This window comes from Novosphingobium sp. HNCC26DJ243, assembly GCF_057180545.1.
The window spans coordinates 1-101,623 of record NZ_JBXUGN010000008.1 but is presented as its reverse complement, the minus strand read 5'-3'; the positions used below and the strand labels follow the sequence as shown (position 1 = coordinate 101,623).

The following is a 101,623-nucleotide window of genomic DNA, read 5'->3' as shown; positions in this document are numbered from 1 at the left end:
AAAGGCGATCGACGATGTCGCCAAGGCGCTGCCCAAGCTGGTGACTGACTGAAGGCTTTCAGGACGATCGGCATCCCGCAACGACCGTTCGTCGCGGGATGCCGGTGTCATGTATTGTCGATAGCTTCCTCGTCGCACAGGACCTGCATCAGCGCTTCGGCCTGTCCGACCCGCACTTCCGCCGCCGTGGGCTTGCGCGGCTTGGTCCTTCTGGCAGGCTTCTGCTGTGGTTTGACCGCCGCGTAGTGCTTCAGAAACAGCGACATCACATGTTGCACACCCTCTTCCCTGATTTCGCGGGCATCGTCGGCGAAATAGGCTGAACGCGTGAACGGGCTCGTGATGATCTCGTATGACGGGTAGTAGTCGCACAGGTCATTGGCATGGGCGACCTGCTCGGCGGCGACCCGCAGCACGGACTTGGAGTAGGCGGTCGAAACCGCAACATGCTGGTCGATGGCCGTTGCGTTGAGCGGGACGGGCGAAACCGTGAGGATGAACTTCACTGCCGGATTGCGCTCCCGGATGAAGTCGAGGCTCCACTGCAGGTCGGCAGCAACCTCGCCCACATCGAGGTTGCGGAATTCGTGGATAGTCTCGTCGTACCGGCCGCCGGCCACGCCGGGGGCGAGCGGATAGGCAGCCCCGTCGCGCTTGTCGAGCCAGGTCTCGGTAAGCCCGAGCGTGAACACGAAGACGCTCATCTGCTCGATCGCGCGGCGCACGGCTTCCAGATGGATCTCGCGATCAAGATCGACCTCACGCGGCGAGACGTAGCCGCCCGGAATGATCTGGGGGCGGAATGGATCGACCCAGCGCCGGTCCGGTCGCTGCCAGGCGGTGTCGATCGGCTTGAACAGTCCATAGGCTCGCTCAAGCAGCTGGCGCAGTTGGCGGGTGCTGTAGACATTGCCGTATCGCGCGGAAAACAGGCCATAGTTGAGCTTGGCGGCAATCTTGTCGACGAGAATCGGGTGCGGCTGCTCTGTCACCAGAAAATCGAAGCCGGCCTGGGCAAGAAAACGGGCGACATGCTGCGCAAAGCAGCTGCCCGCCGTGACGACCTTGTCTTCCGGAGCGATCTGGAACGATGGTGTGCCGACAGGGTCGAACAAGGCCATGTCTTCAAGGCCGGGTTCCTTGCGCCAGAACTGGTAGTCCGGGCAACCGACGTAGGGATGGCGCTTAAACATTCAGCATCTCCCGCAGATGGGCCAGGACAAGCTTGCCATACGCTGGGTTGCCGTGAGTCGGATCGCGGTTCCACAGCTTGCGCAACAGATAACCGTCCTCATCCTTTGACGATGGCGGGGCCGGGATGAAGGTGATGTCGAGCGCTTCGTACTCGCGAGCCATGACGTCGCATTGCAGCGCATAGAGTTTGCGCCGCAGTTCCGATGGCGCGATGCCTGACTCGAGAAGGCCGGTAAACGCCTTTGGCAGCATGGTCTTCTCGTCTACGGCCTTGAACGGAGGCGGCGGGGCCAGCGCGAATGCCGGACAGGAGAAGCGTTCCCGCACGAGCATCGCCCGGCGAAGCCCGCTTTGCACGCGATAGGCAACGAGTTCTTCGATCGCGCTGGCAGGCACGAGGCAACGCGCTTCGTCGAAATCGTCAAATGGCGGCCACAGAAAGTCGAAGGCCGGCTCTGACTCAATCAAGCCAACGATGTTGTGCTCGGTCCCGCCGAAAGCAAGTACAAGTCGATCTGGAGATAGACCTGCGAACAAATCGAAATTGATTTTCGATTCGTCTGCGCCTGGCCTTACATCAATACCAATGAACTCATCTTGAAAATCGTCTCCGATCGCCCGTGAAATAGCTGTGCAGTGACTTTCACCCAAAATCAACACTGGCACGTTGATAAGTGGCTTTTCCGCCATGACTGATTGCTGGCTCCGTTTCGATTGCAAATTGCGCAGCGATTGCTTGGTGGTAGCACCTACAGCCGTTGACATGCGGTGACCATAGGTCATAGACCCCCGGGATACGAGTCAAGAAATGATGGAATGCCCGACGCGATGTCCCCCGATATGGTTGTAAGTAAAGACGTCGGTCCGGACGGCAGGGTTTGTCTGTTGCTCGCGGGGGTTCATTGCGGCGGCGATAGTGCGATGGCTGCCATATTGCGCCATCTTGGCGCTGATCAGTTGGCAGATGCTGCGGCTTCGGCACGGTTGTCGCAACTCAATTCCGATATTTTGGCCTCGGCCGGGTCCGGGCCGATATCGGTCGAGCCGCTCAATCCGCGCTGGTATCAATCGGTCCGTCGCGGCGAGTTCGAGGCTCGGGCGGTCGAACTGGTGAACGAGTGTTTTGCCGGTTCCTCTTTCTTTGCGCTTGCGGATTCCGGAGTGGGTCGGCTTGTGCCGTTTTGGCGTGGCGTTCTTGAAAAGTGCGGCGTTCGGGCGGCCGTCGTGAACTTCTACGAGGACCCCGATACCTTCGCGCGTCGGCTCGATGAGGGCATGGGCGTGGGTGGCAATGCTGCGCGAGCGCTATGGCTCGGGCAGGCGCTGGATGCTGAGAGGTCGAGCCGCGGCGAAGCGCGCGCGCATGTGACGCTCGAGGCCTTGATCCAGCAATGGGAAGAGGTGATCGAGCGCATCCAGTCCGAGCTTGGCATTGTCTGGCCGGCGTGGTCTTCGCGCGTGCGCAAGGCGATCGTGGCGGAACTGCTCGCGCAAGCCGATGGCGTCCGGGCGACGGCTGCCGGGCGCAAGCCTGCCGCCGACGATCTCGGCCGGTGGGGACAGGAGACCCAGACGGTCCTGTGGCGTTGGGCCCGTGAAGGCGAGGATGAGCGCGGGTTTGCACGACTGGACGAGCTTGCCGGGCTGTTCGATGAAGCGCGCGATTTTGTCGGCGTCGCATTTGATACCGTTGTCGATCTTGGTGAACAGCTCCAGCGCCAGCGCGCAGAAGCCGGCGAGTTGAAGGCCCGCGTAAGCGAATTGCAGGAGTCCATCGCCACCTTGCAGGCCGCACCCCCGGTGCAACCCGACGAGGACTCGATGGCGCCGCGCGACGTGGCGGTTGACGAGCAGCTCGCCCGCATGGAAGCACGCTGGGCCGAGACATTCCGGTCGAGCCGCGACGCTCAGGAAATTCTTGCCGAGCAGAATCTCGCTTTCCAGAACGCTGTAACCCAACTTTCCGAAGACCTGACGGCGCTCGAGGAGAAGCTGGGCGTCAGTGAAGCCGAAGTTGAGCGGTTGAAGCTAGTCGAAGTCTCTCGCCGTGCAGAGACGCGCAATGCGCTTGCGGAGGCATCCGGCTTGCGCAAGACTCTGAAGGAAGGCGAGGAAACTCTCGTCAAGCTTCGCGAGTTGATCAAGGCGCGCGAAGAGACGATCGAGGGCTTGCGAAACGCAGCTCTGGAACGCCTGGATGCGGGTCGCGCAGTCGCCCGTTCGGGAAGGGCAGGCAAACGCGTTTTTTCGCCTGCAAACCTGCTTGCGATGCTCACGCCAAAATCGCGGCGCAAGACATTGCTGCATCGTGCCCGCCGCGAACTGGTCACGCAGAGCGGAATGTTCGATGCGAAGTTCTATGCATCGACATATCCCGATGTCGTTGCGGCCGGACAGGATCTGCTCGATCACTTCATCAGGTTCGGTGGTGCCGAAGGCCGGCATCCGAGCACCGCTTTCAACAGCAAGTGGTATTTGAACGAGTACCCGGACATTCGCAGCGCCGGGCTCAACCCGCTGGTCCATTTCCTTGAGCACGGACGGGATGAAGGACGTCGTCGTCGTGCCCTCACCGAAAATGCAGGCGGCGCAATGGAGGAGGCGGCACCCACCAGCGCTGTCGGCCAGGGCAAGACGGCGGCCGCACCGGTTCCGCCGCCCGACATCAAGGCGCAGTCCAACGACCTGGAGCCCACATGGCGGCCCCGGGAAAAGGGCTGGGCGGCCTTGCTTGGCAAGACGACGGGGCAGCGCGATCAGGTGGCTTCGCTCGCGGACGTCGGTCTGGCTGGCGAGGCCGGACGCATTGCCTTGGCTGGCAAGACCATCGCCCTTTCGAGCGATGAGGGCCAAGCGGTCCGCAATCGCCTGGCACTTTTCTGCGCGTTGCGACCGGAACTTGGAGCCGCTGTAACGGTGGGGGGGGAGGCAATCCCGGCCCCGGTCCCGCACAACCTTGTTGTCGAGCCGGGATTGGCGATCGATCTTCTGGCCGACGGCTGGTTCGATGGACAGTTGGTCGCAACGCTGCGGTTTGCAGGCGGGTTCGAGGGTGTTGCGCGCGCATTCCAGTTCGCCGACGACGGCGCGCTGCATTGCGTCGGCGAGAGCGCGCTGGCCGGCACCGACGCTGACCTTGTCGAACTGCGGCTGCTGAACCCGCTCAATGAACTGCTCGTGATCTTTTGCACCCGCGACGGCAGCTTGCGCGAATGCATGGTTCTGCCGTTCCCTTCGCTCCTGAGGGGCGGAGTCCAGCATGGCGAACTGGCCGTCATCGAAGCGGCACCCGGTGCGATCGCCAGCCTTTCGGACTATAGTGGCTCGCTCGTGCTGGACCTGCTTGGCTGGCCTGAAGGACCGCCTGAGTATGCGATTTCACGCGTCCTTGTCGACATGCGCGGTGCCAGCGGCATCGAGCCGCTGTTCCGGTCGGACATTCTGGCGTCGCTGGCACGGCGGTTCGGCGTGGTGGTGTCCGCGCTCGAAGGAAGCGAAGCGCCCGAACGCGCGCAGCTAGTCGCGACGCTTGCCGTGACTGCGGCGGCGCAGGTCGCCGGACGATCGTCTGAGGGGGCCGCTCTGGTCCTGCCGTGCGACATGGTGCCTTCGATCTACAGTCTGGTATGCCGCCGTGGGCTGCATGATCTCGCGGTCGCGCGCTATGCCGTGGTGGATTCGGCAACGCTCAAGCCCCGGGCGGATATCAGCCTGCCGTTCAGGGCACCGCTCCTGCCGGAACTCCAGCATCGCGATCATCCCGCGCACGCGCCTTACGTTCAGGCAGGGCTGCCGGTCGATGGCGAAAGCCAGGCCGAGCTAAAAGCTCCCCTCTGCCCGCTGGCCGTCCGACACCACAACAAGCTTGCCTGGCAGATGGACCCGCTGATGCCGGTCTCGCCCGACCGCGATTTGGGTCAGGCTGCGGGTTCCGAAGGTCGTACGGTGTCCGTCATCATTGATGTGACGGGCTATTCCGGGGCCACGGATTCCTGTCTGGCCGGTGTCGCGCACCAGATGGTCGGCGCTGCGGTCGAGGTTATCCTTGCCGGCTGGCCGGGCGACACCGCCTTGCCCGAATGCAGCGTCCCTGTTCGTGGCATGGACGGCCGTGAGCTGACGCGCGCTGCGCGGTTCAATGCGGCGGCACAGCTTGCGCCTGGCAACAGCCTGCTTTTCCTCGACAGCAGTGTCATCCTGTCCGATCCCCGGACCCTCGCGGTACTGGTCGCCATGGCCTCGCAGCAAGGCGCAGCAAGCGCCGCATGCGCGCTGGTCACGGAAAACGAAGAGGAAGACAGCGTTCGCGTACACTCGGCCGGCTACTTCCCGACGCGCATCTCCCTGTGCGGCGAGCCGGTGTTCGAAATTGACCAGCTCGATGTCGCTACGGCATTTCCGGCCGCGACGTACCCGGTTGTCGCAAATCATCTGAAATGCTGCCTGATCGACGCAGATGCCTGGGTTGCACTGGGCGGGTTTGACGCGCGACGGTTTCCGCAGGGCGGGTTCGATCTCGATTTCGGCAGTCGTGCTGTCGCCGCGGGATTCGCGAATTTCTGCACCACCCTCGTCCGGGCGGCGACCGACCTCGTGGCCTATGGCGCAGACTTTCCCGATCCGCTGGCGCATCGCGCGGTGCGCCCGGCCGATTGGCAGGGTATGTTCGACAACGTCACCGTCATCAGGGAACTGCGCCGGTGAAGATCAGGGCGATCGTCCAGTCGCCGCAGTGGCTCGACCGGGCCGGTGTGCGCATCCGCTACCGGCGCATCGCGCCCCGGCTGGAAAGCCTTGGCGGAAGCATCGACGTCGATGTCATCGACAACCTGCCGTCGCAGGGCTTGATCGAAGACGACGTGGTCATTCTCAGCAAGTGTACCGATGCGCGCGCCTTCCTCGTCGCCGACTACTTGCGCGAGCGGGGAATAATCGTCGGGATCGACATGTTCGACGATTACTTCAGTCCCGGCATCAGCCCGTGCCACGGGCACCGCGAGTTTCTCGGCGAGATCGCGACGCGCGTCGATTTCTTCCTCTGCTCGACCGAGCGCATGCGCGATGTGGCGCGCGAATTTGCACCCAATACGCCGTCGCACGTGCTCAATGATCCGTTCGACACGCTCGACAAGGAGCATCTTTCCCGCCGTCTGGCCGCAAAGGCCCGTGCAGCCCGTGAGACCGGTCGGATCGACGTGGTCTGGTTCGGAAACGGCGACAATCCGATCTTTCCCGTCGGCCTGACCGACGTGGCCGCGTTCGCGCCGGTCCTGCAACCTCTGGTGGCATCCGGTTTCGACGTCCGGATGAGAGTTCTGACAAATTTGCGCGCGATGAAATCGGACAATCTCGCGCGACTTCGCGGCTTGCCCATTCCGCTGCTGCTAGAGGAATGGAGCGAAGCCGGGGAGGAGGAGGCGCGCGATTCCTCGCTCATCTCGTTCATTCCGGTCAATCACCAGAACTTCAGCATCGCAAAATCACTCAATCGCGGCATCAGCGCCCTGACGGGCGGCACGCAGATCCTTTCCGCCGGTTTCGATCTCTACAGCGGCATCGGCGAATTCGTCTACCGTGATGCAGACAGCATCCTCGCGGACCTGGCGACGGACACTTTGCGGCTTCGGCCCGACACTGTTTCTGCACTCGAGACTTGCATGGACGGCCTGGCCGATCCAGCCAACGAGGCCCGCAGGCTGTTGACCTTCCTGCGCGGATTGCAGGAGGGATCCAAAGCAGGCGCGCGGCTGCTTCACGCAAATCGCAAGACGCCGCGCGCCATGATCCATGGCCGACGCTCATCCGGCAGCACTTCCAGTTTCTGCCGCGATCGCGATGTCGTCTCGATCGGAACGCCCTTCGGTCTGTTCGGCCGGCGTTATGACATGACATTTGATTTCGGCGCGCGCGGTGGCGGTATCAGGATCTGGGTGGGCTATTCGGCGTCCAAGGTGATTGCGCCGGACTTTCAGGCCCGGTTGATGACCGCAGACAGCGTGGACAGCCCCTATCCGTTCGTGCTGGATTTGCCCGAAGGGCCGGCAAGCCGCTCGTTGAAGAATTTGCGCGCGCACATGGTGGCTTCGCGTGCAGGACAGATGGTGCACTATGTCAGCGTAATGGCCGCCATCGAGATCATTGCTCGCCAAGTCCTTCCGGGCACGCAGATCCTCCATTCCGAACAGGAAACGCCATTGATGGGCCTTTCGCGTCTGGAGCGGCCTGCGCTTTCCGCCGGAGGCGCGCGGTGATGCAGCAAAGCGCGGATCGCCCGGTCGCGGCGTTTCTGTTCGACCTGATCCAGGACGTAAGTGTTTTGCGTCCCATCGTTCGCCTGCTCGCGCAGGAAACCGACCTTGCTCTCGTTCTGCTCGTATCCAGGCAGTTCGAAGGGCGCGACAAGGAATGGATGTGGCGCGCCGAGATCGAGGAACTGGTCCGCGAATGCGGCGCAACCAGCGCGCGGTTCGATAGCCCACTCGTTGCTGTCCAGGTTCTCCAGGGACGGCGCGGCCTTATCTTCTCGGCCAGCGAATCCAATCTGGCGGCCCATGCGATCAACCACCAGGTCTTCCTGTCGATGCCGGCCGCATTCACTCGTATCACCGTCCAGCACGGCTACGAGTGTGTCGGGTTCAACCAGAATCGCGAACAGACGATCGCGCATGGCTCGTCGGTCAGGTTTGCGGCGGATATCCTGTGCGGCTGGGTCCCGCGCGAGGCGCTGCGCCATTTGTGCCCTTCCGAGCGGGACAAATATGTCGAGCTTGGCCCCCCGATGCTGCTCAACCGGCTGTTCGACCGACAGCGGCCTGGTGTGACGAGGGACAGTGGCCTCGTCTGCGAGAACCTGCATTCGGTCCGCATGCGCACGACGGGGAATTTCCAGCAGACCTATCTCTCCACCTTGCTGGCGTTTGCCGAAGCGCAGGATCGCAAGGGTCTGAAAGTTGCCCTGCGTCCGCACCCCGGCGGGCAATTCGTCATCAAGAATAAGGTCGAGCTTCCCCGCAATGTCGTGCTTGCCAACAAGCCGATGTACAAGACCGATCTCGAAGGCTTTGCCTACGGCATCTCCGCGCCTTCGTCGGTTCTCATCGACATGGTCCTGGCCGGAATACCGACAGCTGTCTGGTCTGATCGCGACGCCTTGCTCGACGGCACGGCCTATGCCGAGATGGCAAGGGTCAGCACACTTGATGACTGGAACACCTTTGCCGAGGCTGCAACGCGCGATCCGGCACCGTTCATGGCGCGTCAGGCGAAATTCCTGCGCCGGACCGGGCTGGATGTTGATCCGCAGCTGATCCGCGATCGCCTGCTCGGTCTGGTTGGCGGGGTCCTGGGGCGCAATGGCGTGAATGCCGGCCGCAAGCCGCTGGTGCGGGGGAGTGGCGCGCGCAGGGTGCTGCTCGTCGCCAACGGCATCATTCCCACGCTCCACATCAGCTTCCTCAAGCCGCTTGCGGAACTGGAAGAGCAGGGCCTGGTCAGGCTGGTCACGATCACCGAGAAAGAAATCCTTCAGGCGCGCGCTGCCGACAGGGATGATCCCGATGGCGCTGCAGCCGCCTATGCCCGAGCGCGCGTCGAAGCCGCACGACCCGACCTTGCGGTGTTCTGCCGTTACAGCGGACCCGAAGCCGTGACCATGGTCGGTCGGCTGCGCGAGGCCGGAGTGCCCGTCGTCTTCCATATCGACGACGATCTGCTCAACGTGCCTCGCGAACTGGGCGAGAAGAAGTTTCTCGAACACAATCGGAGCGAACGGACGCAGACTGTCCGATTCCTCATCGATAGCGCCGATCTTGTCTATTGCTCTACCCCGCGTCTGCGCGAGCGCTTCATCGAACTTGGCATCAGTCGGGAACTCGAGGCCGGAGCAATCTATTGCGCGGGAGATGTCGTCGCCCCGGCCGAGTTGCGTGATGTCCGCACGATCGGCTTCATGGGCAACGACAAGACGCCTGAGCTCGAAGCCCTTGTCCCGGTCATTGCCGGGGCCTTGAGCAGGCACCCTGCGTTACGGTTCGAGCTTTTCGGATCGATGGCGATGCCCGAAGAACTCGCGATCTTCGGTGACCGGGTGCAGGCGACACCTCCGATCGGGGACTATGACGCCTTTGTCGCGCGGTTCCGCAGCTTGCGCTGGGACATCGGCCTGTGTCCGCTGCACAAGACCCCGTTCAACCGGGTAAAGGCCGATACCAAGTGGGTCGATTACACCTCGATCGGGGCTGCTGTGATCGCGAGCAGGGACACGGCCTACGATGCCTGCTGCAGCGATGGCTGCGGCATGCTGGTCGACAGCGCGGAAGAGTGGGCAGCAGCGATCGACCACCTCGTGACTGATCCTGCGGCACGCCATGCGCAAGTGCAGGCCGCTCAGGCAAAGATGTGTGATCGTTACAGCCTGGAACGCCTCACGGCACAGGTTCTCGCGATGTTCGATGGTGCCTGCGAGCGCAAGGAAGAGGCTCTGGCCGCCTCGCGCGATCTGGTTCCTGCCTGAGCGATGCGTGGAATGAGCGCAGATTCACGCCGGGCGCGCGCCAGGGTTCAAGTATCGACATCGGGCCGGGGCGGCGTTCCGGCTGATGGCAGGGAGTATGCGGGATGACCCCGAGCACCGGCGGTGTGATTGCCGTTATTGATGAGCGCGGTTCGCGCTATGCAACCCGCGGGGTTGTCCGCTTCTGGATGCCCGTGCCGGGCGAGGCCCGCGAATCCGAACTCATTCTGGTGGACGTCGATGGCGTTCAGGTTTCCTCACTCGAAGTGAGCTACGCCGGCCAGTCGCTCATGGCAGGCGGCGGTTACGTCGAACGCTACGTATTCGAGACGAGGCTGCCTGAAGATGCGTACGGGCAGACCGTCTCGCTTTCCCTGCGGACGGAAAGGGGCATGCCCGTCGGCGTGCCGGACGTGCTGCTCGATGTTGATGGCAGCGGCGATGCCATCCTTAACCGGCTCAATGATTCACAACGCGAACTGATCGATCGCGCGCAGGACTTCGTCAAACGCGGGCGTGCGGGCATGGCGAACCTGGTCTACCAGCAAATCTACTGCCCGGACATTTTCGGCAATCATTCTACTTTGCTGACCGCAGCGCGCGTGGCTGCCGATGTGTTCGACCGTCCGGCGGCCAATATCCTGTTCTCCCGCGCCTCGATCGGCTTGCCCGAACGCTACAGCCTGCTGTCGATGGCCGGGAAGGTTCTTCTGAAGCTTGACCGGTTTTCCGAAGCCAAGCAGATGTTCGACCGGGCAATTGCGCTTGATCCGGCAGCAGTCGATGCACGCAATGGACGCATCAAGGCCGTCATCGGGGAGGAGGACTGGCAGGCTGCACTGCTGGCATCCCACCGGCTGCGCCGCGACACGCCGACAGATCTTCCGGTTTACGCCGACATCTGCGGCACCATCGCGTGGCTTTACCTGAACCTTTCCCAGCCACAGCGTGCGCTAGTCGAAGCCACTGCGGCGCTGAAGCTGCACCCGGCCAGCACGCGTCTCATGCAGATGAAGGGCGATGCGCTGGTGCGCCTGTCGCGATACGACGACGCCATTGCCGTGTACCAGCAGGCGCTGATCCCCGACAACAAGGTGCCGCTGCTGCGCAAGCGGCTCTCCAGTGCGCTGATGCTGTCAGGTGAATTCGGCGCGGCGGCGGATCAGGACTCGGGCCGGATGCACACGCCGACCTTCACCAAGCTCAACAACGTGCCCGAAGACCTGCCCCTGTGGCGAGGTGACCTTCGCCCGGGGGGCAGGCTGCTTGTCTGGGCCGAGGTGAATTTCGGGGTCGGCCAGAACCTGCTTCACGCCTCGATCCTGCCCGATCTCCTCGCCTTGGGTCTCGACATCGTCCTCGAAGTGGAGCGGCGGCTGGTGCCGGTCTTTGCCGCAGCCTTTCCGCAGGTCGAGGTGGTGGAGCAGGTGCAGCCGGGTGAGGCGCGTGGCGACTGGATCAAGACTGTCGCGTTCCACATGCCGATCGGTAGCCTCGTCCGCTATTTCCGTCGCGAGCGGACCGACTACGCTGCGTCGCAGCCATTCCTTGTCCATGACCAGCAGCGCGCAGCCGCACTGCGCGAGGAGCTGCTGACCGCCAGCAATGGCAAACGCTTTCTCGTCGGTTTTTCATGGACCTCGAACAACCCGTACGTCGGTGACGAGAAGACCGTTCCGCTCGCGCAGTTGCTCAGAGCGCTTGATCTGCCAGGCGTTGGCCTCGTCAATCTCCAGTATGGCGAACATACGCAGGAAATCGCAGCGGCAAGCGCAGAAACCGGCGTCCGCGTGCTCGAAGCAAACGGGATCGACCGGACCGACGACCTTGCCGGAATGTGCGATCTGGAAGCCGCGCTCGATATGGTAGTGTGCATCGGCCACACCACGGCGCACCTTGCTGGCGGGCTGGGCGTCCCCAATCTCGTGCTGGTGCCGTCATCTCCCTTTGCGCACTGGCTGGGTTCGGGTGAAACCTGCGTGTGGTATCCCAATTCGCGTATCATCCGGCAGCAGCCGTCTGAGCGCGGCGACTGGCAGACCACTCTTGCCAAGGCGAGCGAGTATCTGGCGCTTACGGTCCTTGGTATCGGCCTTCCCGAGATTGCCGACGATCCGCTTGTCGCTGCAAGGCGCTCCGTAAAAGCGGACCCCGTCGCCATCTTCTGCCGCAACGCGCTCGGGCTCGCGATGGCGGAATATGAATATCGTCAGATCGACGAAATCATTGCCGAGATCGAGCGGCGCTATCCTCGCAATGCCGAACTCCTCACGCTCGTTGGTGACTGTCATTACCGCATCGGCCGGTTCGAGGCGGCGCTGTCGGCCTACCAGATGGCGATGGACGCCGGGGGCGACAACGTCGAACTGACGGCACGCAAGGTGCAGGTTCTGCTCGAATGCTATGAGCTTGATGTAGCGGCCACACTGCTGCGGCAGTTGTTCGCGGCCGATCCCGGCCTGAACGAGACGCGTCCCGATCTGGTCATCATCGATGCACAGATTTCCGCGTGTCAGGATCGCCACGTTGCAGTGATCGAGCGGTTGCGGCCGTTGATCGACAGCGATCCGCTGAACCAGGAAGCAGCTCTGACCATTGCCAACGCCTATTCGGCCAGAGGCGAGCATGAAAAGGCCCACAGGGCGCTTGGGGGCACGCTGGAAGCCAGCGTTACCAGCGAACTGGCCTCGAATCTCGGCATCGTCCTTGGCAGGAGCGGTCACCGCGATCTCGCGACCCGGGTGATCGAACACGAAAGCGCGCGCGGCAGCGATCCGCTCGGCACCTTCTGGCGCGCCCAGTTCGCAAAGGACGCGGCGAAGCGAAGCGCACGCCTGTTCCGCGCCAGTGAGGTAACCTACCCGGTTGCCGCGGCCGAGCGCGTAACGGTCTTCGTCTGCATGGATACGAGCTATTGCCTGCGCTATCTCGGTTCGATCGCCGCTTCGCTGGCTGAGAACTCACCCGAGACCAATCTGCACGTCCACATCGTCAACCCCCATGATGAGGCGAGGGCACGCCTCAAGGCGACCGAGCGGCTGCTGGGACCGGGGCGCGTCAGCTACAGCTTCGAGACCGCGCGCCTTGCGAACTTCACTCCCGAACAGCGCAAGACCTACTTCGCCTCGATCCGGTTCGTCCGGCTCGCTGAACTGATGGAGGCAGCGCCGGGCACCTATTTCGTGATGGATGTCGACAACATCGTGCGGGGTGATCTTTCCGGTTGCCTTACGCTTGCCCGTGGTCCCGACATGCTCATCCGCAACCGGTTCTCGATGCGACCGCACCTTGCGGTGGCGGCGTGCGGGATCGTGCTCGCCAACAGCGATGCTTCTCGCGCTTTCATGAACCGCGCGGCGGAATACATCCTCGATGCCTTCCATACCGGTCACGTGGCGTGGTTCCTCGACCAGATCGCGCTGACGCTGGCGATGAAGGCGTCGATGGAAGACCCCGCCCTGCAGCTTGACGTCCAACAACTTCCGCGCACGCTGCTCGATTGGGATTTCGACGAGGATTCGCTGGTCTGGACGGGCAAGGGCAAGCGGCGCCTGCGGAACAAGCGATATCAGGCCGAGTACAATCGCTACCTCGAAGCGTTCAATCACGCTATGCTCGAGGCGGTCTGAATGCGGGGCAGGCAATGAACAATCTCGGCCAGGTTGCCATTACGATCGTAGGCAACTGTCAGGGCGAACAACTTGCCGCGTGCCTACGCCGAATGCTGCCCGATAGCGAGGTGGAGTTCATCCGCTACTTTGCCCAAGCGGATCTCTGCGCCCGGATGGCAGACCGGTCTGACCGAATCCTTCTCGTCCAGAACCCGATCATGTCATTCGGCTCCGAGGTCGAAAGTCTTCGCGACATACACACCGTTCTCGATTTTCCTGCCATTGTTCATGCAGGCTTCCATCCCGATCTTATCCGACCGAAAATCGACAAGACGCTGATCAAGGGACCAATGGGATCAAACCATTCGGCACTTGTCCTTCACGCATTCCTGCGGGGATTGGACGAGCAGGCCGCCAGTGCCTTGTTCTGCGATGAAGTGTTTTCTGCCGTGGGATACTTCGATGCCCGCGCCGAGTCCGACCGGCATTTCTGCGCGCAACTCACCCGGTTCGGCCTGCTTGACGAAGCGGAATTCGCGCCACTTCTGGCCAGCGGCTGCTTTATGCACAACACCATTCATCCCAAGCTGCCGGTCATTGCCGCGCTTGCCCGGGTGCTGTTGCGCAAGGCAGGCATCGTGCCCGCTCTGCGCTATCCCGAAAACTTCATGGCCGACGATCTGGCCAACAACGTGATCTGGCCGGTCTATCCGGAGATTGCGCGCCATCACGGGCTGCAGGGCGGCGAATACGCCTTCCAGTTCAAGCCGGTGCCCAAGCACACCTTTGACCTGGACCGGTTCATCGCCCAGTCGTTTGTCGCCTACCGCGCCCTCGATCTCGATACCTCGTGCCACGCACGCCTGACCTCCCCTGAATTCCGGCGCCTCGAAGCACCGCCTCCTGCAGCCACCGGCCCTGCGACAAACCCCTACCGCGACCTGCCCGATCATCATTTCTGGCGCCGGGCCGTGGCCGCAGTAGGGCATGACCAGATCGACCCGGTCGTCCGCGCCGCTTTCGTGCTTGAGCGCGACACGGCGATAGGCACGGCCGGAAGCTGCTTTGCCCAGCACATCGCCCGTCGCCTGGCCATGTCCGGCCACCACTATCTCGTGACCGAGGCAGGCGAAACGCTGACGCCCGACGAACGATCGCGAAAGAACTACAGCGTCTATTCCGCGCGCTACGGCAATCTCTACACCGCACGCCAGTTGCGCCAGCTGTTTGAGCGCGCGCACGGTGCCTACATCCCCGCCGACACGGCATGGGAGCGTGAGGACGGTCGTTTCGTCGATCCCTTTCGTCCCGAGATCGACCCCGATGGCTTTGCTACGCCACAAGAGGTGGAAGCCTCGCGGCAGGAGCACTTCGAACATGTCCGCCGGCTTTTCCGCGAAGTGGACGTGCTGGTCTTCACGCTCGGCCTGACCGAAGCATGGCAGTCGTGCGAGGATGGCTCGGTCTTTCCGCTCTGCCCCATGGTCGTATCATCGACGGTGAGCGCCCAGAACTATGCGCCGGTGAATTTCACCCATGCCGAGGTTCTCGAAGACCTCATGCGCTTCGTTGCGATGCTGCGCACGGTCAATCCTGAAGTGAAGCTGTTGCTGACCGTTTCGCCCGTGCCGCTGATCGCGACTTTCGAGGATCGCCACGTGATGGTCTCGACGATAGCAAGCAAATCCATCCTGCGCGGGGTTGCCGACGAGGCTTGCCGCCTTGATACGGGCATTTCCTATTTTCCGAGCTACGAGATCGTGGCCAATCCCTTCTTTCCCAAAAGCTATTTTGGCGAGGATGGGCGTTCCGTGAAGCCCGAAGGCGTGGATCACGTGATGCGGGTGTTCCTCAAGCATTATTCCCGGTTAAGTCAGGATGGGCCGCAAGGCGCCCGGATTGCAGAACTGGAGGAAGAGCAGAAGGTCGTTTGCGAAGAGGAACGGCTGGACCTTTGACCAAAGGCGCGGCAAGTCGCGCGAAAGCGCAGCGGGTCCCTTCCGCTGCGGCGTTATGTTTTCCATGAGAAAGTTTCTATGGCGAAGAATATCCTGATCACGGGCGGCGCAGGCTTCATCGGGCTCCATCTTACCCGGCTGGCACTGGCTGGCGGGCATCACGTGCGCATTCTCGACAACCTCTCGCCACAGATTCACGGTGAGAATGCTGCGTTCGTGCCTCCCGCCGGTGCGCAGTTCGTCCGGGGCGATGTCACCATTCGGAGCGATCTGGAGGGCGCTCTCGAGGGAATTGACACCGTCGTCCATCTCGCGGCCGAGACCGGTACAGGCCAGTCTATGTACGAGATCGACCGCTATTACCGGGTCAATGTCCAGGGCACCGCGATCTTGCTCGATATCCTGGCGAACCGCGAATCGCAGGTACGCAACATCGTCCTGTCGTCGAGCCGTTCCGTCTATGGCGAGGGTGCGTATCTTTGCAGCACCTGCAGCGGCAGCGGCCAGCGATGCTATCCGGGTTCGCGTCCGCCGGCTCAGCTTGCCGCCCACGACTGGGCGCCCAAGTGCCCGACTTGTGGCGCGGATGTCACCGAGACGGCGACGCACGAAGATGACAAGCTCTCGCCAGCGTCGATTTATGCCGCCACCAAGCTTGCGCAGGAGGAGATGATCAGAATCGCCGCCACCGCACAGGGGCTGGCCTTTGCGATCCTGCGTTTCCAGAACGTCTATGGCGAAGGTCAGTCGCTTCAGAACCCCTATACCGGCATCCTGTCGATCTTCTCGACGCGAATCAGGCTGGGGCTGTCTCTGCCCGTTTTCGAAGATGGCGCGGAAACGCGCGATTTTGTCCACGTCGAGGACGTGGCAAACGCGGTGCTCCGCTTCGTCGATCAACCGGCCGCTGCCGGCGCCACGGTCAACGTCGGTTATGGCGAGCCGACTTCGATCATGCAGGTCGCAACCCTGCTAAGCAGCCTGATGGGCTCTAACATTCAGCCACACGTCACCGCGCAATATCGTGTCGGCGATATCCGCCACAATTACGCCGACATCGCTGCGCTCGAGAGCGTTGCAGGCTTTCGTCCCGGCGTGTCGCTTGAGCAAGGCCTCGCCCGGTTCTGTGACTGGGTACAGACCCAGCCGATTCCGCAGGACCTTCTCGACAAGGCCAATGCCGAGCTCAAGGCGCGCAACCTGATGGGCTGATGCCTGCAGAAATGTGCGGTGGAGGGGCCGGGCGCTGAAAAGCCGCCCGGTCAGTCCTCGTTGATGATTGCAGGTTCGGGAAGTGGCTCGGCACCGGGCTGCGCCATGCCCATCAACATGCGCTTGTAGCTCCAGTAGGCTTCGTCCGGATCCTCGTATTCCTCGATCCTGCCATTGCGCAGGAGCAGGAAGCGGTTGCAGGTGCTCTGCAGATATCCGCGACTGTGCGAGACCATCACCATGGTCTTGTCCTTGCGCTTCTCGAACAGTTCCTGCTGGCAGCGTTCTCTGAAGCTTTCATCGCCGACCGCCATGACCTCGTCGACCAGGTAGCAGTCGAAATCGATGGTCATCGAGATGGCAAACGCCAGCCTTGCGCGCATGCCCGAAGAGTAGGTCATTACCGGTTCGCGCAGGTAGGAACCGAGTTCGGTGAACTCCTCTACGAACGCCAGCCGGTCGTGGAAGTCGACGCCATAAATCCGGCAGATGAAGCGCAGATTGTCGAGCCCGGTCAGGCGGCCGTGGAAGCCCCCGGTAAAGGCCAGCGGCCACGATACAGACATGGTGCGCTCGACGCTGCCGCTGGTGGGTGGCTCGGCACCGGCAATCATGCGGATCAGCGTTGATTTACCTGCGCCATTGCGGCCCAGGATGCCTACACGGTCACCGGGATTAACGACGAGGTTTATCCCGTCGAGAATGGTGCGTACGCCTGCATTCGAGGGATACTGCTTCACGAGGTCGATGACGCGGATCATTCCTGATCTGACCCCTTGCCGGCCTGGCGGATCAGGGCAAAACCGGTGAATGTCAGCACGAGATTGAAGACCACGACATAGTCCACGTAGTAATGCGCGATCATCTTGGTACCGAACCAGCCCTCGCGGATGATCTCCACGCAGTTCAACATCGGCAGATAGAGCATGATCTCGCGCCCGCGCTCAGGCAATGCATCGGCGATGAACGCGGTTCCCGACAGTGGCAGCAGGATATAGGTCATCGGCGGCCACAGCTTGGCGACGACATCGAACTTCTCGGACAGGCCGCCCAGGGTCAGCGCAAGTCCGGCCCCGAACCAGGCAAGCAGCAACCAGCCGCCGAGCACTTCCAGGACGTCTTCGGGCGGGAGAACCCACTCGGCCGCCCAGAAGAACAGTCCGAGCGCCACGAAGCTGGTCGAAGCCGACAGAAACTCGAGCATGAGACGCGCGAGATAGACGTCGGGGATCTGGACCTGGCGATGAAACAGCAGCGAACGGTTGCTCTCGAGCGCCCCGATGCAGCGCGCCGGCATGTTGCGCCACAAGATGAGCGATGAGTAGCCCGTCAGAGCAAACGCCTCGATCGGCAGGTCCGACCCGTGGATCGTGCGGGTTGCCGTCCATAGCGCGGTGACCACGCCGGTAAACAGCATCGGCTCCACGAAAAGCCACAGAAAACCGATGTTCTTGCGGCCGTAGCGCGTCAGGATTTCGCGGAGAAGCAGTGCCCACAGGACGCGTCCCTGCAGGCCGATGCTTTTCGTCAGCGAGGGCTGTCCCCCGTTGAGGGGGACGAGGTCATTGGGCATGTTCTTTGATGCCGGCCAGCAGCATTGATGCGATGCCCCAAGCCAGCAACCCGAGTGCCAGAGTTGCCAGAATGCCGCGCCAGCGACGCGGTTCGATGGGGGAATCAGGCAGGTTCGGCTGCGCAATCCGCTGGACGTAGGCTTGCTGACGGCGCGCGTCGTTCCGCGATTCCTGGAGCGATGCCAAGGCGGCGCCGAGCTGCTTGTCCGCAAACTCGTTTTCAAGGAACAACCGCTGGTATTGCGCCGAGTTGGCAGCAAGCGACTTGTCGCTGCCCGTCAGGGTGCCGGTCTGGTCGCGGATCTCGTCGTTCAGCGTACGGATGCGGTTCTCGATCGCCGGGATCTGCGGGTTGAGCGGCGTGAACTGGCGCAACTGGTTCAACTGCGTCCGCGCAGAAATGAGCTCATCCTGCAACTTCGAGATCATCTCGAGCTTGGCCGTCGCCTGTATTTCCGGATCGACCACGCCACGCTTGTTGCGGAAATTTGCCAGTGCAGCCCCTGCCTCGCGTGCCTGACGCTTGGCATCGTCAACTTCGACGAGCGCGAACTTGATCATGTCCTCACGACCGCGCTGGTTCATGCGGTTGATCGTATCTTCCGACATGCGCAGGATCTGCTCGTTGATCGTGCGAGCGTCCTCGGCGGTATAGGCCCGGACCGTCAGCGTCGATATCGAAGAGGTGACGTCGGTCTCGACCTTCACCTTGTTCAGATAGTACTTGTAGAGCTGTTCGAACGAGCTGCCGTATCCAAGCGTGCCGAAGCGTTCGACAAAGAAGATGTCAGGACGCTCGACGGCTTTGCGGAAAGTGCCCTTGGTCTCGATCGCGCGAAGGGCATCGCGCGATTCGACGTAGGCCTTGGCCGCAAAGGACTCATTACCACTGCTGCTGATGCCGGCGGCGCCCGCAAGCGCAAGGCCAATGCCCGAGGCGGCAGGCTTGTCCGGACTGCGCACGACGAACTTCGACTCCGAGACGTAAACGTCGGAGGCAAGAAAGCCGAAATAGAGAATTGAAATGGCAGTGGGGATTACTACGCAGATCAAGAAGAGCCGGTTAAGCTTCTTCGCCCCATCAAGGATATTCAACGCCATAGTCCAGACATTTCTTTCGGCTCACTCCCACGCCCACGGGGCGCGATCGTAGCCCACATGGCGTCAAAACCTGATCTTTGCAAATCCAATCTCGCCCGACGCGGTGAACCGATCCAACCTTCGCGCAAAGCCAACTCGACACTGCGCCGCTCGCTCTGTAGTCGTGGTGGCGCAAGAATTTCGATGGGTGCAGGGTGAAAGCAGGTAAAGTGCTGAAGGCGTTGTTCGGGTATCTTTCAGATACGGCGAAAGACCCGCAGGTCGATCCGGCGCCGGTCGCTGCAAATGAGGTTGCGACGCCCGAAGCAAGTCCGACGGCCGCTGGCGCGCACGATGCAGTCGAACCTGCGCGCCCGGCCGAAGCGCCAGCCCTTGCGGACGGGGCCGACACGGGAGGGCAGACTGCCGTCCCAGAGAACCGGCGTTTGCGTCTGACTGGAGATCTGGACGCGAACCAGATCGAGATCGGCGAGAATATCGTGATCGTCGGGGAAATCCGGGGGCATGGCAATGTCATCCAGATTGAGGGCACCCGCAACCCGCAGAAGATCTACGTCAACATCCACGGCAACCACAATCGCCTGGTGATCGGCCGACGCTCGCTGATGCAAAGCCTTCGGGTCGACATCGGCTCAAGGCGGTGGCTCAGTTCGCACTCGCGCCTGATCATCGGCGAACATTTCTCGATCGGCAGCAAGGGGCGGTTTCTCCTGCCCAATTCCGGTAATGTCGTCGAAATCGGAAGCCATTGCATGTTCTCCAGCTCGGTCCAGCTCCGTGGTGGCGAGTACCCGCATCTGATCTTCGACAAGGAAACCGGTGAGAATCTCGACCAATCCGACGGTATCTACATCGGCGACCATGCCTGGGTCGGAGAAGGCGTGTTCATTGCCAAGGCGGTGACGATCCCTTCGGACACGATCGTTGGCGCCCGCAGCGTCGTGACCAAGCGCTTTGACGAGCAGAACACGGTCATTGCCGGAAATCCGGCGCGGGTGGTCAAGCGAGGCGTCCAGTGGGTGGCAAATGAATTCGTTCTTGAGGCAAGCCACCCTGATCTCGTGGACAAGTTCAGGGAATCCCGGACAAGCAGATTGAGTGCTGAACAGCCCGAGACTGCCGCAAACGCTGACGACGCGTTTCAGGAACTTTGACAGCGCGCAGCTTCAGTTCATGGGCAGCGCTTATGAGTTCGATTGAAATCGATCCCTTTTCGCCCTAACCGCGAAGGGCAACAACTGGAATTGCAATGACCCAACGCCGGAATTCAACCGACTTGACCTCGACATCATCCAGCGTGAGCGCGTCTTGCCGCTCGCCTTTCGTCCGGCTTGCGCTGGTCGGACTGTTGTCGACCGCGCTGGCCGCCTGCAGCACGCTTGGCAGCAGCGGACCAAATGCGCGCAACATCCGCAAGGCTGATTCGACCCAGGTCGTCGGCGCGGACATCAAGGTCATTGATGTCGATGAAAGCGTTGCCCGCGCACTGATGGCAACTTCGCAGGGCGAACGGTTCTCCGACGTGCTTGGCGAAGGACGGCCCGTCGGGGCGGTCATCGGTCAGGGCGACGTGCTCAACGTGACCATCTGGGAATCGCCGCCGGCCGCGCTCTTCGGGATGCTGGGCGACAAGACCGACGTAAAGGCCTCGACCGATCTCGAAACGGCGAAGATGACCGACATGCCGCAGCAGATGGTCGACGGTAACGGTACGATCTCGCTGCCCTTCGTCGGTACATTGCGCGCCGCAGGCCGCACCCCTCGCCAGCTTGAGGCCGATGTCGCGGCGCGTCTGCGCGGCATTGCAAACAAGCCGCAGGTGAGCGTCGGCATCATGCGCAACGCAACCGCCAACGTCACGGTCGTGGGCAAGGTTGCAACCAACGGCCGGGTTCCGCTGACGCCGCGCGGCGAACGGCTGCTCGACGTTCTGGCGGTCGCTGGCGGCGCAACCGAGAAGCTTGAGCGCACGACCATTCAGGTCACGCGCGGGCCGCGCGTCGTTTCGATGCCGATGGAAACGCTGGTGCGCGATCCGCAGCAGAACATCCGGCTGCAGCCCGATGACGTGGTGACGGCGATCTACCAGCCATACAGCTTCACTGCGCTTGGCGCGGTCGGCACGCCGTCCGAGGTCGATTTCGAGGCGACCGGCATCACCCTGTCGCAGGCTTTGGGCCGGATCGGCGGGCTTCAGGACAATCGCGCCGACATCAAGGGCGTGTTCCTTTTCCGGCTTGAGGATCCCAAGAACCTCGATCCCGCAACGGTCGCCGGTGCCAGCCTGACGCCCGACGGCAAGATGCCCGTGATCTATCGCGTGGACCTTGCCGATCCGCGGACGTTCTTCCTCGCGCAGAGCTTCCCCATGCGCAATCGCGACGTCGTTTATGTCTCGAATGCTCCGGGCGTGGACCTGCAGAAGTTCGTCTCGATCATCTCGCAGACGGCATTCTCGATCATCGGCATTTCCAACGCGGTGACCGGAAATTGACGTGGCAAGGGGTGGGGCCCTTTTGAAAAACCCCTACCCCATCAGCCCGCGCATGGCGTTCGCTGGTGGTCTGCGAATGTTGCGCACGCTCGGCGTCGCAACGCTGCTGGGATTGTCGTCCGGTTGCTCTGCAGCGCGCGAGAGCGGGGCACTGACTCTGGCGCAGTTCGGGGCCGTCGGCGATGACAAGGCCGACGATACGAAGGCGCTGCAGAAGGCGCTCGCCGCCTCGAACGGTCGCTGCCTTGATGGCCAGGGGCGAAACTATCGTGTCCGAGGCACTCTGCGCGCCGCTGGAGACCTCTGTCTGGTCAACACTCGGTTGCGACAGGACGTGGAGCGTTATGACACTCGCCCCTTCATTCGGGGGGCCTGCCCGATCGTGCGCTCCGCCGATGCCGTGGCGAGCTGTTCCGACCCCCAACTTGCTCAAGGTGCGCCAGACAGGCTCAAGTCCTACCTTTCCACCCGAACGCTCCTGATCCGCCCTGAATCGGATGCACCACGCACCAGCGTCGTCCTGCGCAATGTCCGGATCGACCGCGGCGATGATCCATCCTCGGGCGCGCGAAGCGAGGCGGCAGGGATCTGGATCGGCTATGCACGCAGCGTCGTGCTTGAAGATGTGGAGATTACCGGAGCCGGCAAGGGCTTCGGCCTGATGATCGTCGATGCGGACAAAGTTCGCGTCACGCGGCTCAATATCCATGATCTGGTCTGGGCTCCTTACGCAGGCGACGCCGAACTGACCATTCCACGCGTCTCCGCGCAGGGTTGGAACACCGCTCCGATCCGCGAATTCCGCTTCGCAGGTCAGCAAGGTGCCACAGCCGACGGTTTCCTCGGGGTACGCGTCCAGGAGCAATTGACCTGCGTAATGATCGTCCGCACGACCGACGTCGTCATGCGAGAGACCCGGATTGCCGGCTGTCGCGCGCGCTTTGCCGAAGGTGATCTCCCGTGGCAGGCAGATGGCATCAGCATCGGTGAATCGACCTCGGGCGTTTCCATCTCTGACTCCACCATCACTGATACGTGGGAGGGCATCGACATCGTCGGCGGCGGCTCCGGCGTGCGTAACGTGGCGATCGATCGCGCCCGCATCGACAACAGCTTCGGGTACGGCGTGAAGGGGGGCTATTCCCTGAGCAACGTCTCGCTGACTCGCAGCCATGTCAGCAACTCGGGGCTTGCAGGCGTTGTGCTGTATGGGCCGGTGTCGGGTGCCGTGGTTTCGCAGACCGCGATTGATGGCGTGGGCCTGGTCCGGTTTGGCAAGGAGATGGTCCAGCCCTGGAAGCAGGAACGCGCTGGCGTTCTGGTCGAGCAGGGGAGTTCCGCTCAAACCAACAAGTTCTTTCCAAAGGACGTCACGCTTGATCGGGTCGTGGTAAACGGCGGCAACGCCTGCCGTTTCGGCTTGCTGAACGCGACGCCTACCCGCCTGAAACGAAACGATGTGCGGGCAGAGGGCTGCGAATTGTCGAGGCAGGAACCAACGTCAGCCGGCGAATAGGCATCCGGTGCGGATCGCTCAAAGCGATCTGAGCCACTCTTCGACCATGGCGATATGCTGCTGCCAAGTGGGGGGCGAAAACGTGGCCAGCGCGTCAATCTGGCGGTTGCGATCGCTATCGTCGCCTGTGTAGGCGGCTATCGCGTCGATCCACGCCGCGTCGTCGCCGACATCCAGCAGTAAAGGCACGTCGCCCGCGATCTCGCGATAGACCGCAAGATTGTTGGCGATCACCGGCGCGCCCAGCATCATCGCTTCAAGAACCGGCAGTCCATAGCCTTCGATATGGCTCGGCATCAGGACTGCGCGGCAATGCGCGATCAAGGCCGCTAATTCCCCGTCGTCGCAATGTGAGAGTTCGACGACCTTGCCATTGCCGTTCGGCCCAGACTCAACCGACTGCTGGTCGAGTTCGGCAAAGACTTCGTCAGCCATCCATCCGCGCTGCCCGACGAGGACAAGGTCGGGCGTATCGGCGCCCATTTGCCGGCGAAGGAATTTCCACACGCGCAAGAGAAGTGCGTGATTCTTGCGCCCCTCGATCGTGCCTATGCAGAGAAAGTAGGGACGGCTTCGTGGCGCCGCGCCGCCGGTTTGGCTCAGGGGTTCGATCCCGAGGTGCGCCACTGTCGTAGGGGGCATGGCGAGGCGCTCGCACTCGGCAAAGCGGGCAAGTTCCTCCCGCGTGGCGACCGAGTTCGCGATGATCCCCGCTGCGCTGCGCAAGGCCTGCCGCATCCGCTGCGCATGTCGTGCGTCTTCTCCGGCTCGGCAGTATTCCGGGTGCGTGATCGGGATGAGGTCGTGGATGAGGTACACAGGCCTCATGCCCGATCGGGCAAGCCACTCGACAAGGCCCGGCGCATTGAGCCCGGTATGCCCCACGTTGAGCAGGAAGCGGTCCCGCACATCGGGAGCAGAGACGGCGCGGCGCAAAAGGGCAGAGACGATCAGCAGGGCAAGTCGCAACCGGAACGTCCGCCGGGCACCCGAAGCGAGCAGTCTGAACAGCCTCTCGCTGGGGCCTGCGTGCATGACCAGCCGCAGGTTGCGCCACTGCACAAGAGCGAGCGAACGCGAGGCCAGCGCTTCAAGATAAGCCTGGCACACGCGATCGATCCCGGTGGGCAGGCGGTCGCCACCCAATCGCCAGAGCAACCGGCTGACGTCGAGCACGTAAGGACGATCGCGAGTGGGGAGTCCCGTCACGCCAGATACCTGTCATGCAAGAAGCGCCACGCCCGTTTCAGTCCATCGGGACCACGCAGCAAGGCACGCAGCAATGGCCAGAAATCGGTCCTGACCGTTGTCCGGTCGTCCAGCTGGCAATAGATTTCCCAGAACGCACCCAGGCCCACCGCCTCGGGAAGGTTGAATACGCCGTGGAAGCCGAAAGTACGTTTGGCCACATGGTCACGCTCGAAGGAAAAGCGTGCCGCGCTCGCGCGGTCGGCAAATTGCATGCCGCGTTCCTTTTCTAGCCAGTCGCGATTGAGGCGCGCCACGACAAGGTCTTCGGCCCGGCCATCGTCGACGAATTGCGGCTCGAGGCAGCATTCCATGAGGCGCTTGCTGCGCAGCGAAAAGCCACCGTTGCCCACGTCGTGACCGTCGGAGAACTGCGGCCACGGGGCCCCGATGTAATCGCAGTCAAGAAACGCTGGGTCCCAAGCGCCGGCATCGAGAATGAAGCCATCCCATTGCACGATCAGGCAGTGGCTCGTCTCCACCCAGCGGACCAGATCGTGCAGCACAAAGCGCGAGTAATCCGCTGACGAGTGCAGGCGCGGAATTCGCACTTGCTCGATGCCGTCAGGAAGGGCGATCCCCTCGGCGTCGCTGAACAACAGGGCCCGTGCGAAGTCGCCCTGGGCGAGGCATCGGACCATGGCGCCGATCGTCGCCTCGACATTGACGCAGGCAGCAGCGCAGAGCGTCACCTGCGGAAGGACCAGCGGGGGCGCTGCAGGCGTCCTCACAGGCGGACCACGAACTGTTCGCCGAACTGGCTCAGCTCGGGATGGTGGTAGGGATCGTGAATGCGGTCTGTCGCCCACTTGCGCTTCAGCGCGGCAAGCTCACCGGCGAATCGTGCCTTCTTGACCGGGCTGTCGTCGAGCCCGCGCGATTTCGATTCGTGATGGATAAGGCAGGCCCGCGCTTCGTAAAAGCTCTGCCATCCACGCGCGTTCAATTTGAGGCAGAGATCGACATCGTTGAACGCGACCGTGAAGTTTTCGCCGTCAAAGCCGCCCACCGCTTCGAAGCGGTCCTTGCGCACGACAAGGCAGGCCGCCGTGACCGCACTGATATATTGCGGCAAGTGCGCGCGGCTGAAATAGCCCGGCTCCTGGTCGGACTGCATGCGATGCGCATGCCCCGCACCACCGCCCACGCCGATCACGATGCCCGCGTGCTGGATCGTCCGGTCGGGATAGAGCAGCCTTGCGCCGACCGCGCCGACATTCTCGCGCATGGCGGCAAGCGCCATGGTCCGCAACCAGTCGGGATCGATGACCTCGATGTCGTTGTTGAGCAGGCAGATGAGCGGTCCCGCAAGCGATGGCACGATGGCATTGTGCAGGGCCGCGTAGTTGAACGGACCGGGAAATGCCTCGACCCTCACGCCCTCGCCCCGAAGCTCGTCGAGGTAGGCAATTGTGGCAGGATCGTCCGAATCGTTGTCCACGACGGTGACGTCGAACGAGGGATATCGTGTTGCCGCGAGGCCTGCCATGCACGTGCGCAGCAGCGCAACATGATTGCGGGTGGGGACGATCACGCTGACGTGAGGGAAATGGCGATCGTCTGCCATCGCCGGGACCGGAGGGACGACCGGGGCTGGGCGGTTGCGGCGATGATGCAGTACGAGCGGGATATGCACCGGCTCGGTTGAAAAGTCGAACGCGTCGTTTGGCCAGATTCCCTTTATTGCTGCAGGATCGCAGGCAAACACGCAACTGCCTGCCAGATAGTCATGGTGCTGGAACAGCTCAATGTTCCAGTCCGGCTTGAAGTGCGGCTGCCGGCGTGCGCCTCTGGCATCGATCAGGTCGTCATCGGCATAGATGACGGTGGCATCGGGAGCGCGCGCGATCCGTTCACGATATGCCTTGATCGCCGCCGGGGCGAGACGATCGCCGCAGCCAAGGGCCAGGATCCACGGCTTGCCAGCCGCTTGACCAAGCCATGTTGCCAGCGCCGGGATATCCGCCAGGGGATTGGCGTCCCGGGAGTTGCTCTCGTTGCAGCCAAGCAAGGCCACCCGAGGCCGCTCGCCCTGCATTGCTCTGATCGATGCCAACGTATCGGCCAGTCCGTCTGATCCAGAACGACAATCGATCACGACCGTGATCGCAGGAGCATCGACTGTCCCTGAAACTTCCGCCAGAAGCGCGGGCTCGCGCGAAGCCATCCACAAGGCATAGGCGCGGGGCGAGTGGCCCATCAGGGCCGAAAACCTGTGCCGTGACCGCAATCTCAGGCCGCGAATGCGCCAGCCGACGCCTTGAAAATACAGGCCGGGCTGCGCCGTCATCGCATCAAGATGCACGAGCGCGCGCAGCAAGGCTCGGCGGACCCGGCCCTTGCCGTCGCCGTCAACCTTCCGCGGATGCGCGGACGGTGCCATGTGGTTCAGACGATTCCTCGCTCTGCGAGGATGCGTTCGATCACGGGCACATCGCTCGGGTTGTTCAACTCGATCGAATCCCAGTCGAGCGGATCGAGATGGACAAGGCCGACGGTCAGGCCAAGATCAAGGAAGCGGAGCTGCTCAAGGCCCTCGAGCTGTTCCAGTTGGCTGACCGGAGCGGCACTGTAGAGGCGCAGCGCTTCAGGTCGGTAAGCGTAGAGGCCAAGATGCAGGCTGACCGGCGGGAAATCCGCCAAGGCAGCGTCCTGCGGCAGGTAGGGGATCAGGCGCTTAGAAAAGTAAAGCGCGCGGTCCGTGCTCGTGCCGACCACCGTGGTGCCGCCGACGCGCCCGTTGGCAGCGTCCTCGGCCAGGTGGGCATAGACCGAGCGGGAACAACGCACGGCAGGCGTGGTCATCACGAAATCGCGGTTGCCTTCAAGCTTGCGCACGAGATCATGCACGACATGCGAAGGAGAGAGCGGAGCGTCACCCTGCAGGTTGACGATCACTTCCGCCACATCGCCCAGTTTCCCGATCGCGTCGGCGCAGCGCTCGGTGCCGTTGGCGCAACTTTCGGCCGTCATCACCACCTGGCCGCCAAAGCCGTGCACTTCGTCGGCAATGCGCTGGTCGTCCGTCGCCACCCATACACCGGCGCAACCTTCCACCGCGCTGGCACACTCCCAGCTGCGGCGGATCAGGGTCTTGTCGATGCCGGTTGCGCCCTTCAGCGGAACCAGAGGCTTGCCCGGGTATCGTGTCGATGCGTAGCGGGCGGGGATGATGATTGCGAAACTGGGAAGCGACATTTCCAAACGATATCCTGTCAGCCGAGGCCGATGCGGACAAAGTCGTGGAGATGGACGATACCACTCGGAGTCCGCCGGCGTTGATCGTCGATCTCTACCACAAAGGCGGTCGAGATCTTCAGATCGTTGAGCAGTTCCATAGCGGCTTCGGCGCTCATGTCACCATCAAGGCACTTGGGCACGGTTGTCATCACGTCGCGGGCGGTGACTGTCGAAAGCGAGGCGAAATGGCGGCGAAGGTCGCCATCGGTAATCACGCCCAGCAGAAAGCCCTGATCGTCCACGATTCCGGCAATGCCGAAGCCGCGCGATGTCATGACCGAAATCACGTCGGGCATCCGTGTTTCAACGCCTACCAGCGGAAGCGAGCCACCCGAATGCATGATTTCGCGGACGGGCAGCAACCGCAGTCCGATCGCGCCGCCGGGATGCAGGATCTTCATGCCATCGCGCGAGAAGCCCCGCATGTCCATGACGGCCATTGCCAGCGCATCGCACAAGGCAAGTTGCAGCGTGGTCGACGTGGTGGGAGCAATGTTGGCGCGGCAGGCTTCGCGTGCCGCAGGGATGCAGAGCTGGACGTTGGCGTTGCGCATCACCAGCGATTCCCGACGCGAGGCGATGCCGATCACGGGCACGCCGATGGCCTTGGCGTATCCGAGAAACGCATGAAGCTCTGACGTCGAACCCGAGTTCGAGATGACCACCAGTACGTCGCCGGGGACCAGCATGCCGAGGTCACCGTGCGCGGCCTCGCCGGGGTGGACGTAGCCCGCAGGCGTACCCGTGGCAGAAAACGTTGCGGCGGCCTTGCGTCCGATCTGGCCCGACTTGCCCATGCCCGTGACGATCACGCGCCCGCGCGCGTCAAGGATTGTGCGGCAAGCCTCGACAAACGACTCATCGAGGCTTTCCTCGAGTACCTGGAGGGCCTCGGTCTCGATCCGGATGACTTCGGCGCCACGGGCGAGGATCGCCTTGCTATCATCTCGCGACAAAACGTTTACGCTTTCCATGGCTTCTACTCTTGTGAGTTTTGGAACGGATTTTCAGGTCAGGCAATCTGCAACTCTTTCGATCGTCGAGCGGTTTCCGGCGACGATCCCTTCTCCAACAAATCAGCGACCCGGCAATTGATTCCGATCATTATTGCACTGCAGCATTTTAACAGAAACGTCGAGCCGTTGCGATGCACAAACTTTGTGCGCTTGATCACAGTTCCCAGACAAGAAACGCATTTTTCGAAGTTTCCGCTGAATCTGCCTCAAGGCTCAACTGGTTCAAAATGGACAAAACTTCCGGAGGCGTTGGAGACAAACCGCGCATCACGGACTCGCGAAGTCGCCCGCCGGGGTGCGCACGCCGACTGCGCGCCAAGGCTGGCCTGCCACATGCGCGAACCTGTCGCGCAGCGCCCAGACCCAGTTGATCCGGCGTTCGGCTATGCCCGGCAGGCTCAGGATGTCGCCTCCGATGAAGGGAAGGAAGGGATTGCGGCGGGCGTATGACCAGATTTCAACCCGCTCGGTCGAACGCACGGAGCTGCCCCGCGCATGGAATCCGACGGTGTCGGCCACGACAAGCGTGTTTGCAGGAACGCTGAGAGCCTTGGCGGCAGGCAAATCCATGGCATCGAGATCGGCGCTCCCGACCCTTGGCGAGCCTCGGGCGGTCAGGCGGTCGAGTTGCGCTGCCGGGATCATGCTGCGGCGATGTTCCCATGCAAGGCGCAGCGGCGTGAAGCGATGGGACCCCGGCACATAGGTAAACGGTGCCTCGTCGTGCTCGACGTCGTTGAGGAAGAACCAGGCCTTGAGCGACGAATGGAAGGCATCGGCGTGGAGCGCTTCCTGGGGATCGCCGTTGGGCTGTGCGGCTTCAGGCGGCACATGCGTGACGATCGTCTGGATATAGTGCAGCGGCTCGGTCCTGAAGCTCGCGACATAATGGAAAAGACTGCGGATGTCCTTGCGGGTCAGCAGTGTGCGCAAGGCGGGAATCGTCGCGAACATCTGCGGGTCGATCGCCAATCGCCGCGTGATGGCATCGCCCTGGACCATTTCCCGGGCTGCGCCATTATACTCCAGAATGGCCTGCCGCAGGCTGCCGAACTCCGCTGCCGGGAGCAGGTCAGGAATGGCGACAAACCCGTCACGATCGAATGCCGCCCGCCATTCCGGTCGAACATGGCGGGCGAGCCGCCAGCGCCGGAAACGGCATAGTGCAACGGCCAGCTTTACGCGGCCAAGATGAAGTCCGAGACGATTGAGCCGCTGCGAGCCGATGATCGGATTGTCGAGAAAGCTCTTGGCCGAAGTCGCCAGCTGCAGCACCCAGACCGGGAACAGCAAGACACTCTTTGGCAGGGCGTGCAGTTTCATTCGAACCTGTTTTTATCTTTGGCATTTTCGCCTCCCACGCGATTTTGTGCAATGCAACCTAAAAGCGACTGGCCATTTGCAAATTGCGACGAATTGTTGGCCTGCTATTCTGCCTGCCTCAGCACCACCGTTGTGTGGCTGACGACAATGGCCTAGGGATCGCACGCCGCCTGATCGTGTACCGGCGGACTGACGACAAGGCGCCCTGCGGCGCGCGTGATGGCGGGACGATGCGACCAATTATGGATGGGACACGGCTTAAACTCTTGTCCCTGCATGCTTTCCTTGTAACCGGACGGCGTCATGGATGAAGCACTCGATCGCGCGGTGGCCAAAGCCATGCGCGAGGCTGCACGACGCGCTATCCTGCCGCGCTACGTTCCCGGCCAGGCCCTGGCAGCAGATTTCAAGTCCGTGGGTGAGGCCGTGACGGCGGCCGATCGCGAGAGCGAAGCGATCCTTACGGAACTGCTGCAACCGCTCCAGCCCGGTGCGCATGTCGTCGGGGAGGAAGCCGCTCATCACGATCCCGGGCTCCTCGATCTTCTGGGGCAGGGCACTTGCTGGATCATCGACCCGCTCGATGGCACCGGAAACTTTGCGGCGGGTCACCAACCCTTCGGGATGCTTGTGGCGCTGGCCGATCAGGGCGTACCGATTGCTGGCTGGATCCTCGATCCCGTCACCGACCGCTTCTGCGCTGCGCAGGCCGGATGCGGCGCGACGATTGACGGCAACCTGTTCCACGTTCCGCAACTGGCCCCGCCGCGCCCGCAGGTCGCCGTGACCAAGCTCTTTGCAGATCAGGCCTTCCGCACCCGGGTCATCGACGCGCTCGGGAACACTTTCGACATGGTCGACAGTCCGCGTTGTGCTGCCGACCAGTACCCGCGCGTCGCAACCGGCGGGAACCACGCGACCATGTTCACGCGCACGATCGCATGGGATCACGCGGCCGGCGTGGTGTTCCTCAATGAGGCAGGTGGACGGGCCCTGCGGCAGGACGGCACCCCCTATCGCTGCGAAGAGCCCGATGCCGGGCTGGTCATCGCCACCGACGCATCACACTGGCAAGCCGTGGTGGACGCGCTCGACGAGGCCGGGCTGCAATTGGCCGGAGCGCACCTTGCCAGCCGCTAGGCCCGCTGATCCGTTCCTTCGCGTGCCGCCCTTTCCGGGGCAACGCGCGCATCTCCTCGCAACTGCACGGGACGAAGGCGGCGATGAGGGGCCAGACCCGGGCCGCATTGTGGCCGCCCTGCGCCGCTGGCGGGTCGGCTCCACGTTCTGGGCCGCTGCCGCCGCGCTTCCGCTGGGTCGCGATGTCATCCTTTGCGCTTCGTCTGATACCCGCATTGCGGCACTGGTCGACAGGGCCAGAGAACTCGGGCTGCTTGACCGGGCCGTCGTGCGAGGCAGGTCGCCCGATCCCGCGATTCCCTCGATTCCGGTCGAATGCGATCCGTGGCAGGCCTGCGAAGGTACCACCATCCTGGCTGACGCGGACGATGAATGGGCGCTGGTTGCAGCACTGTCTGCGCGCCCGTTGATCGTCGAGGGCTCTGGCCGATACGCCGACCTTGGCGTTGACTCCCATCTCCGAGAGGCTGCGCTTGAACGGGTCGTTGCAGCGCAGTTGATCCAGGCCTGGTCCTGGGTCGATCCCTGCACGGGGCAGAAGTCATCTCTGCCGGAAACGATCGCGCTTCTCGGCCATTGGCGCGGCTTGATCGAAGCCAATCGAGGGACTGCGGCGATTTTCGGCGTTGCGAAATGGAAACGGGTCGCGACCGATGCGCTGCTGTGGGACGGCACTGGGCCGGTCCGTTATGCCAAGGCATCAGCAGCCACGGCGGCTGCCTTGCCTGCCGGTTCGCTGGCCGTGGCATGGATGGCACGCACTGACGCCGCACTGATGGGCTCGCTTCAGGGCGCAGGCGTGCGGGTCGGTGAGATCGAGGATGGCATGATCCGTTCCAACGGTCTTGGCGCCAACTGCGTGCCTCCGCTGTCGATCGTGGTCGACACGAAGGGGCCGCATTTCGATCCGTCGCGACCGAGCGAACTCGAGATCATTCTCCAGACATACGAGATCGACGCCGACCTTTGCCGTCGCGCAGCGAGCCTGCGAGAGAGTGTGGTCGCTCGCGGGATCGGCAAGTACGGGCATGACGCGATTGTCGTCGGCCAGCCAGAACGTTCGGCGCAGGGCAAGCGCACCGTGCTGGTCACAGGGCAGGTCGAGGACGACCGGTCGATCCTGTGCGGGGGTGCAGGACTCGACAATCTTGAACTGCTGCGCCGGGCACGGGCGCTCGAACCCGAGGCCTGGATCGTGTTCAAGCCGCATCCCGATGTCGAGGCCGGGCACCGCAAGGGCCATGTGCCCGATGCCCGCGCGCTGCACTTTGCCGACGAGATCGACCGCAGTTCCTCGATTTCGGCGCTGCTCGCCCGGGTCGATGGGGTTCACGTCATCACATCGCTGGCCGGGTTTGAGGCCCTGCTGCGCGGTTGCGCGGTGACGACCCATGGCGTGCCATTCTATGCAGGCTGGGGCCTGACCCGAGACATGGGACCGGTGCCGGCTCGCCGTTCCAGAACGCGGACGCTCGACGAACTCGTCGCGGCGGCACTGATCCTCTACCCGCGCTATCTTGACCCGGTGACCCGCCTGCCGTGCCAGCCTGAACTGCTCATCGAACGCATGACTGCAGGCCAGGCCACGGTTCGTACTCCGCGCATCCTCTTTCGCGAAATGCTTGGGCGCCTGCGCCTGTTGTTGCGGCCCAGATGACCTGTTCGGGCTGACTTATTCGGGCAGCATGGCCCGTCCTTCAAGCCGGGCTATGGCATGGCGCACGACCTTTTCCAGCGCCTCGTCGGAGAAGAAGCCTCCGGGAATCAGGCAGCGCTCGATCAGCACCCGGCGGAACGCTGCAAAGGTTTCCTCGTCCGGGGCAACGGGCCTTTGCCAGAAGGCATCGAGACCATCCTGGAAAGTGATGTCCGGAATGTCGTAGACGGCATGTCCAAGAGCGACGACCGGTACGCCCATGGCAAGACCAAGGGTTCCGCTCGTGCTGTTTATGGTGACCATGCCTTGCGCCCTCTGGGCAACGGGTACGATGTCACCCCAGCTCAGGTAATCGACGCGGTCGGCAACGCCGAACCGCGCCGCCATGTCGGCCGTCTCAAGGCGCCAGTCGCGCACGCCGTTGTCGAGCGGGTGCTCCTTTACGACCAATCGCGCATTGGCCGGAGCATTGGCGGCAAATGATCCGATGATCAGCTTCAGGGCATCGGCGATCCCCGCAAACGGAGAGTGCAGGCGGATCTGGGCATCGGAATCGAGCTGCAGCGGAAACAGGAAATACGGCGCTTCCGCCGTCTCCAGCCTGGCAAGAAGTTCGGCGGCCTCGGCAATGCGCTCCTTGCGCCGGCTAAGCTTGCGCAGCCACCCCATGCCCTCGACAAGCGGATGCCAAGGGCGGTGGTTGTTCCAGTGGGGATAGTACCACCGCGAAAGGACGTCGGCGAAGTTGTAGAGCAGGCCTTCGGTCGCGCGACGGCGGAACGAGGATTTGACCTGTCTGTGTTCGGGGACGGGCGGCAGCGTGCTTGCCGTTGTCCGGTACCACTCGGGGTCACGCGGCAGGGTCGAGTGTCCGTTGACGCCGCCCAGTTCAAGCGTGACCCAGTCGGGCCGAATGTAGCCTTCCTCGAAGACATGGACGGCAACGCCCAATTCCCGACATACGCGGGTTGCGATGAGGTGGTGATCGCGGCAATCGCCGAAGAGAACGACGTCGCTGATTGCTTTTTCGCGAATGAGGTTGGTGAAGGCGTCGGGCCAATCGGCAAGCGAACCGCGGTAGTCGATGCCGCCCGGGAGACGCCAGAACGCGCGGTCACCGCCGTTGAAGTTCACCTTGTAGACCCTGTGGCCAGCCTTGATAAGGCCCCGGCCCAAGACCCGGAACAGCGGGCCCATCAGGCCTTGCAGCAGAACTATGTTCCGCTTCTCTCCGAACCGGACTGTATTGTCTGTCATGCTGGATGTGGATGCAGCGTGATTCGCGAATTCGGACACCGGTCAGGCTTCCCTGACAATCGATTTCAGCAACGCGATTCCAATCATTTTGCAGCAAAACAAGAACATCGAACCGGCCCCGGCCCTGTTGGTGCGTTAGCGTCAGCCCCTCATTTCGGCAAGCTGACTTGCCCTGACATGAACAGCCCGGAGCAACCGGGGGTTTGTTTGATGACAGTCGTTTGTCACCGGGGTAAGGGCAGTCGTCGGTCCAGGGTACCATAGAACGTTACATGCAAAGTCGCGGATGCTGATAGAACTGTTGATTGTGGGAGGCATGCTTGCGGCATCGGTTCTGCTCGACGCGGCGGTCTTTCCGCGTTCGTCGGGCGTCGGCCCGGTTGCTCTGCGGAGCCTTCCGGGCGTGTGGTTCCAGAGCCTGCTTCTTGCCACAGCAGCCGGTCTGTTCCTTGCCCTGACCGGTAATCCGGTCGCTGCCGCAATCCTGGCCCTTGCCGCAATGGGCCTGCTTGTCGTGGTATCGAATGCCAAGCATCGCGTGCTTGGCGAGCCCCTGCTTTTTTCGGACCTTGCACTATTCGGCGCAGTATTCCGCCACCCGCAGTTCTATCTGACCGCTCTGCGGACGTGGCAAATCCTCGCCATTGTTTTTGGTGCGGTGACTGTCGTCTGGCTGCTGTGGCGCCATTCGGTTGCAGATGCGATGCCGCATGCGTTGGGGCTGGCGCTGCTGCTGGCGGGTCTTGGCGTGATTCACGCCAGCATGCGTACGCGCTGGGCCCGATCGTTGATGACCCGGCCCGACGCGGAAACCGATGTCATGCGGCACGGCCTGCTGGCGACACTTCTGGTCTACTGGCTGCGCTGGCGTGCATCCACGAAGCCCCCTGCCGCGCCTGCTTTGGCGGAACAGAACACCACGGCTTCGGACGACACGCCGCAAGTCGTGGTCATCGTCCAGTGTGAATCCTTCGCGGATCCGCAGGACATCTTCGGGGCTGAAGCCGATCCGCTGGCTGCACTGTCAGCGGCGCGCAAGTCGGCCTGGCAGGCGGGCAATCTGCAGGTCAGCGGCTTCGGTGCCTACACGATGCGCACAGAATACGGGGTCGTGTTCGGGCGCGACGACGCTGCGCTTGGCTTCAGGCAATACGATCCATTCCTGACCGCGCTGGACGACCCGACCTATGCCTTGCCCAACCGCCTTGCCGGTCTGGGCTGGCGCAGCCTATTCCTGCATCCTCATGACATGCGCTTCTACGGGCGCGACAGGATCATGCCTGCAGGGGGCTTTGCCGAGCTGGTAGGGCAGGACCGGTTCGCGCCACCTGCACCGGGCGAGGGGCGCTACGTTACCGATGCAGCCATGGCGGACGTGATCGTTGAACTGGCGCGGGCGGCACAGGACCAAACCCTGTTGTACGCCGTGACGATCGAAAATCATGGGCCATGGAAGGCGTCTGCCGATGGCTCTGTCGACCTGGCAGCCAGCTACCTCGCGCTCGCCAGAAACAGCGATGCAATGCTCGAACGCCTGTCGTCGGAGCTCTCGCGGCTTGGGCGCCCGGCAATGCTCGTGTTCTTCGGCGATCACCGCCCGAGCATTCCCGGCCTGTGCGATCCCGGTAACGCACGCCATACGCCTTACGTGATCATGCGCTATGACGCTTCCGGACGCCCGCTGACCGGCGATGGCCGCCAGATCGATCTTACGCCGGCCCAGTTACACCATGAGGTACTCGCGCTTGTTACCGGCGGACGGGCCGCCTTCTAAGCGGGCGGGGCGAGCGAGGGCAGCAGGCGGGCGCGAAGCCACATCGGCAAAAGGCGATCCAGCAGCCTTAGCAGCGCAAAGGGCCGGGGCATGATGGCATGAGCCTGTCCCGCTGCCGCAGCCCCGGCTATGCGCCGCGCTGCATCGTCTGCGCCCAGTATCAGCGGCTTGGGACCCGGCACGCGGCGCGCCGCGGCCGTATCGATGAAGCCGGGCGATGCTAGCGTCACCGACACGCCATGTGGACGCATCGCGATGTGCAGAGCCTCTGCAAAGCGCGCGAGGCCCGCCTTGCTCGCTGCATAGGCTGCGGCGAATGGCAGTGCGTGAAAGCTGGCGGCCGATCCGATCAGAATGATCGTGCCACGGCGACGCGACGCCATTCGCGCAGCCATTTCGGCGGCCAGCGTCGCCGGTGCCGATAGGTTTACCGCCATGACGCGCGCGACAAGCTCCGGGCTCTCGAAAGCTCTCGCGCCCTCGCGGATGTCGCCGACACCGGAAGCCACGACGCACAAGTCGAAGGGCTGGCGCTCATCGTGTTCGCGCATCGCTGAAAGGGCGGCATCGATGTCGGTAATGTCCACAGAATGCATTTCTGCCTCGGCGCCTGCCTGACGACATGCGGCGGTGATCGCCTCAAGTCGCGCCCAGTCTCTGCCCCACAAGGTGAGGGTGCATCCCGAACGTGCATAGTGGCGCGCCAGCGCGCCGCCGAGCTCACCCGATGCGCCGATAACAAGGGCGTGGGTGTGGCTGGCTGACATGGATGGGCCCGACATGGAGGAAGTGAGGTCCGACACGATGCGGACATCGGGCAAGAGGCGTTGCGCGTCAACAATTCAGCAACGGCGATTTTATCATCCAATCCGGGGGAGATTCCCAAGCATCGCAAGTCTGCCCTTGCCTCGGGCGGAGCTGGATCGCGGTCGGACCAGTCAACGATCCGCGATTACCAGACTCTGTTGCAAAAACCGGTGTGATAGTTGCGGAATTTGCCAAATATTCGATTCTGCGCAGTACTTTGGTCCGCAGGGCGTGCTTCGAGTGCTGCGGGACACTTATCACTTGACACCCGCGCGCACTTTCTGTTCCGACTGCCCGAATGAATGATCGTGGCCGAAAACCGCAGCGCGTTACACTTTTCGAGAGCAAGCAGCTTGAAGCCCTGACTCTCATCTCAGCGAAATCGTTTGCGATTCTGTGGGCTCTGGGTCTCCCGCTGATTGCCCTGGCGGGCTGGAATACAACCGATGCGGTTACCGCCTGCATTCTCGTGTTCGTGGGGCTGCTGGTCTGGTTCCTGACCGAATATGTGGCGCACAGGTTCCTGTTCCACTGGGATACGGATGCGGCCGTGGGCAAGTGGCTCGTGTTTCTGATGCACGGCAATCACCACGTTTCTCCCAACGATCCCTTTCGCAACCTCATGCCACCGATCGTCAGCATTCCGGTCGGTCTGCTGGTCGGAGCGATCTGCGTTGCCATTGTCGGCCCTTCCGGCACCTGGATCCTTCTCGGTTTCATGTCGGGTTACGTCGCGTACGATGCGGTGCACTACGCATGCCACCAGGCGTCGATGCGAGGCACGGTGGGTCAGGCGCTCAAGCGCCACCACATGCGGCACCATCATATCGACGAGGCGGGCAACTACGCGATTACCGCAATCTTTCTCGATTATCTGTTCGGCAGCGCCATCACGTCCGTCGCGGGCAAGTCGGCCGCGCGGCACGGGGCGCGTCAGGAACCGCCGACAACGTGACGCGAACCGCCTGCGTTTACCGGGGATTGCATCATGGCTGAACTTGTCTCTCGATCCACGCTGGCGGTCTGTGTTCTGCCGCTGCTTGCGCTTGGCGCGTGCTCCGGGCCGATCGAGACGCGCGCAGGCTTGCAAGGCGCTGGCCTGCCGCAAAGCGCCACCGTCGCCTTGGCGGAAGCGGATGGCCCGCTATCGGACAGTGCGCGTCATGCTGTTGCCAGCGAACTTGAAAGACGCGGCTTTACGGTTTCGCGCATGTCGGCCTCGGAAGCGGGCACCATCCGCATCCTTGTCGCGCTGGCAGAACGGCCAGCATCGCTCGCGGTGCTGGGCTCGGACGGCGCGGTGGTGTCACCCGCCAAGCATCGCAAGTTGCTTCAGGGGTGCGCCGACCGGACGCAGCGCCTTTCTCTCGTCGCCGAAAGCCCGGACGGAACCGTAACGCGCGCCTGGGCAGAGGAATATCACTGCAAGGCGACCCTTGCAGAAACGCTCCAACCATTGGCCGCACGGGCCGTCGCGCGCCTTGCCGGCGATGATCCGCAGGGGCGGCCGCTTCGTTTCGGTCGGGACTGACGATCAGTCTTCCGGCTGGGCCAGCGGCAGGATCATCCTGAATGCCGAGCCATACCCTTCGCGATAGCTGTGATCAACCTGGCCGTCATGGCGCAGCGCTGTCGTCTGCACGAAGGCAAGCCCCAGCCCGAGACTGCCGGTATCGTCTGCAGCACGCCCCTCGGCATATAGCGCAAAGGGATTGGCGACCCGTCCGGCGGGCATTGCCGGTCCGGGACCATGCACGCACAGGACCGCACGGTCCTGGGCAATGGAAACCGCGTATGTCACCTCGCTTCCGTTCGGCGCAAACTTAACCGCGTTCTCAAGCAGGTTGATGGTCGCGCGCAGCACCATGCTGCGATCCCCCATGATCCAGATTTCGTCCGGGTCGCTGGCTTCGGACACCGTGACTGTACGTGCCCGGGCCCGTGGCCAGACCATGTCGGCGGCCTCGCGCGCGATGTCGCAAAGATCGATTGGATCGAAAGTCATCGGACGCCGCCGCGCGCGCGCCAGTTGCACGAAATCGTCGGCCAGACGCAGCGCATGGCGGGCATGCAGGCGAATCTGTTCGACGGTGGCCTCGGTTACAGGCGTGGTACCCGTCTTGCGTTGCGCAATCTGTTCGGTTTCGAGCAGGGTCACGATTGCGGCATTGGGCGTACGGATATCGTGTGACAGGAACTGCAGAATGTCGTCACGCTCGTCGGCGATGCGTTGAAGCTCGGTCACGTCGGCGAACGACACTATGCGCGAACCGTCGGGCAGGTCGGAACTGGCCTGCATGAAGCTGCGGCCATCGGCATGGCGCAGCAGCGAATGCTCGGCGTCGGGCGCAGGAGAGAGTTGTGCGGTAACGTCCTCGATCCGCGCGCCTGACAGTCCATCGCCGAACAGGGACTGCGCCTCACGATTGGCCAGGTCGATCCGTCCTTTGGCAGACACGATACAGACCGCGTCGGGCAGGCTTTCGATCGCACGAGCCACGAAAGCGTGCAGCGTCCGGATCTGGTCGATCATGGCCGCAAGCCTGTTGGCCTCCTGCGATATGGTATCGCCGCCAAGCAGGCGCGAGCGCGGCGCGTCGATGACGCCCGGATCAGCGGCGAGCCGCGATGTCTGCGCCATGACAAACCGCGAGACGACCGACAGCCTTCGCCATCCCCACAGCACGTGAACGAGCAGAAGCCCGGCAAGCGCCGTCGTGGGTGGGACCCACAGATGCAAGAGCGGCAGGGCAGCGAAGCTTGCGGTCGTCACCGCCACTGCCAGACCGCAAGCAAGGGCGAAGCACGCCGATGGTGAAAGGCGCAGGAAGCCCACCATCAGGATGACAAGAGGGACCAGCGAAAGGAGTGCGGCCGTCGTGCGCGTCGGTGTCCGGATTTCTGCATCGGACAACTGGGTGTTGAGGACATTCGCCAGGATCTCGACGCCTGACTGCAAGCTGCCGGCACGCGCCGGGACATTCTGCATGTTGCCAAGGCCTGCTGCCGTGGCACCGACGAGCACGAGCTTGTTCTCGACCAGCGCTGGCGGGACTTCGCCTGCCGCCAGGCTCGCAAACGATACGCGGCGGAAGGCACCCGGGCCCGCATAATTTATCAGGAAACGCGATTGCGCGACCGGGCGGTCCAATGGCTTGCCCTGAACGACTTCGAGCAGGAGGTCGGGCAGCGAGGGCAGGGGATCGTCGGCAGACCTGCCTGTCCGCCGGACGACGCCATCGCTGTCGGGTTCGAGTTCGGCGGTGCCTGCGGCCGTCACGGAGCGCAGCAGTGGCGCTGAAGGCAGCCAACGCGACACCACGCGGCCGGTGGCGTCGCGTTCGATGAGGGCCGGCAGGAAGACCGGTTGCACGCCACGCAGCGCCTCGGCCAGCGCGGGGTCGTCTTCCGCCTCGTCAAGGAATAGGACGTCATAGGCGACGGCTGCGGGTCGATATCGGGCCAGCGTTTCGAGCATCCGCGCGTGTTCACTTCGCGGCCAGGGCCATCGCCCGGTGGTCCGCAGGCTAGCATCGTCGATTTCCACGATCAGGATGCGGTCGTCGGCGGCAGCCGTCACCAGCCGGGAGGCCACGTCGTAGAACCTGTTGTCGAAGACGCTCAAACGGGCGTTGATGGTTGCGAGCCAGACGATGAGTCCGGCGGCAAGCGCCACCAGAGCCCATTCGACATGGAGGCGGCGGCGGATCAATTAACGTTCCGGCGCCGCAACGGTGATTTTCTCGAAGGGCAGCCAGTTCTCGACGATGCCCTCGTTGGTCACCTGCCGAACGCCCACGCGCCAGCGATAGACGCCCGGTCCAAGATCGCGAAGCGCGATGCCTTCCTGCAAAAGGCCCGCCTCGTCGATCAGCAGGGGCCTGCCTTCTTCGATCGATCCCAGCTGGAAATGGTATATGCGCCGGCCCTCGCCTTCGCCGCCCCAGGCAAAGCGCATCGTATCCGCATCTGAAGTTGCAGCAGCGGTAAGCCCGGCCAGCACGCGTCGCATGGAGAAGGTCTGTGCCATTCCCTCCAGCCCCGATCTCGCGATTGCGCTCACGCGCACGAACAGGCTTCCGTTGGGTATGTTCGCGAACGAAAAATCGGCGCCTTCTCCCGACGCCTCGGCCAACACCTTGGCAAAGCCTGCGTCCTCGGCAATCTGGATGTGATAGCCGCGTGCCTGCGATTGCGGGGCCAGCACCAGCTTGACCAGGGGATCGACCTGCACCTTGCCGGGGCGCAACAGGTCCGGCGCAGCCAGCAACGGCTCGGTTGCCACACCACCATCGGGCGTGATGACCGCGCCCAGACCAGGGGTCAGGCTTGTCGAAGTGCCCTTATCGGATCCTGCGGCGACCGTGCCTTCGAGAACTTCGGCCAGCGCGGCATCGCCCTCGAGCCCGACCCGGAACTGTGTTCCACGAACGGCGGCAATCGCGCGCGGCGTCCTGACGCGAAAGCGGTTGTTCGGATCCTTGCCCAATGGCGATACCTTGGTCTCGACCTTGCCCGCATCCACCACGAAATCGTAGTCGATGCTGCCCGTCAGGATGATCCGGCGCAGCCGCTCGATCCGCATGCGCGTCAAAGTCGGCAGCGAGGTCCGCGATCCGTTGGGGAGCGACAGGGTGACGAAACCGTCCCGTCCCGTTTCGAGCGCGGTGCCTTGCTGGATTTCAATGCCCACGGCGGGCGCAATATCGCGACCGTTGCTGGTCAGGTGGACATCCCCACGGACCGCCACCAGCCGCGCCTGCAACGGCTCGCTCTTGAGCAGCGACAGCGGAATGCGCAGTCGCGTGCCGACCGGAATGCGGTGCGGGTTCGTGATGCGGTTGGTCTTCTGCACCGCGGCGTAGTCCGCTGGCCGGTTGAGATACCGCTGGGCAAGAGTGAACAGGTTCTCACCGCGCCGCATGTCGTATACCACGACCTCGCCCGTCGCCTGCGGCACGCCGACGGCGCTGGCGGGAAGCCGATTGGCTGCAGTTGCAGGCCCTGCCGCGAGGCTTGTTGCCACAATCGCAAGCGACAACAGGCCGCCAAACGCGCCGGGGCACCGGGTACGCTTCATCAACAGGACTCCAGCCGATAGCCGTAATTGAACACGGTCTGCAGGCGGTAGCCCTTGTCCGAACGCAGCTGCAACTTCGCGCGAATACGCGAAACGTGCATGTCGAGCGTGCGCGTGGTCAGTTCGGCGACGGATTTCCAAACCGCTTCCATGAGATAGCCGCGCGAGAGGGGCTTGTGCAGGTTGAGGAAAAAAAGATGCGCCAGCGCAAATTCCTTGGCCGTGAGCACGATCTGCTCGCCATTCAGGGTCACGCATTCGTCCTGCCGGTCGAAGACATAGTCGCCGAACCGTTCGTAGCGCCCGACTTCGGGCCGCGCGCGAGCGCGCCGAAGCACCGCACCGACGCGGGCCGAAATCACCACGGCGGATTCGGGCTTCACGATGTAGTCATCGGCGCCGGCATGGAGCGCTGCCGCGACATCGTCCTTGTCCGATCGGCTGGTAAGCATGATTACCTGCGGGCAGGGACGAATGTGCTGCTGCACCCATGCGAGAACATCCATCCCGCTCAGGTCTGGCATGTTCCAGTCGAGAATCAGGAGGTCGAAGGTCTCGCGGCCCAGCACGCTGAGAAGGTCGCGGCCACGACGGAACGCTTCGCAACGAAAGCCGTCCGCATCGAGCAGGCGCGAGACGTAGTGCAGCATGGTGTCGTCGTCATCGACGATCCCGATCCTCATTCGACCCCCGTAGTCCTGCCCGCCGCTGGTTTGCGATCCTGCCGTATTAGTCTGGATTCAGGCCAAGGTAACGCCGCCATTGCGGGATTTACATCTGTTTACAAGCAAGTCGCTGGTTTGTCCGCTAGAAGGCCGCCGGGGGCGTCGAAGGGAACGGGCAATGCTGGGTGTTGGGCCTGATGCTGGGCGTGATGCAGAAGGAATCGTGGATCACGAGCTTGACCTTCTTCTGCTTCGTCTGCCCGTGCCTGCCCGTCAGGAATGGACTGCAACTGCCAGTGCCGTCAGGACCGGTACGGGCATCGACGCTCCACCCTGTGGGGAGACACGCGAGGTAAAGGACAAAACCGGCGCGGGAAGACGGTTGGCGATCGCAGGGCTTTTTTCGGTCCTGATGTGGGGGGCGATCGTGTTGCTCGTCGCCGTCGCGCTTTAGGCCGCGTGCCTCAGGGGTGGCAGATCAACGGAATACCGGAACGCCCGCAAGGCCGACCGGACTGCCCTGCAGCCAGCCGAGGATGGGCTGCAGGGAACCACAAGCCCTCGGGTCGTGACTTGTCGGACTGCCTGCAACGCCTCGCGGGCGGTCCGACATTTCCCGGATGACCGACATGGGCAGGCGCGCCTGACAGCGCCAGCTCAAGCCATGCCGGCCCAATCCACTGTCGTCCGTCAGTCGGTGAAGCCGCGCTCGTTGGCGGCGTCGAACTTGCGCACCGTGATCTCTATACGCTCCGCCCAGCCACCGAGCACTGCTCCGATCGCGGGCTGGGCAAGGTGCGCCGCAAGCGCAGCCTCGTCGCGCCAGCGTTCGTAGACCAGCACCGAACCGGTGACCCGGTCCTCGATCGCGAAGTGATAATCCAGGCAGCCGTCTTCCTGCAGCGTATCGGCTACAAGCGACTTCAGGGCTTCGTCGAGTTCGTCGACCAGTTCAGGCCGCGTCTTCAGGTTCCCGGCAATTATTATCATGGAATCTCTCCATCGGGGGGGGGACGTCGATCACCAGGCCGGCGAGTCACCCGAAGGAACGGCGGGACCGGTCAGCCAGTTGCCGGTGATGCCGATCTTGATCTCGCTGCCCCGTGCTACCTCGGTGCCGGGATCGGGCGTCACGAACATGATGCGGTTGGGGGCCCAGACAGAGCCGATGATTTCCTCTTCGTCACTGGACAGGACTACGCCTGCCGTGGCGCACATTTCGCGCGCACGCTCACGCGTCTGGCCGCGGACCTCAGGCACATATGCCTTGTCTGGGTCCGGATGAACCTGCAGCACGCGCGCTGCTTCCCGCACCGCTTCTTCGGCTGCCAGCTTCTCGTCGAATTCCGGCCCCCGATAATCGATTTCCCAGTCGAACGAGATCATGTTCTCGAGAATGTCGGGCAGGTAGGGCGTCATCCGCAGGTGCGACCAGTGCGACATGTAGCGGTCCATCGCCTCGTAGCTGTCGATGTCGCAGCAGTTGGCAAAGTCGAAATCGCCCGAATGATAACGCGTCTTGACGCAGAGCCCATGGCTGTAGTCGCGCACTTCGCGATTGAGATGCGAAAGCTTCTTCACCTCGGTGAGAAACGTTTCGATCTTCTCCTGCGGCGCATTTTCCTTGAACTTGATCATCACGACGTGACGGATCATTCCCATTCTCCCAGCAAGCCCGCCGCGCCCCGGTTTTCCATCGAGTCCGCAAGGCAGGCAATGATGCGCAAGACTAGATCAATAGGCCCGTTATCATCCCTGTCCTATTGAACAGGCCGCAAGGTTTGCTGCCGCCCTGGTCGGCGCCTCGCCGTCGCGGATGCCTGCGTCGAGAGGAGAGAGGCCTTGACCCCTCGACGTAAATTCGATATTATTCGAAATATGGAATCAATCTCTGCCACGCCAGATGTCATTCGCGCCCTGAGCGCGCTGGCGCAGGAGCATCGCCTCGCCGCCTACCGCCTGCTCGTCCAGGCAGGCGATGCGGGGATGCCGGCGGGCGAGATTGCCAGCCGCCTGGAAATACCTTCGTCCTCGCTGAGCTTTCATCTTGCTCAACTGGCCAATGCCGACCTGGTCATTCAGCGCCGACAGAGCCGGTCCATCCTCTATACGGCAAACTACGACGCCATGAACGGCCTCATGGCCTATCTGACCGAGAACTGCTGCGGCGGAATGCCATGCGGCGCAGATCTCTCCTGTCCACCGAGCGCTGCCGATGTTTCTCCGCGAACACCGGACGCCAGCAAGAAAGCTGTTGGCCAATGATTTTTGAGGCAGAGGCGCCGACGCGCCTTTCGTTCCTCGATCGCTATCTGACTCTGTGGATTTTCGCAGCCATGGCAGTCGGAATCGGTCTGGGCACTTTTGCGCCATCGGTCCCGCGCGCGCTGGGGGCCATGTCGGTCGGGTCGACCAGCATACCGATTGCCAGCGGCCTGATCCTCATGATGTTTCCGCCCCTGGCCAAGGTGCGGTACGAGGAACTCGGCCAAGTCTTCCGTGACGGCAGGATTCTCGTTCTGTCGTTCGTGCTGTGCTGGGTCATTGCGCCGGCTTTCATGTTTGCGCTGGCGTCGTTGCTCCTGCCCGACAAGCCCGAATACCTGACCGGGCTCGTCCTCATCGGTATTGCGCCGTGCATCGCCATGGTTCTGGTCTGGAATCAGCTCGCCCAGGGAAGCCCGGAATATGTCACGGGTCTCGTCGCGTTCAATTCGCTGTTCCAGATCGTATTTTATGTACCCTACGCCTGGTTCTACCTGAGCGTCCTTCCGCCCCTGTTCGGAATGGACGCGCAAGTCGTCAACGTGGATTTCGCCACGATCGCCAAGGCTGTCCTGACCTATCTCGGAGTGCCCTTCCTCGGCGGCTATCTGGTGCGCAGGGTCCTGATCAGAGCGCGCGGCACCGAGTGGTACGAGGGCCGGTTCCTGCCCGCGATCAGCCCTGTCACGCTCGTTGCCCTGCTTTTCACCATCGTTTGCATGTTCAGCCTGAAGGGAGGCGAGATCATTGCCCTGCCGCTCGATGCAGTGCGCGTGGCAATCCCGCTGGTGATCTTCTTTGTGGTGATGTTCGTGCTCGCATTCGTCCTCGGCCGAGCCAGCGGCGCGGACTATGCCCGTACGGCCTCGCTTTCCTTCACGGCGGCATCGAACAATTTCGAGCTTGCCATTGCCGTTGCCATCGCGGCCTTTGGCCTTGCCTCGCCGGTCGCCTTTGCTGCCGTGATCGGGCCGCTGGTCGAAGTGCCCGTGCTTATCGCGCTGGTCAATCTCGCGCTGTGGTTCCGTCGCAACTGGTTCGGTGGCGGACAAGCCCCGGTTCTCGCCTGACCGTCATCGAAGAAAGACGAGGAATGATCATGGCCCCGGACATCGTCATCTATCACAACCCCGAATGCGGAACGTCGCGCAACACGCTTGCGATGATCCGCAATGCGGGCATCGAACCTCAAGTGATCGAATACCTGAAGACGCCGCCGTCCCGCGCACTTCTCGAAATCCTGATCGCCCGGGCCGGAATCGCGCCGCGCGCCTTGCTGCGCGAAAAGGGCACACCCTATGCCGAACTGGGCCTGGATGACGAAAGCCTGTCCGACGCTGCCCTGATCGATGCAATGATGGCACACCCGATCCTGATCAACCGCCCGCTGGTGGTATCGCCGCTGGGCGTCGCGCTATGCCGCCCCTCCGAGGTCGTCCTCGATCTCCTGCCCCAAAACCAGCAAGGCGCCTTCGTCAAGGAAGATGGCGAGGCAGTCGTCGATGCCGACGGAAACCGTGTCCGGTAGGCATTCGGCGATGTGACATGCCGACATTGATCTGCACGCCAGCGTGGCGGCTAGCGCGATAGCCTAAGGCAACAAGGTGTGTTGGCGGAGACGGAGGGATTCGAACCCTCGGTACCGGATTTACCAGTACGACGGTTTAGCAAACCGTTGGTTTCAGCCACTCACCCACGTCTCCGGATCGCAGCGGCGAGGCGGCGCTATAGCGAGGGTTGTCGGGGGCGGCAAGGCCTGTTCCGGCAAAATTCCGCGACGGCCTGATTTGCCGGGAAATCCGCAACTATCGAGCGCTTGGGCGCATTTCTGACTCGGCTCATCGCCGGTTCATTGTCGTGGGCCAAGGGTTGGATTCTGGTGTTATGGAGGGGCTTTTGCCACTGGCATGCCAGGCGAAGCGGGCGCTGTCGGGACGGGATTGACGGGAATGAGCATGATTCACAGGACGGTGCGGTCGGTCGCCACGGGTTTTGCCGGAGCGTTCGCTCTGCTTGCCACCAGCGCCTTTGCGCAAGTGCAGACGATAGATCCCAATGCCGCAATCGACAGCGATCTGGCACCAGCGGGCTCCGCTCCAGCAGCAAGGCCGGTCGGGCAGGAAGCGGGCAGCACGCCCGCATTGCCGGCCGAGACCCCGGCCCTGCCGCCGCAGGAGCCGGCGACTGCTCCAGTGGGCGCACTTCCCGGTGGTCCTGCCGCCGAAGCGGGCCCACGCGCCGCGCCCAAGGGTGCCGGGTACCACGAGGACGACCTGATCGGCGCGGCCGAAGGTGTCTTCGGGAAGGGGGCTTCGGGCCTTGCCGACATTATTCGGGACCTGCTCAAGAAGCAGGGTGAGCCCAACGCCTATATCGTTGGCCGCGAAGGCGGCGGCGCGCTTGTCGTGGGGCTGCGCTATGGGTCGGGCACGCTGCACCACAAGGTCGAGGGCGAACGCGCGGTCTACTGGACGGGCCCTTCGATCGGTTTCGACGTCGGTGCCAACGCGGCAAGCACGTTCGTGCTGGTCTACAACCTTTACGACAGCGAGGAGCTGTACAAGCGGTTTCCCGCGGGCGAGGGCCAAGCCTACCTTATCGGTGGCTTCCACGTGAGTTACCTGCGCAAGGGCGATACCGTGCTTATCCCTGTGCGTTCGGGCGCAGGGCTGCGGCTCGGCCTCAATGGCGGATATATGAAGTTCTCGCGCAAGCAGAACTGGTTCCCGTTCTGACCGGACGCCCCCTTCGCGGGCAAAAATTCGGCGTGGCGGCAGCATAATTGCATTGCAGGGGTTGCCCGCGCGGCAATCCGGCTGCATGGAGCCGCCGCGTTTGAAGCCCGCCTGCGAAGGATAGCTGGACCATGCTCGAAAACCTTGCCCCTCAGCCCGCCGATGCGCTGCTGGCGCTGATCAAGCTCCACAATGCCGATCCGCGCGAGGACAAGATCGATCTTGGCGTCGGCGTCTATCGCACGTCCGAGGGTGCCACTCCGGTGTTCAAGGCGATCAAGGCTGCAGAAGCCAAGCTGCTCGAATCTCAGGATTCGAAGGCCTATCTCGGGCCTGAAGGCGACATGGGCTTCGTCAACGCCCTGATCCCATACGTGTTCGGCAAGGACTTCGATCGGGCCAGGGTCGATGGCATGCAGGCCCCCGGCGGTACCGGCGCGGTGCGTCTCGCGGTCGAGGTGGCCAAGCGCGCGGGCGTGAAGCGCATCTGGATGGGAACGCCGTCGTGGCCCAACCATGCGCAGATCGTTTCGGCGGCGGGCGTCGAGCTCAAGACTTTCAGCCACATGACGTCTGACGGCTTTGCCGATCTGGAATCGCTGAAGGCGGCTCTGGCGCAGGCCGAAGCGGGCGATGCCGTTCTCCTGCATGGCTGCTGCCATAATCCGACCGGCGTTGATTATACGCCTGCACAGTGGGACGAGATCGCCCCGCTGCTGAAGCTGGCCAAGGTTCTGCCGATCCTCGACCTTGCCTACCAGGGTCTGGGCGCCGGCATGGAAGAAGATGCCTACGGCCTGCGCAAGGTGCTGGACGTGGTTCCCGAGGCCCTCGTCGCCTATTCGTGCGACAAGAACTTCGGACTGTACCGCGACCGTGTCGGTGCGTTTTATGCGGTCACCGCCGACGCTCCCGCGCTGACCAATGCGCTGGCCAACGGATCGACCATCGCGCGCGCCTCGTGGTCGATGCCGCCCGATCACGGTGCGGCCGCTGTGCGCCTGATCCTGGGCGATGCAGACCTTACCGCGACGTGGCTGGCCGAGCTTGACGACATGCGCGATCGCATGCGCTGGGTGCGCGATCGCCTTGCTGCTGCACAGCAGGTGGGCGCGGTGAACATGGCGCCTCTGGGCGTGCAGAACGGTCTGTTCTCCATGCTGCCGATCAACGGCGAGCAGATCCTCGCCATCCGCGAACGCCACGGTGTTTACATGGCAGGTTCGGGCCGCATCAACATTGCCGGCCTGACCACCGGCAACATCGACAAGTTCATTGCCGCGCTGGGCGACGTCGCGGCCTGATCTTCCGACTGTACCGAGAACGGGTAGGGCGGGGCCAAATGGCTCCGCCCTTACGTGTTGGTCAGAAGTTCGCGTCGCGCGATTTGCGCCGCGTCTCGGCAAAGCCGTCGGCGCGGAACTTCTCGAAGGCCACGCGACGGTCGAAGCCGGGATCCTTGGGATAGTCCTGATATTCGGCGATGATCTCGTCGAAGATATCGCGCAGCTCTTCCTTGTGATCGGGATGCGAGAAGATGTGGAGCCGGTTGGCCTTCATCGCCTCGATCACGCGTGCGCCGATGACGTCGGGCTCCATGCCGAATTCGTGTAACCCCGCCAGCCGCTCGACCGCAGCGGGATCGACCGGCTTCATCGCGCCCTTGAGCGTATCGGGACGGACATCGTCGCTGGCAAAGATGTAGCTTTTGACGAGGCCCGGACAGAGCACCGAGACGCCGATCTCGTACTGCAGCAGCGAATAGTGCAGCGATTCCGACAGTCCGCGCACTGCGAACTTGGTCGTATTGTAGATGCCGGGCGAACCTCCGGCGACAAACGAAGCCATCGACGCGGTATTGACCACGTGGCCACCTTTCTGCTCGCCCGATTTCACCCGCTCCACCATGCGCGGCACGAAGGTCATCACCCCGTTGATCACGCCATGAAGATTGACCCCCATCAGCCAGTCCCAGTCGTCGTAGGATGATTCCTCGATCGTCTGAAAGAGATTTACCCCGGCGTTGTTGCACAGGATTGAAACGGGACCGAACCTTGCCTCGACCTCGTCGGCGGCGGCCTTGAAGCCGTCGCGGCTGGCAACGTCGAGCTGGACGCCCATCACCTCCCGGTTGTCTAGGCTGGCCAGTGCCTTGTCGATCGCATCCTGGCGAATGTCGGCAATGGCGACCTTGCAGCCTTGGTTAAGCAACTGGCGGACAAGGCCGATGCCGACCCCGTTTGCTCCGCCGGTCACGAAGGCCGTGCGTCCGGCAAAGTCCTTCATGCCGTGCGTCCTTCCTTCAGTTTGTTCTGCCGCGCGATCTCGTCGGTTATTGCCGGATTGCGGAACAGCATGGCGAAGGTCTGCTTGTATTCCGGGTTCTCGGGCAAATGCGTCTGCACGGCCGCGGTCGTGGCAAGTCCGCGCTCTTCCACGCCGGTCAGGAACTCGGAATGGGTGAGGATGTAGAGTTCGTCGTTGAGAATGCCTTCGAGCACGCGTTCTCCGACCTGCTCCTTCGTCTGGTAGAGATGCATGAAGTTGCCGCCCGAGGCGCGGCGCTTGTCGGCTTCGGCATAGCCGGTGTCGGCAAGTTCGGCCGGGCGTGTCTTGGCCGCGTCGGCAATGTTCGATTGCACGGCGCCCGGGCAGAAGGCCGAGCAGATCACGCCACGCGGCTCAAGCTCGGGGCGCATGCATTCCATCATCGAGGTGACGGCCGCCTTGCCCGACGAATAGATCGTGGTCATGCCCACCGGTACGAGCGCCGACATCGAGGCGGTGCAGACGATGTGCCCGCCTTCGCCATGGGAAAGGATGCGCGGCAGCATCGTGACGATGCCGTTGACGGTGCCGCCGACATTGACGCCCATGACCCAGTCCCAGTCGGCAAAGGTGGCAAGTTCGGTCGGTCCGACTACGGCAACGCCGGCGTTGTTTATGAGGATGTGGATCTTGCCGAACTTCGCCTCGACCGCGTCTGCGGCTTGGGCAAACTGTGCGCGATCGGTGACGTCCAGCTTCACCGCCAGCACGCGATCGCCGCCGCCAAGTTCCGATACTGCCGCATCGAGATGATCCTGGCGGATGTCGGCGATGGTCACGTTCATGCCGGCTCCGAGCAGCGCCTTGGCAATGCCGAGGCCGATGCCGCTGGCACCGCCGGTGACGAAGGCGGTCTTGCCTCCAAGATTCTGCATGTGCCTCTCCTTGTTCTGATTCTGCTTTTGATATTCACCAGCGGAGAATTGTATGCAAGACTAACAATTGGCGACGTCAAAAAAGCTCCCGAGTCAATCGGGTCGTACGCCGCGGAGAGGAGAGACAATGGCTGGTGCAACTGCGCCCGTGGCGCCCGAGGCTGGATCGATCGAGGGGCTTGCTGCCGAAGGGGCTGGTACCAATGGAGCGAGTCAGCGTGAGTGGCCGAGCACCGGCTCTGCCTACTGGGCTTTGCTGGTCATCGTGCTCGCGACATTCATCACGTTCTTCGATGCCGTCACGTTCGGCATGCTGGCGGAAAGGATCAAGCACGATTTCGGGCTGACCGATTCGCAGCTTGGGTTCCTGGCAGGTCCGGCCAGCATCATCTGCTACTTCTTTGTCGGCATACCGCTGGCGCGGCTCGCGGACATCTATCCGCGAAAGTACGTGCTGGCAGGAGGGGCGGCCCTCGTCGGCGTGATCATCTCGCTGGGCGGGCTGGCGCAGAACTTCGCGCAGTTCGTCGGCAGCCGGTTCTTCCTTGCAGCAGGCGGTTCCGCGCACGCGCCATCGTCCTACTCGTTACTGGCCGACGCCTTTCCGCCGAAGAAGCTCACCCGAGCCTTCGCGCTGCTGCAGTTCGGCTTCATCGGCGGCACGACGCTCGGGCCCCTGATCGGTGGCATGCTGGTGATGATGTCCACTGACTGGGCACCGACGCATCTCGGTCCGCTGACCATTCTTGGCTGGCAGTGGATCCTGATCTTTCTGGGACTGCCGGCCGTGCTTGTCGGGCTGCTGTTCCTGACGGTGAAGGAGCCGCCCCGCATGGCGCCCGCGCACGACGCGCTGCATGTGCCGCGCGATGCCGGCGTTGGACGCCGTGTCCTCACGTTCATGGGCCTCGACGCATTCCGTGCGATCAATGCCAAGCCGCGCGTCTACTATCCCCTGTTCGGCGCGCTTGCGCTCAGCGCTGTCGAGACTTTCGGCCTCCAGTTCTGGCGCGTGCCGTTCATGGTACGGACCTTCGGCTGGAACGAGGGCCAGATCGGCGCGGCGCTCGGCCTGACGATCCTTGTGGCTTCGCTCTCGGGTCTGCTGTTTGGCGGGATCTTCGTCGAATGGCTCGCCAAGCGCTACAAGGATGCCAACGTCCGGGCGGCGACCGTTTGCTTTGCCGGAACCACGGTCTGCACGATCGCGGCAATCCTGATGCCCACCGCATGGGGCTCGCTGATCCTGTTCGGCCTGTCGGGCATGTTCGGCATTGCCGGAGCGGTGCCGCAGAACGCAGCGGTGCAGCGCGTCGCGCCCAATGACATGCGCGGTCAGGTAACCGCGTTCTACCTGTTCATGTTCACCTTTTTCGGCGCGATGGGCAGCTTTGTCGTCGGAACGGTGCAGGACGTCGTCGTGGGCGATCCGGCACAATTGTGGAAGGCCATGCTCATCACCGCAGCCGTGCTCATGCCGATGGCGACGTTCCTGATGTTCCGCGCGATCCGCCCTTACCGAGAGGAAGTCGAACGGCTTGAAGCCCAGGGGCGCTAAAAGGGCAATGGCTCCGGCACGGGCGTTGACAGGCTCTTCGTCCTGCCGCAGATTGTTAGTAAGACAAACTAATTAGAATGGGAGCAGGACGTGTCCGACACCGACAAGATTGCCGCGCTTGAAAGCCGCCTCGCAGACCTCGAGCAGCGCCTGACCGTGCGCGAGGATGAACTCGACATCCGCAAGCTGCAGCACCTCTACGGCTACCTGATCGACAAATGCATGTATAACGAGACAGTCGATCTGTTCACCGAGGACGGCGAAGTGCGCTTCTTCGGTGGCGTGTGGAAGGGCAAGGAAGGCGCACGCCGGCTTTACGTCGAACGCTTCCAGAAGCGTTTCACTTACGGCAACAACGGCCCGATCGACGGCTTCCTGCTCGATCATCCGCAGCTGCAGGACATTATCCACGTGCAGCCCGATGGCGTCACCGCATTCGGTCGCGCGCGCTCGATGATGCAGGCAGGGCGTCACAAGGACTATGAAGGCGAAGAGCCCCACCTCAAGGCGCGCCAGTGGTGGGAAGGCGGCATCTACGAGAACACCTACAAGAAGGTCGACGGCGTGTGGCGGATGCACGTGCTCAACTACATGCCGATCTGGCACGCCGATTTCGAAACCGGCTGGGCCAAAACTCCGCACGAATACGTGCCGTTCCCGAGCCAGACCTACCCCACTGATCCGACTGGTCCGGATGAGCTGATCACCGACCACTGGCTCTGGCCGACGCACAAGCTCAATGCCTTCCACATGAAGCACCCGGTCACGGGCGAGGAAATGGTCGCGCAGCGCTGGCAGGGCGACATCGACCGCGAGAACGCCAGAAAGTAAGAGATTGCGGGCGGGGGCACCGTTCCTCCCCGCTCCTGCCCGCAAACCCCGGATGGAATTGAAATGACCCAGTATCCTTCGCTGCACATGATGATTGATGGCGAGCGCATCAGCGGCGGCGGTCGTCGCACGCATGCGGTGGTCAATCCCGCAACGGGTGAGACCATCGGTGACCTCCCGCTTGCCGAAGCCGCAGACCTTGATCGTGCGCTTGAAACAGCGGCAAAGGGCTTCCGCATCTGGCGCAAGTCGAGCCCGCAGCAGCGGGCAGCCGTGCTGCAGGGTGCCGCCCGGCTCATGCTCGAACGCCAGGAGGAACTTGCCCGCATTGCCACTCTGGAAGAGGGCAAGACCATCGGCGAGGCGCGGATCGAAGTCCTGATGAACGTCGGGCTGTTCAATTTCTACGCAGGCGAAGTGTTCCGTATCTATGGTCGCACGCTGGTGCGCCCGACCGGCATGCGCAGCACGGTCTTGCACGAGCCGGTTGGTCCGGTTGCGGCATTTGCGCCATGGAACTTCCCGCTCGGCAATCCCGGCCGCAAGCTGGGCGCCCCGATTGCTGCGGGCTGCTCGGTGATCCTGAAGGCGGCGGAAGAAACCCCGGCATCGGCACTGGGCGTGCTTCAGTGCCTGCTTGATGCCGGCCTGCCTAGGCAAGTGGCGCAGGCTGTGTTCGGTGTGCCCGATGAAGTCAGCCGCCACCTGCTCGGCTCGCCCGTGATCCGCAAGCTGTCGTTCACCGGGTCGACCGTTGTCGGCAAGCATCTGGCGCGGCTCGCCAGCGACAACATGCTGCGCACGACGATGGAGCTTGGCGGACACGGTCCCGTGCTGGTCTTTGCCGATGCCGACATCGATCGCACGCTCGATACGGTCGTCACGCAGAAATATCGCAACTCCGGCCAGGTCTGCGTTTCGCCCACCCGGTTCATCGTCGAGGAAAGCGTATTCGACCGTTTCCGCGACGGCTTCGTCGAGCGGGCCCGTGCGATCAAAGCCGGCAATGGCCTCGATGAATCTTTCCAGATGGGCCCGATGGCCAACCCCCGTCGCCCCGAAGCGATGGACCGCCTGATAGGCGATGCCACCACGCGCGGCGCAAAGCTGCATCTGGGCGGCGAACGCCTCGGCAATGCCGGGTATTTCTACGCGCCGTCCGTGCTGTCTGAAATTCCGCTCGATGCGACGATCATGAACGAGGAGCCGTTCGGGCCGGTTGCCCTTATCAACCCGTTCCGTGGTGAAGAAGCGATGGTCGCCGAGGCCAACCGCCTGCCCTATGGCCTTGCTGCCTATGCCTGGACCGACAGCATCGCGCGCCAGCGGCGTCTGGCAGACGATATCGAGACCGGGATGCTCGGCCTCAATACCGCGATGATCGGCGGCCCGGATGCACCCTTCGGCGGTGTGAAGTGGTCGGGCCACGGTGCCGAGGACGGACCTGAGGGCGTGCTTGCTTGCATGGTCATGAAGGCCGTGCACGAAGGCTGACAAGCCCGTTTCCATGGAGAGGATGCCAATGACCGACGAACTCAAGACCGGCGGTGACCGGGGCTATCTGCGCATCGCCACCGAGGAAGCCTTCGCCACGCGCGAGCTGATCGACGTCTACCTGCGCATGGTTCGCGATGGCACGGGGGACAAGGGGCTGGTCTCGCTCTGGGGCTTCTATGCCCAGTCCCCGTCCGAACGCGCAACCCAGATCATGGAACGGCTGCTCGACCTTGGGACGCGCCGCATTGCCGATATGGATGCGACCGGGATCGACAAGGCGATCCTCGCGCTGACTTCGCCCGGCGTGCAGCCCTTGCTGGACATCGACGAAGCCAAGGCGATTGCCGCGCGGGCCAACGACACGCTCGCTGCAGCCTGCGAAAGGTATCCCGACCGTTTCATCGGCATGGGCACGGTCGCCCCGCAGGATCCCGAATGGTCAGCGCAAGAAATCCATCGCGGTGCCAGGGAACTGGGCTTCAAGGGCATCCAGATCAACAGCCATACCCAGGGCCGCTATCTGGACGAAGACTTCTTCGATCCCATTTTCCGCGCGCTCGTCGAGGTAGACCAGCCGCTCTACATCCACCCCGCCACGTCGCCTGATTCGATGATCGGCCCGATGCTTGAAGCCGGGCTCGACGGTGCGATCTTCGGTTTCGGCGTGGAAACGGGCATGCACTTGCTGCGCCTGATCACCATCGGCATCTTCGACAAGTACCCCAGCCTGCAGATCATGGTCGGCCACATGGGCGAGGCGCTTCCCTACTGGCTCTATCGCCTTGACTACATGCATCAGGCGGGCGTCCGTTCGCAGCGCTACGAACGCATGAAGCCGCTCAAGAAGACCATCGCTGAGTACCTCAGGTCCAACGTTCTCGTCACCAATTCGGGCGTGGCGTGGGAGCCGGCTATCAAGTTCTGCCAGCAAGTCATGGGCGAAGATCGCGTCATGTATGCGATGGACTATCCCTACCAGTACGTCGCGCAGGAAGTTCGCGACATGGATGCGATGGACATGAGCGCGGAAACGAAGAAGAAGTTCTTCCAGACGAATGCCGAGCGCTGGTTCAAATTGTGACGCAGGCAGCGGAGAGGGACTCGATGACGCAACAGCCGCGCCGCACGCCCCCCAGCGTGAAAATGGCACCCGGCGCTTGGTACGCGCTGATTCTCGTTGCCCTCACCAATGCGATGAGCCTGCTCGACCGGCAGATCCTCGCCATTCTCGCGCCGGCGATCAAGGCAGACCTCGACATCGGCGACGCCGAGATGGGTCTGCTCTACGGCACCGTCTTCGCCCTGTTCTACGCCCTGTTCTCGCTTCCCGTCGGCAGGCTTGCCGACGGCTGGGTGCGTACGCGCCTGCTCGCCATCAGCCTGCTCTTCTGGTCTGCCGCCACCGGTCTTGCCGGACTTGCCAGCAGCTTCTCGCTGCTCGCCCTCTCGCGCCTCGGCGTCGGCATAGGTGAAGCCGCAACCCAGCCTGCCGGCACGTCGCTGATCTATGACTTCTGGCCAAAGCACCGACGCGGCTTTGTGATGTCGGTGCTCGCATCGGCGATTGCCCTCGGTCTTGGCGGCTCGCTTATCCTCGGCGGCGTTGCGGCCGGCTGGTGGGATGCAACATATGCCACGGGCAATGCGCCGCTGGCCCTCAGGGGCTGGCAGTTTGCCTTCCTCGCCGCAGCAGCGCCGGGCTTTATCCTCGCTGGCTTCCTCTGGTTTCTGCGCGAGCCTGTGCGCGGGCAGATGGACGGCATCGAGACCGCGCCCGAGGCACATCCCTTCCGCAACAGTCTGGCGCTGCTCGGCGCGGTCACACCCGGCTTCCACTGGCTTGGCATGAAAGGCAGGGGGGCTAGCCCCACCATGGTGCGCGGCAACTTCCTCGCTCTGGGGCTGATCGTGATCGCCGCATACGCGCTGACCATTCTCAGCAACGCGATAAGTCCCAAGCCGGTGATGCTGCTCGGTGGCATCGCGCTCAACCCCCACGCGCTGCAGTGGGGCGTGATCGGCCTTGGCGTCTTCGTCATCGTCAACCTGATGCAAGGCATGAAGCTGGGCGATGCGCAGGCCTTTCGCGTCATCAGCCGGTCGCCCACGTTGCTGATGTGCATTGCCGTCGGCACGCTGCAGTCTTCGCTCAATTACGGAATGATGGCCTTCAACCCCAGCTTTCTGATCCGCAGCTATGGCCTGACCATGCAGGAGACCGCGTTGCAGTTCGGGCTGCTTTCCGCCGCCATGGGCATCGTCGGGCCGCTGGTTTGGGGCCCGCTGTCCGATTGGCTGACCCAGCGCTTTCCCGGTGGCGGTGGGCGCGCGTGGGTCGCGCTGTTCGCGATGGCCGCATCGCCGGTCCTGTCGTTCTGGGTCTATTTTGCGGGCGATGCCGGCAGCTTCTATGCCCGCTTCGTCCTTTACGCCTTCATCCTGACCGGCTGGATGCCGCCGCTCTACGCGATCATCTACGATCAGGTGCTGCCCCGCATGCGCGGCCTTCTGTCGAGCTTCTACCTGCTCGTCATGACCATCCTTGGCATGGGCATCGGACCATACTTCGTCGGCCTCATATCGGATTCGACCGGGAGCCTGCGCACGGCCATGCTTTCGATCAACGTGGTGGCCATCCCGATCTTCGTGCTGATGATCCTCATTGCCCGCCGGGCGGATCGCGACGAGGCAGGCCTGCTGGAACGGGCGGCGGGCTGACCGATCAGGTCACCCGCCATACCCACAGCTTGATCCCCAGCGGAAAGCGCGCGCCTGCGCACACAAAGATCGACCGGTTCATCCATTCGTAGCGGCCCTTGGGCGCAATGAATTCGGGAACGGTGCGGAAATAATATTCCGCGGGATCGACATCCTGCCCTGCGGCGAGCCGCTGCATCACGTCAGGCGGGCCGTGGCGCAACCCGCGATTGCGGATCTGGATCACCACGCCATCGTCGGTCTCGAGCGCATAGATCGCGTCGGCCACGGTCACCCCGTCGCTCCGCGTCAGCTGCCAATCCGCGGCGTTGCCAATCAGCTTGCCGCTGATCAGCGGTCCCTTGACGCGCCCACCGCCGACGATCGGAATGATCCGCCGCGTCCCGTCGCAGGTTTCACCGATGGCCACCGGAGGCTCGAGCTCTCCGGTGGCCTCATAGACGAACTCGAGGCCGGGCTGGATCAAGCGGCCAGTTCCCGCGTGGCAAGTCCGATCGCGTCCGCGTTGGCCCAGTTGCCGTGCAGGCCGAAGCGCAGGCGGATGGGGATGTGCACGGTGGCGACAGGACCCTTTTCGATATCGAGCGCGTCGAAGATCAGCAGGTCGCTGCACTGGTCCTCGAGCCGATTGCAGACCTGGACGATCCAGCCGTCGCCTTCAGGCGCATCCTTGGAACGGGGCACGAAGCAAGGTTCCTGCAGGCTGGATACCGGCCCGCACCACCAGTGCTGTTCGCGCCCGCTCTCGAAGTCCTTGAGGAAAAGGCAGTTCATCAGCAGGCCGCCGGCGCTGCCGCCGCGCAGTTCTACAGGGCGCCGCATGTCCATTTCGAGGAACCAGCCGTAGCGGGTCTTCGATCCGGCAAAGCGATCGTCGATGCGGGGAAACTCTGCGGCAGTATCGGTCAGCCTGACGACCTCGGCGAAATCCTCGCCATTGCTCGCCATGTCCACCACCCAGTCGGTCGGATGGCTCATCGCCTCCATTCCGTTGAAGGGTGCGCCGTGCACGTCGGGGAAGAACGGGAACATGTTGTTCTTCGCCTCGCACGTCAGGAAGTGGATTTTCGTTCCTTCCTGCCAGGCGTTGAGCACGTGGCTGGCAAAGCAGTTGTCACGCTTGAACCAGCGGATGTCGGCATCGGTCACCTCGTCGCGGCGGGGAATGATGCCGAGGTAGACAGGCATCGTGGTGTCGAAGCCGAAGTGCGGCTTGCCCTGTTCAAGCCGTTCCCAGCTGCCGATCGACGGCACGATGTGCAGCACGAGGTAATCCTCGGTCATGCCGAAGTCGTGCATCATGCAGTAATAGGGAACCTTGAACCACACTTCGCGGATCAGTTCGCCCGTGGGGCCGACTTCCATGTAGGTCACATCATCGGTGCACAAGCCGCTTGCGGCATAGCCGATGGCAACCATGTTGCCGTTCCTGGGATCGACCTTGGGATGCGCGGTAAATGTCTGGCCGGTCATCGCGCCGCCGAACTTCTCGAAGCCGATGGTCTCCATCGTCGCCGGGTCCATAACCAACGCCGGGCTGTCTTCCTTGAGCGCCCAGAGTTTGCCGCCGAACACGAAAGCATTGGTGTTTGCTGTCGACCGGATCTCGCCCTTCACGCTCTCGTCGTCGGTCAGCGGATTGCGGTAGTTGCCGAACAGCGCCTTGCCGGCTTCATTCTCCAGCTTCCACTTGTCGGTCTTTGCCCAGCGCTGGCGAAAATCGACCTGGCCATCATGGATGTGAAAGCGGGTGATCATGCCATCGCCGTTGAACGATATGTCATCCCCCATACGGGGAGGAAACTGCGGGTCGGGCTGGACGCGATAGAACGCGCCGTTTAATCCTTCAGGAATCGTGCCTTCGTGGGCAAGATCGGCGATATCCGCTTCGATCCGCGACGGCGTGTTGAATCCCGTGAAGTTGGGTGTGTCTGGAAATTGTGCCATGGCATCCTCCTTCCGATATTGTATGTAATGCTAACAATTAGACAAGCGCATTCGGGCGCAACTGGGGACAGGGCATTGATCAGGGACAAATTCGCCGATGCCATCGCACCGGTCGGTCACACCGACGAGGCGGACATTGGCGAGATCAACGACATCCTCGGATTTCACATCCGCTTGGCGCATGGCGCGTGCCTGCGCCATTTTACCGAAACCTTCACCGATCTCGACCTCACGCAGAAGCAGGTCTCGGTGCTGTGGCTGGTCGACGATCATCCCGGCATTGCGCAGACCGATCTTGCGCAGCGCCTGCGCATGGACCGTGCCACCACCATGGCGATCATCAACCGACTTCAGGCCAAGCACTTCCTGCGCCGTGACCGGTCGGACCAGGACGGCCGCAAGCAGGCGCTTCACCTGCAGCCAGCCGGGATCGAGATGCTGGCCAAGGCCAAGCGCGCGATCGGCGAGCATGAGGCATGGGTCAAGAGCCGCTTCACCGACAAGGAAGTGCGGCAACTCATCGAACTGCTTTCCAGGATCCACGAATAAGTTATAACAAATAGCAATAATCCAAGTTGGAGAGGAATCGGGCCGCATGTCACAAACCCCGCGCGAGGTAATCGAGCAGACGCCGATGGGCGTTCGCCAATGGATCGTGGTGGTCCTGATGGTGCTGTTGAACGCGCTTGATGGGTTTGACGTACTGTCGAGTGCCTTTGCAGCGCCGGGGATCACCGCCGATTGGGGCATTGCCCGCCCGGCGCTGGGCGTGGTGCTTTCGGCCGAACTGCTCGGCATGGGCTTCGGCTCCGTGCTCCTGGGCGGGGCGGCAGACCGGTATGGCCGCAAATTCACCATGCTTTTCTGCCTCGTGCTGATGGCGATTGGCATGTATCTGGCGAGCACTGCGGTGTCGGTTCAGCCGATGGTTGCCTACAGGTTTCTCACCGGCATCGGCATCGGCGGGATGCTCACCACCACCAACGCGGTGGTCGCCGAGAGCACCAATAGCCGTTGGCGCTCTGTCTCCATCGCGGTTTATGTAGCGGGTTATCCACTGGGCGCGATCATCGGTGGAATTGCGGCATCGGAATGGCTGCTACCCAACTACAGTTGGCATGCGGTGTTTCTGTTCGGCGCGGTGGTGACCGCAGTGTTGATCCCGGTCATTCTGGTGCTGGTGCCCGAAACAGCGGCCTATCTGGTGACGAAGCGCAATCTGGCGGGCGTGAACCGCACGTTCGCCGCTTTCGGGAAGCCCGCCATCAGCGATCTGCCGGTGATCGTGGCCGGCACCGTCAAGCCGCGCGTAACCGACATCCTGTCCAACCCCAAACTGCGCCCGGTCACCTTGCTGTTGGCATTCGGCTACACATTCCACTGCATCACTTTCTATTACATCCTGAAGTTTGGTGTGCAGATCGTGTCTGATTATCCGCCGGGCTATCATCCAGCGCAGGCGGCCACCGTGCTGACATATGCCAACATCGGCGGGTTTCTGGGCAGCGCGCTTTTCGGCTTCGCGATGGCGCGGCTGGGGGTCAGGTGGCCGACCGCGCTTATGTTGCTGATCGGCGCGATGATGGTGGCCTATTTCGGCACCGGGCGTGATACGCTGAAAGCGTGGCAAATGGCGACGATGATCGCCGGTTTCTTCACCAATGCGGCGATCAGCGGCTATTATGCCGCCTTTGCGCGAGGCTTCCCGGCTTATGCGCGGGCCACCGGCACAGGTTTCGCGCTGGGCGTGGGGCGGCTGGGTGCTGCGGGAAGTCCGTTGTTGGCGGGCGCCCTCTTTGGCTGGTTGGGAGACGGCCAATTGTTGACGGTGTCGATCATAATGGCGACGGGCTCGGTTATCAGCCTCGCATTGTTTCTGATGCTGCCCGAGCGCGATGGCGACGACGTGATGTCGGAGCAGCGTGCCGAATAAGTTCACTTCATCCAAAGCCATTACCCGATGTAAAGCCGCACCGCTTTGGCCTTTGCGCGCAAGGGTTGACCTGTTCACCCAGGCAGGCCTTGATATGTTGGGCGTGTCGGTGATTTCGGCGATGGAATCGGTCCTCGCGGCGCTGCTTCTGCTCACCTTTCGCCAGAAACTTTGGCGGAACTCGGAGGGACGAAATGCGTGTGACCAGAAGCCTCGTTTCGCCCCTCGTCTGCATGGCCCTGTTGTGGGGGAGTTGCGGGGGAGTTGCAGCAGAGCCCCGACAGAATTCGCGAGAGTTGGAAAGTGCCTCTCCGCTGGTCTGGGACGGCCATAACGACGTTCCCGAACAGTTGCGCGAACGACGCAAGAACGTGCTGGAAGGCTTTGATTTCAAAGACTCACGCGCCGCTGGCATGATGACTGACTTGCCGCGATTGAAAGCCGGAGGCGTCGGCGCGCAGTTCTGGTCGGTCTATGTCTCGGCCGAACTGCCCGAACCGCAGGCGGTGCAGGCAACGCTCGAACAGATCGACGTGATGAAACGCCTCATCGCGCGGCACCCGGCCGAGATGCAGTTCTGCGGCGATACCGCATGCGTCGAAAAAGCTTGGAAATCAAAGAAGATAGCCTCACTCATCGGCATGGAAGGCGGTCACTCGATCGGCGGCTCGCTGGGCGTCCTGCGCCAAATGTATAGTCTCGGCGCGCGCTACATGACGCTGACGCACTTCAAGAACACCGCCTGGGCCGACAGTGCGACCGACGCTCCCGCGCATGGCGGACTGACGCCCTTCGGCATGAAGGTCGTGCGCGAGATGCAGCGCCTCGGGATGCTGGTCGATCTTGCCCATGTCAGCGAGGCGACGATGGCCGATGTCCTTGCCATGGGCGGGCCTCCCGTCATCGTCAGCCATTCGAACGCCCGTGCAATCAACCACCATGCGCGCAACGTTTCCGATGCGACGCTCAAGCTTATCGCGGCCAATGGCGGCATAATCATGGTCAACTTCTATCCGCCCTACGTTCTCGAGGCCGCAAGGCAATGGAGCGCGGGGCGCGAAGCCGAAGAGGCGCGCGCCAAGGCGCTTCATCGCGGTGATCCGGCGGCGGCAGAAGCCGCCCTTGCTCAGTGGGACAAGGCAAACCCGATGCCACGCGGCAGCGTATCCGACGTGGCCGATCACCTCGAACACATTGCCCGGCTGACAGGCGTCGATCACGTCGGTCTTGGCGGCGATCTTGATGGTGTGGAAGCGACGATCGGTGGGCTCGATGACGTCGCGTCCTATCCGGCGCTTTTTGTCGAGCTGGCGCGCCGTGGCTGGTCGCAGGCAGATCTCGAGAAGCTGTCCAGTCGCAATATGCTGCGCGTGATGAAGGCGGCCGAGACCTATGCGGCAGCGCACCGTGGTGATGCGGAAGAGGAGAGCGAGACTACCTTCTGATCTTATCAGATGTTATCCAGTTCCATCTGGCGGCATGGCCTTCGCGAAAGCTTGAGCGGTGCCCCGCGCTGGTGCATCAAGCGCCGGCTGGCCGCTGCGGCCCAATAGGAGAGACCTGATGTTCACCCATACGTTCCTTGGCACCAACGACATCGAAAAGTCGCGCAAGTTCTACTCCGCCATCATGGAAACGCTGGGCCACACGACGGCCGTTCCCTTGCCGCACGGCACCGCGTTTCCTTCGGCGAATGGCTCGCTGATCGTGGCAAAGCCCGCCAACGGCGAAGCGCACACCGTGTCCAACGGCTACACGCTGGGCTTCAAGGCGGCTGATTCTTCGGTAGTCGACGCATGGCACGCGGCCGGCATTGCCAACGGCGGAACCTGCGAAGGTGAACCCGGCGTGCGTGTCAACGCTCCAGGCCAGCAGTACGGCGCCTACCTGCGCGATCCCGACGGCAACAAGATCTGCACCTTCGCGCCCAATCCCAACGCCTGATGTCCAAAGTCTGACGACAGACCGGGCGGGCGCGGGACATGCCGCGCCCGCCAAGGCTCTAGAGGTCGGTGATGCCGTAAGGCACCAGATCGCGGGCGTGGGGGTCCACCACGATCGCCCGGTCGCTGGGCGGAAAGGCGCGTTGGTCGCAGGCGTCGCGCGGGCAGATGCGGCAGGAAATGCCGATGCGCGTCACCGTTTCCGGGCGCTTGAGATTGAGCCCGTCGGCATAGATGAACTCGTCCGCCAGCGCGGCTTCGCAGCCAAGCGCCACGGCATAACGGCGCGGCGGTCGGTAGAATGACCCGCTCGGCTTGACCAGGCCCTTGGCGATCGAAACATAGCGCACGCCATCTGGCATTTCGGCGGCCTGCACGTGGATGCGATCGGGAATCGCCACGGCTTCATGCACTACCCATAGCGGGCAGGCCCCGCCGAACCGCGCGAACTGCAGGCGCGTGGCAGAATGGCGCTTCGTGATGTTTCCTGCCATGTCGACACGGCAGAAGAACATCGGAATGCCGCGTGCCTGCGGGCGCTGCAATGTGGACAACCGGTGGCACGCTTGTTCGAAGCTGGTGCCGAAGGTCTGGCGCAACTGGTCGATGTCGTGGCGCAGTTCACGCGAACGCGTGCGGAACCATTCATACGGCATCAGCAACGCCCCGGCAGCGTAATTGCCGAGGCCAACGGTCAGCAACTGGCGCGCCGCCGCTGATTGAAGCGTCGCGTCACCAACGATCGCCGCGATCTCTTCGCGCAGGGCGAGGGCCGCAAGCTGGAAGGCCATCTGAAAGCGTCCGCTCTCGATCGGCTGGTTTGGATCGAGCGTCAGCCGCCGCGTTGCCGGATCGAACCGTCGCATCGCGCCACCGCCGGCATATTCCACGCTGACCCCGTTTGCCTCGAGCCAGTCGGCCATTTGCGCCAGCGAAGGCGAAACGCCCGTACCGGCGAGCCGCAATGCCAGCCGCTCGGCCGCGCGGTCAATCGCATCGACATAATTGTTGGCGTGGTGGAACCAGTCGCGCACTTCCTCCCACGGCAGCCGACCGCCCGAGATGTTGTCTGCACCCAGCGCCTCGTCGATGATCTCCAGCCGCTGCATCGAGCGGCGGTGCTGGTCATGCAGCCGGGCAAAAGCCTCGGCAAAGGCGGGGTATTGTTCGGCCACGCGTTCGATCTGTTCGCTCGACAGACCGCCCGCAAGCTGCTGATCGGTAGCCGCATCGCGCAGCGCGGCGAGCACGGGCTCGACCCGGTCGGATGTAAGATCCTCCCAATCCACTGGAAAGTTGGCGCGCAAACGGTCGGTCAGCGTCGGCGTCAACGGGCGCTCGTCGTTTTCGAGCTGCGAAAGATAGGATGCGCTGATCCCCATCAGCTGCGCCATCTCGCCCTGGCGTAGCTTTCGCGTCGTGCGCAAGGTGCGCAACTGCTGTCCCGCAAAGAGGCGGCGTCTTACCATTTTACCGTGTTCCGGCCATTTCAATCTGTTTCGATTTGCAAATTTCGTGTTCGCAAGTTTGCAGAATAACATTGGACTTGGCAAGCGCGCTGGCGCATCGCGCGAACTCGGAATTGCCGCTGATGCGAGGGTTTGAACGATGTCTGCCAATATTGCCGAGATGGAAAAGCGCCGGCAGGCGGCGCGCATGGGTGGCGGACAGAAGCGCATCGATGCCCAGCACGCCAAGGGCAAGCTGACCGCGCGCGAACGCCTCAAGGTGCTGCTCGACGAAGGCAGCTTCGAAGAGGTCGACATGTACGTGGAGCACAACTGCGTCGACTTCGGCATGCCCGAAACGGTCGTTCCGGGCGACGGTGTGGTGACCGGCTCGGGCACGATCAATGGCCGCCTCGTGTACGTCTTCAGTCAGGATTTCACCGTGTTCGGCGGATCGCTGTCCGAGCGTCACGCGCAGAAGATTTGCAAGGTCATGGACATGGCGCTCAAGGTTGGCGCGCCGGTGATCGGTCTGAATGATTCCGGCGGCGCGCGCATCCAGGAAGGCGTGGCATCGCTCGGTGGCTATGCCGAGGTGTTCCAGCGCAATGTTCTGGCCTCGGGCGTGGTCCCGCAGCTTTCGCTGATCATGGGGCCCTGTGCCGGCGGCGCAGTCTATTCCCCGGCGATGACCGACTTCATCTTCATGGTGAAGGACAGCTCCTACATGTTCGTGACCGGGCCCGACGTGGTCAAGACGGTGACCAACGAGATCGTCACGCAGGAAGAACTGGGCGGTGCGGTGACGCATACGACCAAGACGTCCGTGGCCGATCTCGCGCTCGAAAACGACATCGAAGCCCTGCTAGCCGCGCGCGATTTCTTCGATTACCTGCCGCTGTCGAACCGGCACGATGTGCCCGAGCGACCGACGTCCGATCCCTATGACCGCCTCGAGCACAGCCTCGACACCATCGTGCCCGCTTCGGCCAACCAGCCCTATGACATGCAGGAAGTGATCCGCAAGACGGTCGACGAGGGCGAGTTCTTCGAGGTCCAGCCTCGCCACGCGGGCAACATCATTGTCGGCTTCGGGCGCGTCGAGGGCCGCACCGTCGGCATCGTTGCCAACCAGCCGATGGTGCTGGCAGGCGTGCTCGACATCAATTCCTCGAAGAAGGCCGCGCGCTTCGTGCGCTTCTGCGATGCATTCAGCATTCCGATCCTGACCTTTGTCGACGTTCCCGGCTTCCTCCCCGGCACTGCGCAGGAGCACAACGGCATCATCAAGCACGGCGCCAAGCTGCTGTTCGCCTATGCCGAGGCGACTGTGCCCAAGATTACCGTCATCACGCGCAAGGCCTATGGCGGCGCCTATGACGTGATGGCCTCCAAGCACTTGCGCGGCGATTTGAACTACGCTTGGCCGACCGCCGAAATCGCGGTGATGGGCGCGAAGGGCGCGGTCGAAATCATCTTCCGCGGCCTTTCGGCCGAAGAGCAGGCGGTGAAGACCAGGGAATACGAGGACCGCTTTGCCAACCCGTTCGTGGCCGCGAGCAAGGGCTTCGTTGACGAGGTGATCCACCCGCATTCCACTCGGCGGCGCGTGGCTCTGGGTTTGCGCAAGCTCAAGACCAAGAGCCTCGAGAACCCATGGAAGAAGCACGACAATATTCCGCTGTAATCGCGGATTTCGCTTGGAAAGACTGACATGACCGAAATCTTCATCGTCTCGGGCGCGCGAACCGCCATCGGCTCGTTCGGTGGTGGGCTTGCCTCCATGCGCCCCGCCGAAACCGGCGCCATTGTCATCAAGGAAGCCATTGCCCGGGCCGGGATCACGGCGGACAAGGTGCAGAACGTCGTGATCGGCACGGTCGTGCCGACGCAGCCCAAGGACGCCTATGTCAGCCGCGTCGCTGCTGTGAACGCAGGCATTCCGATCGAAGCGCCCGCGATGAACGTGAACCGCCTGTGCGGTTCGGGCCTGCAGGCCATCGTCTCGGCGGCGCAGGGCATTGCGCTTGGCGAGCAGGACATTGCCATCGGCGGCGGCGCCGAGAGCATGTCGAACGCGCCGCACATGATCCTGACCGCGCGCAACGGCCAGAAGATGGGCGATCAGGTGCTGATGGACGCCATGCTCGGCGCGCTGCACGATCCGTTCGAGGGCATCCACATGGGCGTGACGGCGGAGAACGTAGCCGAACGTCTCGACATTAGCCGCGAGGCGCAGGACGCACTTGCCGCCGAGAGCCATAAGCGCGCGGCAGCCGCCATCGCGGCGGGCTATTTCAAGGACCAGATCGTCCCGGTCGAGATCAAGACGCGCAAGGGCACCGTCGTGTTCGACACCGACGAGCACGTGCGCGGCGAGACCACGGTGGAATCGCTCGCAGGCCTCAAGCCGGTGTTCAAGAAGGACGGCACCGTCACCGCGGGCAACGCCAGCGGCATCAACGATGGCGCGGCAGCGGTCGTGCTGGCGAGCGGAAAAGCCGTTGCCGAACACGGGCTCAAGCCGATGGCCAAGATCCTCGGCTGGGGCCACGCGGGCGTGGAGCCGAACGTCATGGGCCTCGGTCCGGTCAAGGCCGTGCCTGTGGCGCTGCAGCGTGCGGGCCTGACGCTCGACCAGATCGATGTGATCGAGAGCAACGAGGCGTTTGCGGCGCAGGCTTGCGGCGTGGCCAAGGAACTGGGCTTCGATCCGGCCAAGACCAACCCCAACGGCTCGGGCATCTCGCTCGGCCACCCGATCGGCGCGACCGGCGCAATCCTGACCATCAAGGCGATGTACGAACTGCACCGCACGGGCGGGCGCTATGGCCTGATCACGATGTGCATCGGCGGCGGGCAGGGCATCGCCATGGTTATCGAGAAGGTCTGACTCGATGAAACTTGGCCGCCTCAACCACGTTGGCGTTGCGACGCCCGACATCGATGCTTCCATCGCGTTCTATCGCGATGTGATGGGCGCGAGCGAGATCACCGAGCCGTTCGTGCTGGAAAGCCAGCAAGTCCGCGTCTGTTTCGTCAGCACCCCGGGCGAGAACGGCACGGCGGGCACGCAGATCGAGCTGATCCAGCCGACCAGCCCGGACAGCGCGGTGGGCAAGTGGCTCTTGGCCAACCCCTTGGGCGGCCAGCACCACCTCTGTTACGAAGTGCCCGACATTCACGCGGCCAAGGCCTGGTTTGAAGCCCAAGGCAAGCGCGTGCTGGGCGATCCCCGCATCGGTGCGCACGGGACGCTGATCTTCTTCGTGCACCCCAAGGACATGGGCGGGCAACTGACCGAGATCATGGAGACGCCGAAAGAGGCGCATTGAACGCCCTCCGATCGTGTCGAGCGAAGTCGAGACACGGGCAGACGGAGGTTCTCGACTTCGCTCGAACCGAACGGGTTTTAGAATGACCGACAAGACACTCGTCGACTGGCAGGCCGCAGCCGCCAAGGAAGTCAAAGGTAGGGACCTGACCTGGGCCACGCCGGAAGGCATCGCCGTCAAGCCGCTCTACACGGCCGAGGACGTGACGGTGGATCCGGGCCTGCCGGGCTTTGCGCCGTTCACGCGCGGTGTGCGCGCCTCGATGTATGCCGGGCGTCCGTGGACCATCCGTCAGTACGCGGGCTTCTCGACCGCCGAGGAATCGAACGCATTTTACCGCCGCAACCTTGCCGCAGGGCAGAAGGGTCTCTCGGTCGCCTTCGACCTTGCGACGCACCGCGGCTATGACTCCGACCATCCGCGCGTGGTGGGCGATGTCGGCAAGGCGGGTGTGGCGATCGACTCCGTCGAGGACATGAAGATCCTGTTCGACGGCATTCCGCTCGATCAGATGTCGGTCTCGATGACCATGAACGGCGCGGTGATCCCGATCCTCGCGTTCTTCATCGTTGCGGGCGAAGAGCAGGGCGTCGACCGCAAGCTGCTCGACGGGACCATCCAGAACGACATCCTCAAGGAGTTCATGGTCCGCAACACCTACATCTACCCGCCCGAACCCAGCATGCGGATCATCTCGGACATCTTCGGCTACACCAGCCGCGAGATGCCCAAGTTCAATTCGATCTCGATCTCCGGCTACCACATGCAGGAAGCCGGTGCGACGCAGGTGCAGGAACTGGCCTTCACCATCGCCGACGGCATGGAATACGTGAAGTACGGCGTCGCCTCGGGCCTCGATATCGACAAGTTCGCCGGCCGCCTGTCGTTCTTCTTCGCCATCGGCATGAACTTCTTCATGGAAGTGGCCAAGCTGCGCGCGGCGCGCGTGCTGTGGCACCGGGTGATGACGAAGCTGGGGGCGCAGGACGAGCGCTCCAAGATGCTGCGCACGCACTGCCAGACTTCGGGCGTGAGTTTGCAGGAGCAGGACCCCTACAACAACGTGATCCGCACCACGATCGAGGCGATGGCCGCTATGCTGGGCGGCACGCAGTCGCTCCACACCAACGCGCTCGATGAAGCCATCGCGCTGCCGACCGACTTTTCCGCCCGCATCGCGCGCAACACGCAGATCGTGATCCAGGAAGAGACGGGCATGTGCAACGTGGTCGATCCGCTCGGCGGGTCGTACTACATTGAAGCGCTGACGCAGGACCTGGTCGACAAGGCCTGGGAGATCATCGAGCGCGTCGAGGCCGATGGCGGCATGGCCAAGGCCGTGGCCGCTGGCTGGCCCAAGGCGATGATCGAGGAAGCTGCTGCCGGACGGCAGGCCCGCGTGGATCGTGGCGAGGACGTGATCGTCGGCGTCAACAAGTATCGCCTTGCCAGTGAAGACCTGCTCGAAACGCTCGAAGTCGATAACGACAAGGTCCGTCAGGGCCAGATCGCCCGACTGAAGTGGGTGCGCGAAACGCGTGACGAGACCAAGTGCCGTGCGGCGCTCAATGCCTTGACCGAGGGCGCGAAGACGGGTGGCAACCTGCTCGAACTCGCGGTTGAGGCTGCGCGGCACCGCGCCACGCTGGGCGAAATCTCCGATGCGATGGAAGTCGTGTTCGGCCGCCACGGCACGTTCCCGACGCCGGTCAAGGGCGTCTATGGATCGGCCTATGCGGGTGACAATCGTTACCAGCAGGTGGTCGATGGCGTCGAAGCCGTCACCCGCCGCCTTGGTCGCACGCCGCGCATGCTCGTCGCCAAGATGGGGCAGGACGGGCATGACCGCGGCGCGAACGTCATCGCCTCGGCCTTTGGCGACATGGGCTTTGACGTGACCTCCGGCCCGCTGTTCCAGACGCCCGAGGAAGCTGCGCAGCTGGCCATCGAGAAGGACGTCGACGCGGTCGGGGCATCCTCGCTCGCCGCCGGGCACAAGACGCTGATCCCCGAACTGATCGGCCACCTGCGCGCAGCGGGGCGCTCTGACATCAAGGTCGTGGCAGGGGGCGTGATCCCGCCGCAGGACTACGACTTCCTGCGCGAGGCAGGCGTACAGGGTATCTACGGTCCGGGTTCGAACGTGGTCGAATGCGCGGCGGACATGCTGCGGCTGCTGGGCCACAACATGCCGCCGGTGGATGCATAAGCAGAATGGCTTCCCACACACTTCGTCATGCTGAACTCGTTTCAGCATCCATCCTTCCCCGCAGTGTTTCGGTCAGTGCGGCGCGATGGACCCTTAAGCGAGTTCAGGGTGACGATCTTTTTGTTACAAGAGAAGCTTCCTCGCCAAAAACACTGCGTCACCCTGAACTTGTTTCAGGGCCTATCTCCCCCGGCACGCGGAGCGATGGGGGCGAAGCCGAATCCAATTGCAAGGTCATGCCAATCCGGATTTGCACTCTGGATCAGGTTGATCTTCCACTGCCGGTGCCAGCGCTTGAGTTGCTTCTCGCGAGAGATCGCGGGGACCATTTCGTCGAAGCGCTCGAAATAGACGAGGCGGTAGACGGCGTACTTGCTGGTGAAGCCAGTGATCACGCCTTCGCGGTGCTGCCACAGCCTGCCGATAAGGTTGGACGTAACGCCGATGTAAAGCGTGCCGCGCGGCTGGCTGGCAAGGATGTAGACGCAAGGTTGTCGCTCGTCGCGCATGGCTCCGTGTTTGCGGAAGGGTGGACCCTGAAACAAGTTCAGGGTGACGGAGATTGGGCCGTTTCTGCAGCATCTCTCTCAATCGCAGGCCCCCGTCATGCTGAACTTGTTTCAGCATCCATGTGTGGTCCAGCGATGTCCGTTCGTGCGGAGAGATGGACGCTGAAACAAGTTCAGCGTGACGAGGGTGGGAAGGCAGCGCGATGAGCGACAGGGCCTTGGCATTTCTGATTTTCGTTTTGTGGGCAACGGCGAGCTATTTCGCGGTTGGCTACGTCGTAGACCATTCGATCATGCCCGCGCAAAGGGCAGCGGCGCTTAGTCTGGGCGGGTTCTTCCTCGTTCAACTGATTGCCGGAAAGCTGACGAGGAAACTATAGTGTTCAAGAAAATCCTCATCGCCAACCGTGGCGAAATTGCCTGCCGCGTTATCAAGACCGCGCGTCGGATGGGTATCCAGACCGTTGCCGTCTATTCGGACGCCGATGCCCGCGCGCCCTTCGTGCAGATGGCAGATGAAGCCGTGCACATTGGCCCGTCACCCGCCGCGCAGTCCTATCTGATCGCCGACAAGATCATCGCCGCGTGCAAGCAAACCGGCGCAGAGGCGGTGCATCCGGGCTACGGTTTCCTGTCGGAACGCACCAGCTTTGCCGAGGCGCTTGAGCGCGAGGGCATCGCCTTCGTCGGGCCTCCGGTGAATGCCATTGCCGCGATGGGCGACAAGATCGAGTCCAAGAAGCTGGCCAAGCAGGCAGGCGTCAACGTCGTCCCCGGCTTCGTCGGCGAGATCGAGGATACCGAGCATGCGGTGCGCATCTCGGACGAGATCGGTTATCCGGTGATGATGAAGGCCTCGGCTGGCGGTGGCGGCAAGGGCATGCGCCTTGCCTACAACGAGAAGGACGTGCGCGAGGGCTTTGAAGCCGTGAAGCGCGAGGGGCTGAACTCGTTCGGCGATGACCGCGTGTTCATCGAGAAGTTCATCCTCAACCCGCGCCACATCGAGATCCAGATCCTAGGCGACAAGCACGGCAACATTCTTTACCTCAACGAGCGCGAGTGCTCGATCCAGCGCCGCCACCAGAAGGTGGTGGAAGAAGCGCCTTCGCCGTTCGTGACTCCGAAGATGCGCAAGGCGATGGGCGAACAGTGCGTCGCGCTAAGCCGCGCGGTAGGGTACTACTCGGCGGGCACGGTCGAGCTGATCGTCTCGGGCGCTGATCCGACGGGCGAGAGCTTCTACTTCCTTGAAATGAACACCCGCCTGCAGGTCGAACACCCGGTCACCGAAGCGATCACCGGTATCGACCTTGTCGAGCAGATGATCCGCGTCGCCTATGGCGAGAAGCTGCAGATGACGCAGGACGACATCAAGATCGACGGCTGGGCGATCGAGAACCGCGTCTATGCCGAAGATCCCTATCGCGGCTTCCTGCCCTCGACCGGGCGCCTGATCCGCTACAACCCGCCGCTGGCCGGATGGACCGATGATGGCGAGGCCAACGGGCGGCGCGGCGTCGATGGCGTGCGCGTGGACGATGGCGTCTATGAAGGCGGCGAGGTTTCGATGTTCTATGACCCGATGATCGCCAAGCTGATCACCTGGGGGCCAACGCGCGATGCAGCGGCGGACAAGCAGATCGAAGCGCTCGATGCGTTCGAGATCGAGGGGCTTGGCCACAACATCGATTTCGTTTCGGCCATCATGCAGCACCCGCGTTTCCGCTCGGGCGAGCTGACCACCGGCTTCATCGCCGAAGAGTATCCGGATGGGTTCACCGGCGCTGCAACGTCTGACGAGCTGAAGCAGACCTTGGCGGCCTTGGCGGGCTTCCTCGCTACGGCACGGTCCGACCGGGCGCGCCGCGTAGATCAGCAGCTGGGTGACGAGCTTGATCCGCCTTACGAATGGGTGGTGAAGATCGGCGGGGACACTTACGCTGTCATGCTCGACGAGGACGAGGTGACGGTGGACGGCAAGGCCATTGACCTCGCGCTGGAATACACGCCGGGCGACCGGATCGTGCATTGCGAGATCGAAGACCAGCCACTGTCGGTAAAGCTTGAACCCACGCGCGCCGGGTTCAAGCTGACAACGCGGGGTGCGATCCATCAAGTGCAGGTCCTGCCCGCGCACATCGCGCCCTACACGCAGCACATGATCGAAAAGATCCCGCCTGATCTCTCCAGGTTCCTGATCTGCCCGATGCCGGGCCTGCTCGTCTCGCTGAACGTCGGCGAGGGCGATACGGTCGAAGCCGGGCAACCGCTTGCCGTGGTGGAAGCCATGAAGATGGAGAACATCTTGCGCGCCGAGAAGGCGGGCAAGGTCAAGTCGGTCAACGCCAAGGCGGGGGACAGCCTGGCGGTGGATGCAATCATCCTTGAGATGGAGTGAGGCAATCTCCCCTCGCGCTTCCCATGGGAGCGGGAGGGGGTGCCTGCGCCGCTAAAGCGAAAAGATCTTGCCGGGATTGAGCAGCCCGTCCGGATCGAGCGCGCGCTTGATCGTGCGCATGACATCGACCGCGCCGTCGCCCAGTTCGGCCAGGAGCCATTCCTGCTTGCCCAGCCCGATGCCGTGTTCGCCACTGCAGGTCCCGTCCGCTGCCAACGCACGCTCGACGATGCGCGCATTGATCGCCTCGACCTCGGCCTGCTCGGCAGGGGAATTCGGATCGATCGCGAACAGCACGTGGAAATTGCCGTCGCCCACATGCCCGACGATAGTCGTCGGGATTGCGGTCCGATCTAGCTCTGCGCGCGTCTGTGTAATGCATTCGGCCAGCCGGCTCATCGGCACGCAAACGTCGGTAGTCCAGCCAATGGCGCCGGGACGCACCGCCACCGAGGCGTAATAGGCCTCGTGTCGCGCGCGCCACAGCCTGGTCCGGTCCTCGGTCCGTTCGGCCCAGGCGAACTCGCCGCCCCCATTGCCCGCAGCAAGCGTCCGGATAGTCTCGACCTGTTCGGCAACGCCTGCGGGGCTGCCGTGGAATTCGAACATCAGCGTGGGCGCCTCGGGAAGGTCGAGCTTCGACCAGCGGTTGACCGCGCGCACCAGCGCCGTGTCGAGCAGTTCGATCCGCGCCATGGGCACGCCGCAGTGGAACGCCTGCACCACGGTATCGACCGCGCCTTCAAGAGTTTCGAAGGCGCAGCACGCGGCCATGATCGCCTCGGGCACCGGGTGTAGCCGCAGCGTAATCCCGGTGATGATCCCGAGCGTCCCTTCCGAGCCCACATAGAGGCGGGTCAAGTCATAGCCCGCGGCAGATTTCTTGGCGCGTCTGCCGGTGCGGATGACGTTGCCTTGCGGCGTCACCACTTCAAGCCCGAGCACGGCCTCGCGCATCGTGCCGTAGCGTACCGCGTTGGTTCCCGATGCACGCGTCGCGGCCATCCCGCCGATCGTGGCGTTCGCCCCAGGGTCGATCGGGAAGAACAGGCCGGTGTCGCGCAAGTGGGCATTCAGTGCCTCGCGCCGGATGCCGGGCTGTATCTCGCAGTCGAAATCGGCATGATTGACGGCCAGCACCGCATCCATGCGCGACATGTCGAGGCTGACGCCGCCCGCCATTGGCAAGGTATGCCCTTCGAGCGAGGTCCCCGCGCCGAACGGCACGATTGCAACGCGGTGCTCGCGGCACAGGTTCACGCAATCGACCACGTCCTGCGTCGATGTCGCAAAGACCACGGCATCTGGCAGCACGGTGGGAAAATGCGATTCGCTCGCCCCATGTTGCTCACGGATCGCCTCCGACGTCTGGCAGCCATCGCCAAAGCGTGTGCGCAGCATTTCGAGGAAGCCTTCAGGCAGCGGCGCGGTGGCGGGCAGATCGTGCATGGTCATGTCTTCGTCTAGCGCGCCCAAAGTCCAATTGCGACGGGCACTTTTTTTGCGCCATTGCGATTTCACCTATGGCGCATCGCCGTTCAGCCGGGATACAGCGCCACAGCGAAATAATGAAGCGAGCCCGGCAGGTCCGGGTGGGGCATCGTAACAAGGCAGGGTAGGTCGATGATCAAGTTCAAGGGTGCTTACGTCGTGGTGGGTCTTGCGGCCTCGGCTCTGGCAAGTGCTGCGATGGCGGGTGCGCCCGCAGGCGATCCGGTTGCAGGCAAGAAGGTATTCATGCGCTGCATCGCGTGCCATGCGGTAACGCCCACCGCAGGGCCCAAGATGGGGCCGAATCTTTCTGGCGTCGTCGGGCGCAAGGCGGCTGGCGCAGCAGGCTTCAAGTATTCGGCGGCCATGCAGAAGGCCAAGGTCAAGTGGGACGATGCAACGCTCGACAAGTGGCTGACCAAGCCTTCGGCAGTCGTCCCAGGCACGTCGATGGCCTTTGCGGGCATACCTTCTCCGGCTGACCGCGCCAACGTCATCGCCTATCTCAAGAAGCCCAACTAAGGCGTAACGATCGCGAAGGCGGGGTCCGGCTTGTCGAGCCAGCCAACCAGGCGGGCAAGGGCAGCCGGATCGCCTTCGATCTTCGCGTCGCCCGAGGCGACTTTCGCCGCGAGTGGCTGGCCCGCAAAAGGCTGAGGTTCACGGTGACGGAAGTTTGACCATCGGCAAGGGCCAGCGTGGTTTTGTCCCAAACTGCTTTGCCCTCTGCATTGCGGACCAGACGGTCCCCGATTTCTTCGTCAAAGCCGCGTGTGACCTCGCTTGCCGCTTCGGCATGCCCGAGGTGTTGCAAGGCTAAACGGCGCAGACGAGCAATGCGTGGCGGATTGGATTACGCCATGCCTTTCCCACACCTGTTCTCGGAGTACCAGAGACATTGCGCCCTTAATTGCTCAACTAGCAAAGGTGCGGGCGATGCGAGGTCAGCCGAAAAGTCTGGCTATCCAGCTGCGTCGACGCGGTTCCGGCGCCTGCCCGGTCAGCCGCATCAGATAGTTGGCCAGAAGCATGGCCTGATTTCGCGTCATCAGCAGATGATGCGTGTCAACCGCACCAGGCGCAATTGTTCCGTGCGTGGTCGATTGTACGGTCAGGTGAATGTTTCGCGCAAACGTGCGATGTCGCCAACCGATGACGACGCCAGCCAATTCATGCGATGCGTTGTCTGGCCCATTTCCGACCGTTGCCATTTTCGCCTCTCCCATAATCCCCGATCCGGATGGAATCGAAAGTTTGGAGAGGCGTCAAGCCACTTTGCTGCAGGAACGGCCGGATGGCCCGGCCGGTTACGCGTCAGGCAGCGAGTTGGTAAGGCGCAATCTCGCCGGCGAGGTAGAGCTTCTTGGCCTTGGCGCGGCTCAATTTGCCCGAGCTGGTACGCGGCAGCGTGCGCGGCGGAACAAGTTCGACCACGCAGTTCATGCCGGTGATCGAGCGGACCTTGTCGCGGATCTGATCGCGCAGCTTGATGCGCTCCACCGGGTCCGAAACGCGGCAGTGGACGAGCACGGCGGGCGCTTCCTCGCCGTTCTCGGTTTCGACCGAGAAAGCGGCGATATCGCCCTGATGGAAGCCGGGAAGCTGCTCCACCGCCCACTCGATGTCCTGCGGCCAGTGGTTCTTGCCGTTGATGATGATCATGTCCTTGGCGCGGCCGACGATGAACAGGTAACCCTTTTCATCGACGTAGCCCATGTCGCCGGTGTCGAGCCAGCCATCGACCAGGCATGCGGCGGTCGCTTCAGGATCGCGGAAGTACGAGTGCATGACCGACGAGCCGCGGCACCACACCTTGCCGATGTGGTGGTGGGGCAGTTCGTTTCCGCTCTCGCCACGGATCGCCAGCTCCATGCCCTTCACCGGCACGCCGCAATTGACCATCGCGCGATAGCGCGCGGGTCGCGAAATATCGCGCGGCGTTCCCGAGAGGCGCTCTGCCTCGACCAGTTCAACGCGGATGCCTTCTCCCGGCGGCATGATCGTCACGCCCAGCGTTGCCTCGGCAAGGCCATAGCTTGGCAGGAAGGCGTCAGCACGGAAGCCGGCCTCGGCAAATGCGTTGACGAAGTTCTGCATCACGTCGGGACGGATCATGTCCGCGCCATTGCCTGCCACGCGCCAGCGCGAAAGATCGAAACGGTCGGCAACGTGGGTCTGGCTCGAGATGCGGCGCGCGCAGATGTCGTAGCCGAAGGTCGGAGAATAGGAGAGTGTCGTGCCCGTGTTGCGGCTGACCAGATCGAGCCACGCCAGCGGACGGCGAGCGAAGTCTTCGGTCTTCAGATAATCGACCGAGACGCCGTTGGCGATCGGCGAGAGGAAGCAACCGACAAGGCCCATGTCGTGATACCACGGCAGCCACGATACCGCGCGGTCCGGGTCGGCAATGCTCATGCCGTGCGAATGGCCGGCAAGGTTTGCCATTAGCGCGCGGTGCGTCACGGCCACGCCATGCGGGAAGCGGGTCGATCCGCTCGAATACTGGAGATAGCTGATCGCGTCGGGATCGGGCGTTGGCAGCGCGGTATCGGCAGCGGCGGCTGCGTCGAATACGTCCCACGACATTCCGGGGCATCCCTGGCGCGCAGCGGCGGCGGCGGCCATTTCGGCAATTTCGCCGGGGAACAGGAGCATCTTCGGATCGGAGCTGGCAAGCTGGATCGTCAGCTGATCGATGTAGTTTTCCTTGCCGCCGAAGCTCGTCGGCAGGGGCAGGGGCACCGGCCAGGCACCGGCATACATGGCGCCGCAGAACAGCGCGGCAAATTCGGGCCCGGTTTCAGCCACGAGAGCAACGCGGTCACCCGCGCCGACGCCCAAGCCGATCAGCTTCCGCGCGGCGACCAGCGCATCCTCGCGCAGTTCCGAATAGGGATAGGGCCGCGCAAGATTGCCGCGCGGATCGTGAAAATTGAAGCCCAGCACGCCCTTGGCGGCGTAGTCCAGCGCATCGCAGAAGGTGTCGAAGTCCGCATATCGACGTGGCTGCACGTCAATATTGGGTGTGGGAACGAGAGTTGCCTGCTCAGCAACGGCGTCCGAAACGGTCATGCGATACCCCGATGTTCTCTTCTATTCGTCCAGCGAGCGCATTTCCGTGCCCGCAGGTGAACGGCGCATTACTGGTCCGTGACGGTAAAACAACCATGCCACGGGACGGACGTTCTCATTTAACGCTGACTGTGGCACGAATGTGGCGAATGCCTCGCAAACTCCCACACGATCCGGCCGAGCGCCGCGAACGGCGCCTGCCAAGGCCGCTCGATGCCGCGCGCATGGAGGAGATGGCGCTGGCCTATGTCGCCAGGTTCGCCACCAGCGCGGGGAAGCTTGCCGACTATCTCAGGCGCAAGCTGCGCGAGCGCGGCTGGGAGGGAGAGGCCGCTCCCGACATCGCGGCGCTGGTCGGGCGATTCGTGGAAATCGGCTACGTCGACGACGCGACCTTTGCTCGCGCAAAGGCGCAAGGGCTGCTTCGGCGCGGATATGGCGCTCGGCGAATCGATCAGGCGCTCGGCGCTGCCGGGATTGCCGAACCCTTGCGCGAGGAAGCGCGTGGCAACGAAGGCGAGCGTCGTCGCGCAGCTCTGGTCATGGCACGCAAGCGCCGCTTTGGCCCGTTCGGGAAGGGCGAAGCGCTAGACCGGGCATTGCGTGAAAAGCAGGTCGCGGCCATGTTGCGCGCCGGACACCCCCTTGATCACTCGCGCGAGGTGGTGAATGCCCTGTCGGAACAGGCACTGGAAGAATGGGTCGATGAAACAGACGATTAGACTGGCAACACTCGCGGCGCTTGCCCTTATCGCGGGCTGCTCGCCCGGCGCGGCGGACGCTGGCGCGCGCACGGCGACCGAAAGCGCAACGCCTGCAGTCCACCCGGTATCGGGCCTTCCAATCTCGCCGGTCAAGGTGACGAGCGGTGCGAAGACCCACGTTTTCCGTGCCGAAGTTGCCCGCACCGGTCCGGAACAGGCCAAGGGCCTGATGTTCCGCACCGAGATCGGCGATGACGAAGGCATGATCTTCATCCGCAATCCGCCCGATTACGCCGCGTTCTGGATGCGCAACACGGTGATCCCGCTCGACATCATTTTCGTCGGGCTCGATCACAAGATCATGAACATTGCGGCAAACGCCGTCCCTTATGACGAAAAGCCGCTTCCGGCCGCCGGCCTGACCAGCGCCGTGTTCGAGATCAATGGCGGCCTTGCGGCAAAGCTCGGGATCAAGGCTGGTGACCGCGTCGACTGGTAGTTGTCGATCAAAGGGAGCGGTGCATCTACCCGCTTGCCGAGACCCCCACTGAAAGGCTAAGCGCGAGCCCCATGAGCATCCTCGGCAAGATCTTCACCTGGTGGAATGGCGCAACCGTGACCACCATGCTCGACAGCGCCCTCAAGGGCGAAAAGGTCGGCACCGACGCGCAAGGCAACGCCTATTACCGCGCCAAGAAACCCTATCCCAAGGGTCACCCCTTTGCCGGGCGAGAGCGCCGCTGGGTGATCTACAACGGTTCCAATGATGCCAGCCGCGTGCCTGCGGAATGGCACGGCTGGCTGCATGGATCGTTTGATGGCGTACCCGAAAGCAACCTGCCGCCTGCGCGTATCTGGGAAGTCGATTACACGCCCAATGCCACGGGCACGTCGGCGGCCTATCGCCCGCAGGGCGCGCTCGAACGCGGCGGCAAGCGCGCCGCGGCAACCGGCGATTACGAAGCGTGGGTTCCGGAAGCCTGATGCCTCAGGCTGCACCGTCGGCACGGCGCGGGTTCGCTCTGGCGGGTCTGCTGGCGCTTGCCGCATGTGGCGAAAGGGAAGCGCCGCCGCCCCCTGAGGCGACCGAGACCGGCTCGGCCGTGGCGACAGTGTCGGGCGCGGTGGTCGAAAGCGAATTCGGCACCCCGGTCAAGGATCGCGTGGCGACGATCGGTTTTCTCAACAAGCGCAACAATATCACCGAGGATCTGGTGCTGAAGAGCGGCGAATCACGCCGTATCGGCAACGCGATCGTCAAGCTCGCAACTTGCGAGAAGACCGCCCCGTGGGAAGACCCCGCTGAAACCGGGGCTTTCGTCCAGTTGTTCGTACAGGAACGCGCCTCGACCGACGAACCGCTGGCATGGCGCAAGGTCTTTTCGGGCTGGCTCTATCGCAATGCGCCCTCGCTCAACGTCGTCGAGCACCCGGTCTATGATGTCTGGGTCAAGGATTGCGCGATGACGTTCCCCGGTGAGGACGCGCCAAAGGAAGCGGACCGCAGTGCGGCAAAGCCTGCGGGCAGCCCTGGTGGCGCTGCTGCGCCGTCGCCAACGCCTGCGCCAACCCCATCGCCCAGTTCCTCGGCCAGCGCCCGGCCTGCGGCCGATTCGGCAGGCGAATAGGCGCGCTGCGCCTGCGACAGCAGTTGCAGGTACTGGCTCTGCGGTATTTCCACTGCGCCCAGTGATGTCAGGTGGGCAGTGGTGAACTGGCAGTCGAGCAGTTCGGCACCGACGCGGCGCAGGGCAGCAACCAGCCAGGCGAGCGCAACCTTCGACGCATCGGGCTCCCGGCTGAACATCGATTCGCCACAGAACACGCGCGAAAATCCGACCCCATAAAGACCGCCCACCAGTCTGCCGTCATGCCAGCATTCGATCGAATGGGCATGGCCATGCTCGTAGAGCGCAATGTAGCTTTCACGGATGCGCGCGCTGATCCAGCTTTCCTCTGCCCCGGGGCGAGGCGCCGCGCAGGCATCGATGACCGCCTCGAACGCGGCGTTGCAGGTCACATCGAAGCGGCCACGGCGCAGCGTGCGGGCCAGCGACTTCGACATGTGGAAGCCGTCGAGCGGCAGGATCGCGCGCATCCGCGGCTCGACCCAGAACACCTCGGGATCGTCGCGGCTGTCCGCCATCGGAAAAATCCCCGCACGATAGGCCTTGAGCAGAAGCTCGGGCGGAATGGCGAGGGGATCGTTGCGCGACATAATGCAAGAATGTGTTTCGGTCGGTTGCATCCCCCGCGTCAACCCTCTAAGGGGCCAACCCGAGCACAGGAGTGTAGCTCAGTTGGTAGAGCATCGGTCTCCAAAACCGAGGGCCGTGGGTTCGAGTCCCTCCACTCCTGCCACTCGTCTCAGGACGCGGGCGTCTTCTGCGAGAACCCTTTTCCATTCAGCAATGGCGATGGCGGCCCCTTAAGAAATGGCGGCGCTGTAAAATGGCAAACCTGTAAAAAAACGGGGCGGCCCGCATGTGCGTCCGCCCCAAGGCAACGTCTCATGCGTCTGGTTCGCTTGAGAACGGGCGGCAGCTTATGACGTGTCGCAGCCCAATGCCATAGGGTACGAGCCACTGGGCGCGTTCCCGAAACGCTTCGCGCGAAAAACGAAGGGCGGACCATTTCAGGCCCGCCCTTGCGGCTTGTCGTCGCTGGAGAGGGAATGCCTAGAGGCCGCCCAGCGCCCCCGAAACTGCGCCACCGGCGCTGCCGGTCACGCCGCCGCCGATTCCGCCACCGTTACCCATGGCGCTTCCGCCCAAGCGGCCGCCCGCACTTCCCGAGACTGTCGTATCGAGCGCGCCAGACGTGGCAACATCGTCGATTGTCCGGCCCGCCTTGCGCTCTGCACGGTCCGTGGTCCGCTCAAGTCGGTCGGCGGTCCGCTCAGCGGCGCGCTCGGTCGCGGTCCGTGCCCGCTCTGCGCTGCGCGTCGCCGCGCGGGTCTCGTTGCGCGCATCGGCGCTTGTCGACACTGTCGACCCAATTCCGGTGTCCGTGGTTGTGTTCTGCGTCTGCGCCGTGGTGCGCACATCGGTGCCAAGACCGACATTGGCATTGGCCGAGCCTGCCGAGGGATGGGCCTGTCCGGAAACCGTGCCGCGCGCTCCGGCGCTGGTCGATGTCTGTGCGTTCTGGGCATGCGCAGTGCCGGCAAACGCAATCGCGGCCAGCGATGCGATCGAAAGAATCCTGATGTTCATCGTATTTTTGTCCTTTCAGCCCCGTTTTGCGCCCCCATCGTTTTTGCGGATACTCAACGATCGTCCAAAGGCGTCGTTCCTGGGGGCGCGGTCGTATCGTCCGCTTCCAGGCGCATCCCGTCGCGCGAAGGACAGGACAGGCTGCGTAGTGTGTGGGTCGCGGGGATATGGGCGGGCACTTGCCAAATTCGAGGCTCTCGCCTAAATGGCGGGAACTCCGACATCGGAAAATCGCCAGCCCCTCCCGGACTTGTCCGGGGCGGCGATGACCCCTAGGCGGAAGAAGCGAGTTTCATCCGGCATCAGCCGAAATCATCAAGGCGTTTGAGCAATGGCCAAGACCACCCCAGGCGAGTTCTTCAATCAGGTGAAGGCAGAAGCGCGCAAGGTCGTCTGGCCGACCCGTCAGGAAACCACGACCACCGCGATCTTCGTCGGCATCATGATGCTGATCCTTGCGGTGTTCTTCCTCGGCATCGATTCGCTGTTCGGCGCAATCGTCCGCTTCCTGCTCAGCCTCGCCTGATCCGATAACCCTCAGGACCAAGAGAACAAAGCCATGGCCCGCTGGTACATCATTCACGCCTACTCCGGTTTCGAGAACAAGGTTCGCGATTCGATCATCGCCGAGGCCGAACGGATCGGCCTTTCGCAACTGGTCGAAGCGGTCGAAGTGCCGACCGAGACGGTCACCGAAGTCAAGCGCGGCAAGAAGGTTCAGGTCGAACGAAAGTTCATGCCGGGTTACGTCCTCGCCAAGCTGGCCATGAACGACGATATTTATCACCTCGTCAAGAACACCCCCAAGGTTACCGGCTTCCTCGGCACCAACAGCAAGCCGCAGCCGATTTCAGACAAGGAAGCCGCCCGCTACTTCGGCGCGCGCGAGCAGGCCGCTGCCGAACCGCGCAAGAGCGTGGCGGTCGATTACGAGATCGGCGATTCGGTCAAGGTCAACGCCGGCCCGTTTGCATCGTTCAACGGCATCGTCGAGGAACTCGATTTCGACAAGAGCCGCGTCAAGGTCTCGGTCTCGATCTTCGGCCGCGCAACTCCAGTGGAACTGGGCTTCGAGGAAGTCGAACTGGTTCGCTAAGCGGGCCTGGTACTTGCAATTTCGGGCCGATGCTTTATCGGCCCGCGCTTCTCGGGCGTAAAAGCCCGTGATTCCGTGCGGGAGCACCGGAGCGATCCGGGGCGTCTGACCGCTCACTCTGAGGTTCGCGCAAGCGGGCCGACAGGAAGAAAGGAGGCCCGTCGTGGCCAAGAAGATTGAAGGCTATATCAAGCTGCAAGTTGCAGCCGGTGAAGCAAAGCCTGCTCCGCCGATCGGTCCGGCGCTGGGTCAGCGCGGCGTAAACATCATGGAATTCTGCAAGCAGTTCAACGCTGCCACGCAGGAAGTCGAGAAGGGCACCCCGCTCCCGACCGTGATCACCGTCTATGCCGACCGTTCGTTCACGTTCGTCACCAAGACCCCGCCAGCCACGTTCTTCATCAAGAAGGCCGTCGGCATCAAGTCGGGTTCGAAGACCCCGGGTAAGGCTTCGGCCGGCACGATCACCCGCGCGCAGCTCGCTGACATCGCACAGGCCAAGATGAAGGACCTGAACGCGAACGACATCGACGCCGCAACGAAGATCATCGAAGGCTCCGCTCGCGCGATGGGCCTCACCGTGGTGGAGGGCTGATCACATGGCCAACCTGACCAAGAAGCAGAAGTCGCTCGCCGAAAAGCTGGGTGACAACCAGAAGCTCTATGCCGTCGATGACGCCATCAAGCTGCTCAAGGACCTCAAGAGCGCCAAGTTCGACGAGAGCCTCGAAGTCTCGCTGAACCTCGGCGTCGATCCGCGCCACGCCGACCAGATGGTCCGTGGCATGGTCGTGCTGCCTTCGGGCACCGGCAAGGACGTCAAGGTCGCCGTGTTCGCCCGTGGCGACAAGGCCGAAGCGGCTCTGGCCGCTGGTGCCGACAAGGTCGGTGCCGAAGACCTGCTGGAAGACATGCAGAACGGCAACCTCGACTATGGCCGCGTGATCGCGACGCCCGACATGATGGGCATCGTCGGCCGCCTCGGCAAGGTGCTGGGTCCCAAGGGCCTGATGCCGAACCCGAAGCTCGGCACCGTCACCCCGAACGTCGCTGATGCGGTCAAGGCAGCCAAGAGCGGCCAGATCGAATTCCGCGTCGAAAAGGCCGGCATCATCCACGGCGGCATCGGCAAGCTCTCGTTCTCGGACGAAGCGCTGCGTGCCAACTTCGACGCTTTCGTCGATGCGATCGTCAAGGCGAAGCCTGCCGGCGCCAAGGGCAAGTACCTGCGCAAGGTCGGCCTGTCTTCGTCGATGGGTCCCGGCCTGAAGATCGACGTTGCCCAGGTTCACGCCGGCTGATCCAGCCAGTGCTGACTGAAAAAGAAGGCCGGGGAGGGAGACCTCTCCGGCCCTTTTTCTGTCCGCGCCACTCGTCTAGGAGCGGGGCATGTCAGATCCCGAAGCGTCCCAGAACCCGGTCACGATCGCCCGCCTGCAGGTCGAGGCGGTGATCCCGCCCGAAAAGCGCGGGCCCGGCTGGGATCGTCACTGGCGCGAACTCGAACACTACGCCGAAGCGGCAATGGACTGGACGGTCAACCCGCGCGATTGAGGTTGGCGCGGGTATAGCATTCGACGACGAAACTGATCGCGCGGCCATCTGCAAGGCGCAGCACGCCGCGATGCGAGAGGACGGTGCCAGTGGGGCATTCGGCACTTTTCCCTCGCACCGAGCCCAGCCGTTCACGCCGGAAGTGGAGCGGCGCAACCACCTTGCCGAACGGCATGTCGGTTGTCTCGAGAGTCCGGTTCATGTCGGGCGTCAGGCGCGACGGAACGTACCAGTTCTGTGCAACCGACAGGACCGTGTCGCCGCAGGTGAGCCGCACGTGGCGATAGGCAACCGGCTCGTCCGCAGTCACGCCAAGCTTGCCGCGGGTCGCAGGCGACGGTGAAACGCTCGCCGCGCGGTCGGCCTGGGCGCGGATGGTCGGAGGCTGTGCGATCTCCTTGGCGGCGCACCATTGCCCCAGCGCGGCTGTAGCGCTGTCGTTGGCAGCCAGCGTTCGTTCAAAGCGCGGCAGGTCCGCCCCGGCACAGCCTGACAGCGCGAGCGCGCCGGCCAGGGTCAAGCGCCTCACGTCAGGGTGCTGGCGCGGTCGCCGGGACGGGATCGGGAAGGCGCCGGGCGGTCAGGATCTTGACCGGCTGGGCCAGTATCTGCCCGCGCATGATACCTTCGCCCTCGGTCTCCGAGATCGGTGCGGCAAAAATGGCCCTGACTACGTCCATGCCCTCGACCACTTGTCCGAAGGCTGCATAACCCGCCTTGGCTTCAGGGTCGGACGAGTCAGGCTGCGCATCCAGCCCCGGCTGGTCCGAAACCATGATCGAGAAGTCGCCCGTGGCCGTGCCGGGGGCATAGCGCGCCATCGACAAGGTGCCAGCCTTGTGCAGGATGCCCGTCTGGTCGGTTGGTTCGTGGGCTATCGGGGGCAGGTTCCGGCGCGGATCGCCGCGCGTGCCGCCCTGGATCAGGCCGTTGGGTTGCTCGCCCCACTTGAGGTGCATCGCACGGTACAGGACCGTGCCATCGAACCGCTTCGTTTCGGCATATCGGACGAAATTGGTGGCGCTGGCAGGCGCCCGCTTCACGTCCACCTCGACCACGATCGGCCCCATCTCGGTGGTAAGCGCGATGCGCACCTTGTCCGGGAGCGGGGCCTTTGAAGGAACGGCATAGCTTGGCAGCGCAGGACGGGCTGGCGCAGCGCGCTTCTTCACCGGCGTTGCGGCCATCAGCAGCATGGCAAATGGCGCGAGCAGAGCTAGGCGTCGATCGAGCATCGGTTCAGATCCCGCCTGCGACCGGAAAACGTCCCATTGCCGCGAGACCCTTCTCGAGAGCGTGGGCGCAGGCCTTCAACTGATCTTCGCTGACCGAACGGATCACGAAATTCGCGCCTGTCTTGCCTTCGCGGAAGAAGGGATAGCTGCCGATCTGGCAGTCCTCGAAGGTCTTCTCGGTCTCGCGCAGCAAGTCTGCAATCTCGCTTTCGGCAACCCAGCAGCCGATCGTGGCCGAAAGCAGTTGCAGTCCGCCTTCCAATGTCCCGGTCAGTCCGTCAAGCATCTGCGCGGTTATGCCCGGCACTCCTGCCATCAGGTAGACGTTGCCGACACGGATGCCCGGAGCGCCCGACACCTTGTTCTCGATCAGGTCCGCGCCTGCCGGTACGCGCGCCATGCGCAGGCGCGCATCGTTGAGGCCGCCGCGCGTGGCGTAGTAGCTCTCGAGAATCGCCCGCGCCTTGGGATGGACCACAACTTCCACGCCCAGTGCCTCGGCCACCGCGTCGACTGTGATGTCGTCATGCGTCGGGCCGATCCCGCCGGTAGTGAACAGATAGTCGTTGCGGGCGCGAAGCGTGTTCACCGCTTCGATGATAGCTTCCATCACATCGGGCACCACGCGCACCTCGCGCAGGCGGATGCCCTGCACGCCAAGCCAGCTCGCAACCTGGGCGATATTCTTGTCCTGCGTGCGGCCTGAGAGGATTTCGTCGCCAACGACGATCAGGGCGGCGGTCCAGATGCGGGATTCGCTGGTCATGGGGCGCGAGCGTAACGCATCGCACCCTTGTGCAAAAGCGCTATTGCACGGGTTCCGCCTGCACCTTGTGCTGCAATGCCGCACGGGCCTTGCCCAGTTGCAGGACACCGTCCTCGATCGGGTCGTCGCGCATCCACACGCGATCGCGCACGTAGTCCTGATTGAGCCGCCAGCGCATGTCGCTCGCGCTCTTGGGCAGGAGATGCCGCGCGCGGTTGATGTAGCCCGACGAGAAATCGTAGATGTTGTCCTCGTCGAGGCCGTGATTGGGCGCAAGCCGGGGCACTGCGATGTCGCTGCCGTCGGCCTTCATCGCGTTCAGGACGTCGCAGACATAGCGCGCGTTGATGTCGGCACGCAGCGTCCATGAGGCATTGAGATAGCCGAACACTGCCGCCAGATTGGGCACGTTCGAGAACATCGCGCCCTTGTAATAATAGCGATCCGCGAAATCGACCGGCACGCTGTCCACACTGATCGCGATGTTCCCTGCCATGACCATCTTGAGGCCGGTTGCAGTCACGATCACGTCGGCATCGAGGTGCTTGCCCGACTTGAGCTGGATGCCGGTCGCATCGAAGCGGTCGATCTGGTCGGTCACGACGCTCGCCGTCCCGGCCTTGATCGCTTCGAACAGGTCCGCATCCGGCACCAGGCACAGGCGCTGCTCCCACGGGTTGTAGGGCGGGGTAAAGGCCTTGGCGTCATACTTGTCGCCCAGAATGCCCTTCAGGCGGTTGGTCAGGAATTCCCGGACCTTCTCGGGCCGTTCGCGCGCGCGCTTGAACAGCAGGTTCTGCATCTTGACGTTCTTGAACCGGGTGATGCGATAGGCAAGTTCCTCGGGCAGGATCTTGCGCAGAAAGTTGGCGATCGCGTCCTTGGCGGGGCGGGTGATGTACCAGGTCGGCGTGCGCTGGAGCATCGTCACGTGCGCGGCCTTGTCGGCCATGGAAGGCACGATTGTGACGGCGGTGGCTCCCGATCCGATCACGACCACGCGCTTGCCTGTATAGTCGAGGTTCTCGGGCCAGAACTGCGGATGGACGATCTCGCCCTTGAAATCCTCGCGTCCGGCAAAGTCGGCTTCGTATGGCTTGTCGTAATCGTAGTAGCCCGCACCGAGATAGAGCCAGCGCGCGGTCAGCCGGCTGCGCTGTCCGTCGCCCCCTTGCGTCGTGACAACCCAGTGCGCGGCGGCGCTGTCGAAATCGGCGCTCAGCACCTTGCTGTCGAAACGGATGTGGCGACGGATGTCGCGTTCGTCGGCAATGTGGTTGAGATAGTCGAGGATGGCAGGACCGTCCGCGATCGATTTTTCGTGCTTCCAAGGCTCGAAGATGAACCCCAGCGTGTGCATGTCGGAATCCGATCGCACGCCCGGATATCGGAAAAGGTCCCAGGTGCCGCCGATCTGGCCGCGACGCTCGACAATCGCGAAGCTGCGGTCGGGGCAAAGCATCTTCATGTGCGCGGCCATGCCGATGCCCGAAATGCCTGCACCGACGATCAGGACATCCACGTCTGCCGTGGTTGCAATGGACTGCTGAACGCCCAAGGTCTCTCTCCGTCTTCTATTTACAGAAATGTTAGCACGTCTTTGCGCGATTGCGAGTCCGTTTGCACTTTGCCACTGGTGTAAGCATGACCCTGATCGCAGCACGCCGCTACAGCCACGGAACCGCGCATGATGAAGCGATCATGCTTGATGGCACGCCCGCGCCGGAATTGCCCGCGCACACCTTCGACTGGATCGGCCTGTGCGAGCCGAGCGCGGCGGAGATGGATCTGGTCCGCCAGCAGTATGGCCTGCATCCCCTTGCCGTGGAGGACGCGCTCAATCCGCGCCAGTTGCCCAAGGTCGAAGTCTACGGGAAGACGCTGTTCGTTGTTGCGCGCACGGCCGACCTCATGCTGGGCGAGGAGATCGTCTACGGCCAGACTGCATTCTTTGTCGGGCCTGGCTACCTGATCAGCGTTCGCTTCGGCAGCACGCGCGCGCATTCCGAACTGCGCGAACAGCTTGAGACGCAGGCCGAGCGCATGGCCGAGGGTTCGGACTACGTGCTGCACGCCGTCCTCGACTTCATCGTCGATGGCTACCTGCCGTTGCTCGACGGGCTTGAGGACATTGCCCAGCAGATGGAAGAGGCGGCGATCGACGTTTTCCCCGAGCAGTCGGTCATCCGCCGCATCTTCCGACTGCGCCGCCAGCTTCGCCGGTTCGAACGGGTGATCGGTCCGATGGAGGAAATGGTCGAGCGGCTGGTCGTTGCCGATCTGCCCTGCATCGATCCTGCTGCGCGCATCTGGTTCCGTGACGTGCTCGACCACGTGCGCCGTGCGATGGCGCGGATGCGCGGCCTCAAGGAAACGCTCGCCGCCATCGTCGAGACCGCGAGCCTGCTCGAACAGCACCGCCAGGGCGAGATGACGCGTTCGCTCGCGGCTTGGGCAGCGATCCTTGCCGTGCCCACCGCCATTGCCGGAATCTACGGCATGAATTTCGACTATCTGCCCGAATTGCGCTGGCATTACGGTTACTTCGCTGTCTGGGGCGTGATTGTCACGATCTGCGGCGGTTTGTGGCTGCGATTCCGCAGCATCGGCTGGCTCTAGCCCGCGATGTGGACAACATCCGCGAGCAGGATTGTTACGGTTTCGTGACTGCCCTAGGCCGACGGCACCGGAGCCGTGAGTCGCCCCGGCAAGCATAACGGCAACACGGGAAGCTTTGCGATGTTCGGCTGGTTCCAGCGTCTCCTGCCCAAGACGGGCGACTTCTTCGGCATGTTCGAGCGCCATGCGGCGGCCTGCGTCGATGCAGCCGATGCCCTGGCCAAGCTGACCCGTTCGCAGGGCGATGCCGCGCAATGGATCGGCCGCATCCGCGACCGCGAACACGACGCGGACGACGTCATTCGTGAAGTCCTGTTCACCGTGCGCCGCACTTTCCTCACGCCGTTCGACCGCGGCGCGATCACCTCGCTGATCGGCGCGATGGACGATACGATCGACGAGATGCAGGCCGCAGCTTCGGCCATCGAACTCTACGAGATAGCCACATTCGAGCCTGAAATGCAGGCCATGGCCGACAAGATCGTCGAGGCAGTGAACCTGATCGCGCAAGCTATTCCGCTGCTGCGCGATGTCGAGCGCAACGGCGGGCCCCTCCACAAGCTGACCGAGCGCATCGTCCAGCTCGAAGGCGAGGTCGACCTCATCCACCAGGCGGGCCTCAAGGCCAATTTCCAGCGCCATCGCACCGATGGCGACATGGTCGCCTTCATCGTCGCGCGCGAGATTTTCAAGCACCTCGAGAAGATCGCCGACGCCTTCGAGGATGTGGCGAACGAGATCGACGCGCTGGTCATCGACCACGCCTGACGGCTTTGGCCAGGAGCATTCCCGATGCACGAGATCGCCTTTCCGCTGCTGGTCGGCCTGATCGCGCTGGCGCTGGCGTTCGACTTCCTCAACGGGTTGCATGATGCCGCCAATTCGATCGCCACGGTGGTCTCGACCCGGCTGATCTCGCCGGTTGGCGCGGTGGTCTTTGCAGCAGCCGGCAACTTTGCCGCCTACTGGCTGGTCGGGCTTCACGTGGCCGACACGATCGGCAAGGGCATCATCAACAAGGACATCGTCACCCCCGCAGTCGTGTTCGGGGCGCTGGTGGGCGCGATGTTCTGGAACGTCGTGACTTGGGTGAAGGGCATCCCCTCCTCATCGAGCCATGCGCTGATCGGCGGCCTGCTGGGGGCGGGCGTGATGCATGGCGGCCTGGGCGCCATCGAATCCAAGAAGACGATCGAGACCTTTTTCGCGATCTTCCTGTCGCCCACCATCGGTTTCGTCCTGGCGATGACGTTCGTCCTGCTGACGAGCTGGCTGTTCCGGGGATTCCAGCCGCGCCGCGCCGAGGGCATCTTCAAGGGCCTGCATCTCGTTTCGTCAGCAGCCTATTCGATCAGCCACGGCGGAAACGATGCGCAGAAGACCATGGGCATCATCACCGTCCTGCTCTATTCGACCGGTTATCTGAAGGGGGAATTCCATATCCCCGAATGGGTGGTGATCTCCTGTTATCTTGCCATATCGCTCGGAACGATGTCGGGCGGGTGGAAGATTATCAAGACCATGGGCACAAAGATCACGCGCCTCAATCACCACACCGGCTTCTGCGCCTCGTCGGCGGGATCGATCGTGGTGTTCGGGGCAAGCGCGCTCGGCATTCCTGTCTCCACCACCCATGCCATCACCGGCAGCGTGATCGGCACCGGCGCCGCCAGACGTGCCAGCGCGGTGCGCTGGGGCGTGGCGCAGCGCGTGGTCATGGCCTGGTTCATCACCATTCCGGCCAGTGCCAGCGTCGGCGCGGCCTTTTACCTGCTCACCAAGTTGTTCTGATCAGGTCCCGCGCGTAAATGCTGCTTCCGGAGGTGGCGGCTTGCGGAACAGGGGCACGCGCTTGAGCCATAGCTTGAGCGCTTCCCAATGGATGCCCGCCGTCACCTTGAGAGTGACCAGCGGATAGGACAGTGCAGATCGCAATAGGGCAGCGTCGGTAAGTTCTTCTCGCCGGGCGGTATGGATCGCCGATAGCAGGGGGCCTCCGGCATCGGAAACGATGATGCCGATGCCAAGCCGCTGGTCGGGCACATGAACGCGGAAGGCGTATGCCATGTCCATCGGCAAAAATGGCGAGACATGAAACCGCTTTTGCGCGCTCTGCCGTACTTCGCGGCTCGCCGGATCGGCCGCGATTACATAGCTGTGCCGTTCATCAAAAGTGTTCGAAACCTCGTAGATCACCGCCTGCAACGCGCCGTCGCGCGCATGACAGAACCACGTGCTCAACGGATTGAAGGCATAGCCCATCACGCGTGGCATCGTGAGCAGCCGGATCGCCCCGCCACCGGGCTCGATTCCAGCGCTGCGCAACAGTCCTTCAGCGTGGGCTCGCAAGGGCGTTCCGTCTCCCGCGCCGTAGTCACGGTCATGGAAGGCGAACAATCCGAAGCGATTGTGCGCAAACAGGCGCAGGCGCTGGGCGAGCGCCTCGATCCGGTCGATGTCGATCAGCACGTGCAGCACGCGGTATCGCAGCACATGGACGCGCGGACGCAGGCGGCGGTGGAGGACATGGCCCAGATAGAGCGCGCCGTCCTCCATCACGCCGGTTCAGGCGCGCGCGCCCGGTGCGTCACATGGATACGCCCGGATTCGTTCTCGACCTGCCATGGACGGCGCAAGGCCCCCAGTTGCTCGGCCACGGCCAGGCCTGCCTGAAGCCCATCCTCGTGGAAGCCTGCGCCGAACCATGCGCCGCAGAACCACGTTCGCCGCCTACCCTGCAGCGACCACAGGCGCGGTTGGGCAAGGCCCGCAGCCGTATCGAAAACCGGGTGGTGATAGATCTCGCGCCTATGGACCAGCTCCGGGTCGGGCTCGACCAGCGGATTGAGCGTCACGAAAAGCTCATTGTTTGTCGGCAGATGCTGCAGCCGGTTCATCCAATAGGTCACCGAAAGCTGGTGCTCATCGGCGCATCGCTCGGCCGCGTAATTCCATGCCGACCACACCTTGCGCCGACGCGGCATCAGTCGTGCGTCCGAATGCAGCACGGCCTCGTTTCTGCGATAGGGAAACGCCCCCAACAGCGCGCGTTCCTCGGCGTCATGGTCAACCAGCATGGCCAGCGCCTGATCCGCATGCGCAGCGATCACCACGTGATCGAACCGCTCAAAGCCGGCTCCGGCGTCGATCTCGACGCCATTTGCCAGCCGCCGCACCGCACGCACGGGCGAGGACAGGCGCACGCGATCGGCGAACGATGCGCTGATTCGCTTCACATATTCACGGCTTCCGCCCTCGACCGTGCGCCACATTGGCCGTTCGCGGAACTGCAGCAGCCCGTGGTTCTCGAAGAACCGCACGAAGGCTGCTGCGGGATGGTAGGGGATGTCCTTGACCGGGGTCGACCAGATCGCCGCTGCCATTGGATAGAGGTGATCGTCGCGGAATGCTGCGCCACAGCCCAGACCGTCGAGATAGGCCCCGAGGCCCTGCTCTCCCATATCGGGCAAATCGCGCGGCGCAGCCTTGTAGAACCGCACCAGGTCGCGCAGCATCGACCAGAAGCGCGGCGAAACCAGATTGCGCCGTTGTGCAAACAGACCGCGCAAGTCGCCGGAATACTCGAGCCTGCCGTGGTCGAGCGATACCGCAAAGCTCATCACCGTTTCGCGTGTCGGGACGTCAAGATGCTGCAGCAATGCGGTAAGGTTCGGGTATGTGCGGTCGTTGAACACGATGAAGCCGGTGTCGACGGGCACGCCACACGCTTCCACCGTATTGCTGTGTCCGCCAAGCCGGTCGGCCGCTTCGAACAGGGTCACCTTGTGGCCCTTGGAAAGCAGCCACGCGGCGGACAGGCCGGAAATTCCACTTCCGACAACGGCTATATCAAGCGCGCCTGTGCGGCTCATCGACACGAATTCCCCCTCGCACGGCCAGATGGCGGCGCTATCCCTACCGCTTCCTTGCCTGTTATAGAGCGCTCCCGTGCGGGCAGGTTGACACAAGTCACACCTGCGTGGCTAGCTTCCTTTCGTGAGCCTCCTTGCCCCTGCCATTGCGCTTGTCGAACGTGCCCCGTTGCCAGACTGGTTGACGCGCGCCGGCGTGGATTTCCTGTGCAACAAGCGCCGCCGAGCGCTTCATCGCGACAGGCCTGCCGTTGCCGTCTTCGCCGCATGGATGGCGCAGCGCCCCGTCGCCGAACATACCGAGGCGGCAAACGAGCAGCACTACGAACTGCCACCCCGTTTTTTCGAACTGAGCCTCGGGCCGAACGCCAAATATTCGAGCTGCTTCTATCCTGCGGGCAGCGAAACGCTGGAGCAGGCAGAACTCGCGGCGCTCGAAGCGACGGTCGAACATGCCGCGCTTGCCGACGGCCAGGACATTCTCGAACTCGGCTGCGGCTGGGGCTCGCTCAGCCTCTACATGGCAGCTCGCTTTCCGAATGCGCGCATCACCTCCGTCTCCAACTCGCGGCCGCAGGGCGAGCATATACGCGCACGCGCGGCCGAGCGCGGCCTGCCGAACCTGACGGTGCTCACCGCGGACATGAATGCCTTTCGACCTGACGGTCGCTTCGATCGCGTCGTCTCGGTCGAGATGTTCGAGCACATGGCCAACTGGCGCGAACTGCTGGGACGGATCCGAGGCTGGATCAGGCCCGAGGGTCGCCTGTTCCTCCATGTGTTCAGCCACGAGCGCTATCCCTATCGCTTCGACACCGCCGACAAGTCGAACTGGATCGCGCAGTACTTCTTCACTGGCGGGATCATGCCCAGCCACACCATGATCCACCAGTTCGCCGACCTGTTCGAGGTCGAGGCGGACTGGCGCTGGGACGGCACCCATTACGAACGCACCGCGCTCGACTGGCTGGCGCTGTTCGATGCCAACATCGGCGAGATCGAGCCAGTCCTGCGCAGCGTCTACGGCAAGGATACCCCGCTCTGGATTCGGCGCTGGCGGCTGTTCTACCTCGCCACGGCGGGCTTGTTCGGCAATCGCGAGGGGAGGGAGTGGGGCGTCAGTCACTGGCTGATGAAACCTGCATGAAAGCACTTGGCTTTCCTCGGGCGAATGGCAAGATAGTTGCCAGAGAAACCGACCCGGGGAGTTTTCCACGCATGAACAATCGTCTGCGCACGGTGGCCAGCGCCGCCGTCATCGCCCTTTGCCTTTCCGCTGCGCCGGTCGCGGCTGGCCCGGCAGAAGACCGCATGATCTCGCAGCTCCTCGACGAAGGCCTCAACCGGTCCGACGCGATGGAGACTGCATCGGAACTGATGGACCGCATCGGCCCCCGCCTGACCAATTCGGAGAACCACCGCAAGGCCGAGGAATGGGCCGTGGCAAAGTTCGCTTCATACGGTCTCAAGAACATCCACCGCGAGCCGTTCGAGTTCGGGCTCGGGTGGAACCTGAAGGCGTATTCGGCGGCGATGACCACGCCGCGCAGCCTGCCACTGACGGTGTTGCCGGTCGCATGGTCGCCGGCCACCGGCGGCACGATCAGTGCGCCTGTCGTCGTCGCGCCGATGAGCAAGGTCGAGAACTTCGACGCGTGGAAGGGCAAGCTTTCGGGCAGGATCGTGCTGGTCAGCCTGCCGGGCGATACGAGCGAATCCAAGGAACCGCCGTTCAAGCGCCTGTCGGCCGCCGACATCGCCGAGGATGACGTCTACACTCTCCCGCGCCACGATCCCGAAGCCACCGCCCTGCAGACCGCGCGGCGTGGCTTCCTGCGCAAGCTTTCGCTGTTCCTGAAGTCCGAAGGCGCGCTGGCCATGGTGCGCATGACCTACCGCGATGGCAAGCTGGTCCACGGCGAGGGCTACGACTTCACGCCGGGCGAAACGCTGGCATTGCCCGCGATCGACATGGCGCAGGAAGATTATCGCCGCTTGGTGCGTCTGGCCAGGACCGGAGCTGCGCCGCAACTTGCCATGAACATCGACGCCAGCTTCGATGAAATGGACCTGATGGCCGACAACGTCATCGCCGAAATCCCCGGGACCGATCCCAAGGCGGGCTACGTCATGGCGGGCGCACACTTCGACAGCTGGATCGCGGGCGACGGCGCGGCCGACAACGGTGCGGGCAGCGTCGCGGTGATCGAGGCGGCTCGCCTCCTGTCGAAGATGGGCGTCCGGCCCAAACGTACGATCCGCTTTGCGCTGTGGAGCGGCGAGGAACAGGGCCTGCTTGGCTCGAAAGCCTATATCGAGCAGCATCTTGCCACGCGCCCGGTCGATCCGGCGCTCAAGGGCATTGATAGCTACTCGGCATGGCGCAATGCCTATCCGATCACGCCCAAGGCCGGGTATGCCGATCTCAAGGCCTACTTCAACATGGACAACGGTTCGGGCAAGTTCCGCGGCATCTATGCCGAGGGCAACATCGGTGCGGCCTCGCTGCTGCGCGAATGGCTCGCGCCGTTCAATTCGCTCGGCGCGGACAAAGTCGTGATGAGCAAGACCGGCGGCACCGATCACGTCTATCTCCAGGCGATCGGTCTGCCCGGCTACCAGTTCATCCAGGACCCGCTCGACTACGAAAGCCGCGTCCACCATTCGAGCATCGACACGCTCGACCACATGCGCGCGGACGACATGCGCCAGGCGTCCGTCATTCTGGCGGGAATGCTGCTACAGGCTGCAATGAGCGACAAGGAGCTGCCTCGCTCGCCCATGCCGACAAAGCCGGATGCCACCGATCCGTTCAAGGTGCAGGACCCGAACCAGTAATATCGCCTGTTATCCCGCCACCTCATGCCGAGCGTGGCGGGACGGGCTTGGCTCAGCCAGCAATCACGCCGTAAAGGTCGTGGGCGTCGGCGTCTTCGATCAGCACTTGCGCAAAGTCCCCGGCCTTGAGGCTTGCGGGCACCTCGCGCAGATAGACCGCGCCGTCGATCTCGGGTGCATCTGCCTGTGACCGGGCCGTCGCGCCGATATCGCCGTCCTCGTCGGGCTCGCCCACTTCATCGATGATCACCGGGATCGTGCGGCCGATCTTCGCGGCAAGCTTGGCCGCGCTTATTGCCTCGGTCTTTTCCATCAGGCGGGCGTAGCGCTCTTCCTTGATCGCTTCGGGCACCTGGTCTGGCAGGTCATTCGCCGCAGCGCCGGCCACCGGTTCGAAACGGAACGCGCCCACGCGGTCGAGCTGCGCTTCCTCGAGCCATTCGAGCAGATATTCGAAATCGGCCTGAGTCTCGCCGGGGAAGCCCATGACGAAGCTCGAACGGATCGCGATGTCCGGGCAGATCGCACGCCAGGCCTTGATCCGGTCGAGCACCTTGGCCTCGTTTGCCGGCCGCTTCATCGCGCGCAGCACGTTGGGGCTGGCGTGCTGGAACGGGATGTCGAGATAGGGCGTGACCAGCCCCTCGGCCATGAGCGGGATCACCGCGTCGACATGCGGGTAGGGATAGACGTAGTGCAGGCGCACCCACGGCGTTTCGCCTTCGGGAGTGCGCAGCTTGCCCAGCTCGCGCGCAAGGTCGGTCATGTGCGTGCGCACGGGGTTGCCCTTCCACATCCGCTCCTCGTGGCGCACGTCCACGCCATAGGCCGAGGTATCCTGGCTGATGACCAGCAGTTCCTTCGTGCCAGCGGCAACCAGCTTCTCGGCTTCGCGCAGCACCGCATCGATGCGGCGGCTGGCAAGCTTTCCGCGCAAGGACGGGATGATACAGAACGCACAGGCGTGATTGCAGCCTTCGGAAATCTTCAGGTAGCTGTAGTGGCGCGGCGTGAGCTTGACGTCGCCGGGCTCTGCCTGCGGGATGAGGTCGATGTAGGGCCCCATGCTCGGCGGCGCGGCCTCGTGCACGGCTTCGACAACGGCCTCATACTGGTGTGCGCCGGTCACCGCCAGGACTTGCGGAAAGCGCGCGCGGATGGCTTCGGCCTCGTTGCCCATGCACCCGGTCACGATCACGCGGCCATTCTCGGCCATGGCCTCGCCAATTGCGGCAAGACTTTCTTCCTTGGCGGAATCGAGGAAGCCGCAGGTATTGACCAGCACCACATCGGCGCCCGCGTAATCGGCGCTCATGGCATAGCCATCGGCGCGCAAACGGGTAAGAATCCGTTCCGAATCAACAAGGGCCTTGGGGCAGCCAAGGCTGACCATGCCCACCTTGGGAGCTTCGGGAATTTTGCGGGGGGGAATCTGGGTTGCCATCTCGGGGCGGCCCATAGGCCAATTTTGCCTGCGCGTCACGTGCGTTAGGCTGTGATTGCCAAGCGGGCTTTGCAGGCGTAGCAGATTGCGCTGCGGGGCGCGAGAGAAGGAACATCATGGGTCCGGTCAACTGGCTTGCCGTCGTCGTTGCAGTTTTCGCGGCCCTCGCCGTATCCGCCGCGTGGTACGGCCCGCTGTTCGGGCGTGCGCGTCTGGAGGTTGTCGGGCCGGGTGGCCTCGGCATTCGCCGCTCGCCCTGGCGCACGACGGCGATAACCGCCGCGCTGCTGCTCGTTTCCGCAACGATGATGGGCCACATGTTCGCGCGCGTCGGGCCTGACACCCTCGCCGTGAAATGGTGGCTCTATTTCATGATGTCGGGCGGGCTCGCCATCGCCTTCGTCATTCCCTCGCTATGGATCAGCTACACCCAGCAGCGCATCAGCACGCGGCTCGCTCTGATTGACGGCGGTTTCTGGATATCCGCCTATCTCGCGATGGGACTTGCCTTCTACCTGCTCGGCTAGGAAGGCGTCGGCACGATTTCGACGATTACGTCGCCCTGTTCGAGCCTGCCAGCCGCCTCTTCCCAAAAGCCGATCGCAGCACCTCTGCGGTAGATGCGCAGTCCGCGACCTTGCGTGGCAAGGGCTGAAAGCGGTTTGCCCACTTCATCCGCGCTGACTGGCCGCTCGACGAGCTGCACCCGCCCCTCGATCGAGGCGAGATCGGTAAGGTAATCGGCGACGTGCGTGCCGTGGGCTGAGCCGGCCAGCAGCAGGCCAGTGAAGCGCACAGGGTTGATCACGGTGCTGGCGCCCGCCTGCCGCGCCAGGCCTTCGTTGTCAGCTGCGCGAACCACAGTGCTGATCGGAATGCGAGGCGCGAGGTGCCGCGCGGTTAGCGTTATAAGGATCGATGTGTCGTCTCTGCCCGCCGATACGAGCACGGACCGGGCGCTCGCGATGCGGATGTCCATCAGGAGCGCATCGCGCGTCGCATCGCCGCTCATCACGTTGCAACCGATGCCGGCCGCCTCGGCCAACCGCGCCTCGTCGCGATCGACAACCACGATCCGCGCAGGATCGGTGCCGCGCGCCACCAGCTCGGCCACGGCCTCGGAGCCCGAAATGCCAAAGCCGAGCACCACGATATGGTCGGTCAGGTTCCTCTGGATCTGGGCCATGCGCCACCTTTCCCAACTGCGCTTGATGATGAAATTGTAGGCGGTGCCGACAAAGATGAAGAGAACCGCGATCCGGATCGGCGTGACGATGACGGCTTCGATGAGGCGCGATCGATCGCTGACCGGAGCAATGTCGCCAAAGCCCGTCGTCGTGATCGAGATCATCGTGAAATAGACGACGTCCAGAAAGCTGATCGTGCCGTCATGGCTGTCCTTGAGCCCGTCGCGGTCGATCCAGTGGACGAGCACGACGAAGCTGATCAGCGCGAATGCAGCGCCCAGCCTGATGCCCAGATCCGCCCAGACCGGAACCTTCAGCGCGCGCCGCAGCATGGTCCCCGGTGTGCGCCCGATCCGGCGCAGTCCAGGCAGGTTAAGCTGCATCACAAGCGCGGCGGCAGGTACAACTCGGGATCGCGTGGCACGTTGTTGCGGCGCAATTCGAAATGCACGCTCGGGCGGACGGCTTCGCCGCTCCGGCCCACCAGTGCGATGCGTTCGCGCGCCGTCACCACTTGGCCCTCCTTGACCGTCATCGTGCCTAGATAGGCATAGGCGGTGACAAAGCCTCCACCATGATCGATCAGTATAAGCTGTCCGAAGCGTTCCGGTTCCTTGCCAGCGTAGATCACCGTGCCGGCCGCCGCCGCGCGCACCTTGGTGCCATAGAGCGCGGCAAGGTCGATGCCGTTGGAAGGAATTCCCGAAACCTTTTCGCCGAAGTGCGAAATCACGGCGCCTTCGGTCGGCCACTGCATGCGCGGCGCATCGGATTCGCGCGGGGCAGGCTTGGCGCGCGCAGGCAAGGCCGGACGCAGTGTGGGGGCAGGGCGGGGCGTGGAGCGCGCGACCGGTGCGATGGGCGCTGCTCCGGGCGCGGGTGTCGGACTTGCTGTCGGCTTCGCGTATTCCGGTCGCCTAAGCACCTGCCCAATGCGGATCATGTAAGGACTGGGAATCGCGTTGGCCTCGCCCAGGGCCCTCATGTCCACGCCCCAGCGCCGAGCGATCTGGGCAAAGGTGTCACCCGGCTGGACGACGTAAGTCCAGGCGACGATGGGTGCGCGCCCGTTCTGTTGCGCTGCGACGGGTGCCGCCGCCAGCAACAGCACTGCGGCGGCAGCGCGCCGCATCAGGAGAGGGGCATGAGGCGGGTAAGCCCGCCCATGTAGGGATGCAGCACTTCGGGCACGTCCACCGATCCATCATCGCATTGATAGTTCTCGAGAACTGCCACCAGAGTGCGTCCCACCGCAAGCCCCGAACCATTAAGGGTGTGTACGTATTCGGTGCCTTTTGCGCCGTCCGGGCGGTAGCGCGCATTCATCCGCCGCGCCTGGAAATCGCCGCAGTTGGAACACGACGAGATCTCGCGGTACGCGCTCTGGCCCGGCAGCCAGACTTCGAGGTCATAAGTCTTGCGCGCGGTAAAGCCCATGTCGCCGGTGCACAGCAGCACCTTGCGATAGGGCAGACCCAGAGCCTGGAGAACGCCTTCGGCGCAGGCGGTCATGCGTTCGTGCTCGGCCTCGGAATCCTCGGGCCGCGTGATCGATACCAGTTCGACCTTCTCGAACTGGTGCTGGCGGATGAACCCGCGCGTATCACGCCCCGCCGCGCCTGCTTCGGATCGGAAACAGGGCGTCAGCGCGGTCATGCGCAGGGGAAGCTGGGCGTCGGCAAGGATCTGGCCTTGAACCGCATTGGTCAGGCTGACTTCGGCGGTGGGGATCATCCAGCGTCCGTCGGTGGTCTTGAACAGGTCCTCGGCAAACTTGGGCAGCTGCCCCGTGCCGAACACCGCCTCGTCCTTGACCAGCAGCGGCGGAATGCATTCGAGATAGCCGTTCTCTCCGGTCTGGCGATCGAGCATGAACTGCGCGAGCGCGCGATGCAGCCGCGCCATCCCGCCCTTCAGGAACGTGAACCGTGCGCCAGAAATCAGCGCGCCGGTCTCGAAATCAAGGCCGAGCACCGGGCCGAGATCGGCGTGTTCCTTTGGCGTGAACGCGAATTCGCGCGGGGTGCCCCAGCGGCTGACTTCGACATTGTCCGCCTCGTCCGCACCCTCGGGCACGTCGGCGGCAGGCAGATTGGGCCAGGCGGCAAGCGCGGCGTTCTGCTCGGCGGTCAGCCGGCGTTCGTCTTCCTCCAGCTCGGGCAGTTCGGTCTTGATCGCGGCGACTTCGGCCTTGAGCGCCTCGGCGGTGTCCTTGTCGCCCTTGCCCATGGCCGCGCCGATCGCCTTCGATGCCTCGTTGCGGCGCGCCTGCACCTCCTGCATCCGCGTGGCGATGTCGCGGCGGCGCGTATCGAGTGCGAGGATCGACTGCGCTACCGGTTGCACCCCGCGGCGGGCGAGGGCGGTGTCGAAGGCTTCGGCGTTTTCGCGGATCAGGCGGATGTCATGCATGGGCGCGGCTATGCCGCCTCGATCCGCACGTGGCAAGACGCCGCGCTACGGGCGCGGACAGCTGTTCAGCCCGATCAGCGAATAGAGCGGGCAAGTGCGCAACAGCCCGGTGAGCAACGGCACCAGCCCCACATAGCCCCAAGGCGTCTTCGGCCCGACGAAGACCAGCGCGAGCAGCACTAGCCCAACCACGATGCGCAGTACGCGATCGATACCGCCGACATTGGTCTTGAACATGACCTTTACCTCCATCTGAAAGGTCACACTTGCCGAGCTATATTAGAAGATCCTTGATCTCGCGCAAATAGCCGGACCTGGAAGAAAACCGTTCTAGATTGCGCCTCGGAATTCGCGCAGCATATGCTTTGCGATCGGGAGTTGCAGGATCTGCGTTGTGCCTTCGTAGATGCGATAAATCCGGGCATCCCGAAAGAACCGCTCCGCATCGTATTCAGCCAGATATCCCGCACCGCCATAGATCTGGACGCAGCTGTCGCCTGCCCTGCCGGCTCTCGTACGGCAGATGGACATCGTCGAGGACGATATCGGATATATGGCTGCCGGCCTGATCCATCTTCTTGTCGGACTTTCCGATCGTGATGCCGGGCGTTTCAAGCGGAACGATAAACGCAGACACATGCGCATTTTTCGGAAGGTTTTCCTTCGTGGTTCGCGCCATAACCAGCGCCACGCTCGCTGACGGGGCATTGGTGATGTAACGCTTCGTGCCATTGAGGATCCAGCCGCCCTCGGCTTCTACGGCAAATGTCTGCAGGCCAGCGGAATCCGAACCCGATCCCGGTTCCGTCAGGCCAAAGGAAGCGATTTTTTTTTGCTCGCGATGCGCGGCAGCCAGATGGCTTTCTGTTCGGCAGTTCCGCCATTCTTGAGAGCCGAGCAGAACATGCCGATGTTCATTCAGATAATCGACCGAAAGGCGGGCATGGCGTAGCTGCGAGCATGGATCGAGCGGATGTATTGCTGCACGTTCAGCCCGGCTCCACCGTATTCTTCGGGTACCGTGAGACCGAACAGACCGAGTTCCCGCAGTTCCTGCAGGATATCGTCAGGAATTTTGTCGGTTTCCAGGACGTCGCGTTCGGCCGGCAGCAGGCGTTCGCGAACATATGGTCTGAGCCCCTACCTTCCTCCACCTATGAGTGGAGCCGACGGCCCGATTGATGCCCATGCTTGGGCGTGATGACAA

89 protein-coding genes, 2 tRNA genes and 2 pseudogenes are annotated in these 101,623 nt (G+C 63.2%); 51 read left to right on the top strand and 42 right to left on the bottom strand.

Translation table 11 applies throughout. The features are described from left to right. Nucleotides 1–107: 107 nt before the first annotated feature. Nucleotides 108–1,193: a GSCFA domain-containing protein gene (locus AC2A04_RS17575; protein ID WP_484213661.1), complete on the bottom strand. Its 1,086-nt coding sequence runs from the start codon at nt 1,191–1,193 to the stop codon at nt 108–110. Beyond that, the gene (locus tag AC2A04_RS17570) at nt 1,186–1,959 is read right to left on the bottom strand and encodes a hypothetical protein (RefSeq protein ID WP_484213660.1); all 774 of its coding nucleotides are present in this window, start codon (nt 1,957–1,959) and stop codon (nt 1,186–1,188) included. The genes AC2A04_RS17575 and AC2A04_RS17570 overlap by 8 nt, the downstream gene beginning before the upstream one ends. Before the next feature lie 156 nt (nt 1,960–2,115). On the opposite strand from AC2A04_RS17570, the gene AC2A04_RS17565 reads away from it, so the two are divergent. The 6 genes from AC2A04_RS17565 to AC2A04_RS17540 all read left to right on the top strand — a co-directional run bounded on the left by AC2A04_RS17565 (nt 2,116) and on the right by AC2A04_RS17540 (nt 16,487). Then, nucleotides 2,116–5,898 carry a glycosyltransferase family 2 protein gene (locus AC2A04_RS17565; protein WP_484213659.1) on the top strand — a complete coding sequence of 1,261 codons (3,783 nt, stop codon included), beginning with the start codon at nt 2,116–2,118 and terminating at the stop codon, nt 5,896–5,898. Further along, nucleotides 5,895–7,445: a hypothetical protein gene (locus tag AC2A04_RS17560; protein ID WP_484213658.1), complete on the top strand. Its 1,551-nt coding sequence runs from the start codon at nt 5,895–5,897 to the stop codon at nt 7,443–7,445. The genes AC2A04_RS17565 and AC2A04_RS17560 overlap by 4 nt, the downstream gene beginning before the upstream one ends. Beyond that, a complete protein-coding gene (locus AC2A04_RS17555; RefSeq protein ID WP_484213657.1) occupies nt 7,445–9,706 on the top strand; it encodes a glycosyltransferase family protein in 2,262 nt (753 codons plus the stop codon). The genes AC2A04_RS17560 and AC2A04_RS17555 overlap by 1 nt, the downstream gene beginning before the upstream one ends. Before the next feature lie 104 nt (nt 9,707–9,810). Continuing rightward, nucleotides 9,811–13,335 carry a tetratricopeptide repeat protein gene (locus AC2A04_RS17550; RefSeq protein ID WP_484213656.1) on the top strand — a complete coding sequence of 1,175 codons (3,525 nt, stop codon included), beginning with the start codon at nt 9,811–9,813 and terminating at the stop codon, nt 13,333–13,335. Between the two features lie 14 nt (nt 13,336–13,349). Then, on the top strand, nt 13,350–15,275 hold the full coding sequence (locus AC2A04_RS17545) for a GSCFA domain-containing protein (RefSeq protein ID WP_484213655.1): 1,926 nt from the start codon (nt 13,350–13,352) through the stop codon (nt 15,273–15,275). Nucleotides 15,276–15,353: 78 nt separating this feature from the next. Beyond that, on the top strand, nt 15,354–16,487 hold the full coding sequence (locus AC2A04_RS17540) for an NAD-dependent epimerase/dehydratase family protein (RefSeq protein ID WP_484213654.1): 1,134 nt from the start codon (nt 15,354–15,356) through the stop codon (nt 16,485–16,487). A gap of 50 nt (nt 16,488–16,537) precedes the next feature. On the opposite strand, the gene AC2A04_RS17535 is transcribed toward AC2A04_RS17540, so the two are convergent. Genes AC2A04_RS17535 through AC2A04_RS17525 form a run of 3 tightly spaced genes read right to left on the bottom strand, consistent with a single transcriptional unit; the run spans nt 16,538 to nt 19,114 of the window. Beyond that, a complete protein-coding gene (locus AC2A04_RS17535) occupies nt 16,538–17,248 on the bottom strand; it encodes an ABC transporter ATP-binding protein (RefSeq protein ID WP_484213653.1) in 711 nt (236 codons plus the stop codon). Next, nucleotides 17,245–18,060: an ABC transporter permease gene (locus AC2A04_RS17530; protein ID WP_484213652.1), complete on the bottom strand. Its 816-nt coding sequence runs from the start codon at nt 18,058–18,060 to the stop codon at nt 17,245–17,247. Before AC2A04_RS17530 ends, AC2A04_RS17535 begins: the two co-directional genes overlap by 4 nt. Continuing rightward, nucleotides 18,050–19,114: a KpsE/RkpR family capsule polysaccharide export protein gene (locus AC2A04_RS17525; RefSeq protein ID WP_484213651.1), complete on the bottom strand. Its 1,065-nt coding sequence runs from the start codon at nt 19,112–19,114 to the stop codon at nt 18,050–18,052. The genes AC2A04_RS17530 and AC2A04_RS17525 overlap by 11 nt, the downstream gene beginning before the upstream one ends. A gap of 257 nt (nt 19,115–19,371) precedes the next feature. On the opposite strand from AC2A04_RS17525, the gene AC2A04_RS17520 reads away from it, so the two are divergent. The 3 genes from AC2A04_RS17520 (at nt 19,372) to AC2A04_RS17510 (ending at nt 23,172) form a co-directional block, all read left to right on the top strand. After that, the gene (locus AC2A04_RS17520; RefSeq protein ID WP_484213650.1) at nt 19,372–20,316 is read left to right on the top strand and encodes an acyltransferase; all 945 of its coding nucleotides are present in this window, start codon (nt 19,372–19,374) and stop codon (nt 20,314–20,316) included. 122 nt (nt 20,317–20,438) lie between these two features. After that, nucleotides 20,439–21,656 (top strand): polysaccharide biosynthesis/export family protein, encoded by a 1,218-nt coding sequence (locus tag AC2A04_RS17515; protein ID WP_484213649.1) that lies wholly within the window; start codon nt 20,439–20,441, stop codon nt 21,654–21,656. Between the two features lie 52 nt (nt 21,657–21,708). Next, a complete protein-coding gene (locus AC2A04_RS17510) occupies nt 21,709–23,172 on the top strand; it encodes a hypothetical protein (protein WP_484213648.1) in 1,464 nt (487 codons plus the stop codon). Between the two features lie 18 nt (nt 23,173–23,190). Here the strand turns inward: AC2A04_RS17510 and AC2A04_RS17505 are convergent, their stop codons facing one another. The 6 genes from AC2A04_RS17505 to AC2A04_RS17480 all read right to left on the bottom strand — a co-directional run bounded on the left by AC2A04_RS17505 (nt 23,191) and on the right by AC2A04_RS17480 (nt 29,999). After that, nucleotides 23,191–24,381, bottom strand: coding sequence for a glycosyltransferase family 4 protein (locus AC2A04_RS17505; RefSeq protein WP_484213647.1), 1,191 nt, complete (start codon nt 24,379–24,381; stop codon nt 23,191–23,193). Further along, nucleotides 24,378–25,151, bottom strand: coding sequence for a DUF5672 family protein (locus AC2A04_RS17500; RefSeq protein ID WP_484213646.1), 774 nt, complete (start codon nt 25,149–25,151; stop codon nt 24,378–24,380). The genes AC2A04_RS17505 and AC2A04_RS17500 overlap by 4 nt, the downstream gene beginning before the upstream one ends. Then, on the bottom strand, nt 25,148–26,620 hold the full coding sequence (locus AC2A04_RS17495) for a glycosyltransferase family 2 protein (protein WP_484213645.1): 1,473 nt from the start codon (nt 26,618–26,620) through the stop codon (nt 25,148–25,150). Before AC2A04_RS17495 ends, AC2A04_RS17500 begins: the two co-directional genes overlap by 4 nt. A 188-nt stretch (nt 26,621–26,808) precedes the next feature. Next, nucleotides 26,809–27,618: a 3-deoxy-manno-octulosonate cytidylyltransferase gene (locus AC2A04_RS17490; RefSeq protein ID WP_484213644.1), complete on the bottom strand. Its 810-nt coding sequence runs from the start codon at nt 27,616–27,618 to the stop codon at nt 26,809–26,811. A 17-nt stretch (nt 27,619–27,635) separates the two neighbouring features. Continuing rightward, nucleotides 27,636–28,634, bottom strand: a complete 999-nt coding sequence (locus AC2A04_RS17485) for a KpsF/GutQ family sugar-phosphate isomerase (protein ID WP_484213643.1) — start codon at nt 28,632–28,634, stop codon at nt 27,636–27,638. Nucleotides 28,635–28,943: 309 nt separating this feature from the next. Continuing rightward, nucleotides 28,944–29,999 (bottom strand): phytanoyl-CoA dioxygenase family protein, encoded by a 1,056-nt coding sequence (locus tag AC2A04_RS17480; RefSeq protein ID WP_484213642.1) that lies wholly within the window; start codon nt 29,997–29,999, stop codon nt 28,944–28,946. Between the two features lie 303 nt (nt 30,000–30,302). Between AC2A04_RS17480 and AC2A04_RS17475 the strand changes: the two genes are divergently transcribed. Both AC2A04_RS17475 and AC2A04_RS17470 read left to right on the top strand, forming a co-directional pair. Then, complete coding sequence (locus tag AC2A04_RS17475) at nt 30,303–31,139, top strand: inositol monophosphatase family protein (RefSeq protein ID WP_484213641.1); 837 nt, start codon at nt 30,303–30,305, stop codon at nt 31,137–31,139. Between the two features lie 22 nt (nt 31,140–31,161). Beyond that, entirely contained in the window at nt 31,162–32,796 is a 1,635-nt protein-coding gene (locus AC2A04_RS17470) for a capsular polysaccharide export protein, LipB/KpsS family (protein WP_484213640.1), read from the top strand. A 15-nt stretch (nt 32,797–32,811) separates the two neighbouring features. On the opposite strand, the gene AC2A04_RS17465 is transcribed toward AC2A04_RS17470, so the two are convergent. After that, on the bottom strand, nt 32,812–34,053 hold the full coding sequence (locus tag AC2A04_RS17465; RefSeq protein ID WP_484213639.1) for a capsule biosynthesis protein: 1,242 nt from the start codon (nt 34,051–34,053) through the stop codon (nt 32,812–32,814). A 316-nt stretch (nt 34,054–34,369) separates the two neighbouring features. Here AC2A04_RS17465 and AC2A04_RS17460 point away from each other — a divergent pair, with 316 nt between their 5' ends. Next, nucleotides 34,370–35,827, top strand: a complete 1,458-nt coding sequence (locus AC2A04_RS17460) for an LTA synthase family protein (protein ID WP_484213638.1) — start codon at nt 34,370–34,372, stop codon at nt 35,825–35,827. Here the strand turns inward: AC2A04_RS17460 and AC2A04_RS17455 are convergent. Beyond that, nucleotides 35,824–36,609 (bottom strand): SDR family NAD(P)-dependent oxidoreductase, encoded by a 786-nt coding sequence (locus AC2A04_RS17455; RefSeq protein ID WP_484213637.1) that lies wholly within the window; start codon nt 36,607–36,609, stop codon nt 35,824–35,826. The genes AC2A04_RS17460 and AC2A04_RS17455 overlap by 4 nt on opposite strands. A 323-nt stretch (nt 36,610–36,932) precedes the next feature. On the opposite strand from AC2A04_RS17455, the gene AC2A04_RS17450 reads away from it, so the two are divergent. Together AC2A04_RS17450 and AC2A04_RS17445 are read left to right on the top strand one after the other, a co-directional pair. Then, nucleotides 36,933–37,589 carry a sterol desaturase family protein gene (locus tag AC2A04_RS17450; protein WP_484213636.1) on the top strand — a complete coding sequence of 219 codons (657 nt, stop codon included), beginning with the start codon at nt 36,933–36,935 and terminating at the stop codon, nt 37,587–37,589. Between the two features lie 33 nt (nt 37,590–37,622). Then, complete coding sequence (locus AC2A04_RS17445) at nt 37,623–38,165, top strand: hypothetical protein (RefSeq protein ID WP_484213635.1); 543 nt, start codon at nt 37,623–37,625, stop codon at nt 38,163–38,165. Between the two features lie 3 nt (nt 38,166–38,168). On the opposite strand, the gene AC2A04_RS17440 is transcribed toward AC2A04_RS17445, so the two are convergent. From AC2A04_RS17440 to AC2A04_RS17420, 5 genes are all read right to left on the bottom strand, one after another. After that, nucleotides 38,169–40,346, bottom strand: a complete 2,178-nt coding sequence (locus AC2A04_RS17440; RefSeq protein ID WP_484213634.1) for a CHASE2 domain-containing protein — start codon at nt 40,344–40,346, stop codon at nt 38,169–38,171. Then, nucleotides 40,347–41,714: a FecR family protein gene (locus AC2A04_RS17435; protein ID WP_484213633.1), complete on the bottom strand. Its 1,368-nt coding sequence runs from the start codon at nt 41,712–41,714 to the stop codon at nt 40,347–40,349. Further along, complete coding sequence (locus AC2A04_RS17430; protein WP_484213632.1) at nt 41,714–42,397, bottom strand: response regulator transcription factor; 684 nt, start codon at nt 42,395–42,397, stop codon at nt 41,714–41,716. Before AC2A04_RS17430 ends, AC2A04_RS17435 begins: the two co-directional genes overlap by 1 nt. A 672-nt stretch (nt 42,398–43,069) precedes the next feature. After that, on the bottom strand, nt 43,070–43,369 hold the full coding sequence (locus AC2A04_RS17425; RefSeq protein ID WP_484213631.1) for a putative quinol monooxygenase: 300 nt from the start codon (nt 43,367–43,369) through the stop codon (nt 43,070–43,072). A 30-nt stretch (nt 43,370–43,399) separates the two neighbouring features. Continuing rightward, nucleotides 43,400–44,035 carry a Dabb family protein gene (locus AC2A04_RS17420; RefSeq protein WP_484213630.1) on the bottom strand — a complete coding sequence of 212 codons (636 nt, stop codon included), beginning with the start codon at nt 44,033–44,035 and terminating at the stop codon, nt 43,400–43,402. 222 nt (nt 44,036–44,257) lie between these two features. On the opposite strand from AC2A04_RS17420, the gene AC2A04_RS17415 reads away from it, so the two are divergent. The 3 genes from AC2A04_RS17415 to arsC are packed head-to-tail and all read left to right on the top strand — an operon-like array spanning nt 44,258 to nt 46,172. Continuing rightward, entirely contained in the window at nt 44,258–44,644 is a 387-nt protein-coding gene (locus AC2A04_RS17415) for an ArsR/SmtB family transcription factor (RefSeq protein ID WP_484213664.1), read from the top strand. Further along, nucleotides 44,641–45,714, top strand: coding sequence for an ACR3 family arsenite efflux transporter (arsB, locus tag AC2A04_RS17410; protein WP_484213629.1), 1,074 nt, complete (start codon nt 44,641–44,643; stop codon nt 45,712–45,714). Before AC2A04_RS17415 ends, arsB begins: the two co-directional genes overlap by 4 nt. A 29-nt stretch (nt 45,715–45,743) precedes the next feature. Beyond that, complete coding sequence (gene arsC / locus AC2A04_RS17405) at nt 45,744–46,172, top strand: arsenate reductase (glutaredoxin) (protein ID WP_484213628.1); 429 nt, start codon at nt 45,744–45,746, stop codon at nt 46,170–46,172. Between the two features lie 82 nt (nt 46,173–46,254). Here the strand turns inward: arsC and AC2A04_RS17400 are convergent. Continuing rightward, nucleotides 46,255–46,347, bottom strand: a tRNA-Ser gene (locus tag AC2A04_RS17400). A gap of 252 nt (nt 46,348–46,599) precedes the next feature. Here AC2A04_RS17400 and AC2A04_RS17395 point away from each other — a divergent pair. Then, a complete protein-coding gene (locus AC2A04_RS17395; protein ID WP_484213663.1) occupies nt 46,600–47,379 on the top strand; it encodes a DUF1134 domain-containing protein in 780 nt (259 codons plus the stop codon). Between the two features lie 131 nt (nt 47,380–47,510). Further along, nucleotides 47,511–48,683: an amino acid aminotransferase gene (locus AC2A04_RS17390; protein WP_484213627.1), complete on the top strand. Its 1,173-nt coding sequence runs from the start codon at nt 47,511–47,513 to the stop codon at nt 48,681–48,683. Between the two features lie 61 nt (nt 48,684–48,744). Here AC2A04_RS17390 and AC2A04_RS17385 read toward each other — a convergent pair whose 3' ends face one another. Continuing rightward, a complete protein-coding gene (locus tag AC2A04_RS17385; RefSeq protein ID WP_484213626.1) occupies nt 48,745–49,665 on the bottom strand; it encodes an SDR family NAD(P)-dependent oxidoreductase in 921 nt (306 codons plus the stop codon). After that, complete coding sequence (locus AC2A04_RS17380; RefSeq protein WP_484213625.1) at nt 49,662–50,582, bottom strand: SDR family NAD(P)-dependent oxidoreductase; 921 nt, start codon at nt 50,580–50,582, stop codon at nt 49,662–49,664. Before AC2A04_RS17380 ends, AC2A04_RS17385 begins: the two co-directional genes overlap by 4 nt. 127 nt (nt 50,583–50,709) lie before the next feature. Between AC2A04_RS17380 and AC2A04_RS17375 the strand changes: the two genes are divergently transcribed. From AC2A04_RS17375 to AC2A04_RS17355, 5 genes are all read left to right on the top strand, one after another. Continuing rightward, nucleotides 50,710–52,140: an MFS transporter gene (locus tag AC2A04_RS17375; RefSeq protein ID WP_484213624.1), complete on the top strand. Its 1,431-nt coding sequence runs from the start codon at nt 50,710–50,712 to the stop codon at nt 52,138–52,140. Nucleotides 52,141–52,230: 90 nt separating this feature from the next. After that, nucleotides 52,231–52,971, top strand: a complete 741-nt coding sequence (locus tag AC2A04_RS17370; protein WP_484213623.1) for a nuclear transport factor 2 family protein — start codon at nt 52,231–52,233, stop codon at nt 52,969–52,971. A 63-nt stretch (nt 52,972–53,034) separates the two neighbouring features. Then, complete coding sequence (locus AC2A04_RS17365; protein WP_484213622.1) at nt 53,035–54,465, top strand: NAD-dependent succinate-semialdehyde dehydrogenase; 1,431 nt, start codon at nt 53,035–53,037, stop codon at nt 54,463–54,465. A 28-nt stretch (nt 54,466–54,493) separates the two neighbouring features. Beyond that, complete coding sequence (locus AC2A04_RS17360) at nt 54,494–55,549, top strand: amidohydrolase family protein (RefSeq protein ID WP_484213621.1); 1,056 nt, start codon at nt 54,494–54,496, stop codon at nt 55,547–55,549. Nucleotides 55,550–55,572: 23 nt separating this feature from the next. Next, nucleotides 55,573–57,186 carry an MFS transporter gene (locus AC2A04_RS17355; RefSeq protein WP_484213620.1) on the top strand — a complete coding sequence of 538 codons (1,614 nt, stop codon included), beginning with the start codon at nt 55,573–55,575 and terminating at the stop codon, nt 57,184–57,186. Between the two features lie 4 nt (nt 57,187–57,190). Here the strand turns inward: AC2A04_RS17355 and AC2A04_RS17350 are convergent, their stop codons facing one another. After that, a complete protein-coding gene (locus AC2A04_RS17350) occupies nt 57,191–57,652 on the bottom strand; it encodes a DUF3237 domain-containing protein (protein WP_484213619.1) in 462 nt (153 codons plus the stop codon). Beyond that, nucleotides 57,649–59,133 carry a lignostilbene-alpha,beta-dioxygenase gene (locus tag AC2A04_RS17345; RefSeq protein ID WP_484213618.1) on the bottom strand — a complete coding sequence of 495 codons (1,485 nt, stop codon included), beginning with the start codon at nt 59,131–59,133 and terminating at the stop codon, nt 57,649–57,651. The genes AC2A04_RS17350 and AC2A04_RS17345 overlap by 4 nt, the downstream gene beginning before the upstream one ends. Nucleotides 59,134–59,208: 75 nt before the next feature. Between AC2A04_RS17345 and AC2A04_RS17340 the strand changes: the two genes are divergently transcribed. The 4 genes from AC2A04_RS17340 (at nt 59,209) to AC2A04_RS17325 (ending at nt 63,010) form a co-directional block, all read left to right on the top strand. After that, nucleotides 59,209–59,682 (top strand): Saro_0803 family transcriptional regulator, encoded by a 474-nt coding sequence (locus AC2A04_RS17340; RefSeq protein WP_484213617.1) that lies wholly within the window; start codon nt 59,209–59,211, stop codon nt 59,680–59,682. A 46-nt stretch (nt 59,683–59,728) separates the two neighbouring features. After that, nucleotides 59,729–61,066 carry an MFS transporter gene (locus AC2A04_RS17335; protein ID WP_484213616.1) on the top strand — a complete coding sequence of 446 codons (1,338 nt, stop codon included), beginning with the start codon at nt 59,729–59,731 and terminating at the stop codon, nt 61,064–61,066. A gap of 296 nt (nt 61,067–61,362) precedes the next feature. Beyond that, the gene (locus tag AC2A04_RS17330) at nt 61,363–62,511 is read left to right on the top strand and encodes a dipeptidase (protein WP_484213615.1); all 1,149 of its coding nucleotides are present in this window, start codon (nt 61,363–61,365) and stop codon (nt 62,509–62,511) included. A 118-nt stretch (nt 62,512–62,629) separates the two neighbouring features. After that, a complete protein-coding gene (locus tag AC2A04_RS17325) occupies nt 62,630–63,010 on the top strand; it encodes a VOC family protein (protein ID WP_484213614.1) in 381 nt (126 codons plus the stop codon). Nucleotides 63,011–63,068: 58 nt separating this feature from the next. On the opposite strand, the gene AC2A04_RS17320 is transcribed toward AC2A04_RS17325, so the two are convergent. Next, the gene (locus AC2A04_RS17320) at nt 63,069–64,478 is read right to left on the bottom strand and encodes a helix-turn-helix domain-containing protein (protein ID WP_484213613.1); all 1,410 of its coding nucleotides are present in this window, start codon (nt 64,476–64,478) and stop codon (nt 63,069–63,071) included. A 139-nt stretch (nt 64,479–64,617) separates the two neighbouring features. Between AC2A04_RS17320 and AC2A04_RS17315 the strand changes: the two genes are divergently transcribed. The 4 genes from AC2A04_RS17315 to scpA all read left to right on the top strand — a co-directional run bounded on the left by AC2A04_RS17315 (nt 64,618) and on the right by scpA (nt 70,001). After that, a complete protein-coding gene (locus AC2A04_RS17315; protein WP_484213612.1) occupies nt 64,618–66,144 on the top strand; it encodes an acyl-CoA carboxylase subunit beta in 1,527 nt (508 codons plus the stop codon). Between the two features lie 27 nt (nt 66,145–66,171). Next, nucleotides 66,172–67,350 carry an acetyl-CoA C-acyltransferase family protein gene (locus AC2A04_RS17310; RefSeq protein WP_484213611.1) on the top strand — a complete coding sequence of 393 codons (1,179 nt, stop codon included), beginning with the start codon at nt 66,172–66,174 and terminating at the stop codon, nt 67,348–67,350. Between the two features lie 4 nt (nt 67,351–67,354). Then, nucleotides 67,355–67,792 (top strand): methylmalonyl-CoA epimerase, encoded by a 438-nt coding sequence (mce, locus tag AC2A04_RS17305; protein ID WP_484213610.1) that lies wholly within the window; start codon nt 67,355–67,357, stop codon nt 67,790–67,792. A gap of 82 nt (nt 67,793–67,874) precedes the next feature. Continuing rightward, nucleotides 67,875–70,001 carry a methylmalonyl-CoA mutase gene (scpA, locus tag AC2A04_RS17300; protein WP_484213609.1) on the top strand — a complete coding sequence of 709 codons (2,127 nt, stop codon included), beginning with the start codon at nt 67,875–67,877 and terminating at the stop codon, nt 69,999–70,001. A 173-nt stretch (nt 70,002–70,174) separates the two neighbouring features. Here the strand turns inward: scpA and AC2A04_RS17295 are convergent, their stop codons facing one another. Next, nucleotides 70,175–70,510 carry a GIY-YIG nuclease family protein gene (locus AC2A04_RS17295; protein WP_484213608.1) on the bottom strand — a complete coding sequence of 112 codons (336 nt, stop codon included), beginning with the start codon at nt 70,508–70,510 and terminating at the stop codon, nt 70,175–70,177. 379 nt (nt 70,511–70,889) lie between these two features. Here AC2A04_RS17295 and AC2A04_RS17290 point away from each other — a divergent pair, with 379 nt between their 5' ends. Then, complete coding sequence (locus tag AC2A04_RS17290; protein WP_484213607.1) at nt 70,890–72,911, top strand: ATP-binding protein; 2,022 nt, start codon at nt 70,890–70,892, stop codon at nt 72,909–72,911. Nucleotides 72,912–72,962: 51 nt separating this feature from the next. Here AC2A04_RS17290 and AC2A04_RS17285 read toward each other — a convergent pair whose 3' ends face one another. Beyond that, entirely contained in the window at nt 72,963–74,366 is a 1,404-nt protein-coding gene (locus tag AC2A04_RS17285; RefSeq protein ID WP_484213606.1) for an FAD-binding oxidoreductase, read from the bottom strand. 168 nt (nt 74,367–74,534) lie between these two features. Between AC2A04_RS17285 and AC2A04_RS17280 the strand changes: the two genes are divergently transcribed. Beyond that, nucleotides 74,535–74,924 carry a c-type cytochrome gene (locus AC2A04_RS17280; RefSeq protein WP_484213605.1) on the top strand — a complete coding sequence of 130 codons (390 nt, stop codon included), beginning with the start codon at nt 74,535–74,537 and terminating at the stop codon, nt 74,922–74,924. Here the strand turns inward: AC2A04_RS17280 and AC2A04_RS17275 are convergent. Then, nucleotides 74,921–75,115 (bottom strand): alkyl sulfatase C-terminal domain-containing protein, encoded by a 195-nt coding sequence (locus AC2A04_RS17275; RefSeq protein ID WP_484213604.1) that lies wholly within the window; start codon nt 75,113–75,115, stop codon nt 74,921–74,923. The genes AC2A04_RS17280 and AC2A04_RS17275 overlap by 4 nt on opposite strands. Between AC2A04_RS17275 and AC2A04_RS17270 the strand changes: the two genes are divergently transcribed. Next, complete coding sequence (locus AC2A04_RS17270; RefSeq protein ID WP_484213665.1) at nt 75,079–75,222, top strand: hypothetical protein; 144 nt, start codon at nt 75,079–75,081, stop codon at nt 75,220–75,222. The two genes, AC2A04_RS17275 and AC2A04_RS17270, sit on opposite strands and share 37 nt — an antisense overlap. Before the next feature lie 494 nt (nt 75,223–75,716). Here AC2A04_RS17270 and AC2A04_RS17265 read toward each other — a convergent pair whose 3' ends face one another. After that, nucleotides 75,717–77,474, bottom strand: coding sequence for a fatty acyl-AMP ligase (locus AC2A04_RS17265; protein ID WP_484213603.1), 1,758 nt, complete (start codon nt 77,472–77,474; stop codon nt 75,717–75,719). A gap of 149 nt (nt 77,475–77,623) precedes the next feature. Between AC2A04_RS17265 and AC2A04_RS17260 the strand changes: the two genes are divergently transcribed. The 4 genes and pseudogenes from AC2A04_RS17260 to AC2A04_RS17245 all read left to right on the top strand — a co-directional run. Further along, nucleotides 77,624–78,196 (top strand): regulatory protein RecX, encoded by a 573-nt coding sequence (locus AC2A04_RS17260; protein ID WP_484213602.1) that lies wholly within the window; start codon nt 77,624–77,626, stop codon nt 78,194–78,196. Beyond that, the gene (locus AC2A04_RS17255) at nt 78,180–78,677 is read left to right on the top strand and encodes a DUF192 domain-containing protein (protein ID WP_484213601.1); all 498 of its coding nucleotides are present in this window, start codon (nt 78,180–78,182) and stop codon (nt 78,675–78,677) included. Before AC2A04_RS17260 ends, AC2A04_RS17255 begins: the two co-directional genes overlap by 17 nt. A gap of 71 nt (nt 78,678–78,748) precedes the next feature. Beyond that, nucleotides 78,749–79,162: an NADH:ubiquinone oxidoreductase subunit NDUFA12 gene (locus tag AC2A04_RS17250; RefSeq protein WP_484213600.1), complete on the top strand. Its 414-nt coding sequence runs from the start codon at nt 78,749–78,751 to the stop codon at nt 79,160–79,162. Further along, nucleotides 79,162–79,578, top strand: a pseudogene (locus AC2A04_RS17245) (DUF2155 domain-containing protein); the annotation flags it as partial. The gene AC2A04_RS17250 and the pseudogene AC2A04_RS17245, both read left to right, overlap by 1 nt. A 35-nt stretch (nt 79,579–79,613) precedes the next feature. On the opposite strand, the gene aat reads toward AC2A04_RS17245, so the two are convergent. Then, nucleotides 79,614–80,396, bottom strand: a complete 783-nt coding sequence (aat, locus tag AC2A04_RS17240) for a leucyl/phenylalanyl-tRNA--protein transferase (protein WP_484213599.1) — start codon at nt 80,394–80,396, stop codon at nt 79,614–79,616. Between the two features lie 67 nt (nt 80,397–80,463). On the opposite strand from aat, the gene AC2A04_RS17235 reads away from it, so the two are divergent. After that, nucleotides 80,464–80,539: transfer RNA gene (locus tag AC2A04_RS17235), tRNA-Trp, on the top strand. A gap of 317 nt (nt 80,540–80,856) precedes the next feature. Here AC2A04_RS17235 and AC2A04_RS17230 read toward each other — a convergent pair. Beyond that, nucleotides 80,857–81,393, bottom strand: a complete 537-nt coding sequence (locus AC2A04_RS17230; protein ID WP_484213598.1) for a hypothetical protein — start codon at nt 81,391–81,393, stop codon at nt 80,857–80,859. A 331-nt stretch (nt 81,394–81,724) separates the two neighbouring features. Between AC2A04_RS17230 and secE the strand changes: the two genes are divergently transcribed. The 5 genes from secE to AC2A04_RS17205 all read left to right on the top strand — a co-directional run bounded on the left by secE (nt 81,725) and on the right by AC2A04_RS17205 (nt 84,043). After that, nucleotides 81,725–81,919, top strand: coding sequence for a preprotein translocase subunit SecE (gene secE, locus AC2A04_RS17225; protein ID WP_484213597.1), 195 nt, complete (start codon nt 81,725–81,727; stop codon nt 81,917–81,919). Between the two features lie 33 nt (nt 81,920–81,952). After that, nucleotides 81,953–82,489, top strand: a complete 537-nt coding sequence (nusG, locus tag AC2A04_RS17220; protein WP_484213596.1) for a transcription termination/antitermination protein NusG — start codon at nt 81,953–81,955, stop codon at nt 82,487–82,489. 163 nt (nt 82,490–82,652) lie between these two features. Beyond that, nucleotides 82,653–83,084, top strand: coding sequence for a 50S ribosomal protein L11 (gene rplK, locus AC2A04_RS17215; RefSeq protein ID WP_168854080.1), 432 nt, complete (start codon nt 82,653–82,655; stop codon nt 83,082–83,084). 4 nt (nt 83,085–83,088) lie between these two features. Further along, nucleotides 83,089–83,790, top strand: a complete 702-nt coding sequence (gene rplA, locus AC2A04_RS17210) for a 50S ribosomal protein L1 (protein ID WP_484213595.1) — start codon at nt 83,089–83,091, stop codon at nt 83,788–83,790. Nucleotides 83,791–83,878: 88 nt separating this feature from the next. After that, nucleotides 83,879–84,043 (top strand): hypothetical protein, encoded by a 165-nt coding sequence (locus AC2A04_RS17205; RefSeq protein WP_484213594.1) that lies wholly within the window; start codon nt 83,879–83,881, stop codon nt 84,041–84,043. Here AC2A04_RS17205 and AC2A04_RS17200 read toward each other — a convergent pair. The 4 genes from AC2A04_RS17200 to AC2A04_RS17185 are packed head-to-tail and all read right to left on the bottom strand — an operon-like array spanning nt 84,027 to nt 87,602. Beyond that, the gene (locus tag AC2A04_RS17200) at nt 84,027–84,572 is read right to left on the bottom strand and encodes a hypothetical protein (RefSeq protein WP_484213593.1); all 546 of its coding nucleotides are present in this window, start codon (nt 84,570–84,572) and stop codon (nt 84,027–84,029) included. The two genes, AC2A04_RS17205 and AC2A04_RS17200, sit on opposite strands and share 17 nt — an antisense overlap. A gap of 1 nt (nt 84,573) precedes the next feature. Continuing rightward, nucleotides 84,574–85,278, bottom strand: a complete 705-nt coding sequence (locus AC2A04_RS17195) for a peptidylprolyl isomerase (RefSeq protein WP_484213592.1) — start codon at nt 85,276–85,278, stop codon at nt 84,574–84,576. Between the two features lie 4 nt (nt 85,279–85,282). Next, nucleotides 85,283–86,044: a competence/damage-inducible protein A gene (locus tag AC2A04_RS17190; RefSeq protein ID WP_484213591.1), complete on the bottom strand. Its 762-nt coding sequence runs from the start codon at nt 86,042–86,044 to the stop codon at nt 85,283–85,285. Between the two features lie 40 nt (nt 86,045–86,084). Continuing rightward, nucleotides 86,085–87,602 carry a flavin-containing monooxygenase gene (locus tag AC2A04_RS17185; protein WP_484213590.1) on the bottom strand — a complete coding sequence of 506 codons (1,518 nt, stop codon included), beginning with the start codon at nt 87,600–87,602 and terminating at the stop codon, nt 86,085–86,087. Nucleotides 87,603–87,688: 86 nt separating this feature from the next. Between AC2A04_RS17185 and AC2A04_RS17180 the strand changes: the two genes are divergently transcribed. The 3 genes from AC2A04_RS17180 (at nt 87,689) to AC2A04_RS17170 (ending at nt 90,454) form a co-directional block, all read left to right on the top strand. Then, nucleotides 87,689–88,663: a magnesium and cobalt transport protein CorA gene (locus tag AC2A04_RS17180; protein ID WP_484213589.1), complete on the top strand. Its 975-nt coding sequence runs from the start codon at nt 87,689–87,691 to the stop codon at nt 88,661–88,663. 75 nt (nt 88,664–88,738) lie between these two features. Next, on the top strand, nt 88,739–89,431 hold the full coding sequence (locus AC2A04_RS17175) for a DUF47 domain-containing protein (RefSeq protein WP_484213588.1): 693 nt from the start codon (nt 88,739–88,741) through the stop codon (nt 89,429–89,431). Between the two features lie 24 nt (nt 89,432–89,455). Beyond that, a complete protein-coding gene (locus tag AC2A04_RS17170) occupies nt 89,456–90,454 on the top strand; it encodes an anion permease (RefSeq protein ID WP_484213587.1) in 999 nt (332 codons plus the stop codon). On the opposite strand, the gene AC2A04_RS17165 is transcribed toward AC2A04_RS17170, so the two are convergent. Together AC2A04_RS17165 and AC2A04_RS17160 are read right to left on the bottom strand one after the other, a co-directional pair. Continuing rightward, a complete protein-coding gene (locus AC2A04_RS17165) occupies nt 90,455–91,219 on the bottom strand; it encodes a DUF1365 domain-containing protein (RefSeq protein WP_484213662.1) in 765 nt (254 codons plus the stop codon). After that, nucleotides 91,219–92,535, bottom strand: a complete 1,317-nt coding sequence (locus tag AC2A04_RS17160) for an NAD(P)/FAD-dependent oxidoreductase (RefSeq protein ID WP_484213586.1) — start codon at nt 92,533–92,535, stop codon at nt 91,219–91,221. The genes AC2A04_RS17165 and AC2A04_RS17160 overlap by 1 nt, the downstream gene beginning before the upstream one ends. 124 nt (nt 92,536–92,659) lie before the next feature. Between AC2A04_RS17160 and AC2A04_RS17155 the strand changes: the two genes are divergently transcribed. Both AC2A04_RS17155 and AC2A04_RS17150 read left to right on the top strand, forming a co-directional pair. Then, the gene (locus AC2A04_RS17155) at nt 92,660–93,682 is read left to right on the top strand and encodes an SAM-dependent methyltransferase (protein WP_484213585.1); all 1,023 of its coding nucleotides are present in this window, start codon (nt 92,660–92,662) and stop codon (nt 93,680–93,682) included. Between the two features lie 71 nt (nt 93,683–93,753). Next, on the top strand, nt 93,754–95,373 hold the full coding sequence (locus AC2A04_RS17150) for a M20/M25/M40 family metallo-hydrolase (RefSeq protein ID WP_484213584.1): 1,620 nt from the start codon (nt 93,754–93,756) through the stop codon (nt 95,371–95,373). Between the two features lie 52 nt (nt 95,374–95,425). On the opposite strand, the gene rimO is transcribed toward AC2A04_RS17150, so the two are convergent. Further along, the gene (gene rimO, locus AC2A04_RS17145; RefSeq protein WP_484213583.1) at nt 95,426–96,832 is read right to left on the bottom strand and encodes a 30S ribosomal protein S12 methylthiotransferase RimO; all 1,407 of its coding nucleotides are present in this window, start codon (nt 96,830–96,832) and stop codon (nt 95,426–95,428) included. A 101-nt stretch (nt 96,833–96,933) separates the two neighbouring features. Here rimO and AC2A04_RS17140 point away from each other — a divergent pair, with 101 nt between their 5' ends. Further along, nucleotides 96,934–97,344: a DUF1761 domain-containing protein gene (locus AC2A04_RS17140; RefSeq protein ID WP_484213582.1), complete on the top strand. Its 411-nt coding sequence runs from the start codon at nt 96,934–96,936 to the stop codon at nt 97,342–97,344. Here AC2A04_RS17140 and AC2A04_RS17135 read toward each other — a convergent pair. The 5 genes and pseudogenes from AC2A04_RS17135 to AC2A04_RS17115 form a co-directional block, all read right to left on the bottom strand. Continuing rightward, on the bottom strand, nt 97,341–98,387 hold the full coding sequence (locus AC2A04_RS17135) for a potassium channel family protein (protein WP_484213581.1): 1,047 nt from the start codon (nt 98,385–98,387) through the stop codon (nt 97,341–97,343). The genes AC2A04_RS17140 and AC2A04_RS17135 overlap by 4 nt on opposite strands. After that, entirely contained in the window at nt 98,387–99,136 is a 750-nt protein-coding gene (locus tag AC2A04_RS17130; RefSeq protein ID WP_484213580.1) for a peptidoglycan DD-metalloendopeptidase family protein, read from the bottom strand. The genes AC2A04_RS17135 and AC2A04_RS17130 overlap by 1 nt, the downstream gene beginning before the upstream one ends. Then, nucleotides 99,136–100,416, bottom strand: a complete 1,281-nt coding sequence (gene serS, locus AC2A04_RS17125) for a serine--tRNA ligase (RefSeq protein ID WP_484213579.1) — start codon at nt 100,414–100,416, stop codon at nt 99,136–99,138. Before serS ends, AC2A04_RS17130 begins: the two co-directional genes overlap by 1 nt. A 45-nt stretch (nt 100,417–100,461) precedes the next feature. After that, nucleotides 100,462–100,680: a YgaP family membrane protein gene (locus AC2A04_RS17120; protein WP_484213578.1), complete on the bottom strand. Its 219-nt coding sequence runs from the start codon at nt 100,678–100,680 to the stop codon at nt 100,462–100,464. Between the two features lie 66 nt (nt 100,681–100,746). After that, a pseudogene (locus tag AC2A04_RS17115) lies at nt 100,747–101,529 on the bottom strand (acyl-CoA dehydrogenase family protein). Nucleotides 101,530–101,623: the final 94 nt, after the last annotated feature.

What these genes read in the sequence shown, in the direction of transcription:
- AC2A04_RS17450 (WP_484213636.1), top strand. Translation starts at nt 36,933, where the DNA reads ATGAATGATCGTGGCCGAAAACCGCAGCGCGTTACACTTTTCGAGAGC.
- AC2A04_RS17490 (WP_484213644.1), bottom strand. Translation starts at nt 27,618, where the DNA reads ATGTCGCTTCCCAGTTTCGCAATCATCATCCCCGCCCGCTACGCATCG.
- AC2A04_RS17465 (WP_484213639.1), bottom strand. Translation starts at nt 34,053, where the DNA reads ATGACAGACAATACAGTCCGGTTCGGAGAGAAGCGGAACATAGTTCTG.
- AC2A04_RS17285 (WP_484213606.1), bottom strand. Translation starts at nt 74,366, where the DNA reads ATGACCATGCACGATCTGCCCGCCACCGCGCCGCTGCCTGAAGGCTTC.
- AC2A04_RS17380 (WP_484213625.1), bottom strand. Translation starts at nt 50,582, where the DNA reads ATGCAGAATCTTGGAGGCAAGACCGCCTTCGTCACCGGCGGTGCCAGC.
- AC2A04_RS17365 (WP_484213622.1), top strand. Translation starts at nt 53,035, where the DNA reads ATGACCCAGTATCCTTCGCTGCACATGATGATTGATGGCGAGCGCATC.
- AC2A04_RS17265 (WP_484213603.1), bottom strand. Translation starts at nt 77,474, where the DNA reads ATGACCGTTTCGGACGCCGTTGCTGAGCAGGCAACTCTCGTTCCCACA.
- AC2A04_RS17480 (WP_484213642.1), bottom strand. Translation starts at nt 29,999, where the DNA reads ATGAAACTGCACGCCCTGCCAAAGAGTGTCTTGCTGTTCCCGGTCTGG.
- AC2A04_RS17540 (WP_484213654.1), top strand. Translation starts at nt 15,354, where the DNA reads ATGGCGAAGAATATCCTGATCACGGGCGGCGCAGGCTTCATCGGGCTC.
- arsB (WP_484213629.1), top strand. Translation starts at nt 44,641, where the DNA reads ATGATTTTTGAGGCAGAGGCGCCGACGCGCCTTTCGTTCCTCGATCGC.
- scpA (WP_484213609.1), top strand. Translation starts at nt 67,875, where the DNA reads ATGACCGACAAGACACTCGTCGACTGGCAGGCCGCAGCCGCCAAGGAA.
- AC2A04_RS17455 (WP_484213637.1), bottom strand. Translation starts at nt 36,609, where the DNA reads ATGTCGGGCCCATCCATGTCAGCCAGCCACACCCACGCCCTTGTTATC.
- AC2A04_RS17430 (WP_484213632.1), bottom strand. Translation starts at nt 42,397, where the DNA reads ATGAGGATCGGGATCGTCGATGACGACGACACCATGCTGCACTACGTC.
- AC2A04_RS17495 (WP_484213645.1), bottom strand. Translation starts at nt 26,620, where the DNA reads ATGGGCCACTCGCCCCGCGCCTATGCCTTGTGGATGGCTTCGCGCGAG.
- AC2A04_RS17375 (WP_484213624.1), top strand. Translation starts at nt 50,710, where the DNA reads ATGGCTGGTGCAACTGCGCCCGTGGCGCCCGAGGCTGGATCGATCGAG.
- AC2A04_RS17295 (WP_484213608.1), bottom strand. Translation starts at nt 70,510, where the DNA reads ATGCGCGACGAGCGACAACCTTGCGTCTACATCCTTGCCAGCCAGCCG.
- AC2A04_RS17190 (WP_484213591.1), bottom strand. Translation starts at nt 86,044, where the DNA reads ATGACCAGCGAATCCCGCATCTGGACCGCCGCCCTGATCGTCGTTGGC.
- AC2A04_RS17140 (WP_484213582.1), top strand. Translation starts at nt 96,934, where the DNA reads ATGGGTCCGGTCAACTGGCTTGCCGTCGTCGTTGCAGTTTTCGCGGCC.
- rplA (WP_484213595.1), top strand. Translation starts at nt 83,089, where the DNA reads ATGGCCAACCTGACCAAGAAGCAGAAGTCGCTCGCCGAAAAGCTGGGT.
- AC2A04_RS17160 (WP_484213586.1), bottom strand. Translation starts at nt 92,535, where the DNA reads ATGAGCCGCACAGGCGCGCTTGATATAGCCGTTGTCGGAAGTGGAATT.
- AC2A04_RS17555 (WP_484213657.1), top strand. Translation starts at nt 7,445, where the DNA reads ATGCAGCAAAGCGCGGATCGCCCGGTCGCGGCGTTTCTGTTCGACCTG.
- arsC (WP_484213628.1), top strand. Translation starts at nt 45,744, where the DNA reads ATGGCCCCGGACATCGTCATCTATCACAACCCCGAATGCGGAACGTCG.
- AC2A04_RS17335 (WP_484213616.1), top strand. Translation starts at nt 59,729, where the DNA reads ATGTCACAAACCCCGCGCGAGGTAATCGAGCAGACGCCGATGGGCGTT.
- mce (WP_484213610.1), top strand. Translation starts at nt 67,355, where the DNA reads ATGAAACTTGGCCGCCTCAACCACGTTGGCGTTGCGACGCCCGACATC.
- AC2A04_RS17180 (WP_484213589.1), top strand. Translation starts at nt 87,689, where the DNA reads ATGACCCTGATCGCAGCACGCCGCTACAGCCACGGAACCGCGCATGAT.
- AC2A04_RS17445 (WP_484213635.1), top strand. Translation starts at nt 37,623, where the DNA reads ATGGCTGAACTTGTCTCTCGATCCACGCTGGCGGTCTGTGTTCTGCCG.
- AC2A04_RS17535 (WP_484213653.1), bottom strand. Translation starts at nt 17,248, where the DNA reads ATGATCCGCGTCATCGACCTCGTGAAGCAGTATCCCTCGAATGCAGGC.
- AC2A04_RS17425 (WP_484213631.1), bottom strand. Translation starts at nt 43,369, where the DNA reads ATGATAATAATTGCCGGGAACCTGAAGACGCGGCCTGAACTGGTCGAC.
- AC2A04_RS17545 (WP_484213655.1), top strand. Translation starts at nt 13,350, where the DNA reads ATGAACAATCTCGGCCAGGTTGCCATTACGATCGTAGGCAACTGTCAG.
- AC2A04_RS17230 (WP_484213598.1), bottom strand. Translation starts at nt 81,393, where the DNA reads ATGAACATCAGGATTCTTTCGATCGCATCGCTGGCCGCGATTGCGTTT.
- AC2A04_RS17135 (WP_484213581.1), bottom strand. Translation starts at nt 98,387, where the DNA reads ATGCAGCTTAACCTGCCTGGACTGCGCCGGATCGGGCGCACACCGGGG.
- AC2A04_RS17435 (WP_484213633.1), bottom strand. Translation starts at nt 41,714, where the DNA reads ATGAAGCGTACCCGGTGCCCCGGCGCGTTTGGCGGCCTGTTGTCGCTT.
- AC2A04_RS17345 (WP_484213618.1), bottom strand. Translation starts at nt 59,133, where the DNA reads ATGGCACAATTTCCAGACACACCCAACTTCACGGGATTCAACACGCCG.
- AC2A04_RS17385 (WP_484213626.1), bottom strand. Translation starts at nt 49,665, where the DNA reads ATGAAGGACTTTGCCGGACGCACGGCCTTCGTGACCGGCGGAGCAAAC.
- secE (WP_484213597.1), top strand. Translation starts at nt 81,725, where the DNA reads ATGGCCAAGACCACCCCAGGCGAGTTCTTCAATCAGGTGAAGGCAGAA.
- AC2A04_RS17255 (WP_484213601.1), top strand. Translation starts at nt 78,180, where the DNA reads ATGAAACAGACGATTAGACTGGCAACACTCGCGGCGCTTGCCCTTATC.
- AC2A04_RS17320 (WP_484213613.1), bottom strand. Translation starts at nt 64,478, where the DNA reads ATGGTAAGACGCCGCCTCTTTGCGGGACAGCAGTTGCGCACCTTGCGC.
- AC2A04_RS17325 (WP_484213614.1), top strand. Translation starts at nt 62,630, where the DNA reads ATGTTCACCCATACGTTCCTTGGCACCAACGACATCGAAAAGTCGCGC.
- AC2A04_RS17205 (WP_484213594.1), top strand. Translation starts at nt 83,879, where the DNA reads ATGTCAGATCCCGAAGCGTCCCAGAACCCGGTCACGATCGCCCGCCTG.
- AC2A04_RS17130 (WP_484213580.1), bottom strand. Translation starts at nt 99,136, where the DNA reads ATGCGGCGCGCTGCCGCCGCAGTGCTGTTGCTGGCGGCGGCACCCGTC.
- rimO (WP_484213583.1), bottom strand. Translation starts at nt 96,832, where the DNA reads ATGGGCCGCCCCGAGATGGCAACCCAGATTCCCCCCCGCAAAATTCCC.
- AC2A04_RS17570 (WP_484213660.1), bottom strand. Translation starts at nt 1,959, where the DNA reads ATGTCAACGGCTGTAGGTGCTACCACCAAGCAATCGCTGCGCAATTTG.
- AC2A04_RS17390 (WP_484213627.1), top strand. Translation starts at nt 47,511, where the DNA reads ATGCTCGAAAACCTTGCCCCTCAGCCCGCCGATGCGCTGCTGGCGCTG.
- AC2A04_RS17170 (WP_484213587.1), top strand. Translation starts at nt 89,456, where the DNA reads ATGCACGAGATCGCCTTTCCGCTGCTGGTCGGCCTGATCGCGCTGGCG.
- aat (WP_484213599.1), bottom strand. Translation starts at nt 80,396, where the DNA reads ATGTCGCGCAACGATCCCCTCGCCATTCCGCCCGAGCTTCTGCTCAAG.
- AC2A04_RS17250 (WP_484213600.1), top strand. Translation starts at nt 78,749, where the DNA reads ATGAGCATCCTCGGCAAGATCTTCACCTGGTGGAATGGCGCAACCGTG.
- nusG (WP_484213596.1), top strand. Translation starts at nt 81,953, where the DNA reads ATGGCCCGCTGGTACATCATTCACGCCTACTCCGGTTTCGAGAACAAG.
- AC2A04_RS17315 (WP_484213612.1), top strand. Translation starts at nt 64,618, where the DNA reads ATGTCTGCCAATATTGCCGAGATGGAAAAGCGCCGGCAGGCGGCGCGC.
- AC2A04_RS17280 (WP_484213605.1), top strand. Translation starts at nt 74,535, where the DNA reads ATGATCAAGTTCAAGGGTGCTTACGTCGTGGTGGGTCTTGCGGCCTCG.
- AC2A04_RS17310 (WP_484213611.1), top strand. Translation starts at nt 66,172, where the DNA reads ATGACCGAAATCTTCATCGTCTCGGGCGCGCGAACCGCCATCGGCTCG.
- AC2A04_RS17460 (WP_484213638.1), top strand. Translation starts at nt 34,370, where the DNA reads ATGCTTGCGGCATCGGTTCTGCTCGACGCGGCGGTCTTTCCGCGTTCG.
- AC2A04_RS17475 (WP_484213641.1), top strand. Translation starts at nt 30,303, where the DNA reads ATGGATGAAGCACTCGATCGCGCGGTGGCCAAAGCCATGCGCGAGGCT.
- AC2A04_RS17575 (WP_484213661.1), bottom strand. Translation starts at nt 1,193, where the DNA reads ATGTTTAAGCGCCATCCCTACGTCGGTTGCCCGGACTACCAGTTCTGG.
- AC2A04_RS17510 (WP_484213648.1), top strand. Translation starts at nt 21,709, where the DNA reads ATGGCGTTCGCTGGTGGTCTGCGAATGTTGCGCACGCTCGGCGTCGCA.
- AC2A04_RS17565 (WP_484213659.1), top strand. Translation starts at nt 2,116, where the DNA reads ATGGCTGCCATATTGCGCCATCTTGGCGCTGATCAGTTGGCAGATGCT.
- AC2A04_RS17395 (WP_484213663.1), top strand. Translation starts at nt 46,600, where the DNA reads ATGATTCACAGGACGGTGCGGTCGGTCGCCACGGGTTTTGCCGGAGCG.
- AC2A04_RS17420 (WP_484213630.1), bottom strand. Translation starts at nt 44,035, where the DNA reads ATGATCCGTCACGTCGTGATGATCAAGTTCAAGGAAAATGCGCCGCAG.
- AC2A04_RS17355 (WP_484213620.1), top strand. Translation starts at nt 55,573, where the DNA reads ATGACGCAACAGCCGCGCCGCACGCCCCCCAGCGTGAAAATGGCACCC.
- AC2A04_RS17530 (WP_484213652.1), bottom strand. Translation starts at nt 18,060, where the DNA reads ATGCCCAATGACCTCGTCCCCCTCAACGGGGGACAGCCCTCGCTGACG.
- AC2A04_RS17195 (WP_484213592.1), bottom strand. Translation starts at nt 85,278, where the DNA reads ATGCTCGATCGACGCCTAGCTCTGCTCGCGCCATTTGCCATGCTGCTG.
- AC2A04_RS17550 (WP_484213656.1), top strand. Translation starts at nt 9,811, where the DNA reads ATGACCCCGAGCACCGGCGGTGTGATTGCCGTTATTGATGAGCGCGGT.
- serS (WP_484213579.1), bottom strand. Translation starts at nt 100,416, where the DNA reads ATGCATGACATCCGCCTGATCCGCGAAAACGCCGAAGCCTTCGACACC.
- AC2A04_RS17150 (WP_484213584.1), top strand. Translation starts at nt 93,754, where the DNA reads ATGAACAATCGTCTGCGCACGGTGGCCAGCGCCGCCGTCATCGCCCTT.
- AC2A04_RS17415 (WP_484213664.1), top strand. Translation starts at nt 44,258, where the DNA reads ATGGAATCAATCTCTGCCACGCCAGATGTCATTCGCGCCCTGAGCGCG.
- AC2A04_RS17260 (WP_484213602.1), top strand. Translation starts at nt 77,624, where the DNA reads ATGCCTCGCAAACTCCCACACGATCCGGCCGAGCGCCGCGAACGGCGC.
- AC2A04_RS17485 (WP_484213643.1), bottom strand. Translation starts at nt 28,634, where the DNA reads ATGGAAAGCGTAAACGTTTTGTCGCGAGATGATAGCAAGGCGATCCTC.
- AC2A04_RS17360 (WP_484213621.1), top strand. Translation starts at nt 54,494, where the DNA reads ATGACCGACGAACTCAAGACCGGCGGTGACCGGGGCTATCTGCGCATC.
- AC2A04_RS17165 (WP_484213662.1), bottom strand. Translation starts at nt 91,219, where the DNA reads ATGGAGGACGGCGCGCTCTATCTGGGCCATGTCCTCCACCGCCGCCTG.